95 protein-coding genes, 1 tRNA gene and 3 pseudogenes (1 of these 99 cut by a window edge) are annotated in these 113,808 nt (G+C 70.8%); 48 read left to right on the top strand and 51 right to left on the bottom strand.

All coding sequences use genetic code 11. The features are described 5' to 3' along the window. A protein-coding gene (locus tag ACZ4EG_RS27415; protein ID WP_390709497.1) for a glutamate-cysteine ligase family protein crosses the window boundary here: on the bottom strand, positions 1–903 show its 5' portion. 576 nt of this gene lie to the left of the window's left edge; the window shows 903 of its 1,479 coding nt (coding positions 1–903); its start codon is at positions 901–903; the stop codon falls past the left edge of the window. 201 nt (positions 904–1,104) lie between these two features. Here ACZ4EG_RS27415 and ACZ4EG_RS27410 point away from each other — a divergent pair, with 201 nt between their 5' ends. From ACZ4EG_RS27410 to ACZ4EG_RS27395, 4 genes are all read left to right on the top strand, one after another. Further along, positions 1,105–1,917, top strand: coding sequence for a maleylpyruvate isomerase family mycothiol-dependent enzyme (locus ACZ4EG_RS27410; protein WP_467792471.1), 813 nt, complete (start codon positions 1,105–1,107; stop codon positions 1,915–1,917). Between the two features lie 85 nt (positions 1,918–2,002). Then, positions 2,003–2,836, top strand: coding sequence for a hypothetical protein (locus ACZ4EG_RS27405; protein WP_467792470.1), 834 nt, complete (start codon positions 2,003–2,005; stop codon positions 2,834–2,836). 444 nt (positions 2,837–3,280) lie between these two features. Next, the gene (locus ACZ4EG_RS27400) at positions 3,281–5,155 is read left to right on the top strand and encodes an ABC transporter ATP-binding protein (protein ID WP_453559632.1); all 1,875 of its coding nucleotides are present in this window, start codon (positions 3,281–3,283) and stop codon (positions 5,153–5,155) included. Further along, positions 5,152–5,997: a serine/threonine-protein kinase gene (locus tag ACZ4EG_RS27395; RefSeq protein WP_453559630.1), complete on the top strand. Its 846-nt coding sequence runs from the start codon at positions 5,152–5,154 to the stop codon at positions 5,995–5,997. Before ACZ4EG_RS27400 ends, ACZ4EG_RS27395 begins: the two co-directional genes overlap by 4 nt. A 64-nt stretch (positions 5,998–6,061) precedes the next feature. On the opposite strand, the gene ACZ4EG_RS27390 is transcribed toward ACZ4EG_RS27395, so the two are convergent. Together ACZ4EG_RS27390 and ACZ4EG_RS27385 are read right to left on the bottom strand one after the other, a co-directional pair. Then, positions 6,062–6,814 (bottom strand): hypothetical protein, encoded by a 753-nt coding sequence (locus ACZ4EG_RS27390; RefSeq protein ID WP_467792469.1) that lies wholly within the window; start codon positions 6,812–6,814, stop codon positions 6,062–6,064. Continuing rightward, on the bottom strand, positions 6,804–7,391 hold the full coding sequence (locus tag ACZ4EG_RS27385) for an RNA polymerase sigma factor (RefSeq protein ID WP_263205124.1): 588 nt from the start codon (positions 7,389–7,391) through the stop codon (positions 6,804–6,806). Before ACZ4EG_RS27385 ends, ACZ4EG_RS27390 begins: the two co-directional genes overlap by 11 nt. 213 nt (positions 7,392–7,604) lie before the next feature. On the opposite strand from ACZ4EG_RS27385, the gene ACZ4EG_RS27380 reads away from it, so the two are divergent. From ACZ4EG_RS27380 to ACZ4EG_RS27365, 4 genes are all read left to right on the top strand, one after another. Further along, positions 7,605–7,814, top strand: coding sequence for a ferredoxin (locus tag ACZ4EG_RS27380; RefSeq protein WP_467792468.1), 210 nt, complete (start codon positions 7,605–7,607; stop codon positions 7,812–7,814). Next, a complete protein-coding gene (locus ACZ4EG_RS27375) occupies positions 7,804–9,177 on the top strand; it encodes an NAD(P)/FAD-dependent oxidoreductase (RefSeq protein ID WP_467792467.1) in 1,374 nt (457 codons plus the stop codon). Before ACZ4EG_RS27380 ends, ACZ4EG_RS27375 begins: the two co-directional genes overlap by 11 nt. A 31-nt stretch (positions 9,178–9,208) precedes the next feature. After that, on the top strand, positions 9,209–10,408 hold the full coding sequence (locus ACZ4EG_RS27370) for a cytochrome P450 (RefSeq protein WP_467792466.1): 1,200 nt from the start codon (positions 9,209–9,211) through the stop codon (positions 10,406–10,408). 234 nt (positions 10,409–10,642) lie between these two features. Beyond that, positions 10,643–15,595: an NACHT domain-containing protein gene (locus ACZ4EG_RS27365; RefSeq protein ID WP_467792465.1), complete on the top strand. Its 4,953-nt coding sequence runs from the start codon at positions 10,643–10,645 to the stop codon at positions 15,593–15,595. 14 nt (positions 15,596–15,609) lie between these two features. Here the strand turns inward: ACZ4EG_RS27365 and ACZ4EG_RS27360 are convergent, their stop codons facing one another. Then, complete coding sequence (locus ACZ4EG_RS27360; protein WP_467792464.1) at positions 15,610–18,276, bottom strand: type 1 periplasmic-binding domain-containing protein; 2,667 nt, start codon at positions 18,274–18,276, stop codon at positions 15,610–15,612. 287 nt (positions 18,277–18,563) lie between these two features. Next, positions 18,564–18,803, bottom strand: coding sequence for a chaplin (locus tag ACZ4EG_RS27355; protein ID WP_453559611.1), 240 nt, complete (start codon positions 18,801–18,803; stop codon positions 18,564–18,566). A gap of 225 nt (positions 18,804–19,028) precedes the next feature. Between ACZ4EG_RS27355 and ACZ4EG_RS27350 the strand changes: the two genes are divergently transcribed. Continuing rightward, positions 19,029–19,601, top strand: coding sequence for a TetR/AcrR family transcriptional regulator (locus ACZ4EG_RS27350; RefSeq protein WP_453559608.1), 573 nt, complete (start codon positions 19,029–19,031; stop codon positions 19,599–19,601). Positions 19,602–19,708: 107 nt separating this feature from the next. Next, positions 19,709–20,380 (top strand): enoyl-CoA hydratase-related protein, encoded by a 672-nt coding sequence (locus tag ACZ4EG_RS27345; RefSeq protein ID WP_467792463.1) that lies wholly within the window; start codon positions 19,709–19,711, stop codon positions 20,378–20,380. A gap of 21 nt (positions 20,381–20,401) precedes the next feature. Here ACZ4EG_RS27345 and ACZ4EG_RS27340 read toward each other — a convergent pair whose 3' ends face one another. Then, complete coding sequence (locus tag ACZ4EG_RS27340; RefSeq protein WP_467792462.1) at positions 20,402–21,196, bottom strand: MFS transporter; 795 nt, start codon at positions 21,194–21,196, stop codon at positions 20,402–20,404. 2 nt (positions 21,197–21,198) lie between these two features. Between ACZ4EG_RS27340 and ACZ4EG_RS27335 the strand changes: the two are divergent. Together ACZ4EG_RS27335 and ACZ4EG_RS27330 are read left to right on the top strand one after the other, a co-directional pair. Continuing rightward, positions 21,199–21,405, top strand: a pseudogene (locus tag ACZ4EG_RS27335) (CGNR zinc finger domain-containing protein); the annotation flags it as partial. Positions 21,406–21,640: 235 nt separating this feature from the next. Next, on the top strand, positions 21,641–22,615 hold the full coding sequence (locus ACZ4EG_RS27330; protein WP_467792461.1) for a DMT family transporter: 975 nt from the start codon (positions 21,641–21,643) through the stop codon (positions 22,613–22,615). Here ACZ4EG_RS27330 and ACZ4EG_RS27325 read toward each other — a convergent pair. Together ACZ4EG_RS27325 and ACZ4EG_RS27320 are read right to left on the bottom strand one after the other, a co-directional pair. Then, positions 22,575–22,922 (bottom strand): hypothetical protein, encoded by a 348-nt coding sequence (locus ACZ4EG_RS27325; protein WP_467792460.1) that lies wholly within the window; start codon positions 22,920–22,922, stop codon positions 22,575–22,577. The genes ACZ4EG_RS27330 and ACZ4EG_RS27325 overlap by 41 nt on opposite strands. A 59-nt stretch (positions 22,923–22,981) precedes the next feature. Then, the gene (locus ACZ4EG_RS27320; RefSeq protein WP_467792459.1) at positions 22,982–23,824 is read right to left on the bottom strand and encodes a tetratricopeptide repeat protein; all 843 of its coding nucleotides are present in this window, start codon (positions 23,822–23,824) and stop codon (positions 22,982–22,984) included. A gap of 151 nt (positions 23,825–23,975) precedes the next feature. Between ACZ4EG_RS27320 and ACZ4EG_RS27315 the strand changes: the two genes are divergently transcribed. Beyond that, positions 23,976–24,479: a DinB family protein gene (locus ACZ4EG_RS27315; protein WP_453559591.1), complete on the top strand. Its 504-nt coding sequence runs from the start codon at positions 23,976–23,978 to the stop codon at positions 24,477–24,479. Between the two features lie 19 nt (positions 24,480–24,498). Here ACZ4EG_RS27315 and ACZ4EG_RS27310 read toward each other — a convergent pair whose 3' ends face one another. Beyond that, the gene (locus ACZ4EG_RS27310; RefSeq protein WP_467792458.1) at positions 24,499–25,290 is read right to left on the bottom strand and encodes a maleylpyruvate isomerase N-terminal domain-containing protein; all 792 of its coding nucleotides are present in this window, start codon (positions 25,288–25,290) and stop codon (positions 24,499–24,501) included. Positions 25,291–25,628: 338 nt separating this feature from the next. On the opposite strand from ACZ4EG_RS27310, the gene ACZ4EG_RS27305 reads away from it, so the two are divergent. Further along, positions 25,629–26,186 (top strand): hypothetical protein, encoded by a 558-nt coding sequence (locus ACZ4EG_RS27305; RefSeq protein WP_467792457.1) that lies wholly within the window; start codon positions 25,629–25,631, stop codon positions 26,184–26,186. A gap of 138 nt (positions 26,187–26,324) precedes the next feature. Further along, positions 26,325–27,083: a hypothetical protein gene (locus ACZ4EG_RS27300; RefSeq protein ID WP_467792456.1), complete on the top strand. Its 759-nt coding sequence runs from the start codon at positions 26,325–26,327 to the stop codon at positions 27,081–27,083. 41 nt (positions 27,084–27,124) lie between these two features. On the opposite strand, the gene ACZ4EG_RS27295 is transcribed toward ACZ4EG_RS27300, so the two are convergent. The 4 genes from ACZ4EG_RS27295 to ACZ4EG_RS27280 form a co-directional block, all read right to left on the bottom strand. Continuing rightward, complete coding sequence (locus ACZ4EG_RS27295) at positions 27,125–28,582, bottom strand: FG-GAP-like repeat-containing protein (protein ID WP_467792455.1); 1,458 nt, start codon at positions 28,580–28,582, stop codon at positions 27,125–27,127. 168 nt (positions 28,583–28,750) lie between these two features. Then, complete coding sequence (locus ACZ4EG_RS27290; protein WP_467792454.1) at positions 28,751–29,992, bottom strand: SpoIIE family protein phosphatase; 1,242 nt, start codon at positions 29,990–29,992, stop codon at positions 28,751–28,753. A 156-nt stretch (positions 29,993–30,148) separates the two neighbouring features. Continuing rightward, the gene (locus ACZ4EG_RS27285) at positions 30,149–31,411 is read right to left on the bottom strand and encodes an MFS transporter (RefSeq protein WP_467792453.1); all 1,263 of its coding nucleotides are present in this window, start codon (positions 31,409–31,411) and stop codon (positions 30,149–30,151) included. Between the two features lie 207 nt (positions 31,412–31,618). Beyond that, complete coding sequence (locus tag ACZ4EG_RS27280) at positions 31,619–31,918, bottom strand: putative quinol monooxygenase (protein ID WP_453559571.1); 300 nt, start codon at positions 31,916–31,918, stop codon at positions 31,619–31,621. Between the two features lie 350 nt (positions 31,919–32,268). On the opposite strand from ACZ4EG_RS27280, the gene ACZ4EG_RS27275 reads away from it, so the two are divergent. Continuing rightward, positions 32,269–32,469 (top strand): hypothetical protein, encoded by a 201-nt coding sequence (locus ACZ4EG_RS27275; protein ID WP_467792615.1) that lies wholly within the window; start codon positions 32,269–32,271, stop codon positions 32,467–32,469. After that, positions 32,463–32,678 (top strand): annotated as a pseudogene (locus ACZ4EG_RS27270) (glycoside hydrolase family 11 protein); the annotation flags it as partial. The gene ACZ4EG_RS27275 and the pseudogene ACZ4EG_RS27270, both read left to right, overlap by 7 nt. 98 nt (positions 32,679–32,776) lie before the next feature. Here the strand turns inward: ACZ4EG_RS27270 and ACZ4EG_RS27265 are convergent. From ACZ4EG_RS27265 to ACZ4EG_RS27250, 4 genes are all read right to left on the bottom strand, one after another. Further along, on the bottom strand, positions 32,777–33,196 hold the full coding sequence (locus ACZ4EG_RS27265) for a VOC family protein (protein ID WP_453559569.1): 420 nt from the start codon (positions 33,194–33,196) through the stop codon (positions 32,777–32,779). Positions 33,197–33,320: 124 nt separating this feature from the next. Then, positions 33,321–33,527, bottom strand: coding sequence for a three-helix bundle dimerization domain-containing protein (locus ACZ4EG_RS27260; RefSeq protein WP_467792452.1), 207 nt, complete (start codon positions 33,525–33,527; stop codon positions 33,321–33,323). A 171-nt stretch (positions 33,528–33,698) separates the two neighbouring features. Continuing rightward, positions 33,699–33,983: a hypothetical protein gene (locus tag ACZ4EG_RS27255; RefSeq protein ID WP_390709469.1), complete on the bottom strand. Its 285-nt coding sequence runs from the start codon at positions 33,981–33,983 to the stop codon at positions 33,699–33,701. An 86-nt stretch (positions 33,984–34,069) separates the two neighbouring features. Then, positions 34,070–34,696 carry a TetR/AcrR family transcriptional regulator gene (locus ACZ4EG_RS27250; protein ID WP_467792451.1) on the bottom strand — a complete coding sequence of 209 codons (627 nt, stop codon included), beginning with the start codon at positions 34,694–34,696 and terminating at the stop codon, positions 34,070–34,072. A gap of 128 nt (positions 34,697–34,824) precedes the next feature. On the opposite strand from ACZ4EG_RS27250, the gene ACZ4EG_RS27245 reads away from it, so the two are divergent. The 3 genes from ACZ4EG_RS27245 (at position 34,825) to ACZ4EG_RS27235 (ending at position 37,660) form a co-directional block, all read left to right on the top strand. Beyond that, positions 34,825–35,283: a cupin domain-containing protein gene (locus ACZ4EG_RS27245; RefSeq protein ID WP_390709467.1), complete on the top strand. Its 459-nt coding sequence runs from the start codon at positions 34,825–34,827 to the stop codon at positions 35,281–35,283. A 68-nt stretch (positions 35,284–35,351) separates the two neighbouring features. Then, positions 35,352–36,161 (top strand): alpha/beta fold hydrolase, encoded by an 810-nt coding sequence (locus tag ACZ4EG_RS27240; RefSeq protein WP_467792450.1) that lies wholly within the window; start codon positions 35,352–35,354, stop codon positions 36,159–36,161. Between the two features lie 17 nt (positions 36,162–36,178). Continuing rightward, positions 36,179–37,660, top strand: a complete 1,482-nt coding sequence (locus tag ACZ4EG_RS27235; protein WP_467792449.1) for an MFS transporter — start codon at positions 36,179–36,181, stop codon at positions 37,658–37,660. On the opposite strand, the gene ACZ4EG_RS27230 is transcribed toward ACZ4EG_RS27235, so the two are convergent. After that, positions 37,591–38,157 carry a hypothetical protein gene (locus tag ACZ4EG_RS27230; RefSeq protein ID WP_467792448.1) on the bottom strand — a complete coding sequence of 189 codons (567 nt, stop codon included), beginning with the start codon at positions 38,155–38,157 and terminating at the stop codon, positions 37,591–37,593. The two genes, ACZ4EG_RS27235 and ACZ4EG_RS27230, sit on opposite strands and share 70 nt — an antisense overlap. 130 nt (positions 38,158–38,287) lie before the next feature. Here ACZ4EG_RS27230 and ACZ4EG_RS27225 point away from each other — a divergent pair, with 130 nt between their 5' ends. From ACZ4EG_RS27225 to ACZ4EG_RS27210, 4 genes are all read left to right on the top strand, one after another. Beyond that, on the top strand, positions 38,288–39,760 hold the full coding sequence (locus tag ACZ4EG_RS27225) for a hypothetical protein (protein WP_467792447.1): 1,473 nt from the start codon (positions 38,288–38,290) through the stop codon (positions 39,758–39,760). Next, on the top strand, positions 39,761–42,340 hold the full coding sequence (locus ACZ4EG_RS27220) for a tetratricopeptide repeat protein (protein WP_467792446.1): 2,580 nt from the start codon (positions 39,761–39,763) through the stop codon (positions 42,338–42,340). Further along, positions 42,340–47,346 carry a hypothetical protein gene (locus ACZ4EG_RS27215; RefSeq protein WP_467792445.1) on the top strand — a complete coding sequence of 1,669 codons (5,007 nt, stop codon included), beginning with the start codon at positions 42,340–42,342 and terminating at the stop codon, positions 47,344–47,346. The genes ACZ4EG_RS27220 and ACZ4EG_RS27215 overlap by 1 nt, the downstream gene beginning before the upstream one ends. A gap of 728 nt (positions 47,347–48,074) precedes the next feature. Continuing rightward, a tRNA-Met gene (locus ACZ4EG_RS27210) sits at positions 48,075–48,149 on the top strand. A gap of 50 nt (positions 48,150–48,199) precedes the next feature. Here ACZ4EG_RS27210 and ACZ4EG_RS27205 read toward each other — a convergent pair. The 4 genes from ACZ4EG_RS27205 to ACZ4EG_RS27190 form a co-directional block, all read right to left on the bottom strand. Further along, complete coding sequence (locus ACZ4EG_RS27205; RefSeq protein ID WP_467792444.1) at positions 48,200–48,607, bottom strand: DUF6924 domain-containing protein; 408 nt, start codon at positions 48,605–48,607, stop codon at positions 48,200–48,202. A gap of 44 nt (positions 48,608–48,651) precedes the next feature. Beyond that, on the bottom strand, positions 48,652–49,626 hold the full coding sequence (locus ACZ4EG_RS27200; RefSeq protein ID WP_467792443.1) for an alpha/beta hydrolase: 975 nt from the start codon (positions 49,624–49,626) through the stop codon (positions 48,652–48,654). A 51-nt stretch (positions 49,627–49,677) separates the two neighbouring features. Continuing rightward, complete coding sequence (gene lpdA / locus ACZ4EG_RS27195) at positions 49,678–51,090, bottom strand: dihydrolipoyl dehydrogenase (protein WP_467792442.1); 1,413 nt, start codon at positions 51,088–51,090, stop codon at positions 49,678–49,680. 144 nt (positions 51,091–51,234) lie between these two features. Then, entirely contained in the window at positions 51,235–52,464 is a 1,230-nt protein-coding gene (locus ACZ4EG_RS27190) for a hypothetical protein (protein WP_467792441.1), read from the bottom strand. A 384-nt stretch (positions 52,465–52,848) separates the two neighbouring features. Here ACZ4EG_RS27190 and ACZ4EG_RS27185 point away from each other — a divergent pair, with 384 nt between their 5' ends. After that, positions 52,849–53,187: a hypothetical protein gene (locus ACZ4EG_RS27185; RefSeq protein WP_467792440.1), complete on the top strand. Its 339-nt coding sequence runs from the start codon at positions 52,849–52,851 to the stop codon at positions 53,185–53,187. A 13-nt stretch (positions 53,188–53,200) separates the two neighbouring features. Here the strand turns inward: ACZ4EG_RS27185 and ACZ4EG_RS27180 are convergent, their stop codons facing one another. From ACZ4EG_RS27180 to ACZ4EG_RS27170, 3 genes are all read right to left on the bottom strand, one after another. Continuing rightward, positions 53,201–54,619, bottom strand: coding sequence for an FAD-binding oxidoreductase (locus ACZ4EG_RS27180; protein WP_467792439.1), 1,419 nt, complete (start codon positions 54,617–54,619; stop codon positions 53,201–53,203). Between the two features lie 106 nt (positions 54,620–54,725). Then, complete coding sequence (locus tag ACZ4EG_RS27175; protein WP_467792438.1) at positions 54,726–57,950, bottom strand: tetratricopeptide repeat protein; 3,225 nt, start codon at positions 57,948–57,950, stop codon at positions 54,726–54,728. Positions 57,951–58,080: 130 nt separating this feature from the next. Next, positions 58,081–58,842, bottom strand: coding sequence for an SDR family oxidoreductase (locus ACZ4EG_RS27170; protein ID WP_467792437.1), 762 nt, complete (start codon positions 58,840–58,842; stop codon positions 58,081–58,083). 186 nt (positions 58,843–59,028) lie between these two features. On the opposite strand from ACZ4EG_RS27170, the gene ACZ4EG_RS27165 reads away from it, so the two are divergent. Both ACZ4EG_RS27165 and ACZ4EG_RS27160 read left to right on the top strand, forming a co-directional pair. Next, positions 59,029–59,208 carry a hypothetical protein gene (locus tag ACZ4EG_RS27165; protein ID WP_390709455.1) on the top strand — a complete coding sequence of 60 codons (180 nt, stop codon included), beginning with the start codon at positions 59,029–59,031 and terminating at the stop codon, positions 59,206–59,208. Then, a complete protein-coding gene (locus tag ACZ4EG_RS27160) occupies positions 59,208–60,083 on the top strand; it encodes an NAD(P)/FAD-dependent oxidoreductase (protein ID WP_467792436.1) in 876 nt (291 codons plus the stop codon). Before ACZ4EG_RS27165 ends, ACZ4EG_RS27160 begins: the two co-directional genes overlap by 1 nt. Positions 60,084–60,128: 45 nt before the next feature. On the opposite strand, the gene ACZ4EG_RS27155 is transcribed toward ACZ4EG_RS27160, so the two are convergent. Continuing rightward, positions 60,129–61,085 carry a tetratricopeptide repeat protein gene (locus ACZ4EG_RS27155; RefSeq protein ID WP_453559522.1) on the bottom strand — a complete coding sequence of 319 codons (957 nt, stop codon included), beginning with the start codon at positions 61,083–61,085 and terminating at the stop codon, positions 60,129–60,131. 295 nt (positions 61,086–61,380) lie between these two features. Between ACZ4EG_RS27155 and ACZ4EG_RS27150 the strand changes: the two genes are divergently transcribed. Genes ACZ4EG_RS27150 through ACZ4EG_RS27140 form a run of 3 tightly spaced genes read left to right on the top strand, consistent with a single transcriptional unit; the run spans position 61,381 to position 63,457 of the window. Further along, entirely contained in the window at positions 61,381–61,896 is a 516-nt protein-coding gene (locus ACZ4EG_RS27150) for an SRPBCC family protein (RefSeq protein ID WP_453559519.1), read from the top strand. Then, positions 61,896–62,954 carry an LLM class flavin-dependent oxidoreductase gene (locus tag ACZ4EG_RS27145; protein ID WP_453559516.1) on the top strand — a complete coding sequence of 353 codons (1,059 nt, stop codon included), beginning with the start codon at positions 61,896–61,898 and terminating at the stop codon, positions 62,952–62,954. Before ACZ4EG_RS27150 ends, ACZ4EG_RS27145 begins: the two co-directional genes overlap by 1 nt. After that, complete coding sequence (locus tag ACZ4EG_RS27140) at positions 62,951–63,457, top strand: winged helix-turn-helix transcriptional regulator (RefSeq protein WP_467792435.1); 507 nt, start codon at positions 62,951–62,953, stop codon at positions 63,455–63,457. Before ACZ4EG_RS27145 ends, ACZ4EG_RS27140 begins: the two co-directional genes overlap by 4 nt. A gap of 34 nt (positions 63,458–63,491) precedes the next feature. Here ACZ4EG_RS27140 and ACZ4EG_RS27135 read toward each other — a convergent pair whose 3' ends face one another. From ACZ4EG_RS27135 to ACZ4EG_RS27115, 5 genes are all read right to left on the bottom strand, one after another. Continuing rightward, on the bottom strand, positions 63,492–64,013 hold the full coding sequence (locus ACZ4EG_RS27135; protein WP_467792434.1) for a hypothetical protein: 522 nt from the start codon (positions 64,011–64,013) through the stop codon (positions 63,492–63,494). A 13-nt stretch (positions 64,014–64,026) separates the two neighbouring features. Beyond that, positions 64,027–64,815, bottom strand: a complete 789-nt coding sequence (locus ACZ4EG_RS27130) for an ArsR/SmtB family transcription factor (RefSeq protein WP_453559671.1) — start codon at positions 64,813–64,815, stop codon at positions 64,027–64,029. A gap of 106 nt (positions 64,816–64,921) precedes the next feature. After that, entirely contained in the window at positions 64,922–65,701 is a 780-nt protein-coding gene (locus ACZ4EG_RS27125) for an SDR family NAD(P)-dependent oxidoreductase (protein ID WP_467792433.1), read from the bottom strand. Positions 65,702–65,741: 40 nt separating this feature from the next. Next, a complete protein-coding gene (locus ACZ4EG_RS27120; protein ID WP_467792432.1) occupies positions 65,742–66,635 on the bottom strand; it encodes a HEAT repeat domain-containing protein in 894 nt (297 codons plus the stop codon). A 29-nt stretch (positions 66,636–66,664) separates the two neighbouring features. Continuing rightward, positions 66,665–67,843 (bottom strand): phytanoyl-CoA dioxygenase family protein, encoded by a 1,179-nt coding sequence (locus ACZ4EG_RS27115; RefSeq protein ID WP_467792431.1) that lies wholly within the window; start codon positions 67,841–67,843, stop codon positions 66,665–66,667. A 108-nt stretch (positions 67,844–67,951) separates the two neighbouring features. On the opposite strand from ACZ4EG_RS27115, the gene ACZ4EG_RS27110 reads away from it, so the two are divergent. Beyond that, a complete protein-coding gene (locus tag ACZ4EG_RS27110) occupies positions 67,952–69,043 on the top strand; it encodes a LacI family DNA-binding transcriptional regulator (RefSeq protein WP_467792430.1) in 1,092 nt (363 codons plus the stop codon). Here ACZ4EG_RS27110 and ACZ4EG_RS27105 read toward each other — a convergent pair. Beyond that, a complete protein-coding gene (locus ACZ4EG_RS27105) occupies positions 68,955–69,893 on the bottom strand; it encodes a LysR family transcriptional regulator (RefSeq protein ID WP_467792429.1) in 939 nt (312 codons plus the stop codon). The genes ACZ4EG_RS27110 and ACZ4EG_RS27105 overlap by 89 nt on opposite strands. A gap of 66 nt (positions 69,894–69,959) precedes the next feature. Here ACZ4EG_RS27105 and ACZ4EG_RS27100 point away from each other — a divergent pair, with 66 nt between their 5' ends. From ACZ4EG_RS27100 to ACZ4EG_RS27090, 3 genes are all read left to right on the top strand, one after another. Continuing rightward, the gene (locus tag ACZ4EG_RS27100; protein ID WP_467792428.1) at positions 69,960–70,622 is read left to right on the top strand and encodes a LysE family translocator; all 663 of its coding nucleotides are present in this window, start codon (positions 69,960–69,962) and stop codon (positions 70,620–70,622) included. A gap of 76 nt (positions 70,623–70,698) precedes the next feature. After that, positions 70,699–70,875 (top strand): hypothetical protein, encoded by a 177-nt coding sequence (locus ACZ4EG_RS27095; protein WP_453559489.1) that lies wholly within the window; start codon positions 70,699–70,701, stop codon positions 70,873–70,875. 368 nt (positions 70,876–71,243) lie between these two features. After that, on the top strand, positions 71,244–74,153 hold the full coding sequence (locus ACZ4EG_RS27090; RefSeq protein ID WP_467792427.1) for a SpoIIE family protein phosphatase: 2,910 nt from the start codon (positions 71,244–71,246) through the stop codon (positions 74,151–74,153). Positions 74,154–74,216: 63 nt separating this feature from the next. On the opposite strand, the gene ACZ4EG_RS27085 is transcribed toward ACZ4EG_RS27090, so the two are convergent. Further along, positions 74,217–75,932 (bottom strand): MOSC domain-containing protein, encoded by a 1,716-nt coding sequence (locus ACZ4EG_RS27085; RefSeq protein ID WP_467792426.1) that lies wholly within the window; start codon positions 75,930–75,932, stop codon positions 74,217–74,219. Positions 75,933–76,038: 106 nt separating this feature from the next. Continuing rightward, positions 76,039–76,563 (bottom strand): CGNR zinc finger domain-containing protein, encoded by a 525-nt coding sequence (locus ACZ4EG_RS27080; protein ID WP_467792425.1) that lies wholly within the window; start codon positions 76,561–76,563, stop codon positions 76,039–76,041. A gap of 149 nt (positions 76,564–76,712) precedes the next feature. On the opposite strand from ACZ4EG_RS27080, the gene ACZ4EG_RS27075 reads away from it, so the two are divergent. Next, positions 76,713–77,582, top strand: coding sequence for an alpha/beta fold hydrolase (locus tag ACZ4EG_RS27075; RefSeq protein WP_453561454.1), 870 nt, complete (start codon positions 76,713–76,715; stop codon positions 77,580–77,582). On the opposite strand, the gene ACZ4EG_RS27070 is transcribed toward ACZ4EG_RS27075, so the two are convergent. After that, positions 77,502–79,721, bottom strand: coding sequence for a glycosyl hydrolase family 95 catalytic domain-containing protein (locus ACZ4EG_RS27070; protein ID WP_467792602.1), 2,220 nt, complete (start codon positions 79,719–79,721; stop codon positions 77,502–77,504). The genes ACZ4EG_RS27075 and ACZ4EG_RS27070 overlap by 81 nt on opposite strands. Before the next feature lie 403 nt (positions 79,722–80,124). Between ACZ4EG_RS27070 and ACZ4EG_RS27065 the strand changes: the two genes are divergently transcribed. Then, positions 80,125–80,610, top strand: a complete 486-nt coding sequence (locus ACZ4EG_RS27065) for a cupredoxin domain-containing protein (RefSeq protein WP_467792424.1) — start codon at positions 80,125–80,127, stop codon at positions 80,608–80,610. Positions 80,611–80,777: 167 nt separating this feature from the next. Here ACZ4EG_RS27065 and ACZ4EG_RS27060 read toward each other — a convergent pair whose 3' ends face one another. After that, a complete protein-coding gene (locus ACZ4EG_RS27060) occupies positions 80,778–81,827 on the bottom strand; it encodes a PP2C family protein-serine/threonine phosphatase (RefSeq protein WP_453561457.1) in 1,050 nt (349 codons plus the stop codon). Between the two features lie 474 nt (positions 81,828–82,301). On the opposite strand from ACZ4EG_RS27060, the gene ACZ4EG_RS27055 reads away from it, so the two are divergent. After that, complete coding sequence (locus ACZ4EG_RS27055; protein ID WP_467792423.1) at positions 82,302–84,686, top strand: ATP-binding cassette domain-containing protein; 2,385 nt, start codon at positions 82,302–82,304, stop codon at positions 84,684–84,686. A 78-nt stretch (positions 84,687–84,764) separates the two neighbouring features. On the opposite strand, the gene ACZ4EG_RS27050 is transcribed toward ACZ4EG_RS27055, so the two are convergent. From ACZ4EG_RS27050 to ACZ4EG_RS27030, 5 genes are all read right to left on the bottom strand, one after another. Continuing rightward, the gene (locus ACZ4EG_RS27050) at positions 84,765–85,130 is read right to left on the bottom strand and encodes a YciI family protein (RefSeq protein ID WP_453561460.1); all 366 of its coding nucleotides are present in this window, start codon (positions 85,128–85,130) and stop codon (positions 84,765–84,767) included. Continuing rightward, positions 85,127–85,570 carry a hypothetical protein gene (locus ACZ4EG_RS27045; RefSeq protein ID WP_467792422.1) on the bottom strand — a complete coding sequence of 148 codons (444 nt, stop codon included), beginning with the start codon at positions 85,568–85,570 and terminating at the stop codon, positions 85,127–85,129. The genes ACZ4EG_RS27050 and ACZ4EG_RS27045 overlap by 4 nt, the downstream gene beginning before the upstream one ends. Before the next feature lie 95 nt (positions 85,571–85,665). Next, positions 85,666–86,016 (bottom strand): cupin domain-containing protein, encoded by a 351-nt coding sequence (locus ACZ4EG_RS27040; RefSeq protein WP_467792421.1) that lies wholly within the window; start codon positions 86,014–86,016, stop codon positions 85,666–85,668. A gap of 10 nt (positions 86,017–86,026) precedes the next feature. Continuing rightward, complete coding sequence (locus ACZ4EG_RS27035) at positions 86,027–86,914, bottom strand: class I SAM-dependent methyltransferase (RefSeq protein WP_467792420.1); 888 nt, start codon at positions 86,912–86,914, stop codon at positions 86,027–86,029. Positions 86,915–86,989: 75 nt separating this feature from the next. Next, the gene (locus ACZ4EG_RS27030; RefSeq protein ID WP_453561466.1) at positions 86,990–87,595 is read right to left on the bottom strand and encodes a vitamin K epoxide reductase family protein; all 606 of its coding nucleotides are present in this window, start codon (positions 87,593–87,595) and stop codon (positions 86,990–86,992) included. 714 nt (positions 87,596–88,309) lie between these two features. On the opposite strand from ACZ4EG_RS27030, the gene ACZ4EG_RS27025 reads away from it, so the two are divergent. Continuing rightward, complete coding sequence (locus ACZ4EG_RS27025; protein ID WP_467792419.1) at positions 88,310–89,125, top strand: DUF2249 domain-containing protein; 816 nt, start codon at positions 88,310–88,312, stop codon at positions 89,123–89,125. Positions 89,126–89,178: 53 nt separating this feature from the next. On the opposite strand, the gene ACZ4EG_RS27020 is transcribed toward ACZ4EG_RS27025, so the two are convergent. From ACZ4EG_RS27020 to epsC, 3 genes are all read right to left on the bottom strand, one after another. Continuing rightward, positions 89,179–89,670, bottom strand: a complete 492-nt coding sequence (locus ACZ4EG_RS27020) for a hypothetical protein (RefSeq protein WP_467792418.1) — start codon at positions 89,668–89,670, stop codon at positions 89,179–89,181. 61 nt (positions 89,671–89,731) lie between these two features. Then, complete coding sequence (gene cysK, locus ACZ4EG_RS27015) at positions 89,732–90,658, bottom strand: cysteine synthase A (RefSeq protein ID WP_453561471.1); 927 nt, start codon at positions 90,656–90,658, stop codon at positions 89,732–89,734. After that, entirely contained in the window at positions 90,585–91,265 is a 681-nt protein-coding gene (gene epsC / locus ACZ4EG_RS27010; RefSeq protein ID WP_467792417.1) for a serine O-acetyltransferase EpsC, read from the bottom strand. The genes cysK and epsC overlap by 74 nt, the downstream gene beginning before the upstream one ends. A gap of 766 nt (positions 91,266–92,031) precedes the next feature. Here epsC and ACZ4EG_RS27005 point away from each other — a divergent pair. The 4 genes from ACZ4EG_RS27005 to ACZ4EG_RS26990 all read left to right on the top strand — a co-directional run bounded on the left by ACZ4EG_RS27005 (position 92,032) and on the right by ACZ4EG_RS26990 (position 95,856). Then, the gene (locus tag ACZ4EG_RS27005) at positions 92,032–92,838 is read left to right on the top strand and encodes a DUF2249 domain-containing protein (RefSeq protein ID WP_467792416.1); all 807 of its coding nucleotides are present in this window, start codon (positions 92,032–92,034) and stop codon (positions 92,836–92,838) included. 151 nt (positions 92,839–92,989) lie between these two features. Beyond that, on the top strand, positions 92,990–93,298 hold the full coding sequence (locus tag ACZ4EG_RS27000; RefSeq protein ID WP_467792415.1) for a FeoA family protein: 309 nt from the start codon (positions 92,990–92,992) through the stop codon (positions 93,296–93,298). Beyond that, positions 93,295–95,244, top strand: coding sequence for a ferrous iron transporter B (gene feoB, locus ACZ4EG_RS26995; RefSeq protein ID WP_467792414.1), 1,950 nt, complete (start codon positions 93,295–93,297; stop codon positions 95,242–95,244). The genes ACZ4EG_RS27000 and feoB overlap by 4 nt, the downstream gene beginning before the upstream one ends. 6 nt (positions 95,245–95,250) lie before the next feature. Beyond that, positions 95,251–95,856 (top strand): NifU family protein, encoded by a 606-nt coding sequence (locus ACZ4EG_RS26990; protein ID WP_453561480.1) that lies wholly within the window; start codon positions 95,251–95,253, stop codon positions 95,854–95,856. Positions 95,857–95,973: 117 nt separating this feature from the next. Here ACZ4EG_RS26990 and ACZ4EG_RS26985 read toward each other — a convergent pair whose 3' ends face one another. The 6 genes and pseudogenes from ACZ4EG_RS26985 to ACZ4EG_RS26960 all read right to left on the bottom strand — a co-directional run bounded on the left by ACZ4EG_RS26985 (position 95,974) and on the right by ACZ4EG_RS26960 (position 104,356). Next, complete coding sequence (locus ACZ4EG_RS26985) at positions 95,974–97,248, bottom strand: molybdopterin molybdotransferase MoeA (RefSeq protein WP_467792413.1); 1,275 nt, start codon at positions 97,246–97,248, stop codon at positions 95,974–95,976. Positions 97,249–97,253: 5 nt separating this feature from the next. Beyond that, positions 97,254–97,505: pseudogene (locus ACZ4EG_RS26980) on the bottom strand (DUF6457 domain-containing protein); the annotation flags it as partial. A gap of 57 nt (positions 97,506–97,562) precedes the next feature. Beyond that, positions 97,563–98,321: a respiratory nitrate reductase subunit gamma gene (narI, locus tag ACZ4EG_RS26975; protein ID WP_453561484.1), complete on the bottom strand. Its 759-nt coding sequence runs from the start codon at positions 98,319–98,321 to the stop codon at positions 97,563–97,565. Continuing rightward, positions 98,318–99,094, bottom strand: a complete 777-nt coding sequence (gene narJ / locus ACZ4EG_RS26970) for a nitrate reductase molybdenum cofactor assembly chaperone (protein ID WP_467792412.1) — start codon at positions 99,092–99,094, stop codon at positions 98,318–98,320. Before narJ ends, narI begins: the two co-directional genes overlap by 4 nt. Then, on the bottom strand, positions 99,091–100,659 hold the full coding sequence (narH, locus tag ACZ4EG_RS26965) for a nitrate reductase subunit beta (RefSeq protein WP_467792411.1): 1,569 nt from the start codon (positions 100,657–100,659) through the stop codon (positions 99,091–99,093). Before narH ends, narJ begins: the two co-directional genes overlap by 4 nt. 1 nt (position 100,660) lies before the next feature. Then, entirely contained in the window at positions 100,661–104,356 is a 3,696-nt protein-coding gene (locus tag ACZ4EG_RS26960) for a nitrate reductase subunit alpha (RefSeq protein ID WP_467792410.1), read from the bottom strand. 391 nt (positions 104,357–104,747) lie between these two features. Here ACZ4EG_RS26960 and ACZ4EG_RS26955 point away from each other — a divergent pair, with 391 nt between their 5' ends. The 5 genes from ACZ4EG_RS26955 to ACZ4EG_RS26935 all read left to right on the top strand — a co-directional run bounded on the left by ACZ4EG_RS26955 (position 104,748) and on the right by ACZ4EG_RS26935 (position 111,188). Further along, a complete protein-coding gene (locus tag ACZ4EG_RS26955) occupies positions 104,748–105,956 on the top strand; it encodes a TIGR04053 family radical SAM/SPASM domain-containing protein (protein WP_467792409.1) in 1,209 nt (402 codons plus the stop codon). Beyond that, positions 105,953–108,646 carry a multicopper oxidase domain-containing protein gene (locus ACZ4EG_RS26950; protein ID WP_467792408.1) on the top strand — a complete coding sequence of 898 codons (2,694 nt, stop codon included), beginning with the start codon at positions 105,953–105,955 and terminating at the stop codon, positions 108,644–108,646. The genes ACZ4EG_RS26955 and ACZ4EG_RS26950 overlap by 4 nt, the downstream gene beginning before the upstream one ends. Then, complete coding sequence (locus ACZ4EG_RS26945; protein ID WP_467792407.1) at positions 108,646–109,092, top strand: hypothetical protein; 447 nt, start codon at positions 108,646–108,648, stop codon at positions 109,090–109,092. The genes ACZ4EG_RS26950 and ACZ4EG_RS26945 overlap by 1 nt, the downstream gene beginning before the upstream one ends. Before the next feature lie 310 nt (positions 109,093–109,402). After that, on the top strand, positions 109,403–110,641 hold the full coding sequence (locus tag ACZ4EG_RS26940) for an MFS transporter (protein ID WP_467792406.1): 1,239 nt from the start codon (positions 109,403–109,405) through the stop codon (positions 110,639–110,641). 73 nt (positions 110,642–110,714) lie between these two features. Next, positions 110,715–111,188 (top strand): hemerythrin domain-containing protein, encoded by a 474-nt coding sequence (locus ACZ4EG_RS26935; RefSeq protein ID WP_467792405.1) that lies wholly within the window; start codon positions 110,715–110,717, stop codon positions 111,186–111,188. A gap of 113 nt (positions 111,189–111,301) precedes the next feature. Here the strand turns inward: ACZ4EG_RS26935 and ACZ4EG_RS26930 are convergent, their stop codons facing one another. Next, positions 111,302–111,748, bottom strand: coding sequence for a pyridoxamine 5'-phosphate oxidase family protein (locus ACZ4EG_RS26930; protein ID WP_467792404.1), 447 nt, complete (start codon positions 111,746–111,748; stop codon positions 111,302–111,304). A gap of 363 nt (positions 111,749–112,111) precedes the next feature. On the opposite strand from ACZ4EG_RS26930, the gene ACZ4EG_RS26925 reads away from it, so the two are divergent. Further along, positions 112,112–113,803 carry a sensor histidine kinase gene (locus ACZ4EG_RS26925; RefSeq protein WP_467792601.1) on the top strand — a complete coding sequence of 564 codons (1,692 nt, stop codon included), beginning with the start codon at positions 112,112–112,114 and terminating at the stop codon, positions 113,801–113,803. Positions 113,804–113,808: the final 5 nt, after the last annotated feature.

Raw genomic sequence — 113,808 nt, 5'->3', positions numbered from 1 at the left:
GATGTCACCGCGGTCCAGCGTCTGCGCGGGGTCCTGCTCGTCGCACAGGGGCAGCAGTGCCGGGAAGTAGCGCAGGTTCTCCTCGAAGAGGTCGAAGACGCTGTTGATCCACCGCTCTCCGAACCACACCCGGGGCCGTACCCCCTGCACCTTGATCTCCTGCGGGCGTGTGTCGGTGGCCTGCTCGAACAGCGGGATACGGGTTTCGTGCCACAGCTCCTTGCCGAACAGGAACGGGGCGTTGGCCGCCAGCGCGACCTGGACCCCGGCGATGGCCTGCGCCGCGTTCCAGTAGTCCGCGAACTCGTCCGGGGACACCTGGAGGTGGAACTGGGTGCTGGTGCACGCGGCCTCCGGGCTGATCGTGTCCGCGTAGGTCCGCAGCCGGTCGACACCGTCCACCTCGAGGAGCAGATCCTCGCCCCGGGCCGCGAAGACCTGGTCGTTGATCAGGCGATAGCGCGGGTTCTCCGACAGCGCGGCCTCGCCGATGTCCTCCTCCCGCAGGGTGGGGAGGATGCCGACCATGATCAGATGTGCGTCGACCGACATGGCGCGCTGCTCCGCGTGATTCAGCGCGTCACGGATCTCCGACTCCCAGGCGTCGGGACCGCCCGCCGTCAGACGGCGCGGCGGAACGTTGATCTCCAGATTGAACCGGCCCAGCTCCGTGGACCAGGCGGGGTCCGCGATCGCCTGGAGCACATCGCTGTTGCGCATCGCCGGCTCCGCCCGGTCGTCGACCAGGTTGAGCTCGATCTCCAGCCCCACCTGGGGCCGCTCGGACTCGAACCGCTCCTCGCGCAGCATCTGCGCGAACGCGTCGAGGCAGTCGTGCATCTTGATCCGGTACCGGCGCCGGTCCTCGCGGGTGAAGACCATCGCCGGGACGTCGCGTCCCATCGGCCCTCCCGGGTTCCCCTCCTCGGACACCTCTCATCCCCCAGCGTCGCACCACCGGGCGCCCCTGACCACGTGGGACCGGTGCGGGACGGGAACCGAGTGCGGGCACTGCGGCATGCCCCCGGATTTGCCTTCGAGTGCACTCCAGCACCCACACTGATCGCGACGGTATCCGCGCTGGGGAAGAAAAGGCGGCAGCAGATGGAGACGACGAACGGCGCGGGGCACCCTCTGCCGTACGACACCTACCGCGAGGCGATCGAGCGCGAGACGTTGCACTTCGCCGACATCGCCAGAGGCATGGACCCCGAGACCGCCGTGCCCTCCTGCCCCGACTGGACGCTGGCCGACCTCACCCGGCACGTGGGCGCGCTCCAGCGCTGGTTCGGCACGCTGCTGACCCGGCTGGTGCAGGAGCCGCCACGCAGCCGTGAGGTGGAGCTGGGGCTGCCGGAAGTCGCGCGGGAGTATCCCGACTGGGTGGCAGCGGGCGTCCCTGCCGTGGCCGCGGTGCTGCGCGACACGGACCCCCGGGCGCCGATGTGGGCCTGGGGCGAGGACCAGCACGCGCGGTTCTGGGCCCGGCGGATGCTCTTCGAAACGCTGGTGCACCGGGTGGACGCGGAGGGTGCAGTTGGCCGGGACTCCGACATCGACCCCGCACTCGCGGCGGACGGAGTCGACGAGTTCCTGGTCAACCTCCCCTACGCCGGTCTCTTCGCCCCGGCCGTGACGAAGCTGCACGGCAGCGGCGAGACGATCGCCTTCCAGTGCTCGGACCACACACATGGAACCGGTGAGGAGTGGCGCGTACGCCTGGACCCCGACGGCTTCCACCTGCTGCCGCGGCCGGCCACCGACGCCGCACCTTCCGAGGCACGGTCGGTGGTGCGCGGCCAGGCAGCGGACCTGCTGTTGCTGCTGTACGGGCGGCGTACGTACCAGGACGATGCCTTCGAGGTGTCGGGAGATACCGCGCTGCTCGACAACTGGTTTGCCCACACGGCCTTCTGACCCACGTCCCCTTCGGCTGCCTGCCGCGGCCTGGATGTCGTTGTCGCAGTCACATGATCGGGTGTGTCAGGGATAGCCTGACGCAATGACCGACGTTGCAGGCACACCCTCCGCTCCGGATGCGGACGAGCTCCGCCGGCTCTCACCCCGTGACGAATCCCGAGTAGCGCTCGCACTGACACTCCGTCAACTCGCCGACACCGTCCTGGATGCCGTGCCGGTCGTGCCGGATCCCGCGCCGGGGGACCTGCTGCGTACGGCACTTCGGCTGCAGCGCAGGGTGGAGGACGTGATACGCGAGGCCGTGGTCGCCGAGCGGGAGCGGGGCACCACGTGGTACCAGATAGGCGAAGCCGCGGGCATGACACGGCAGTCCGCGCATGAGAAGTGGTACGGCGACGTCCACGCGTGGGCGGCGACCGGACGCAGCGCGCTGCCGCCGGAGTTGAGGACGCTCGAAGTGGCGGCGGAGGCGGACGCCCGCTATGCCAGGCTGCGGCCGGACCGGCCGCACGCGGTCACATCGGGCCTGGACGCGGTCCGCTTCCCCGGTTCCCATGCGTACGAGGCCAGTCTGCGCACCCGCGGCTCCGCCCTGCACAGCCGTCGTACCGAACTGGACGCGCGGGCAACGCGGTTGAACGACGAGTACGGGAACCTGCACGCGCAGGGCCCCGCGGCCGCGCCCGTCGGCGGGGACCCGCTGGTGATCGCCGCCTACCGGGGACACGCCGACGCGGTGCGCGCCAACCGGCTCGCCATCGCGGCGGTGCACCAGGAGATCGCCGATGTGTACGACCAACTCGTCACGGCCGAGCCCTCCTTGGCGGAGGAACACCGCATGCAGGCCGACTGGCACCGCAATGCCTCCCAGCAGGCCCGCACCTATGCCGATCTGCTGCAGGGCACGGACGGCTGATCTGCGGAAGGGGTTCACGCTCCGTGTCCCCGATCGCCGTGCGGCTATTACGAACCCAGTTCGAAGCGCTGGTGACACCAGTACCCAGTGTGTCCAAGGGGTCTACCGAGGGAGAAACTTGCGGCTTTTGTCCCGCTATTGCCATCCAATTCCCGCCCTACACCGTATGTGATACGAGGGATTTTTCGACAGGAGGAACAGCATGGCGATCTTCAGCAAGCTCTTCCCGGCCAGTCACCGCGACCACGGTGACAGCAGCGGCCATGGTGACCACGGAAGGGACTCGGAATCGGGGCACGGGCACGGCGAGAGGAACCGTGACCACGAGGGTCGTGGAGACCACGAGGGTGGCCACTCCGATCACCACAGGTGAAAGCAGGCTGAGCGGGCCGGTGACCGGGGGAGCCGGTCCGTTCCGCCGTCGGTCTGCGACGGAGCCGTGCCATGGTGGCTGTCCCCCGGCGTTTCCTGCAGCGCCTGCTGGCGGTGGGCGGTGATGCCGATGCCGCGAGCGCCGTTGTCGCGGCCGCGCCGCCGTTGCCGCCGCGCGAAGTGTTCCGGCGCTTCTGGCCCTACACTCGCGGCCGTCGGCGCTGGCTGGTGCCCCTGGTTCTCTTCAGCCTGATAGGGCCCCTCGCCGACGCCGCCGAACTCTGGCTGTTCAAGATCGTGGTGGACGAGGTGCTCGTACCACGCGATCTGCGGCCCTTCATCTGGATCGCGCCCACCTATCTGGGGCTCGTCGTCGCCTCCGGCGCTCTCAGGTTCGCCGACGACGTGACCTCCACCTGGGTGGGCGAGCGGTTCCTGCTGGCCGTGCGCGCCGACGTCTTCCGGCACGTCCAGGGGCTGTCGCTCGGATTCTTCGAACGACGGCGGCTCGGGGACCTGCTCTCGCGCGTCACCGGTGACGTGGACGCCGTCGAGACATTCCTGCTCTCTGGCGTGGCGGACGGCCTGTACTACCTGGTGCGGCTGGGTGTCTTCGTCGGCCTGCTCTTCTACCTGCGCTGGGACCTGACGCTCCTCGCGCTCTTCATCGTGCCGCTGTTCTGGCGCGCCGCCCGGCACTTCTCCCGGCTGATCAAGGAGGCGTCCCGGGAGCGCAGACGCCGCAGCGGTTCGCTGAGCGCGGTCGCCGAGGAGTCGCTGGGCAATGTGACCCTGGTGCAGGCCTACAACCGGCAGGACTGGGAGGAGCGCCGCTTCGAGCGGGAGAGCCTCGGCAGGTTCCACGCCACGATGGCCTCAGCGCGGATCCACGCCGTCTACGGTTCGCTCGTCGAGGTCATCGAGGTGGTCGGCGGACTCGCCGTCATGGGCCTCGGCACCTGGAAGCTGGCCCAGGGCCAGCTCACCCTCGGCGGGCTGCTGGTCTTCCTCGCCCTGATCGGGAAGCTGTACAGCCCGATCCGCGGCCTGTCCCGGCTGGGCAACACCTTCTACGCCGCGTCGGCGTCCGCGGAACGGATCATCGAGCTGCTGGACCAGCGGCCTCAGGTCGTCGAGGCCGCCGACGCGCGGCGGATCGGCCGGGCGCGGGGCGACATCGAGCTCGACGGCGTGTCCTTCCGCTACCCCGGGACCGCACGCCCGGCCCTGTCGGAGGTGTCACTGCACGTCGCTCCGGGAGAGGTGCTGGCGCTGGTCGGGGCGAGCGGGGCCGGCAAGTCCACGGTCGCCAAACTGCTGCTGCGGTTCTACGACCCCGACCGGGGCGCGGTGCGTCTCGACGGGAAGGATCTGCGCACCCTGCTCCTGTCCGACGTGCGGGAGAGCGTCGCCGTGGTCCTCCAGGAGACATTCGTCTTCCACGGCACGGTGCGGGACAACATCGCCTACGGCCGTCCCGGGGCGAGCGAGGCCGAGATCGTCGCGGCGGCGCGTGCCGCGGACGCCCATGAGTTCATCGAGCTGCTCCCGGACGGCTACGACACCGTGGTCGGCCAGCGCGGCCGGACCCTGTCGGGCGGGCAGCGCCAGCGCCTGGCGATCGCGCGCGCGATGATCAGGGACGCGCCCGTCCTGCTCCTGGACGAACCGACCACCGCCCTCGACGCACGGTCCGGCCTGAGGATCATGGGCCCGCTGCGCCGCCTCATGGCCGGGCGCACGACCGTGGTCATCTCCCACGATCTGCTCACCGTCCGTGACGCCACCCGGATCGTGGTGCTCGACGGCGGTCGGGTCGTCGAGTCGGGGACCCACGACGAGCTGCTCGCCCGGGACGGCACCTACGCCCGGCTGCACCGGATGAGCCCCGCGGCCGGACGCCTCGCCCGGCCGGAGTCCGCCCCGTCCGGGACGGTGCTGTCATGAACGGCGCGGAGGCGGCACCCGCCCCGCCGATGGCGCCCGGCACCCGTCCGGTTCCCGGTTACCAGGTCCTGGGCCATGTGACGCGTACGAGCTGGCTGGACGTGTACGACTCCTGGAGCGAGGAGCGGGCCTGCCGCTGCGTGCTCAAGACACTGCGGCCGGACCGGCGCGGCGATACGGGCTTGCACGACCGCCTGCTGCGGGAGGGCCGGTGGCTGCGGGATTTCAGCCATCCGCACCTGGTCCGGGCCTATGAGACCTTCACCCTGCCGGAGCCGCTCGTCGTCCTGGAGACGCTGACCGGGGAGACGCTGGCACACATCGTCCACCGGTTGCGGCGCCGGCCGTCCGCCGCGGATGTGGCGCTCCTCGGCGTGCAGCTGTGTTCCGCGATTCACTATCTGCACGCCCAGGGCCTGCTGCATCTGGACCTCAAGCCGTCCAACGTCGTGGTGGAACGCGGGCACGTCAAGGTGTTCGACCTCAGCGTGGCCAGGCCGCCCGGCCGCGCTCCCGCCGGACTGGGCACGCGCTGCTACCGCGCACCGGAACAGGAACACGTCGGGGAGCTGTCGGCACCGGCCGACGTATGGGGCATCGGCATCACGCTGTACGAGGTTGCCGCGGGTGATGTCACGTTCGTCCGTGCCGGAGCCGGTGAGTCCGAGGAGTTGTGCGAGGTGCCGCCCATCGCGTCACGGCGGCGTCTGCCCCGCGCTCTTGCCGCGGCGATCGACGGGTGTCTGCGGGCGGACCCGTCGGCCCGGCTCACGATCCCCGAGCTGGCCGGGGCCCTCGGCGCCACACCCCCTGGCGAGGGTCCCCGCGCCGCCCGAGCCTGAAGGCATGCCAGGGCGCTCCGAGAGGGGGCCGTCCCCCGCGCAACCCCGCCGGGCCACCGAGCCCCTACTCGTTCCGATTGGCCTGGCCCAGGGGCGCCCTCGCGAGCATGGTGCCGTCGAGCGTGGTCACCCGGGCGCCGGAGAGCGCCGAGGGATCGACGGGGGCGGGGGCACCCCAGGAGCCGCTGCCGTCGCGAATGGAGAAGGTGCCGACGGGAACCGTGCTGCCGTCCTTGCGCTCCAGGAAGCAGACGACCTTGCCGTTGTAGCTGGTGCCGGCGTGGGGGAGGTTCAGCGTCATATAGACCCAGCCCTCGGGATCGGCATGGGCATAGACCTCGCCGACCGGCTTGCCTTTGGCGCCGACAGAGGTCAGATCGCCGGACAGCATGTCCGCGACCGGCACGGTGGAGGTGGAGGGGCCGGCCACGACGTTCTCGATGGCCGAGCCGACCGCCCAGCCGCTGAACCCGACCGCGACGACGGCCGCGGCCGTTGCGGAGGCGATGCGCAGCCGGGCCCGTCCACGGCGGCCCTTGCGCGGGACGGTGGCCTCCCGTGTGTGCCCCTCATGCACCGGCGTCACCTGCGTCAAGGACTGCGCCACTCGCGTCTCGAACCCGACCGGCGGTTCGCTTCCCGGCAGCAGCCCGATGAGTCCGTCGCCCACGAGGGTCAGCTGCTCGATGTACTCCCGACAGTCCGCGCACGCGTCCAGATGGGCGACGGCCCCGGCCCGCTCACGGCCGGGCAGCACGCCCAGTGCCAGCTCGGGACCGATTTCCCGAAGCTTCTCGCAGGTCACATCACTTGACATGGTCGCCTCGTTTCGGAGACGCGAGCGTGGACCGCAGTTTGCCCATCGCCGTCCTGATGCGTGTCTTGGCGGTGCCCAGCGGGATCTTCTCCGAGTCGGCGATCTGCTGGGCGGTCATGCCGTAGATGCCCGCCATCACCAGGGCACGGCCCTGTTCGGGCGGCAGCTCCGCCACGGCTTCCCGCAGCCGTGAGGACGCCTCGTCGGCCAGCGCGTGCTGCTCCGGCGTGTCGCTGACAACGCCGAGGATCGACTCGAGATCCTCGGGCGCCACCGGCTCCGGCTGCCGCGAGCGGACGGCGTCGATGGCGAGGTTGTGGGCGATGGCCGTCAGCCAGGTCCGTACCGAGCCGCGCCGTGCGTCGTATATCTGTGCGTGGCGCCAGGCGCGCTCGAACGTCTGCTGGGCGATGTCCTCGGCGAGCTGCGGATCCCCGGTGACGGCGATGGCCACACCGAAGACCGTGTGCTGGAACCTCCGGACGAAGGTGACGGCGAGCTCCGGATCTCCGGTGGCCAGCCCGGACAGCAGAGCCTCATCCGGGAGGCGGCCCACCGGGAACCGAAATCTCGACATACCCGTATATACGGTTCGTCCCCGCCAGGAGATTGCTCCGCCGTTGCGGAAACGGAAGGTCATGTTCCGATTCTCTCTCCGTTTTCCCTCCGCCAGGGCGGTAGCCCGAAGTGACAGAGGGGGCGTCTGGTGCAACTGGGGCCTGACGGGCGCATGGTGCGACACCGGCGTAGAGAGGGAAGGGGGCCGGCACGACTCAGGGAGTGGCCAGCCATGCAGATCGTTGTGGACCTCACGCGCTGCCAGGGCTATGCGCAGTGTGTCTTCCTCGCACCGGACGTGTTCGCGCTGCACGGCGAAGAGGGACTGCTGTACGCCCCGGCCGTCCCGGACGACCAGACCGAGCGCGTGCGCCAGGCGGCGGCCGCCTGCCCGGTCCAGGCCATCCTCGTCGGCGAGGCGGTGACCGCCGGTGCCCGGTGATCTGCGGGACGGCCGCATCGTCGTCGTCGGCGCGTCGCTGGCCGGGCTGAGGGCCGCGGAAACGCTGCGCGAGGAACGCTTCACCGGCTCACTGACCGTGGTGGGGGATGAGCCCCATCCCCCCTACGACCGGCCACCGCTGTCCAAGCAGGTGCTGCTCGGCAAGGCGCCCGCCGACACCACGGCGCTGCCGATGCGCCGGGACCCGGACGCCGAGTGGCGGCTGGGAGTGGCCGCCACCGGCCTGGACCCGCTCGACAGACGCGTCCTGCTGGCCGACGGCCAGTCGCTGCCGTACGACCGCCTGCTGATCGCCACCGGTACCCGGGCGCGCCCCTGGCCCAACCCGGAAGAGGCCTCCCTGGACGGGGTGTTCACCCTGCGTACCAGTGACGACGCCGCGGGGCTGGCCGAGCGGCTGGACGCCGGCCCGACCCGGGTACTGGTGATCGGCGGCGGCTTCACCGGCTCGGAGATCGCCTCGGCCTGCCGGGAACGAGGAGTGGACGTGACGGTCGCCGAACGCGGCCCCGCACCCCTCGTCGGCGCGCTCGGCGGGACGCTGTCGAAGCTCGCGGCCGCCATGCAGCGCAACCACGGCGTGGACCTGCGCTGCGGGGTGACGGTCACCGCTCTGCGCGGCGACGGGAACGGCCGGTTCACCGGTGCGGACCTGTCCGACGGCAGCCGCGTCGACGCGGACGTGTGCGTCGTGGCGCTGGGGGCGGTCCGCAACGTCGAGTGGCTGGCGGAGTCCGGCCTGGCCGCGGGCCCACGCGGGATCGCCTGTGACGCCGGGTGCCGGGCCTTCAACATGTACGGCATCGTCACCGACGACGTCTTCGTGGCCGGTGACGTCTCCCGGTTCCCGCACCCGCTGTTCGGGTACCAGATGCTCTCCCTGGAGCACTGGGGCAACGCGGTCGCGCAGGCCGAGGTCGCGGCCCACAACATGGTCAGTCTCGGGCCGCTGCGGCGCCCGCACCTCGCCGTCCCGACGTTCTGGTCGACCCAGTTCGGGTTCAACATCAAGTCGGTGGGCGTGCCCACCTACTCCGACCATGTGGTCATCGCGGAGGGCTCGCTGGAGGCGCGCCGGCTGGCGATGGTCTACGGCTACCGGGGCCGGGTCACCGCCGCGGTCACCGTCGACATGGCCAAGTCGCTCGAGTACTACCAGCACCTGATCGAGACCGCGGCTGCGTTCCCGCCCCCGCCCGGCGCGGTGGACCGCGCGATCGCGGCCGACATCCCGGTCCCGTCCGACGTGCCGGATCCGAAGGGGCTGTCCCACGGCCCGACCGTGGCACTCACCGGTCATCTGCCCGACCGCCGGCTGACGGTCGTGCAACCCGCCGCCTGACCCACGTCCCGCCCCACCACGAGGAGCCGCCATGGCCTCCGACACCCTGCTGGCACGGATCACCGACTACGCGAACCGCCCCAACCCCTACCCGCTGTACGCGGAACTCCGCGAGGCCGGTCCCGTGGTGTGGCAGGCGGACGGCAGCTGCCTGGTCGGCACCTATCACCGGATCGCCGCCCTGCTGCACGACCCGCGGATGAGTGCCGATCCGCGCTCTCGCGCCGCCGCGCCGCCGTCCGAGACAACGGCGAATCCGCCGTTCCTACGGCTCGACGACCCCGAACACCACAGGCTGCGCACCCTGGCCATGCGGCCGTTCGGCCCGCCGCACAGCCCGGGCCGGATCGATGCCATGCGCGGCGAGATCGACCAGATCACCAAGGAACTGATGGAGTCCGTCCAGGCGGGCCGGCAGCTCGACATCGTCGACGATTTCGCCTACCCGCTGCCCGTCACGGTCATCTGCCGGCTGCTCGGCGTACCGCGCGAGGACGAGCCACTGTTCCGGACGTGGTCCGATGCCCTGGTCACAGCGGCCGATGTACGGCCGGGTGAGGACCCCACCGAGCGCCACCAGGTGGGCAACCGGGCACAGCTCGAAATGGGCGGGTACCTGGTGGACCTCGCCGAGCGGCGCCGGGGCCACCCGACCGACGACATGCTCTCCGCCTTCGTCAACGAACCGGATCCGGCCCTGCGGCTCACCCGCGACGAACTCGCGCAGACCGCGATACTGCTGCTCATCGCGGGACACGAGACGACGGTCAACCTCATCACCAACGGGGTGCTCACCCTGATGCGCCACCCCGAGCAGCTGGACCTGCTCCGTCACGACCCCGGCCTGCTGCCGCAAGCGGTGGAGGAACTGCTGCGCTACGAACCCCCGGTCCATATGCGCGAGAGGATCCCCCTCGCCGACATCGACGTCGCCGGCACCACGATCCCCGCGGGCACGTCCGTCGTACTGGTCCTGGCCTCGGGCAACCGCGACCCCAAGCGGTTCCACGAGCCCGACCGCTACGACCCCACCCGCCCCGACATCGAACACTTCGGCTTCGGCAGCGGCATCCACCTGTGCTACGGCGCACCCCTCGCCCGCATCGAGGCCGAGGCCGCGCTCGGCGCGCTGATCCCCCACCTGAGCACGGCACGCCTGATCCAGGACCCGCCGCCCTATCGGCAGAACGCCATGCTTCGGGGCCCCCGCCACCTGCCGGTCCAATTCTGATTCCGACCACGGAGGGCCCCGGCAGAGGCCGGCCGCGACTTCTTGGCCATCGCGTCGGACAGCTGACAGCGAATGCGGTCTGCCCGCAACGGGCTTGAGCATCCGCTCACGATGCCTCGGCGGCGCAGGTCTGACAGACTGATGTGCCGTCAGCACCGGCTCGCGTCGGCGCGCGGCCCGCCCCCTTCCGGTCAGGGCTGAGCGCGGAAGCGGGCGTGGACGGGGGAAGGCGCGGTGGAGAGCGAGAGTCTCGGGGATCTGTTCGACGACGAGTCGGCCTCACGCGCGCTGGAGGCGTGGGCTCTATACGGAGGGCACGGCGGCAAAGTCCGGCCCCTCACACCCCGTTGGCGGCCGTCCGGGAAGAGCGCCAGCGGAGCCCTGCTGGCCGCGGTACTGGTCACCCCCGGTCCGGGCGCCGTGGTGGTCAAGGTGTCTGCGCCCGGCCGACGGGACGAGGGACAGACCCACACCCTGGCAGAGCGGACCGCGGGCGGACGCCTGGCCCGGCAGGTGTTCGCGCCATGGCCGGTGGGAGACGACCGGCTGCTGACGTTCCAGTCCCCGGCGGGCAAGAGCCTGCGCGACGTGGACACGATGGCCCGCCTCGACGCGGACGAACTGCCGGACGCCTGCGCCCATGTCGCAAGGTGGCTGCTGACGGAATGGAACGACGGCCTGGGCGGCAACGAGGCCGTCACGCTCGCCGCCGCCGACGTGTTGCGCGACGAACTCGGCGAACTCGTCGCCCGCGGCGGCTCGGCCCTCGACTACGGCTCGCGGATCGGCGGCCTGGAGGCGAACACCCCCTGGATCCGCGTCGACGACCTGGACCTGCCCAATCCCCTCGCGATGGTCACGGGTGCCGCCGGGCTCCCCAACCCGGCATTCGACGTCGTACGTGGCCGGGCACACGGCGATCTGCACCTGCAGAACATCATGCTGCCGTACCGGGAAGGGCGAGCCCAGTACGAGAAGTTCGAGCTCATCGACCCGGCGACGTTCTCGCAGAACGCCCTCCTGTCCCGGGACGTGGCGACGCTGCTCCTGTCCGCCCTGGTCCCACAGGTCCGCGAGCCGCAGTCGCCCGAGCACGGCCACGCCCTGCTGCGCCACCTGGTGTGCCCAAGCACGAGCCACCTGCACCGGATCGCGCCCGGGACGAGCCGCCTGGTGCACGCCGTGCGGCAGGCCTGCGCCGACGCCGTCACCGACGGCTGGTACGACGTCTGGGCCGACCAGTTCCTGCTCTCCCTGCTGGTCACGGCCCTGCGCTTCAGCACCTACAACGACGTGGGAGACACCGGCCGGTGGTGGTTCTTCCGGCTCGCCGCGCACGCCGGCGGGGAACTGCTGAAGCGGCACGAGGACCGGCCGCGCCCCACCGGACAGCCGGTCATCGCGCCGACGAGCACAGGAGCCGACCCGCAGGACGCTCGGCGCGCGCCTGCAACCCGGGCCGGCGGCCGCTCCGGCTCCGACCGCTTCGTCACCCAACGGCCCGAGGAACTCCGCCGCCTTGAGGCCTACAGCCGTACGGCATTCGTCGCCGCGGGGCACCAGGGCGGTTCGGGCGCCGATGCCCAGCCGTTGAACCTGGCCGCGCTCGCCGTCCCCAGAGACCTCGAATGGTCGCTCCTCGGGGTGCTGGACAAGGGAGGCTCGGCGTGTGTAACCGGCGCGCCCGGCACGGGCAAGACAACGCTGCTGTGGCGGCTCCACCGCGAGCTCGCCTCGGTCCCCGAAGGCCCGCGGCCCTACTTCCTGAGGGCCGGCGACCTCTGGAACACGGTGCCCGGCGCCGGACTCAACCTGGAGACGGTGCGTGCCGCGTGCCGTGTCCTGCCCGGCCCGGCGGTCTTCCTCTTCGACACCGCCGACTTGCTGGTCTCCGACACGTCGGGCCGGATCCTGGTGCAGGAACTGCTCACGATCGCCGCGGAGCACTCCGTACGGGTCCTGATGACCTGCCGGGAAAGAGAGGCGCGCACCCTTCGGCCGTACGTGAGCGACTTCGCTCTGGAGTGGAAGCAGCTCGGCCCGTACAGCCCGCGCGAGCAGGACGCGGCCATCCGTTCGCACGCCCGGTACTTCTACGCGGGACAGCCCGAGGTCTCCGTGGCCGAGGTCTGCCGCACCGTCGCGAATGCCGCGGTGCGGGGCCTGCCGATGCGTGAGGTGTGCCGCGCTCCCCTCACCCTGCGCATGCTGTTCGAGACCTTCGAGTCACAGCAGCCGACGCTCAAGGAGATCGACGCCACGACGCTGTACGACCTGTACTGGACCCACCGCGTGGGCCGGGACCAGAGGGCGGGCGACGCGCCGCCGCCCGGTACGGCGCGCCCGTCCGACCTCTCCGAGTCCGGAGAGGCGCTGGCCCAGCTGATGCTCCAGGAGGGCCGGCTGGACCTGACGGCCACGGAGGTCGGCGCCGGTCTGCGTACGACGTCCCGGACCGCGGACGCCGTCGCCGAACTGGTCGACGACGTCCAAGGGCTCGTATCGCGCGGTGTTGTCGAACGGCAGGGTGCCGGGGCCGCGGAGCGCTACTCGTACTTCCACCAGACCCTGTTCGAGTACGCGGCCGGACGTCGGCTCGCCCACACCGCGACGCCGGACCGCCCGTCCCATCTGAGTCTGCTGCTCGACTGGCTGAAGGAACACCCCGACGACCAGTTCCGGCTCGCCGTCGCCGAGCAGGCACTCGTCCAGGCCGGACGGGCGCTCGGCCGATCCGCCGAAGCGTGCACGGCACTGCTGACAGGGCTGCTCGCAGACACCCGGGACGGCCGGCCCGAGCTGCACGGGCTGAGGGCCATGCAGGTGCGCGTCTACGCCCGGCTGCCCGCCCCCGACGCCGAACTGCGGCGGCACTTCACACCGGCGGTCGCCGCCCTGCCTCCCGTACTGGGCAGGATCTACCTGGAAGCACTGCCCACCACCTGCCACCAGGACGGTGCGCGGATCGTCGACGAGCTGCTGGGCATCTGGCGCGGCGGGCACGACGAGCTGAAGATGCCGCTGCTCACCGCCCTGAGCTGGCTCGCCGAGAGCCTGCCCGACAGCGTGATCCAGGTCATCGACCGGACCTGTCCGTACGCCTCTCAGGGCCGCGACACCTGCCGTGGCACGCGCTGCGCTCCCCGTGAATGTCTGTGGGCCTGGCTGCTGACCCTCGAACAGTCGGAGGTCTACAAGTTCCTGGCCGTTCTCGAGGGACTCGCGCCGAAGCGCCCCGACTGGGTGTGGCCCCGGCTGCGCGCGCTGATGACGGATCCGCGCCGGGACCTGCTGCCGATCGCACGCTGTCTGCGGCTGGCGGCCCGACGGCAGGACTGGCCGGAGCGGCCCTATTCCGTCGTACGGCCCATCGTTCGCCATCGCTGGGGCCGTGCCCGCCCGGGCAACAAGAACGGCCGCGAACTCCAGGCGGCCCTGGGACGGTTGATGGCGAGCGGCTGGCCGACCAGCGGCCGGCCACCCTCGCTGGACGCCGTCCTGACCGCCGCGGCCCGGCGCCCGGAGGAAACCATGTCGTACCCGCAAGTGCGGGCCGTGGGCGAACTGGCGCTCCAGGCGCCGCCCGAGGAGGTCCGGCATCTGCTCGACGTGGTGGAGGAGGTCGCACATCCGGCATCGATGCCGCTGCTCACCGACGCTCTGCTGCTGCCCCTGCTCACCGCCGAGCAGGGTGCCGTGGACACGATCGGCGGCGACACACAGCCGAGCCGTACGGCAGGGGCGGAGCCCGTCGCCACGGCGGTGGTCCGGAGCTGGCTGGCCCGGAATCTGCGTGCCCTCGACCGCCCCGGTCCGGTCGACTCCGCCCACCGCCTTGCGGTGCACACCTGGGGCCGTGACCTGGACGTGGTCACCACGGCACGACTGGTCGCCGAAGCCTGGCCCACGAGCGGCGCGGAGGGGCCGGACGGCGGCCGTGACGAGCCGGGCACGCAGGACGGACTGCGCCGGAACTGGCTGTCCGACCAGGGCGCGGCCAAGCTGCTGATCGCCGCCGCGGCAGCCGGGCACCCCCACGCACTTCAGGCCCTGCGGCTGTGGCGGGCCGACCGGGCCGAGAAGGGGGACGTCAAAGGACTCTCCCGCGGTACGGGCGTGGCCGACGCGGACGCCGACATCTCCGGCACCTTGCAACGACTGCTCCCCGAACACCCGGAACTGCTGGACCAGTTGTTCGCCGGGGGAACCATCGACCCCCGGCTGGATCCGGGCTGGCTGAACGAGGCGCTGCGGCGGCCCGGAGCCGACGTCGACCGTCGGCTGACCGCCGCGCTGCACCGGCACGCGGACACGCTGGAGCGGCTGTGCGACGTAACCTGGACCCGTGACTACGGTTCCGCGGTCGCCCAGCAGTCCTTCCATCTGCGCGGCAAGCTCATCGCCCGGGGTGTCCTCGGCCCCCCGACCGCCGGCCGGATCGGTGAAATCCTTGCCCTGCTCGGCCATCCGAACGACCTCAGGGCCGCGCTGCTGATGGTCGAGACCGTCATCAACCACAGCCCGAACGGCTCCCTGGACACGCAGGAGTGGCACCAACTGGAAGCCACCCTGCGCGACTTCACCCAGACCGAGGACACGGCGGGGCGCACCGGGCCCGGCAGGCGACGGCACGAAGGCGTCGCGGTGGTGGCCGGCCGATGCCTGATGGGCCTGGTGTGCCGGCACCACGCGCTGGACACGCCGCAACGTGTCGCCCGGGCACGTGCGAGCGCGCTGCGCCATCTGGCGAAGGCCACGCAGGTGGACGAGGTGACCGTGCTGGGGCGGTTCGTCGAGCGCCTCACCGAAACCGCGCCACAGGACGCCGTCGAGCTGGTCAACGCGGCTGCCGGGACCCTGCGCGCCCTGCCCAGGGGCAAGGTGATGTCACTGACCCAGCGCTGGTACCGCCCGGTCTCCCGCCTCGTCGAACGGGCAACCGCCGAGCAGTGGAAGCAGCTCGTCGAGGGGTCCTGGGAGGGTCCCGAGGAGCTCCTGCGGCTGCTGATCAGGGCCGGCATCCGCAAGCGCACCGATGAACCGGCCGCGTATCTGCTGGCGATCGCCGACAGCAGCCGCTGGCCCGACATGGTCCGGGAGACGGTACGCGTCGGCACCCTCCTGCACACCGAGGGCAGCCGCAGGCGCTGGCTCCCGCCCCTCGACGCCGGCCCGGGAGCGCCCTGAGGAGCGAGGCGGGGTCAGTCGTGGTCCCGGAGGCAGGGGAAGGTCCGGCCTTCGGAGCCCCACCGGGCGGGATTCTGCCGGTTGGGCAGGAGTCCGCAGCTGAGCAGCGTGTCGGTGGTGCCGTCGGGCTGCCGGATCTCGCGGATGAACACCGCCTTGTCGGGGGGATATTTGTTCCGGCCGTCCAGCTGGAGAACTCCGGACGCGCCCGGGTACTGGGACACACCGTGGGCGGTCAGCCAGAGGTAGATGTCGTTGGGTTTGATGTCGGAGTCGGGGGACGTGGGCAGCACGTTCTCGATGACCTGGGTGACGATTCCCACGGTGTCGTAGCCGCCCGCGGCATCCGCGTCGGCTCCGCGGTCACCGAAGACCTCGGCGAAGTTCCGGGCGAACTGCGCGTAGGGGTCCCGGGAATCCCGCGTGGGCGCGTTCGCCGTCTCGTAGAAGATCGTCATGTACGGGTACGCCTGCGCCGTCTTCCGCGGATCGATCTGGAAGTCGATGGGGGCGCTCTCCGCGATCAGCGGGATCGTGGTGCCCTGCGGGGGCTGGCACTCGCCGCCCGCACTCTGCATGGCGTTGAGGAGGCTCGGCAGTACTCCGGAACGGCCGAGGTAGACGACGATGCCCTGGCTCGCCGTGACCTTGTTGCACACATCGGTCGCGATGGTGGCCGGTGTGGTGGCGCCGGGCTTTTCGCTGTAGGTGACCTCGTCGACCGTGCCGTATGCGCGGTAGGCATCGACGAACAGGTTCTTCAGGTCAGTGCTGAAGTACGCGTCGGTCGGGTCGTACACGACTACGGCGTGCGGTGTGCCGGCGGTGAAGGACCGGACCGCGGGGGAGTGACGGACGAAGTCGGCCAGGACCGGCGCGACCCGTGTGTTGGGCGCGGAGATCTGGAAGTAGCGCTGCGGAGAGTCGGGGCCGACCATGGCGCTGCCGGTCACTCCGTTGGCGATGACCGGGATGCCCGCCTGGTCGAGCTCGCGCGCCGCGTCGAGGGACTCGGGCCGGCTCTGGGTGAGCCCGACGACGGCGGCGATGTGGTCCCGCTTCTGACGCTCGATGATCATCTTGCTGACGTCCGGGCCGTTCGGCGCCGACGCGTTGTGCGAGCCATAGCGGAAGTACTGGCCGGTGTTGGCGATCAGTAGGCGGATCGGCATCTTGTTCTGCCGGTCCTCGCTGTTCAGCTTGTGCTGCTGGGCGATCGCCCCGCGCAGGATCTGCAGCCCGATGGGCGGGTCGTCGTAGACCCCGTCCTGGAGGCTCAGCGGCGCCAGGAAGACCAGGGTGCGATAGCGCCCGTCCGTGATCTGTGCGTTCTGTTCGGCGACCTGCCGCTCCAGCTCCCTGAGCTCCTTCCCGCGCTCTCCCGGAACCGCCAGGTCGCACTCGCTCCCGTCGGTGATGCCGACGCGTTCACCGGTCGCGACCGTCACGCACGAGGGCGGCGTGGACGGTGACGGGGATGGTGGTGGCCAGATGTAGGGCGGGGCGATGACGAAGAGGGCGATCAGCCCGGCCAGGAACGGCACCGCGCTCGGGCGGAGCCAGTCGAGGCCGCTGTCCTTGCGGGCGTTGACACTGGGATGGGTCTTCAGCCCGTTCTCCGCCGAGCGTTCCGCGTCGTCGTCCTCGGCGGGCAGCGTGACGAGACGTACCGGCTCGGCGCTGCCCTCGTTGAGGCAGGTGAAGATCTTGTCCGCGATACCGTTCGGCCGGGTCGGGTCGGCGCCGAGGGGGACGGCGTAGTCCGGTGGCGCCCCTGCGCTCGCGGCCAGAATGAACAGCGGCGAGGAGGCCTCGTCGGGAGCGAGTTCCTTGAACGTGCCCAGAAACGCGCGCCCTGGTCCGTTCACGTCGTCGATCTCGGGAATCAGGACCACGAAGGCCCACCGGCGGCGGGCCCAGCGATGACTCAGCGGAGTCCGGCGCCGGGTGGCCCTGCGCAGATCGCCGAGCAGGGCGCGCAGCAGGATCCGGCGCACGCGCGGGTCCTCCCGGTCCAGCTCGCTCTCCCGGCAGAATGCGAGGGCGGCGTCCAGAAAGCACGAGGCGTGGAGTTCGTCGGCGACCCAGCGCAGGCCCCAGTGCCGTAGCCGGAACCGGTAGAAGGCCTTGGGAATGCCGACGATCAGAGCCGCCACCAGTCCTTGGATCCAGCCGGTCAGGAAATGCTGTCCGAAGAATCCCGCGATCTTCGCGCCGAAACCCAGCACCCGGCGCCGGTCGAGCAGTGCGGCATGCAGCCCGTCGAGAATGGGTTTCTGCCGGGCCCTCAGATCTCCCGCGCCACGCTCCAGGTCGAGTACGGCCCGGCAGGTATGGAAGGCCGACAGGTTCAGGCTCCCCGAGGGCATGGTCAGTTCCAACCGCAGTGCCACCTGATCCATCGCCTCGATGAACCCGCCGCTGGACTCGGCGTCGTCCACCACGGCGTGCGGTACCTGGAAAAGGGAGTTGCCCCGGCCTCGCGTCAGCCGGTGCTCATACTCCCGGACCAGATGAGCCGGTGCCCGGACGTCGCCGCCGTCCTGTCTGACCAGCACCAGAGCCGGTACTTTCGCCGCCCTGGACCTTCGGGCCACGAAGGTGTCGATCTGCCGTATCAGGCGGTCCGACCATTTGGGATGGACGGGCGTCGTCCCGGAGTCGGGCACAACATTGCGCACGCGTGGCCTCCATGGGGAGAAGAAAGGAAGGCCAACATGCCATGGAGGGCGGGCGCAAAATCACGCTATTTCCTTCAATGAATTCCAATGAACGCTTCGGATCGCTCCAGGATCGGACGACGGCGACGCCGTGACTCAGGAAGCCGCTTGCCCGTGGCCGAAAATGCCAGCGACCCGGCGGCGACTTCGGCGGACGAACGAGGCCCCGAGCCCGTCGCGGGCCCGGGGCCTCGTTGCCGACCTGCGGCCTCCCGGGCCGGGTCCGGCGGGAGGTCTGTTCGGCCGCGCTAGCTGTTGGTGCAGGTGTTGCCGGAAGTCGGGTTCATGAACGCGAGGATGTCGAGGGTGTTGCCGCACAGGTTGACCGGGATGTCGATGGGAATCTGGATCACGTTCCCGGAAAGTACGCCCGGGCTGTCGCTGGCGACGCCGACGGGATCGGGGTCGGCGGCGAAGGCGGCCGTGGTCCCCGTGAGAGCGAGGGCGCCGGTGAGGACGGCGGTCACGGCAGCGGTGCGGATGCGCATGTGGTCTCCCTTGTCGAAGGTGGGGTGCATCCATCACATGCGGTGGGCCGCCAGGCGCGCACGTGCTGTTAGGCCGGACGGAGGGTACGGCTTTACCTGTCGGGTCTTGCATGTTCTATGCCATACACCATAAGTTACTGACAGGTAATCACTCGAAGGGCTGAAGGACTTCAGAAGGGCGGCGTCTGCGAGGTGAGTCGGCGAAAGAGCGACAGCCGGGAGCGGATGGTTCTCAGTGCCGCTGCCCTGTTGCGCGAATACGGCGTCGGCGCGACCACCATCGACCGGGTCCTCGCGCACAGCGGTGCCCCCCGTGGCTCGGTGTATCACCACTTCCCGGGCGGGCGTGCGCAGTTGATCGACGAGGCCGTGGCGCTCGCCGGTGACTTCATCACGGGTGCCATCGACGCCGCCACGCGGGCCGAGGACCCGCTGAAGGCGATCGACGCCTTCTTCGCGCTGTGGCGCCACCGGCTCGTGGAGAGCGACTTCAGGGTCGGCTGCCCGATCGTGGCGGTGGCGGTGGCGACCAACGACGAGGCCCCGCAACTCGCCCGCGCCGCCGCCGAGGTGTTCGCCCGCTGGCAGGAAGCGCTGGCCGCCCTGTTCGTCCGCCACGGCCTGCGCGAGGAGCGCGGCAGGCGGTTGGCGGCGTTCGTCATCGCCGCGGTCGAAGGCGCGGTGATCATGTGCCGGGCCGAGCGGAGCACCGCTCCGCTGGACGCGGCCGCCGCCGAGATCGACGACCTGCTGGTCCACGCCCTGCGGGACCGGCCTGACGCGGACCCCGGTCCGTGACCGTGACCCGCCGTCCCGACCGCGCTGCCCCGCCATTCCAACCCGCTGACCCGCCGTCCCGACCCGCTGACCCGCCGTCCCGACCCCGCCCGACCCGAGGAGCCACCATGCCCGCACTCGACCGCCAGGACAGCGTCTACATCCTCGATCTCGGAGACGGCGAGAACCGTTTCCACCCCGACTGGATCGCCTCCGTCAGCGACGCCCTGGACGAGGTGGAGAAGGCGGAGGGGCCGCGCGCCCTGGTGACCGCGGCCACGGGCAAGTTCTTCTCCAACGGCCTGGACCTGGAGTGGCTGTTCGCCCACAGCGACGAGTACCAGGACTACGTCGTGTCCGTGCACGAGCTCTTCGCCCGGTTCCTGTCGCTGCCGGTGATCACCGTGGCCGCGCTGCAGGGACACACCTTCGCCGCGGGGGCGATGCTCTCCCTGGCCAACGACTTCCGTGTGATGCGTGCCGACCGCGGATTCTGGTGTCTGCCCGAGGTCGACATCAGCATCCCCTTCACCCTGGGCATGTCCGCGCTCATCCAGGCCCGTCTGGCCCCGCAGACCGCTCACGAGGCCATGGTCACGGGCCGCCGCTACGGCGGCCAGGACGCGGCGGCCGCCGGCATCGTCGACCGCGCCGTCGCCGAGGACACCGTCCGGAGTGCCGCCGTCGAGATGGCTCAGGCCCAGTCGGGCAAGGCGGGCGACACCCTCGGCACCATCAAGGCCCGCATGTACGCCCCCGTACTCGCCGTCCTGCGCGATACGAGCAACCCTCTCGGCTGACGCCCGCGCCGGCCGCCTGCGTCAGGCGGCCGACGGGAATGCGAAGAAGGCCAGTGCCGCAAGGACCGCCACGCAGGCTGCCACCGCCAGTGCGCCCGTAAGGGACCAGGTTGCGATGGGTCCGGCAATTGCCGCTCCCACCGCGAACCCAGTGATCTTCAAGCTCGCGCCCATGGTGAAGATCTGTCCGCGCAGCTGCTCGGGAGCCTCCCGGTGGCGCACCGCGAACAAGGCGGTGAGCTGCGGCCCTTCACCGATCCCGGCGATGAGCAGGGCCACGACGAGCACGGCCGGCCGGTCCGATGCGGCCAACGCGAATGCGGCTGCCTGGACCAGGGCGCCGGCCCAGATGATCGTGTCGGGGGTCAACGAACGCGGAAACCGCACCAGTACGGCATTGGCCATCAGCGCGGAGACCGCCGCGCAGGTGAGCAGCACGGCACCCCGGCCGGACCCGCCGAGGACGCGCTCGCCCAGGAGCGGAACGCAGGCCGTCAGCATGCCCTGAGCGGCACAGGAGACGACCGAGGAGACCGTCGCTCGCGCCAAGCAGGGTCTCCTGACGATGACGCGTATTCCGGCGGCGAGGACGCCGATCACCGAGGTCGGCTGCGCGACCCGGTCCCGGCGGGGTTGCGCGGGCAGCAGCCACGCCGCCGGGATCGCCGAGCCGATGAGCAGTGCGGAGACCAGCACGGCCGTCGGCGCCCCGAGGACCTCTGCCACGCCACCGGCGAGAACCGGACCGGCCAGGCTTGCCGCGCTGAAGGTCATCGCATCGAGCGTGTTCGCCCGCGGCAGACGGTCGCCCGGCACTGTGCATGGCGCTGACCGTCCTCGTCTGGGACCGCCAACGCCCGCCCGGGCGGGTCTGCGCGTCACCCAGCTGCGACAACGTCTTGATCAGCCAGGGCAGCGGCCCGGAACGCCGCTACTGCTCCCGCCGCTGCGCAACCCGCGAACGGGTCGCCGCCCACCGGCGTTCCCACTCCCTCGACCTCGACCGGCCGAGCAGGACCGGCTAGCGCCTCGACGTCCCCGGGGTGCGTCACCGACAGGTACGATCGCCGGGTGAACACCTACTGGCACGTCGTTCTGCCGCCGCTCTGCGCCTGACCGGGCGCGGACGCTGACAGTTTGATCTCCGCCCCGACCGACCCCGCAGGGCGGTCAGGGGCTCGTGTCGTGCGCCCGTTTCGGATCGAGTCCAAACGCATTCGACTACGGAAGATCACGACTGTGCCGAACCGCACTTCCCCCTTGACTCCCGCGCGCCCGGCCACCGCCGCCCCGCGCCCCTCTCGCACCGGTTTCCTCGGCGGCCCCGCGCCCATCCTCGCCTCGGCCGTACTCTGGGGCACGACCGGGACCGCCAGTTCCCTGGCACCGTCCGGCGCGGCTCCGGCGGCCATCGGCTGCGCCGGTCTCAGCTTCGGCGGCATCCTGCTGTTCCTCACCTCGCGCGGCGCCCGCTCCCTGCCCGCCGCCTGCACACGTGCCGAGCGATGGCTGATCGTCCTGGGCGCGCCGGCGGTGGCCGGCTATCCGGTGACCTTCTACCCGGCCGTGGCACGCACCGGCGTGGCCGTGGCCACCGTGATCGCATTGGGCAGCGCGCCGGTCTTCGCCGGGCTGCTGTCCTGGATCACCGGGCAGGCCCGGCCGACCGCACGCTGGACCGGCGCCACCACGGCCGCGGTGGTGGGCTGCACGCTCCTCGTCCTCGGCCCCGAACTGGCCGGGGTAGGTACGCCCGTTGACCTGACGGGAGTCCTGCTCGCGATGTGCGCGGGGCTGTCGTACGCCGTCTACTCGCTGATCGGCGGCAGGCTCATCGCGCGCCGGCACGCGTCCGATGCGGTGATGGGCGTCCTGTTCGGCGCGGCCGGCCTGCTCGTCCTCCCGGTCGTCGTGTTCGCCGACGTGCGCCGGCTCGCCACCCCGCGCGGCGCGGCGGTGGCCGTCTACCTCGCCCTGTTCACCGTCTGCCTCGCCTACCGGCTCTTCGGACACGGACTGCGTCACACCCCCGCATCGGTGGCCACGTCGCTGACGCTGGCCGAGCCCGCGGTCGCAGCGGTCCTGGGCGTCACCGTCCTGGGCGAGCGTCTTCCGGCCGTCTCCTGGTCCGGGCTGGCCGTCCTCGCGCTGGGCCTGGTCCTCCTGGCCGCCGAGCCTGCCGGCCCTGCCGGTTCTAGGCGTCCTGGGCGTCCTGGGCGTCCTGGGCGTGCTTGAGTGCGTCGCGGGCGGCCGGGCGTTCGGAGGGCTCCAGCGTGCCCCAGTAGGTGTGGGTGACGATCGTGACGGCGAGTTCCTGCTCCCGCTCTCGTAGCGCGGCGACCTGCGACTGCTCCTCGGGGGTCCAGCCGGGGGAGTCGGGGTAGGCGGGGGAGCCGTCGCGCCAGTAGCCCTCCGGGCGCTCCCAGGCCTCGATGGGCTCCACGGAATACGGCAGCCGCGCGATCAGGCAGGCGAGATCCCCACGCACCTGTTCGAGATCGCTCTGTGCTTTGCGTAGATCGTCAGGAAAGTTGTATTTCACACACCAACACTAGTTCGGCTTTCCGGCTGTAGCGCCCTGCGGCGCGTGCCGCAAAGCGCTCAGTGGCCCGGTCGGACGCCGTCGATGCGGTCGAGCAGCGCCAGGGCTTCGGCGGTGCGGCGATGGTCCGGGCCGAAGGTGGCCAGGCAGGCGTCGTGGGCGGCCGCGGCCCGGGTGCGGGCCTCGGTGCCACGGCCCAGCCCCAGCAGGGCCGTGGCCAGGGCCAGCTCGACGGCGCCGGTCTCCGCACGGTGCTGTTCCTGGGGCCGGCTGCGGCGCAGCTCGTCGGCGCGCTCCGCCTCGGCGAGAGCCTCCTCGTGGCGGCCCTGACCGTTGAGGCTTCGCACCAGGCCGAGCCGCAGGACCAGGCTGAACCGATCCGGGGTGCCGTGGGCGGCGAGGGCCTCACGAGCGAGCGCCTCGGCCTCCTCGTGGCGGTCCTGCGCGTTGAGGGCGTAGATCTGTCCGTTGCGGGCGGCTGCCGCTATGAACGGCATCTCAGGACCCGTGCCGCGGGCCGCGACACGGGCGACGGCCGCGCACTCCGCCTCGCATTCGGCGTGCCGGGCGAGCGCGGTCAGCGTCTGGGCGCGGTCCGAGCGCAGTTTCAGGGTCTGCGGGTGTTCGGCGCCGAAGATCCTGCCGAAGACGGGCAGCAGGGCGTCGTGTGCGGCGCAGGCCTCGGCGTGGCGGCCCTGCGCGTTCGTCGCGATCGCGGCGAGGTTCAGCGCCAGCGGTGCGTACATGTCGTCGCGCAGCCTGGATCGGGCCGCGGCCACGGCGCGGGCCGCGGCCTCCGCCTCGGCATAGCGCCCGGCCTGGTACAGGGCCATGGCCTGGGTCAAAGGGGAGCTCGTCGTCTGCCCGGCGTTGTTGCGACCGCGCGACCGGAAGAATTTCATGCGCGGAGCATACGGGTGCTGCGCACACCTGTTCGGGGAGGGGGGAGCTGGCCGTAACCGGCGCTACGGCTGCTCAGCAATCCACCGGCAAGATCGACGAGTTGGGAAATCTTCTCGACACCGCGGTGCGCGGCGGGAGATGCTGCGGGCGATGACACGCACCGATACGCCTCCCGCCTGGGACGAGCGCACTCAGCTGACCACCTTCCTCGACTACGTCCGCGCCACCGCGCGTGCCAAGTGCGAGGAACTCTCCGACGAGGACGCCCGCAAGGCACTCCTCCCCGGCTCGCCGCTGATGACCCTGAGCGGCCTGATCAACCATCTGCGCTGGGTCGAGTACCACTGGTTCCAGGTCGTCTTTCTCGGCGAAGAGGACAACGGCCCGTGGACCGACGAGGACCCCGACCGTGAGATGCGCATCGCCGTCGACTTCCCGCTGTCGCAGCTGCTCGACGAGTACGCCGAACAGTCAGCGCGCTACAACGAGTTGGTCGCCGCGCACGATCTGGACACCAAGGCCCGGACGAAGCGGCGCGACGGCAGCGCCGTGGACCTGCGCTGGATCCTGCTGCATCTGGTGGAGGAGACGGCCCGCCACAACGGCCACCTCGACATCCTGCGCGAGATGACCGACGGGCGGACGGGCGACTAGTTCCGGTTCACCGCGTGGATCAGTAGCCGGGGAAGACCCGGCGCAGCAGATCCAGATCCGCGGCGCCCGTCGTGGCGACGCCGTCGGGTGTGTACCGGGCGGAGAGCCGGCCGGCGACCAGCCGCAGCCATGCTTCGGCGGACAGAACCAGTGTGCCGTCGGGTCGCTCGGGCAGGTCGAAGTCCACGCTGATCGGCGTTTGCAGCCGCAGTACGAAGTCGGAGGCGGGCTCTGTCGTCGTGACGCGGAGGGCCGCATGACGGCCTTCGAGCACTTCGGCCTTGCCGGTCCAGGCGAGCAGGTCCGGTTCTCCGTGCAGGAGCGCCGCGGCGGCGTCGGCGGGCAGTGCGGCCTGCTCGTCGAAGACGACGCGGATGTCCCAGGAGTGCAGCGTGAACTCGCTGAGGCGAAGCCGCGCCGCCGTCGCCACGTCGACGGGGGCGGGCAGGAAGCCCAAGTCGATCCGGAGTTTCTCGCGGGTGCCGGCGTCCAGGGATTCGTACAGCTCGATCAGTGAGTGATTCGCCTGGAGGAAGCCGTCGGCCCGCTCCCGCCGCGTCATGGCGTTCCACTTGTCCCAGACGGAGTGGTTGAAGTCGGGGCCCGGGTTCGCCGCGCCATCGAGGGCGGCTTCGACTCCGGCCCGCGCGATCTCGGCACCGCTGCCGAGGTGGCTGAGCACCTGCGAGAGGTCCCACTCGGCCGCGCCCGACGGCCGGGCCAGGTCGTCGTCGCTGAATCCGGACACCGAGCCGGCGAGAGCGTCGTGTCCCTTGCGCAGTACGGCGATGACCGTGTCGGCGTTGCCCATTCCTGCTCCACGAATGATCGGTTCGGATGGGGATTGGATAGCGTCATCACGCTACGGCCACCGGGGCCTGCCGCGCCGAGGTATGCGTACTTCGTGTGGCGGGCCGCGCGGGCGCCCGCAAGCGTTCGGCGCGTCGGCCAGGCCTATCCCGGCGCCGTCATGGGCAGGGATGTTCACGCCCGGCCGGTTGGACGGCCGGGGGGTGGGGGCAGGGAATGGGCATCTTCGGGCGCAGACGGAGACCGCACCCGCCGCGGGACTCGTGGCCGCCGGCGACGCTGCCGGAAGGACTGCGGAACCTGCCGCTGCCGAGCCACAGCGACAACGGGGATCGCTGGATGTACGAGATCGACGCAGAGTACGCCTCGGAAACCTGGGCACCGCCGGAGTCCGTACGACGCTGGTGGCTGGTGGACAGGGAAGGCAATGTGGTGGGGGAATCCGTGGAGAACCCCGAGTACGGCCCTCCGCGGGACGATCTGAGCCACGCCACCGACCCCGACGGCCCGCTGAACTGGCTCCCCGATCCGGAGGCGTCGGTGCGCGGGTGGCTGGCGGCCGCGCTCGACCGCGTCGCGCAGGGCATCGAGGTGGACTGGCTCAAGGTCAAGGACACCCCGCTGGTCCTCGCCGGGCACGGCGCCTCCGACTTCACGCCGCCCGACGTGGACAGCCCACCCCCACCACGCATCGGCGCCGCCGTACCCGTCGGGCTGGGCGCTCGACTGGCCGGTCACTCACCCACCGTGCTTTGGGGTCTGCTGCTGTGGGTGATGGTCGCGGACGACCCGGCCGCCGCCCCCAGGCAGAACGTCTGGTTCTGCCCCGAGCTCGACACCGACCATGCCGACGACAGACTGCGCGTGGTCCTGCGGGACCCGGACATTCGGTTCTGACATCACCGAGCCGGCGGAGGGCGGAGCAGGAACGCCCTTCTGAGGGTGTGCCCCTGACACGGCGTCAGGGTCGTTTCAGGGTAGGGGCGGGGATGTCACCAATGGTGACGCGGGGGAGTGAGCGGCAGGCTGTTGCTCATGTCGCACACCACCGCCGATCGACGTCGCCCCGCTCTCGCCCGCCGCGCCGCCGTTGCCCTCGCCGGCGCCGCTGCCCTGGCAGCCGTCACAGGGGCCTACTCGCCCAGTCCTGCGTACGCCGAGCCGACCTCCGCAGAGCAGCCCCTGACCGACTTCAGCGACTGCCCGGCCCTCCCGGCAGGAGTGGACCCGGCGCGCTGGCGGTGCGAAGTGCACACCGCCGCACCGCAGTTGACGATGGGCAAGGTGACCGTGACGCTCGCTACGATCACCATGACCCATGCCGAGGGGCCACTGCCCGATGGCGCCAACGGGCAGGTGTGGGGGGCCATGCACAGCACACCGACCGCCGTACCGGGCGGCTTCCCCGCTGCCGCCGTGGGCGAGCATGCGCGGCTTCGGGGACTGGCGATACAGCCGGAGTACGGCGGCCGATCCGACTTCTTCACCGGACAGTTCAGTCTGCGCTTTCGCCTGCTGAGCCCACTGCTGGCGCCGAACTGCACCATCGGGGCCAACGCGCCGGTCGACTTCCAGCTGAAGCGGTCGGGCCCCTCGCAGTGGGTCTCGCAGGACCCGCCGCTGATCGAGTTCTCGGCGTACGACGACACTTTCGCCGCACCTGCCGCCGAGCACTGCGGGCCGCTGACGAAACTGCTCAACCAGCGGCTCGGCCTCCCGGCCGCGAGCGGAAACCTGATGACGTACGACGCGGCCTACACCTTCAAGACCTATGACCGGCTGCCCACGCGCTGATGGGCCGCACGTGCACCGCTGGAGCTGAACTGACCGGTGAACTAGCCCGCCAAGTCGGACCCGAAACCGGTGTACTCGTGGGCCGGCAGGCCCACCTTGGTCGGACCGAAGGTTGTCGACGCCGTCGTCGAATAGAGCGTGGACGATGCGCCCGGCAGGTACCAGGCCGCGCCCTCGGGGTCGTTCTCCTGAGCGGCGACGGCCGTGAGGTCGGCGTGGCCGTCGTGGTTCACGTCGGAGGCGAGGAGCGTCTGGCCGAAGTTGTCGATGCCCTCCACCGAGCCCGGCACGCCGGGGCTGTCCTGGGTCAGGAACACCGGGCGGGTCGTGGTCACGCCGGAGGCCGAGCCCCTCAGCAGGGTGATCGCCCCGGCGGAGGGGAAGTAGTGGGAGTCGTCCCCGAAGGACTCACCCGGCGCGCCGACCGCGAGGTCCCCGTAGCCGTCCTTGTCGAAGTCGCCGATCGCCAGCGCCTGGCCGAAGCCGTCGCCGTTCTCCGAGGTGTCCGGGACGCCCGCGCTGTTCTGCGTGTACGTGACGCGGCGCGTGCCGCTCGGGCCGGACGAGGTGCCGTAGATGACGTGGATCTTGCCACCGGCGGAGGCCGAGGGCTCGTCGGCCGGATCCTCGGGGTTGCCGAGGACGATGTCGCCGTAGCCGTCCTTGTTCAGGTCGCCGATCGCGGCCGTCTCGGCGGCGCGCAGGGCCGTCGTCCTGCTGATGCCGTCGGAGGTGCCCTTGTAGTAGACAGCGGTGGCGAGCTGGTCGCGGTCGGGTTTCTGGCCCGTGACCACGAGGTCGGCCTTGGTGTCGCCGCTGACCCGGCCGGCGGTGAGAACCGGCTTGTCGATGCCCGGGGAGTACGAGGACACCCTGCCGGTCGTGCCCGACTTGCTGAACGGGCCCCGGATCAGCCGGATTCGCCAGGTGGGGCTGCCCGAGTCGCTCTGCGCGGAGATCGCGAGGTCGGGCTTGCCGTCCCCGGTGAAGTCCGCCGCCGCGATGCTCAGGCCGAAGTAACTGCCGTACAGGGTCTGCGGGTTCTTCACCGTCGTACCGCCGGACAGGCCGCTGCGGGAACCCCAGACGATGACGACCGTGCCGGCGTCCTCGGCGCTGCCGGTCTTCTCGTGCGGGGCGCCGACGACGAGGTCGCTGTAGCCGTCGCGGTTGAGGTCGGCGACAGCGAGCTGGTCGCCGAACTCGTCGTCCTTCTCGGCGCTGCCGGGTATGCCCGCGGTGTTCTGGCTGATCAGCTGGTGTTTGGCGGGATTCAGCCCGCTCGCCGTGCCGTAGGCCACGGCCACCTGCCCGGCCCACGACTTCCCGCTCACCGTGGCGGCGGGGGCCGCAATGGCCACGTCCCGGTAGCCGTCGCCGTTGAAGTCGCCCGCGAGCCCGGAGGGGGCGGCGGAGGCGGGAGTGGACAGGACCAAGGGGGTGAGGCCCGCGACGAGCAGGGCGGCGAGGGCCGTGGTTCCGGGCAGGGGGTGCTTCACGTAAGTGTCTCCAGATGGGGCGGGCTCCCGATGTCCGGGTGCTGCGATCAGAAGACGTTCGGCAAACGGCAAGGGTTGTACGTGAGTTCGGTGAATTCTTGAGGCTGCTGTGACGACTCCGACCAGCCACCAGCCGACAGTCCGCGGGACGAGCCACTGTCGGCCCGGCTACAGGCGGGTGACGATCAGGGCGATGTCGTCGGTACCGCCGCTGCTCACACCGAGACGGGCGAGCAGGGTGTCCGCGAGACGGTCGGGGGTGAGGCGGGCGTTGTCGCAGAGGATGTCGGTCATGCGCCGCAGGCCGGTGTCGATGTCCTCGTCGCGGCGTTCGATGAGGCCGTCGGTGTAGAGCACGAGCGTGTCACCGGGCTTGTAGGGGACGGCGGCCTGCGGGCCGGGGACATGGAGGGGGCGGGCTGCCAGCGGAGGGTCGGTGGCCTGGTCGAGGAGGACGAACGTGCCGTCGGCGTGCACGAGGACGGGTGGGAGATGCCCCGCGCTGCTGTAGGTGATGTGCTGACGACGGGTGTTGATGACGGCTTTGACGGCGGTCGTGGCCAGTGCTCCCTCCACCGAGCGGGCATACAGGCCCAGCACCTCCATCGCCCGGGCGGGCTCGCTCAGTGCGCGGACGGCGGCGGACAGCGCGCTGCGCAGCATGCCCATCGTGGCTGCCGCCTCCAGGCCGTGGCCGACCACGTCCCCGACCGCCACGGCAAACGCGTCGTCGGACATGTCCACCACGTCGTACCAGTCGCCGCACACGTTCAGCCCCTCGGCGGCGGGCAGGTAACGCACGACGACGTCGGGGTGCCGGGCCAGATCGGGGGAGTGCAGCATCGCTTCCTGGAGCGTGACGGCGACCTGGCGTTCCCGGGCGTGGGCCTGGCGCAGTTCTTCGTTCACCCGCTGGAGCTCCTGCGCCCGCGCGTACAGTTCGGCCTCCATGGCTTCCCGCTCGCTGAGCGTCTGGCCCGACCGCGGGGGGAGCGGGTGGGCCAGCACGAACTCGGTGACGTCCTCGACCCGGTGGATGATCCATGCCACCTGTCTGTCCGGCCCGAGCACAGGAGCGTTGATCGGCGACCACCAGCGCTCTTCGAACACTCCTGGCTGGTCGGCCACGGGGATGTCGTACTTCTGTACGGCCATCGTGTCCACCTCGTGTGAGTGCAGTACACGGTGGAGCGAGGCGTTGAGGTTGCGCATCCCGTCGGCATCGCGGTCTTCGGGATTGTCCGGGAAGGCGTCGAAGAGGTATTGCCCGACAAGGTCTTCCGGGGTGCGCCCGGTCACGCGGCAGTAGGCCTCGTTGACGTCGACGATCACCAGGCCGGGGTCCAGCACGAGGTGCGGGCTGGGTGTGGCCGCGAACAGCGCTCGGTAGTCGATCGGCGGCGTCGTCACCCGCACACTCCGTTTCGGTTCTGGTGGATCCTCTCCCTCAGGTGCCAACTATGCGCGCTGCCATTCGCTACGTCCTGCCTGGCCAGGCGTCGGAGTGTCGGAGGAGTTGCGGGTCGTCGTCGGGAGGTGCCTTCCTGCTCCGGTCGGAGTGCCACGTCAGGGCACGCGGCCGCGCAGCGTCGGGTCGTTGCGCAGGCGGGTGAACGTGACGAGCAGGGCCAGGGCCTGCAGTACGCCGCTCGCCGCGATGACGTCGGTCAGGTGGTTCGGCGGGGTGAGGGCGATGACGACGCCTGCCGCGGGGAAGGGCAGCAGCAGGAGCAGGATCGTCAGGGAAAGGGTCGTGGCGAAGGCCGCGGGCGGAATGACCAGCGAGCGCACGGTGCGCAGGACGACGGTGAGTCCTCCGTCTCCGGCCATGAAGAGGGCCAGGAGGACCGTGTAGCTGCCGTAGGAGGGTGCGTAGGGGAGGGCGAGGCAGGCCGCGGCGGCAACGGTCGAGCTGATGACACCGACTCCCCACAGTCCCAGCCGGTTGAGGGCGAACCGGCAGCAGGCGAGGGCGAGAAGGGTGGCCGCGGCGGCGACCGACCAGAGGGTGCCCACGGCTGCCGGAGACCGGCCGAGGTCGTCCACCACGATGACGGGGCTGGCCGACTGCAGCAGCCCGAGCACCAGGTTGGAGCAGGCCAGTCCGGCGACGAGCCGGCTCAGGGAGGGCAGCGAACGCAGCGTCCGCCACCCCTCCGCAGGCCTGCCGGCCGGGCCCTGCGCGCCCCGCTGGGCGGCGCGCAGGGGTGTGGGCGGAGTCTGCAGGGCAAGACCGGCCGACACGAAGGACAGCAGGCTCAGGCAAACAAGCATGCGAGTCGGCCCGCTCAGCAGAAGGACACCGCCGAGTGCCGGGCCGACGAGGGTGGCCGTCTGGTCGATGCCGATGAGCGTGGCCTGCACTTTGTGGGAGTGCTCTTCCGCCCGGCGACTGACGACGGCACCGACGGCTTCGTTGGCGACGAAACTGAACTGCGTGAGCGTGCCGGTCACCGCGGCCAGCGTCATGACGGTGGCCGTCTCGGCCGTTCCCGTCGGCAGCGCAATCAGTACGACAGCGGCAGCCGACACCAGCACGGCCCGGGCGAGGGAGGCGAGGAAGCACACGATCGCCGCGCCCGAGCGGTCCACGAGGGCACCGGCCAGGCTGAACGCCGCCACCCGGGGAGTCCACTCCAGGGCGAAGGCCAAGCCGGTCAGGGACGCCGAGCCGGTGACCGCGAGGACGAGGAGCGGCATGGCATACGTGGACATGGAGAAGGTGAGGGCATCGCAGGCGCGGGGGGCGTAGACGCGCCGGAACAGGCTGCCGGAGGGCACGGCCGCGTGCCTGCCGGCCGGCTGGCCTTCGTAGAGGGAGACGGTCACGGAGTGGGGGGCTTTCGGTGAGCGGTACCGCGGCGGACGGAGGGCCATGGCCTCCGGCGTGGGGGCGTGGGGGGCATGCTGGCGTGCGCATGACAGCAAGGGGGATGAGCAACTGGCGTGCAGGCAGACGTTGTTCAGGTCCGAACTACGTTGCGGCAACAAGATAGCGGAAAAGGCCTTTCCCCTGCCGCGCCGGTGCGGGGCCGCTCACGGGAGCTTGTCGGCCAGAATGTCGACGGGCTTGATGTCGGGCGGCTCGGCGAGCATCTCCGGGGCGACCTCCATCAGCGCGGCGGCGATCCTGCCCTGCAGATGACTCTGGCGCCCCTGCTCGTCGTCGAAGGCGTCGAAGATGCCGAAGGTGGTGGGGCCCTGGCGGAACGCGAACCACGTGACGGTGTCCGACTCCTGCTGTGCGAGCCGCTCCGCCTCGCGCAGCAGGCTTTCGACCTGGTCCGCGTAGTCCGGCTTGGCCTCGATGTGTGCCAGCAGACCGAGTTGCGTCATGATGCACTCCCGTTGGTGGCTTTCGGCATGCTTCACACAGCCTCTCGGGGTGGTGGGCCGTCGGCAACCGGAGGCTGCCGACAGCAACTGCCGGCGTTGGCGCAGAGGCGCTGACGAGCGGTTCGAAAGTTTCGACGATGCCGATTCAAGTGCTACCCCGGGTGGCGTCACCGTCGATCGGATCTGTCTCGATTGCAGTGATGCGGTGGATGACCTGCTTGTAGGTGCTCAAGATGCGCCCCTGAAGGCTTCGAATGTTTCGAACTCACAACCGAAACTATTGACGGCCGACGTGCTCAAACCAACACTGTTCGCCACCCGCATGGGCCTTCACGAGAGGAAACACGTACATGAACGCACCCGCACGTCCGAGGAGCCGCGGACGCGGCCACTTACTCATGCTGCTGGTCGCCGTAGTCGCGCTGATCCTGCCTGGGACCGCCGCTGCCGACACGGTGATCACGACGAACCAAACCGGCACGAACAACGGCTACTACTACTCCTTCTGGACCGACGGCGGTGGGTCGGCCTCCATGAATCTGGGCACTTGAATGTCTCGGTGAGTGGTTCCAGCAGTTGGACGGTGACGATGAATGTTCCGTCGCCCGAGAAGGTCATCGCGACCTGGAACGTCAGCGCGAGTCATCCGAGCGAGCAGGTGCTGACTGCCAAACCGAACGGCAATGGCAACAACTGGGGTGTCACCCTCCAGACCAACGGCACCTGGACCTGGCCCACGGTCACCTGCAGCCCAAGCTGACTCCCGACCACGAGAACCATCACACCACCGGCGCGGCGACCACGCCCGCCGCGCCGCACCTTCGGGTGTGAGCGTCGAGACCTGTGGACCGGTTGATCTCAGTTTCGTTCGGGTGGGCTGATCGCGACGAGTTCGACCTCGAAGCCGTCGCCGTTCTCCAGGTAGGCGGCGTAGTGCTGCCCACCGCCGGCGTATGGATGCCGTTCGGGGAACATCAGCTGCCAGCCGTGCTGAGCGGCGTCGGCAGCCAGCTTCTCGACCGTGGTGGCGTCCTCGACATGGAACGCCAGATGGTTCAGTCCCGGACGGCAGCGATCGTGCCGTTCGGCAGCGAGGGCCGGGGACTGCTCGATGACCAGATAGGTCGGCCCGAGCCGCCAACTGCGGCCGCCGTCCCAGCTCTGGTGGACGGCGTAACCCAGCGCCTGAAGCAGCCAGCCGAACGAGGCGAGTGCGCGCTGGAGGTCCGGCACCCACAACTCGACGTGATGCAGCGTGCCGTGTGTGGGCCGACTCATGCGGTCGCCCGGGCGGACTGGGCGTTCGCAGAAGTGGCCGTCATCCGTCTCACTCGTATCGATCAGCACCAGCCGAGGAACTGGGGTGACTCCGTCGGTGATCAGATGCACGGCAGGATCGCCTTCAGCCGGAGGACTCGTGGAGCCTGGCCCTCGCCTTGCGTTCAACCAGCACAGGGACGAACTCGCGAACGGGTCGTCCGGTGAATGACGCGTGTGCCTCGGCTACCGCCGCCTCGATCTCGTTCTGGCTGTGCGTCGCGCTGAAGGCACCCTGCAGACGTTCCACGACGCCGCGGATGGCGTCTTCTTCGCGCGTTGTGTCAGCCACAGTGCCACCTGCCTGGAAGGGGGCCTCTCGACCCCCACTGGGACTCTCGCGCGGGAGTGCCGCGCTTTGGTGATCATTGCATTCCGCTTCGGGGGTGACGATGGGAACCGGCCATGGACGCCGGCGCCGAGGGCGCCGGCATCTTCAAGGCATCCGGCTCGGCCCCTCGTGCTACGCGAAGGCCACGACGTGGCCCGACATGACCTGGGGAGGGTTGGGGAGCAGCGGCGCGAGGTGGTCCCGTACGAAGACCGCGGCCTTCCTGATGGATTCATGCGCCCCGTCCTCGTCTTCGAAGACGCTGGTCGAGATCATCACTCCGTTCCCGGCGTCGACCCAGTAGTAGGCCAGGAGGCCGGGGATCTGACGGATGAGCGGCACGAACCCCTCGCTCACCCGACGCCCCGCTTCGGCCGGATCGGTCACTCCCTCGTACCGTCTGACGGCTGCGTACATGGCTGATCTCCTCACGATTCCGGGGCTCTCACGGCGGAGACGCTGTACCTCCGCGACGCGCGATCCATGCGCGCGTCGTCCGTCAGTCACTGGAAGGGGCCAGCCGACGCCCCGCGCGAGCGGACCGCGGCCTCCGTGAGCGTCGTCGCCGTCCGTACGGCGCTTTTGATCGCCTCGTCGGGGTCGAGCCCGCACAGGTCGGTGAGGGTGAAGAGTGCCTCGGCGCTCACGGTCACCGCGAGGTCCCTTTTGAGCTGTGCGAAGGCTTCCAAGTCCGTTGCACCGAGGGTGCCTTCGAGCGGGAGGAGCGCGTGGTCGATCAGCCCGAAGCGGATTCCGGGGCGGGCGGTCGCGGCATCGGGGCGGGCGATGGTGGCCGAGATCATCGCCCGTACCGCTCCCTCGCGGGCGATGATGCCGCGGAGCAGGAACTCGCAGGCGAAGGCGACCCGCTCGACGGGGTCGGTGGAGTCGCCGACCGGTGCGAGCGCCTCGGCGGGGGGCGGCCAGGCGCCGGCCAGGGCCTCGCTGATCAGTGAGGAGAGGTCGGGGAAGTACCGGTAGGCGGTGGCCTCGGAGACCAGCGCCGCGCGGGCGATCAGGGGCATGGTCACCTCGGCGCCCGTACTGATGAGTTCGCGGGCGGCCGCCACGATCGCCGTGCGGGTGCGCTGCTTCTGGTTGGTGCGGCCGGTGCCCGCCTGCGCCGTCATCGTGGGACCTCTCCTTCTGTGTGTTCACCCTCATCCTAGCATTCGGCTGTCGTCGTGAGCGTCGACTTGCATAACGAGACTGGACTTCTCTACTCTCATGAGAGTCAGCTCTCACGAAGGAGGCAGCGATGAGTACGGTTTCCGTGGTCGGCCCGGACGACGGCGAGACGATCCAGCTGGGCCCGACACAGATGCGCATCCTGGAGGACGGCAGTACCACCGGGCATCGCCTCGGGATCGGCGAGATCACCCTCGCCCCGCACACCCAGGGGCCGCCGCAGCACCGCCACGCCCAGCACGACGAGGGCTTCTACGTCGTCTCCGGAACCGTGCACTTCACCGTCGGGGAGACGACCCACGTGGCCCCGGCCGGCACGCTCGCGATGATCCCGCCCGGCGCTCCGCACACCTTCGCCAACCTCGGCGACGAGCCTGCCGTGATGCTCAACACCTTCACGCCCGACCTGTATGTGCAGTACTTCCGGGACCTGCGGGACATGATCGCCGGCGGTCAGGAGCTGACCCCGGAGTCGACCGTCGCGGTGATGAGCCGGTACGCCACCGTTCCCGCAACCGACTACGCCTGACGGCCGCTGTCCCGCCGGCCCTTCCCCTCGCCGCGGCCCGTCGCGGCCGCCCACTTCAGGAGCCTCACATGACCAGCAGCACCCACACCCTCACCGTCGACCAGGGCACCCTCGACGTCACCGTCGACCTCCAGGGCCGGCAGGGGCACCCCTTCCTGCTCCTGCACGGAGGCGGCGGTCCGCAGACCGTCACCCCGTTCGCCGGACTCCTCGCCGAGCAGCGTCCGGCCAGGGTGTTCACCCCCGTCCACCCCGGCTTCGACGGCACCGACCGTCCCGACTGGCTGACCGACGTCACGACCCTGGCCCAGATCTACGCACGGCTGCTCGACGCGCTCGACCTGCGGGACGTCACCGTCGTCGGCAACTCCGTCGGCGGCTGGATCGCCGCCGAACTGGCAGCGCTGGGCAGCGACCGGATCAGCAGCGTCACCCTCGTCAACGCCGTCGGCATCGACGTCCCCGGCCACCCGATCGCGGACGCCTTCTCCCTGACTCCCGTCGAACTGTCCCGCCTTTCCTTCCACGACCCCTCGAAGTTCCGCTTCGACCCCAGCACACTGTCCGAGGCGCAGCGCGCGGTCATGGCCGCCAACCGTGCCACGCTGCACGTCTATTCGGGCACGAACGCCATGGCCGACCCCACCCTGCCCGACCGACTGGCCAAGATCGCCCACCCGACACTCGTCGCGTGGGGCGCAAGCGACCAGGTCGTGGACGCCGACTACGGGCGCGCGTACGCGCAGGCCATCCCCGACGCGGAGTTTCGTCTGCTGCAGGGCACCGGCCACATGCCCCAGACCGAGACGCCCGAGCAATTCCTCCCCGTGGTCTGGGACTTCGCCGACGCGCACGCCATCGACCGGCCGCGGCCCTGACTCCGGAAGGGCCGCCCGTGCCCGAACCCGACCGCGGCAGACCGTCGTTGGTCCTGGCCGTCTGCTGTCTGAGCGTCCTGCTGGTCAGCCTCGACACCACCATCCTCAACGTCGCCCTGCCCTCGATACGGCAAGACCTGCACTGCTCCGTGGCGGGCCTGCAGTGGACCCTCGACGCGTACACCATCGTGCTGGCCTCGCTGCTGATATTCGCCGGCTCCACGGCCGACCGGGTCGGCCGACGGCGCGTCTTCCGACTCGGGCTCGTGCTGTTCACCGGCGGATCGGCACTGTGCAGCCTGGCACCGTCGTTGAACTGGCTGATCGTCTTCCGTATGGCGCAAGCCCTGGGCGGCTGCATGCTCACCCCGGTCGCCATGGCCGTCATCGCCAACGCGTTCCCGCGGCCGTCGGAACGGGCCAGGGCCATCGGCGTGTGGGGCGGCGTGGTGGGCATCAGCATGGCGGCCGGACCGACCCTCGGCGGTGTGCTGGTGCAGATCGCCGGATGGCGGTCGGTGTTCTGGCTGAACGTGCCGATCGGGCTGGCCGCGCTGGTCCTCGCCGCCCTATACGTGCCGGAGTCCCGTGCGCCACGGCCCCGCCGGGTGGACCCCGTGGGTCAACTCCTGGTGATCGCGGCGCTCGGCACGCTGACGTACGCCGTCATCGAGGCGCCGGGCCGGGGCTGGACCTCACCCGTCATCGTGGGCTGCCTGATCGCCGCGGCGGGTGCGCTGGCCGGGTTCGTGCCGTACGAGAAGAGACGTGACGAACCGCTGATCGATCCGCGTCTGTTCCGCAGCGCATCCTTCAGCGGGGCCACGGTGATGGCGGTCTGCGCCTTCATCGCACTCGGCGGCTTCCTGTTCGCCAACGCCCTCTATCTGCAAGGTGACTTGGGGCTCAGTCCGCTGGATGCCGGGGTGCGCCTGCTGCCGATGGCGGTGCTGTGCCTGCTGTGCCCGCCCCTGTCCGGGCGGATGGTCGGCAGCCGCGGGCCGCGCATCCCGCTGCTGATCGCCGGCGCCGGTATCACCGCCGGCGGCGCGCTGGCGGTGCCCGCCACTCGCTCCGGGGACGGCACGGGCATCCTGCTCTACGCGGCGTACGCGCTGTTCGGACTGGGCTTCGGATTCGTCAACGCACCCATCACCGACACGGCGGTCTCGGGTCTGCCGCGGGCCCAGGCAGGGGTGGCCGCCGCGATCGCCGCGACCAGCCGTCAGGTCGGCGCCGCGCTCGGCATCGCGGTGAGCGGCGCCGTGATCGCCGCCGGGACGCGCCCCGCCGTCTGGTGGATCATCGTCGGCTGCGGTCTGGCCGTCCTCGTCCTGGGCATCCTGACCTCCGGCCCTTGGGCTGCTCACATTGCTGGAGACGGCGGCAACGCAGCCGACGGGCAACCGCCCGGCCAGGCCGAGTCCCTTCACGAGATGCGGAACGAGAGGCCCGGGTCGAACGGCTCGAAGGTGCCCTCGGTGAAGGACAGCAGATAGTGACCCGGTTCCCGGATCAGCGCGGTCCGGCGGTCCACCACCAGCAGCTGGCGGACGATCGTCACCTCCGCCTCCAGCACTACCTCCACCTGTTCGACCTCCGGAGGGCGCCGGACCAGGCAGTGGACCACCCGACCGTGCGGCGCCAACTCGACGTTGCCTTCGCACGGACTGAAGTCCCACGTCATGCGGGGCTGCCCCAGCCCGAACGTGACAACGGCCTCGGAGATCGGAACATCGGTGTTGTCGTGCGAAGGCGCCAGGTATTCGGCCAGGACACGGGGATGACGGTACGTCACCGTGAGGCGCAGACCCTCGTAGCGGCGGCCGTCGCCCAGCCGGTCGAGGTCGTAGGGGAACGTGACGTACGAATAGGCCCAGCGGTCCCAGCCGACTTGGTGGACGAGCCGGTCGAGGGTCTCGGCGTCGGCGTCCATCACCGTGGCGTGGCCGAAGCGGATGGCCGACTCCAGCCGCCAACGGCGGTCGGCACCCATGACGGCGTCCTCTGAGTACAACTCGTGGCGACCGGCCGGTCCTCGCGTGCTCTGCGGACCGTCGCTCATCCGGCCAACTCCCTTCCCCGCGGCCCGCCGTGGCCGGTGACCGGCAGCCTAGCGCGAACGTATGCACACCGTCGCGACCGCGATGTCCCGCCGCGCCCGATCTGACACACTGATCTGCCTGGACACCGGCGCATGCGGAGGTGGCGTGGAGACGCGGGCGCCCGACGGCGAAGCGGACCGGCAACTCGCCGACCTACTGGGGGAGGACGCCGCCGAGGGCCTGGCCCGGTGGCGCCGCACCTCCGGCTGGACGGTGTCCCTGCCCGCCACCCCGTGGACCTCGCGGGGCTACACCGACGCCTTCGTCGCCTCCCTCGTACTGCGTCCCCCGGGCGGCGACGACCTGAACCTCGTGGCCAAGGTCGTACCACAAGACAACCGGCGTGAACCGGACGCCCACCGGCGGGCGTTCGACGACGCGGCCGCCCAAGCCGCTCCCGGTGCAGTTGAGTTCGCCCGAAGACATCTGGTCGGTCTGGTGGCGCAGGCCGGACCGGTGGTCACCCCGGCGGGTCGGATCATCTACTTCCAGCACCTGGCCGGGGGCACGGCGCTGTGCCGGCCTCTGGCCGACCTGGAGCGTCCGGGGCAGGCCGAGCAACTGGTCGACACATGTCTGGCGGTGGCCCGGTCCGTCGCGGCCGAATGGAACGGTTCCGTACGGCGGACCGAGCAGACCCTGGCCGCGTTCCTCGACCAGGAGTTACGGGGTCCGCTGAGCGGCACGGGATCGGTGGACCGGTGGGCGGCGGTCGCGGGACTCAGCGGCCCGGGTGTCCGCTGGATCGTCACGGCGGAGGATCCCGAGCCGCTCCCCAATCCGCTGCCGGCGGCCTTCGGGCACACCTGCCAGGGCGACCGGAAACTCGACGTCCTGACCGCACGCGTCCACGGCGATCTGCACCTCGGGAACATCCTGGTGGTGCAGGACGAACAGGGCGTCCGGCCAGGGACCTTCCGCCTCATCGACCTGTCGACATACCGCTCTGTCGGTCCACGCGCTCGGGACCAGGTCCAGCTGCTGCTGTCCGCGGTGGCCTGGCTGTGGCCGGACCTCTCGACACTGCAGAGGCAGACGCTGCTGACGGACCTGACGCATCCGCACACCCCCGCGCACCCGCGGCAGGACCCCCTCGTCGCCCGGCTGATCTCGGGTGTCCACGACGCCACGTGGAGCCTGGTGGAGCCCAAGGGCTTCGGCGACGCCTGGCTGCGGCAGTACCCGCCGGCGCTCCAGGCCGCCGCGCTCCGCTTCACCACCTTCACCAGCTTCTCTCCGGAGCTGCGGTGGTGGTTCATGCGCCTGGCCTGCCGGGCCGCCGGGCGATGGGCCGCGCTGAACGGGGCGCGCATCGGCAGCGAGCGCCCCCGGCCGCTCAAGAACCCGTTCAGGAGCCCGTCCACGGAGCAGCCGTCCACCGTCACTTCGGCACCTCCGGCGGCCCGCGCCGCGACGCGGCCCGTCGCGCTGGGCGGCAGACTGCTCGGCGAAGTGCCGCGGCTGCGCGGGGCGGACGCGGAAGGGACCGGCTGAGTGGCCAACTCCGACTCTTACATCGGTGACATCACCCGGCACCGCATGGCCCCGCTGATCTTCGAGGCATGGAACTCGGATTCCCCGCAGGTTCGTCGGCGGCTCGCCGAACACCCGCCCCCGGGGGCGATCGCGCTGCGCTGTCGCTATCGCCACCTGCTGGACACGGCGGTCACCGGAGCGGCCGTGGAGCCCATGGACTTGGCGGAATGGCACCGGGCCCTGACGGCCGAGACCGCGGGGGACACGGCCATCCGCGAGGGCAGGTACGACCGCGCGCACACCGTGTTCGCGGACCTGGCCGCGGCCACCACCTCCGGTGTCACCCGGGTCAACGCCTGGCTAGGCGTGGGAGACGCCCACCGTCACCTCGACGCTCCGGAGCAGGCCGTCGAGGCCTACCAGCGCGCTCTGGGCGACGCCGCGGCGCTCGGCTACCGCTTCGGTGAGCTGCGTGCCCTCGTCGCGCTGGGCCATCTGACGAGGATGCACCACAGCGCGGGCCGCGCCACCGAGCGGTTCACTCGCGCTCTCACCCTGGCCGAAGAACTCGCCGACCCGGTGTACGAGGGCAACGCGCTGCTCGGCCTCGGCGAGTGCGAGGAACGGCTGGGCTCACCCGAGAGGGCCGCGGAGACGTACGAGAGGGCCCACCGGGTGTTCGAGGCCGTCCATGGTGTGACCGGTCAGGCGCACTCGGCGCAGCGGCTCGGCGCCGTGCTGCTGCGCCTCGGCCGACCCGACGAGGCGACCACCTGGCTGGTGCGGGCGGCGCAGTTGTTCGACGCGGACGACGACCCGGTCGGAGTCACCAACGTCCTCGGTGACCTGGGCGACTTCCTGCTGCGCGTGAACGAACCCGACAGCGCCGAGATCCAGTACCGTGCCGCGCTGACCATCGCCACCGAACGCGGGCTGCCACGGGCCCGCGCCCATGCCCTCCACGACCTGGCCCGCGTGGCCCGCTCCCGGACGGACTGGCACGGTGCGGTGACCGGGTTCGAACAGTCCCTCGCGGCCTATCGCGAACTGGACGACCTGCTGGGGGTGTGCACGGCGCTGGGCAAGCTGGCCGAGGCGCGGGAGGCGTTGGCCGAGTCCGGCCGTGCGCTGCGTGACCGGGTGGCCGCGGTGTTCGCCATCGAGGAGTTCCGGGCCACGCACCGCGAGTCGGCCGCCCAGCAGGAGTACCGGGGCCGGTTCGCCGGGGTGTACTCGGCCGCGCTGCGGGCGGCGGTCGCGGTGGGCGACGCGGCGTCGTTCGCCGTCGTCGCCGAGGCCCTGGCCGGCCGGCGCCTGGCGGGACTTGCTCAAGCGCCCCCGGATGCCGCTTCGGTGACCGACGCGGAGTTCGCGCAGCAGATGATCGTGCACGCCGACCAGCGCTGGGCCGCCGGCCGGCGCGGCCCGGGGCACGGCCCCGTCCTGCCGCCGGGCACGGACCGGCGCCGACGGATTCTGCGCATGATGGGGGCTCTGGCGGTACCGCAGGGTCTGCGCGAGCCGGCCGAGGAGGCGCTCGAGGACGTCCTGGCGAGCGTGTATCTCCCACCTGCCGAGGACGGTGCCGAGCTGATCCGCGATCTGCCGCCGGGCTGTCACGCTCTCCAACTTGTCGTGGATCCCGACGCACCGGACCGGGTCCACTGGCTGTGGCACACCGCCGACGGGCGCCCGGTCCTCGGCAGCACTCCACTCTCCGAGCCCTGCGGGCGGCTGCTGGCCGTGTTGCAGGAGGACAGCGCCGAACGCAGCGCCCTGGTCCCGGGGCAGTTGGCGCCATTGGCCGAGCTCGTCCCCGAACCGCTGCGGGACCAGCTGGCGGAGCCCGGGGAGCACAGGCTTCTCCTCCTGCCGGTGGGCGAGTTGTGGCTCGTACCGTGGGGTGCCGTACCGCTGCGCGACGGGCTGGTCCTCGGACAGGCCGCCCGCTTTGCCGTGTGCCCTTCCCTCTTCCTGCAGCACGTGCTGCGCCGGCGCGGCCCGGCCGGCCCGTCCGAGGCGCCGGCCGTCTTCTGGCGCAGCCCGTACATCACCCATCACGAGCCCCTTCCGGTCCCCGGGCGCGAGCTGGAGCGGCCCCTCGACGCGGGTTCGGTCAAGGAGCGCCTGGGCGCCGGCTGTCACACGGTGATCGTCGTCTGCCACGGACGCCTGGTCCCGGGCACGGGCCACTACCTGGAACTGGACGGCGAGAACTGGCTGCTCCCCGCCGACGTCCTGCGCGGTCTACCGCCGCGGCGGCTGTACCTGGTCACCTGCTGGGGAGCGGGAATCCCCGGGCGCGCGATGACCGACCCGGTCAGCATCGCCACCCTCGCCCTCGCCAGAGGGACGGTCGAACTGCTCGCCACGGTGGGGGAGTTCAACGACACACCGGTGGCCGAGGCGTTCGTACGGCAGGTGCTCGACGCACTGCACGGCGCGCACGGCACCGTGGCCGACGCGGTCCACCACGCGATCTCGGCGGCCTTCGCCTTCCCGGCGATGTGGGACTGCCCCGTCCGGGAATGGGGCGCGCTGCTCCCCATCGGCACCTTCCTCGACCCGACCGCCCCCGACGTCCTGGAGGCGACCTGATGACCTCCACGCCCACCCGTTCCGCCGACGGCGCACCGGGCCCCGAGCCGTCGGCACCACCGGCCGAGGGACCGGACGACGTCGACACGGCCGCGCAGCTCGCGGACCTGTTCGACGACGACGCGGCGGGACGCGCCCTGGTCGACTGGGCCCGGCACGGCGGACACGGCGGTACGGTCCTCCCGGTCGAGCCCCGCTGGCGCCCCTCCGGCGAGAGCGCCACCGGCGCCCTGCTCACCGCCGTGACGGTCACCCCCGGCGTGGGGGACGTGGTGGTCAAGGTGTGCGCCGCCGACCAGCGGTCCGAACCGGACGCGCACACCCGCGCGGAGCGAGCCGGCGGCGACCGGGTGGCGGGGCAGGCGTTCCGGCCGTGGCCGGTGGGCGACGGACGCCTGCTGACCTTCCAGGCCCCCGCGGCCGGCAGTCTGCGCGACGTGGACACACTGGCGGGGCTCGCGGGACAGCACCTCGACGAGGCGTGCGCGTACCTCACACGGTGGCTGCTGACCGGCTGGAACCAGGGGATCCAGGGTGGCACCGCCGTGCCGACCACCGCCGCCGACGTACTCACGGGCGAACTCGGCGCGCTGCTCTCCGAAGCGGGATCGGCACGGGCCTACGGCGCCCGCATCGCGGCCCTGGCCCCCACCATGCCCTGGATCGAGGTCGACGGGCGTGTCCTTCCCAACCCGCTGGCCATGGCCGCCGGGTCGCAGGGAATCCCCGTCGTGAAGGTCAGCGTCGTACGAGGCCGGGCGCACGGCGACCTGCATCTGCAGAACGTCATGGTGCCGTACCGGCACGGACGCGTCCGGTACGACGGCTTCCGGCTCATCGACCTGGCGACCTTCGCCGAGGACGCCCCGCTGTCCCGGGACATAGCCACCCTGCTGCTGTCGGCGCTGGCACCGAAGGTGCGCGAGAAACTCCCCGACGAGCAGGAACTCGCCCTGCTGCGCCACCTGGTGGACCCGTCGGACCAAGACCTGGGACGGATCGTGCCGGAGTCGGCACAACTGGTCGAAGCGGTGCGTCGAGCGTGTACGGAATCGGTCCCGGACACCTGGCGCGACCACTGGACGGACCACTTCCTCCTCAGCCTCCAGGCCACCGCCCTGCGATTCACCACCTACGACAACCTCCTGCCTGCCGGGCGCTGGTGGTTCTTCCGGCTCGCGGCGCACGCCGGTGGAGCGCTGCTGGAGCAGCACCGGCTGCGCGCGCCCGACACGGGGACGCCCCTCGCTCCGCCCGGACCCGTCACCCCGGCCCGGGCCGCCGAGCGGCCGGAGGAGGCGGAGGCCGCGCTGCTGGCGGTCGACCGGCGAACCGTCCGCACCCTGGAGGCGGTGCTCCCGAGTACCGAGTCCCCGGACGTCGCGGCGGTACGGCTGTCGGACCTGTACGTCACCCGCGACGAACAAGCGGGACTGCTGGACCAGTTGCGGGCCCAGTGGGCCGGCCGGGACCGGCGGGCCGTCGCCGTGCTGGGGGACCCCGGAAGCGGCAAGAGCTGTGTGCTGTGGGGACTGCGCCGCGCCCTGCTGGACGAGGGACGAGCCGTGGTCACCATCTCCGCGGCCGCCCTGCTCGGCGGCCCGGACCAGCCCGCCGACCTCAGCGTGCCCGCGCTGCTCGGGGGGTTGGAGGCGTACCGGGAGCGGCTGGAGCGGGAGCAGCCGGGGCGGCCGCCGGCCCTGCTGCTGGACACCGCCGACCTGCTGTTGCACAACTCCGTGGACGCCGACCGGCTGGTGACGGTGGCCAAGGACGTCCGGGCGAGCGGTGTGGCCGTCGTCCTGGCCTGCCGGTCGGCGGAGGCGCGGATGCTGGAGGAGCTGTACGCCGACGGGACCGAGCACCGCATCGCCGAGCTGCTGTGCAAACGGCATCTGGGCAGCTACGCGGACGGCCGGACAGAGGCGGATGCGGGCATCCGCGACGGCTGGGCCCCCGACTCGGAGCTGGGTCGGGCGGTCGACACACACCTGCGCGTCTTCTGCCGGGCGCCCGGCGACCCGGCGCCGCGCCAGGGCGGCGGCACGGCAGCGGCCCGCCCGCTCGATCCGGCCCGCGCCGGACAGATGCGCCGCATCCTCGCCGGGGCCGTCGCCCGCGGCCTGCCCCTGGGACAACTGGTCCGGCATCCGCTGTCCCTGCGCATGATCTTCGACCTGTACGCTCCGACGGGCCCCGGCGACGAGAACCTGGACGCGACCGGCCTGTTCGACCACTACTGGGAGAACCGGGTCGTCGCCGACCCCCGGCACACGGTCGGCGATACCGCTCCGACGGGACCCGAGGCGGGCCGTGACCTGTCCGCGGCCACCCGCGTCCTGGGGCTGGCCATGCTCCGCGCGGGCAAACCCGAGCTGCCGCGCACCGGCGCACGCGACGTCCTGGCCAAGCGGCTGCGCATCCCACCGCGTGACGGCGACAAGATCCTGTCCATTCTGCTGCGCCGCGGTGTGCTGCGTGCACTCGAGCGCGATCACCTCGCATTCCACCACCAGGCGTTCGCCGAATACGCGGCCGGACGGGCCCTCAGCCACTCAGGACCCGGCGCGCTGGCACTGGCCGCCGCACGCGTGGCCGAGCGCCCGGAGGACCTGCTCCTGGCCGAGGCCGTCCGGCACGCCTTCCACACCGCGGACCGGGACGGCTCCTACGACTGGTATCCGCCGCTGGGCGCACTGCTCGACGCCGACGAGGCGGTGTCCCGGCTGACCGCCCTGCGCATCCACGCCGGTCTGCGCCGGCCGCCCGAGGAGGCCGTCGAGCAGGGCGCCCGCGTCCTGACCACGGCAGATCCCGTGGAGACGGTGACCTATCTGACGGTCCTCAACGGCACCAGCGAGCCCGCCTGGTACGCCTGGCCCGTGCTCCTGCGCACCCTGTGGGACCGGGGCGAGGAGGAGACCCGCCGCCGTGTGCTGACCGCCCTCATCCACCTCGCCCGGCAACAGCCCCGCGTCGCGGCCGGATTCGTCGCGGACATCCGGCTGCTGCGGTTTCCCGATGCGCAGTCCCTGAAATGCCTGCCGCCCGGAGGGGCCCTGGTCCAGCTGCTGCTGGCACTGGACGCGGTCGATCCGGAGGCGACCGCGCGGGGCTGCGACCGGCTGATCGAGGCGGCCGCCCGCTTCCGCGACCGTACGGTCTACCAACGCGCCCTGTACGCCCTGGCCCGGCTCACCGAGGAGCAGCCCGGCACCTATGCGGACAGCGCCGCGAGACGGCCCGCGGAGCTGGCCCTGCTGCCGCAGGAGAAACCGTGGGCGGGCGCCTTCGACGACCTGATCGTCGCCGCGGCCGTCGCCTGGGCGGCCGCCCGCCGCGGAGAGGTCGTGCCGCTGGACATCGCGGTCGCCTGTGCCGAGGCACTGGCGGGCGGCACCACCACGGTGACCGACCGCGCCCTGCTGCGCGGAGTCGCCGAACTGCTGGACACCGAAGGCGAACAGACGGTCCACCAGGTCCTCGACACCGTCGCCGCGGCCGTCGACTCCCCGGTGGCCGCGGCCGACGGCGCCAAGTACCTGATCGCGCCGCTGCTGGCCGTACCCGGCGACCTCCCGGGCCCGCGCGCGGCGCGCGCCTGGTGCCGCGCACGCCTGCGTGCCGCGCCCGGAACCGACCGGGAAACGGGCGTCACCGGCCTGATCGCCAAGGCGCTCGACACGGACAAGGTGCCGCTCCCCGGCACCACCGTCGCCGACTGCATCCACCCGGGGACCGAGGAGCCCGTCGAGCCCCGGCCGGGCGAACTCGCGCACTGGCTGGCCCCCTCCTGGTCCCCGGCGTTGACCGCGGCCGCGGCCGGAGGCGGTCACCCGCACGCCCGACTCGCCCTGGAACTCACCCTCGTCGCCACCGACGGCGCCCGGCATCCGGCCACGGCCCGGCTGCGGGAGGCGGTCGCCCGCAGGGCCGCCGACGGCTCCGGTCATCTCCTCGCCTGGCTGCGCGCCGAGGCCGCCGTCTCCGGGCGCCGCGAGGGTCTGAGGCGGCTGGCCGAACTGGACCGGGACCTGCTCAGAAACGGGCTGGACGACCCGGCCCACCTGGGCGAACTGCATGCCATCGCGCGACACCTGCAGAGCGTCCCGGGCCCCGACTGGCTGGCCGGCATGCGACTGCGCCTCCTGCTGGTCTCCTGGGGCCTGCTGGCGCCGGCGACCGCCGAGGACACGGCGGACCAACTGCGTACCACCCGGCAAGCCGCCTACCGCCGCCAGATCATGGACCTCACCATGGCGCACCTGCCCAGGGCCAACGGCCTGTGGCGCGCCGAGGACCCGCTGCGCGTCCTCACACCCGTCCTCGAAGAGATCGTCGCCCTCGGCAACGAGCAACTGCGCCACTACGACCCTGCCGACCACCACGCCCGCCAGATCGTCCTCGCCGGCCACGAGGCACATCTCTTCCTGGTGGCCCTGCACGCCCATTTCGCCGACCTGTCCACGCCCGCCCTGCACACCTCCCTCGCACGCGTCGACGAACTCGCCTTCGCCCCACTCGGCCTCCATCTGCCGCCCGACGACAAGGAGGCCCGCCCCCACTGCTGGCGCCGTCGGCTGCGCCACCTGCCCGCCCTGGCCGTGCGGCTGTCCGGCGCCGGACACCCGAGCCAGGCTCAGGACCTGCTGGACACGGCGATCCGCACCATGAACGAGGCCGACCCCCGGCCCCAGCAGAAGTGGCGCAACCCCGCCGCCAATACCTGGCGCCCCTATCTGCGCATCCTCAGCCGGGTGGAACGGGCCGTGCTCAAGGAAGTGATCCTCGACTACGCCGAGCGAGACGTGTGGATGGCCCGCCATCTCGTCGAGGTCGCCGCTCAGACGCTCGGCGACATCTCCCCGGAGCTGTACGCCCTCATGCGCCACCCGAACACCCCGCCCACCCTCCTGGAACCCCTCCGCCGCACCGCGTCCTGGGCCGGCCGCGGCGACTTCGGAACACCCTGGCCGGACATCTTCACCCGCCTGAACGGGGTTTGAGGCCCGGACTCCCGAAGGCCGCCCAAGCGGGTTTCCGGACCCGTTCGTGATCTCATGCACCTGGCACCCCATCAACTCAGTGGCGGCGAAGATACGTTGACGGATGCGTGCCATGTCCTCCGGTGGAAAGCCGATGCGGATCCGGTGCGGGTGTGGGACATGTCGTAGGTGAGCCAGTCGGTTTCGGTGGTGGCGAAGTGGTCCTGTCCCATCTCGCCGCGCTCCGACCGCCATGTGCCGCGGTCCGCGGTGGGAGCCAGTGCCTCGCGTAGCCGCCGCTAGCGCTCGGACGGGGCGAACGGGCCTTCGGAAAGACGCAGACACCGATGAGTGCGGGGACGGAAGGCGTTGAACCGCGGCGCCAGATCCGGCTCCATGTCTCCCAGCAAGTGGGAGCTGACCTGCCCGCGGGCCCAGCCCGCGACAAACTCGGCGGCCGCCATGTGATGGGTCTCGCATGCGGGGTGCCGTGCGATGCCGTTGTGCCGGTTCGTTCCGAACGGCGTCTGTAGGTGGAGACAGTCGCAGAACTCTCCCAGCCATAGGTGCTGACCAGCCACTTGTAGTCGTCGGGGAGTCGGACGCCGAGTTCGCGCTCGACGGTGGTCCGGTCGCCACGGGCGTCGACGGGTGCGGTCGGTGGTGCGGAGCAGGGGGCAGCCCAGGAGGCACTGCATCGGGAAAATCGCTGCGGGCCTTGTGGGTGTGGCGTACAGTGGAGTCACCGACGCGGGGTGGAGCAGCTCGGTAGCTCGCTGGGCTCATAACCCAGAGGTCGCGTGGTTCAAATCCCGCCCCCGCTACGACACGAAGGGTCCGGCATCAGCCGGACCCTTCCTCGTGCGGCGGCTCATCAGTCCCGCAGTACACCGTCCTTGTCGACGATCGCAGCGAACTCCTCGAAGTACATGTTCGAGATCGAGAGGTTGTTCTCGATGCCCCACAGCGCCGTCGCGATGACGCGGATGGCGCGCCCCCGCACCTCGCGCAGGTCAACGACGAGGAGCGGCAGCTCTGGTGAGCTCAGGGTTGTCGTGTCCGCCAGGACGAGTAGTGGGTGCTGGTAGTCGGACGGCAGGAGCGTCAACGCCTGCTCACACGTCAACCCGGTGAACCGGGCGTCGTCGACGAAATCGACGTAGGCCAGGAATCCGTCCTCGGTCGGAGTGGCCAGGACTGCCTGCAACCGTTCCCATGAGGGCGGGCTGGAGAAGTCGGTACGCACCACCAACGCGTCTGTGCTGTTGGGCAGTTGAATCACTCGATGACCGTACTACCGGTGACAGGCGTCAGCGCTCGCGTGCTTCACTTGCCGTGCAGAGCGTTTCTTAGCTCGCCCACGGCGACTCGGCGGGCCACATTCGTGGCGTAGCAGTCGCGGAGGCTGTCGAGCATCAGGAAGTCGTGGACCATTCCGAGGACGCGGACGGCGGTGACCGGGACGCCGGCCTCCCGCAGACGTGCCGCGTAGGCCTCGCCCTCGTCGCGCAGTACATCGGCCTCGTCGGTGATGACCACGGCGGGTGGAAGGTCCTTCAGGTCGTCGAGCGAGGCACGCAGTGGTGCCGCATAGCGTTCTCTGCGCTGGGAGTCGTCGGTCGTGTACTGGTCCCAGAACCACATCATCCCGTCCCGGGTGAGGTAGTAGCCGTCGGCGAACTGCAGGTACGACGGCGTGTCGAAGTTCGTGTCGGTCACCGGGTAGAGCAGCACCTGCGCGGAGAGGCGGACGTCGCCGCGGTCCTTGGCCATCTGGGCGAGGACCGCGGACATGTTGCCGCCGACGGAGTCGCCGCACACGGCCAGGCGCGAGGCGTCGAGGCCATGGTCGGCTCCGTGGGCCACGACCCATTGGGCGACGGCGTAGTTCTGTTCGTTCTGGGTCGGGTACTTGGCCTCGGGGGCGCGGTCGTAGACAGGGAAGACCGCCGCGGCGTCGGCGCCCACGGCGAGTTCCCGTACGAGCCGGTCGTGGGTGTTCTCGTCGCCGAAGACCCATCCGGCGCCGTGGATGTAGAGGATCACGGGCAGGGGGCCGTCGGCGCCCTTGGGCTTGACGATGCGGGCCCGGACGGTGCCCCATGGCCCGGCATCGACGCTGACCCAGTCCTCGTCGATGTGGGGCTTCTCCACGCCCTCCCCGGTCTGCAGGCCTGCGAGGAGGTCTCGCCCCTGGTCGGGCGGGATCTCGTAAATGCGGGGGTGGGGTGCGGTGGCGTCGGCGAGTTCCTTCGCCGCGGGCTCCAGCTGAGGAGTGGGCGGCGGGGGCAGGTGCTGCATGACGAACCTCCCAGAACGACAGTGTGATGTCCTTGCCTCACTGCGGGTTGGTCAAAGATTGATCATGTGTCCGGCGAGGCCGTGCAGAGCGTCCTGTACGGCCTCGCTCAGCGTCGGATGCGCATGGACGTTCCTGATCAGCTCGGTCACCGTCAGATCCCACTGCCGAGCCAGAGTCAGTTCCGGCAGGAGCTCGGTCACGTCCGGGCCGATCAGATGGGCGCCGAGCAGTTCGCCGTAGCGGGCGTCAGCAACCAGCTTCACGAATCCGACCGTGTCGCCGAATCCGTGTGCCTTGGCGTTGGCGGTGAACGGGAACTTCGCCACGCGCACGTCGAAGCCTTCGGCGCGGGCCTCGCTCTCGGTCCAGCCGAAGCTGGCGATCTGGGGTTGACAGAACGTGGCGCGCGGGATCATGCGGTAGTCGAGCTCCATGGTCTCGGCGCCGGCGATGCTCTCGGCGGCGACGATGCCCATCGCCTCGGCGGTGTGCGCCAGCATCAGCTTTGCCGTGACATCGCCGATCGCGTAGATGTGCGGCCGGCTGGTACGGCAGTGTCCGTCGACGTCGATGGCGCCCCGCTCGGTGAGCCGTACCCCCGTGCTGGACAGGCCGTAGCCGGCGGTGCGCGGTTGGAAGCCGGTGGCCTGCAGTACCTTCTCCGCCTCCAGGACCTGGGGGCTGCCGCCCCGCTCGACCACCACGCGGACGCGGTCCTCGGCCTCCTCGATGGACTGGACGCGCGCAGAGGTCAGCACGTTGATCCCGAGTCGCTTGAAGCGCTTGGTGAGCTCCGCCGAGACCTCCTCGTCCTCCAAGGGCGCGATGCGGTCCAGGAACTCGACCAAAATCACCTCGACGCCGTAGCACCGCAGCAGATAGGCGAACTCGACTCCGATGGCACCCGCGCCCGCGATGATCAGGCTTGTGGGGAGGTGGTCGGCGAGGATCTGTTCCTCGAAGGTGACGACCCGCTTGCCGAGCCTCGTGCCGGGAAGCAGCTTCACGGTCGCGCCGGTGGCGATGATGCAGGAGCGGAAGGACAGTGTTTCCTCGCGGTCGGTTTCCTCGCGGTCGCTCATCCGCACCTGCATGGTGTGGGGGTCGAGGAAGGTGCCCTGGCCCTCGAACTGCGTGATCTTGTTCTTGCGCATCAGATAGGAGACGCCCTTCGCGCGCCCCTCGGCAACCACACGGCTTCGCTCATACGCGGTCCGGTAGTCCAGGGTGACGTCCCCGCTCATCTTCACCCCGAACTTCTCGGCGTCATGCAGGAACAACTGCGCGACCTCGGCATTGCGCAACAGGGCCTTGGCCGGGATGCATCCGATGTTGAGACAGACACCGCCCCAGAACCGGCCCTCCACGACGGCCGTACGAAGTCCCAACTGGGCGCAGCGGATGGCCGCCACATATCCGCCCGGGCCGGCGCCCAGGACCACGACATCGAAGTCCGTGCTCATCGCTCCACCTCACCGAGGCTGGTGCTGTTCGCGGCCACGTGACAGCCCGGACACCCAGGTAGTTTACCTCCGGCTCGTGCCGCGCGGCTTGTTGTCGATCTCGCCGTGCAGCGGCTGCTTCCGGAGCGGGAGTTCGAAGAGGCCTCACCGTGCGTGCCGAGGGAGGCAGTCATGGGTGACCGCCGCCGGTGTCGTCGGCGCATCCTGTGACCGTCTGCCGCTCCGCTTGCCCCGGGGTGTGCGCTGGGGCCACCACAGGACGTACGCGGCGGAGCCCACCGCGAAGGCGAGGCGGATGAGACCTCGGGTGGAGGCGGAGGGGATCAGCAGGGCGCTGCCGTACAGGGAGATGAGGGCGATCCAGCTGACCCAGGGGACCAGCCGGCGTTGGCCGATCGAGTCCCAGATCAGGGTGCCCAGGAGGACCGAGGCGTTGTAGTACGTGTACACGCTGGGGTCCAGGACGATGCGGGCGTCGGCGGCGAGCAGGACGACGGCCGGCCAGCGGTTCCGGCGTACGGCCAGCGTCCCCAGGGCGATACCGAGGGCCATCTGGGCAGGACGGTCCCACCAGGGGGTGGCGGTGTCGTACACACCGAACCAGCGCAGGGACGACGCGGGCTGGTTGGGGATGGTGAAGCGGGCCGCGGCCAGGGTTTCCATGTGGCTGAGGTAGAAGGGGAGCCAGGCCACGGCGACCAGGCCGAAGACCCATGCGGCGGCGCGCAGGCGCGCGGGGCGCGGCAGTGCCAGGAGCAGGGGCAGGAAGCCGACCGCCCATGGCTTGGAGTCGACGGCCAGCGCCAGGAACACGCCCACGGCGGTGGCCTTGCCGCGGACCAGCGCGCGCACGGCGAGCGCGGTGAAGAACAGCGCCAGGACGTCGTCGAGGTGCGCGAATCGCACCGAGACCTCCACCCACATGGGGATGAAGGCCGCACCGGCGATCAGCACGCGCTGCTGGAGGCGCTTGTGGTTGAGCCCGGTGCCGCGGTAGTGGTCGGCGGCGGCTCGCCCGACCATGACCAGCAAGTACAGGCCCAGGCCCGACATGAACGCGTCGGCGAGCTTCTCGCCCACGTCGGCGGGGAACGGCGCGAACAGCCCGGCGACCAGGAAGCTGACCGGCCCTATCTGCAGTTCGGGGTGGTTGGCGTAGAGCGCGAGACCGCCGCCGGGCACCTGGTTGAACAGCAGTTGCTGGCCGGTTCTCAGATAGTGCCAGGACACGCCTCCATGGCGTTCGGCCACGATGAACCACACGGCCGTCCACAAGGTCAGCAGCACGTTGTGCCACCGCACCGGATAGCGGCCGATCCGGCCGATCCGCGCCCCGTCCCTGGGCACGGCCGCCGCCGTCTCCCGGTTCCGCACGATCCGTCCTTCCCGTCCGCCCGCCTTCGGCGTCGGGACGGCCGAGGACGCGGGCGCTGTGCAGCGTCATCTCTGCAGAGGGACTCCGCACGCCGCGGGTTCCTGAAGACACCGTTTCTTTAGGCGCTTGTGGGCAGTTGAGGGCCCGGCCCCTGCTGATCCGCGAGATGCTGCGCGACATCCTGGACGATACGATGGGAGCCGTATCAGACCCTCACAAATGCCTCGTGAAGCGAACGGTATGCATCGTCCATGTGGGGTGATACGCGCACGGCGTGATGGAGCGAGGATTCCGGCCTCGGTGTTCTGTGCGACCGCTGCCGCGGGTGACGGAGCCGTCACGTCCCACCGGTCGCATCGACAGCACCCAAAGCAGGTTGAATCATGAACCGGACTCGTCTCGCAGCACTTGCCTTCCTCGTCACCCCCGCACTCGCGGTGGGCCCCGCCGCTGCCGTCCACGCCTCCACCGGCGTCGCGCCCGGCGCCATGTCCCGCATGGCATGTCATGTGGAAAAGGAGTCGAACGGCAAGTATCACGTCTGGGGCGTGGGCTTCCCCGGCGGCACCAAGGTGACCTACTCGGGATCCTCCTCGGGCACCGTCTCCACGAGCAGGATGGGGCGGTTCGACCTCGGCGGTCTCAGTGGGAGCAAGTGGGTCGTCAAGACTCCCAATGGGAAGACCACGGTCACCTGCACCATGATGATGATGAACCACTGACGGGGCGTGACATTCACCCCCGACCGCCCCCCGAGGGGCGGATGTTCTGGTTCAGCCGGAACAGGTTCGTGGGATCGTAGGTGTCCTTGACCCGCACGAGCCGTTCGTGGACCGCGTCCGGATACGAGGCGCGCACCTTGTCCTCGGCGCCGTCGCCGGTGAAGTTGACGTACATCGCCCCGCGTCCGTGGCGTGCGATCTCCTCGCGGGCGTTGCGGGCCCACGTGACATGCGAGTCGAAGTCCGTCGCGTCGGCGGAACGCGCGATCACGTTGCACAGCACGCTCGGGTCCCGCTGGCTGAACGCCGTGGAACCGGCGGGCACCCGGGCGAAGGCACCGCCCAGTTGGTGCAGATGCACTTCGCTTGCGGGCGTGGGCGACGTCAGATGGTGCCGCAGTACGGCGTCGAGCGCGGTGTCGGACGGCTCGATGAACGCCGACGTGAAGTAGTTGTGGGCACCGGCCGTCCACAGCGGATCGAGCAGCGTCTGCATGGCCGTGTACGGCATGGGTCCCATGACGTCGGCGATGGGTGTCCCCAGCGTCCGCAGCGGAGCGACGGCCGCCTCACCGGCCGCGGGGTCGCCCGCGTACATGCCGGCCAGCACCACGATGCGGCTGCCGTGGACCTCCGGGGGCAGGAAGGGCAGCGGAGGGGCGGTGGTCAGGTTGATCAGCGTCGTCAGGTCGTCGGGCATGCTTCCGGTCAGCTCGCGCCAGCCCGTGACGACCTGCCGGGCCTGATCGACGGGATAGAAGATCAAGCCTGCCAGGACCTGGGGCCCGACCGGGTGCAGTCGGTACTCGAGCGAGGTCACGACGCCGAAGTTGCCGCCGCCGCCCCGCAGGGCCCAGAAGAGCTCGGGGTGCTCCCGCTCGTCCGCGCGCACCACGCGGCCGTCCGCGGTGACGACCTCGGCCGCCGTCAGATTGTCGGAGGTCAGACCGTGGCGGCGCAGGAGCCAGCCCACACCGCCGCCGAGCGTGAAGCCGGAGATACCGGTCGTGGAGATCAGACCGCCGGTGACGGCCAGGCCGAAGGCCTGCGTTTCATGGTCGAGGTCACCCCAGGTCAGGCCGGCCTGGGCGAGCACCCGGCGGCGTACGGGATCGACGATGGCGCCCTTCATGGGTGACACGTCGATGACGATGCCGTCCTCGCAGGTCGAGAAGCCGGCGATGCTGTGGGAGCCGCCGCGCACGGCGACGAGCAGGTCCTGGCTGCGGGCGAATTCGACGGCGCGCATCACGTCCGCGGTCCCCGCGCAGCGCACGATCAGTGCCGGGTGCTTGTCATGGGCCGCGTTCCAGACGGCGCGGGCCTCGTCGTAGTCGTCGTCGCCGGGGCGGACGACGCTGCCGCGCAGGCATGCTTCCAGTTCGGCGACGGTGGCGTCCCCCAGGATGCCCTTTGCCGTGTCGATCGACATGGTCGGCTCCTTGGTACGAGTGTGAGTGTGGGTGGGTGTGAGTGGGTGTGAGCTTGAGTGCTTGAACCGGTACTCAGGACCGTAGGCAGCGGCTCTTAGCATCCACTCAGCAGCCGCTTTGCCCGGTGGGCGCCGGTGGCATCGTGCGTCGCAGGACGGCCGGGCCACGGGTGTCGCCGAGGCGGTTGAACAGGCCGGCGGCCCGGGCCGCGGCCGTCTCGGCGGCGTCGCGGTCGCCCGTCTGCCGCAGGAGTTGCGCCAGCATGAGGTGGACCCAGGCGGTGGCGGAGGTCGAACCGGCGACGTGTTCCAGGTACTGGGCGCGGGTCAGCAGGGTGCGGGCCAGTGCCGCGTCACCGGCGCTCCGGGCCACGTGCGCGAGGTGGAGCAGGGTGTTGGTGGTGCCGGGGATGTCGTCGGTCTCCTCGAAGCCCGCGAGGACACGGGCGAAGGTCGCCTGCGCGCCTTCGGTGTCCCCGTCGGCGAGCTGGAGCAGGCCGAGGCAGCCGAGGGTGATGCCTTCCTCCCGGCGGTCGCCGAGCCGGCGCCTGATCGCCAGTGCCGCGTCGAGGTGCTTCCTCGCCGCGTCGTGGTCGCCCCGGCTTCGCTGGATGTTGCCGAGAGCGTTGAGGGCCAGGGACTCGCCGTGCGGGTCGGCGAGCGTACGGAAGCAGTCGACACTGCGCTCGGCCGCAGAGATGGACGCGCCGGTGTCGCCCTCCAGCCGGGTCGCCCAGGCGAGATTCGCCAGGAGGTAGCCGCGTGCCCGGGACGGGCCGACCGTGCGGCCGGCCAGGACCGTTTCCTCGAAGAGCACCGTGACCTGTCCCGCCTCGTCGTCCGTGACCGCGTATCCGGGGGTCATGACCGGGAAGAACCGACCGGTCCGTGCTTCGACGTCGTCCAGCAGCCGCAGGCCTTCCCCGCAGGCCTCGCGGGCCACCGTGCCCTCACCACGGCAGACGGCCCAGACGCTTTCGAGGTGCGCGGCGACGGCGAGGACGGAGGGGGCGTCCGCCTCGCGGGCGAGCGTGCCGGCCCGGTCGAGGGCGGTGCGGGCGCGGTCCCACGTGCCGCACATCCAGAGCAGGATCGCCTGCTGGCAGTGGGCACGGGCGAGCCCCGCCGGGTCCGGCCACCGCTGGTGGATCGCGACGATCTGCTCGGCGTTGTCCTCCAGGGAGGAGGCGTCCCCGAGGCGGATCGCCAGCACGGCCCGCCCCATCAAGGCCCGGGCCCGCTGCGGGGTGGGCTCCGGTGCGGCGGCCAGGGTGTCCTCCAGCCAGCGGCGCCCCTCGGCGAGGCGCCCGCGTTCGGGCCAGAACAGTCGCAGGGCGACCGCCAGACGCAGCGCACTGTCGGGTTCGTGGCGCAGGAAGGAGCGCAGGGCGGCGCGGAGATTGCCGTAGTCGGCCTCCAGCTCCAGCGATGTGGCCCCCGTGACTCCGGTGGGCGGCTCCCGGTCCTGCGCCTCGGCCAGTGCCAGATAGAAACGCCGGTGCCGGGCCTCGGTCGCCATCAGTTCCCCGGCGGCCCGCAGGCGCTCCGTGGCGTACTGCCGGATCGTCTCCAGCAGCCGGTAGCGGACCTCGTCCTGCCGGGGCTCCACCCACACCAGGGATTTCTCGGCCAGCCTGCCGAGGAGGTCCAGCACCGGCATGTCGCCGGCACCGTCCGCGCACACCTCCTCCGCCGCGGCCAGGGAGAACCCGCCCGCGAAGACCGCCAGCCGGCGGAACAGGCGCCGTTCCTCGTCGTCGAGCAGCCGGTGGCTCCAGTCCAGGGTGGCCAGCAGTGTCTCCTGCCGGGTCGCGCCGCGCCGGCTGCCCCGTCCGAGCAGGGCCAGGGCGTCGTCGAGCCGTTCCGCGATCTGGCGTGGGGCCAGCACATGCACCCGAGCCGCAGCGAGCTCCAGGGCCAGGGGCATCCCGTCGAGCCGGAAACAGATCTGCGCGACAGCCTCCGCGTTGTGCGGGGTCAGCCGGAATCCGGGGACCGCGTCGGCAGCCCGCTCCACGAACAGCCGTACCGAGGCGAAACGGCCCAGTTCCGCCACCGGCGGCACCTGGTGCGGATCCGGCAGACCCAGCGAGGGCACCCTGAAGGTGCGCTCGCCGTAGCTGCGCAGCGGCTCGCGACTGGTCGCGAGTACGAGGACGCCCGGGCAGTGGGCCAAGATCTCCGAGGCCAGGGCCGCACACGCGTCGATCAGGTGCTCGCAGTTGTCCAGCACCAGCAGCATCTCCCGGCCGCCCAGCTGGGCGATCAGCGCGTCGCGGCCCACGCCGGACGGCGGGAGCTGCACGCCCAGGGCCGCGGCGACCGCCTCGGGGACGAGGTGCGTCTCCGTCAGCCCGGCGAGGTCGACGAACCAGGCCCCGTCCCGGAAGGCGGCGCCCCTGCGGGCCGCCACGGCGAGCGCCAGCCGGGTCTTGCCGCAGCCCCCGGCCCCGGTGAGGGTCAGCAGCCGGCTTCGTCCGAGCAACTGCTCCACCTCGGCCATCTCGCGCTCCCGGCCGATGAGGGCCGTCGCCGGGGTCGGCAGGTGGAGCTGTGGAGGTGCCGGCCGTTGCTCCCGGGCCTCGACGGAGTCGGCCAGCAGCCCACGGAAGAGGCCGCGCGTCTGCGGGTCGGGATCGGCGCCGGTGTCACGCCGGAGCGCGTCCCGCAGACACTCGTAGTCGGCCAGCGCCTCCCGGCGGCGCCCGGCTTCGGCCAGGACCCGCATCAGTGCCCGGTGGCCGGGTTCGTGCAGGGGTTCCTCGGCGACCAGGGCCCGCAGCACGTCGATCGCCTCGGCCGTGCGGTGATCGCGCTCAAGCGCCTCGCCCAGTCCCAGCCTGAGGGCCGTACGCCGCGCCTCCAGCGCCTCGGCCGCTTCGCCCGCCCAGGGCTCGTAACGGTCCTCGGGCAGCAGACCCGGTTCGGCCAGGGTGAGCGCGGCACGGTAGTCCGCGGCGGCGCCGCCGGACGAGGCCTGCCGGGCCGCCTCGCCGAATTCGTCGAGGTCGATCCGCACACCGCCGTCGGCGCCCAGCACCACCATGTCGTCGTGCAGCACGACGATGTCTCCGGACGCCCCGGCGGAGGCCAGCGCGCGCCGCACGGCGTACAGCACCTGGTGCAGATTGTTCGACGCGGCCGTCCCGTCGAGATCCGGCCACAGAAGGTCGTAGAGCCGCTCCCGGTGCATCCGGTGGCCCGGTGACAGACACAGCAGCTTCAGCAGGCTCCGGGCCTTGCGCAGCCGCCACGCCCCGGCGGCGACCGGGCGGCCCTCGACCGCCACAGCGAAGCCGCCGAGGAGCCGGATACGTACCTCTTCGGCCATGGCTGCCCTCCCGAGCAGGCTACCGCCGGACCGGATCCGGGACTCGTGAAAAGCTGGGGGAACGGGCTCTCCGGTGTTGTTGCCGGAGCATCGACACTGGCGTCCGTCGCCATGCGCACCGCGGGGAACCTCACTGAGGGAGCAACTGCTGTCCGCCGTCGATGTCGTACGTAGCGCCGGTGAGCGCGCCGTTGCACATGATGTGTACGCCCAGAGCGGCGACGTCCGCCGGTCCGACGACCCGTCGGATGGGCAGCGTGGCACGCAACTCCGCGCGTCGGGCCTCGAGTTCTTCGCCGAGGAGTGAGGCCGACAGGGGCGTGTCGACGAAGCCGGCGGCGATGAGGTTGACCCGGGTCGGTGCCAGCTCCAGCGCCAGGTTGGCGATGAGGGCGGGCAGAGCGGCGGTGGCGGCGGACACGACGGCCTTGCCGACACCGGGGCGTCGGCCCCCGGTGCCGCCGATGAACAGCAGCGTGCCACCGGCCCGGACCTTGCCACGGCTGTGGAGGGCGGTCCCCAGCGTGATGGTCAGACGCTCGTCGAAGGCGCGTCGGGCGGCTGCGAGGTCCATCTCCGCCAAGGGCATGTAGAAGGGGCCGCCGGCGGTGACCATCACATGGTCGACAGGGCCGGACAGCTCCTGGAAGAAGCTCCGCAGGTGGTCGGCGTCGGTGGCGTCGAACACCGCGGTGCCGAGCGGGTGCAACTCGTCCGCGGCCCGTTGCAGTCGTTCGGGATTGCGTCCGACCAGGATCACCCGGCCACCGCCCGCGCGGACCTGGCGTGCGGTTTCGAGTCCGATCCCCGCGCCGCCACCGATCACCACCACCGTCTGGTCGGCGAGATCAGGTCGGCCCTGGGCATGGGGAACGGCCGGTTCGGCAGGCATGGCGCATCACCTCCGCGACAGCCTTCACTGCCATTGTCGCCCGCCGGACCGCTGATCGCTCTTTGCCGACCCGGCTGTCCGCTCCGCTCACGGCGACCGGCGACGGCCGCGCCGGGAGCGGGTTCGACGCTCGCCCGAGCGGGCTGAGAGGATTCCGGGGACCGAAGCGCAGTGAGGGGGAACGACATGATTCTGCTCGTCCTGGTGGGCGTTCTTGTGCTGGCCGTTGGAGGGTGTGTCTGTGTGGTGTGGGCGGCACGAGGCGGGCCCCGCTGGTCGCGGGCCGTGGCCACCGCGACTTTGACGGCGGGCGAGCTGGTGCGCCGCGCAGGGCGGAAGGACCGTGACGCGAACCCGAGCGAGTAGTGTCCATCCGGCAAGTACGACTGCACGCGTTCCTGTCACCGGCCGAGGCCCGTCATCACCTGGCCATCCAGCGGGAGATGGCGGACGGCCACTGTCCGATGCCCGACGACATCACCACGGGCGCCGAGGCACATCTGCTGGACGAGGCCCTCTCGCCACGGATCCGGGCGGCCTACCTCGTCGAGGGCGAGGGCGTGGTCGATCCGGGGGCGTTCGCGCACGCGCTCGGCGAGGCACTCGCGGCCGCGGGGGTGAAGGTCCACGAGAACGCCGAAGTGACGGGCTGGCGCACCGCGGGGGGACGGGTCACCGCGTTGCGCACCACCCAGGACGAGCTTCCCAGCTCGGCGGTCGTCATCGCGGCGGGCATGCGCTCGCCCCGCCTGCTGGCGGCCCTGGGGCACCGGCTGCCCCTGCAGGCGGGCAAGGGCTACAGCTTCTCGGTGGAACTGGACCCCGCGCCCCGGCACACGCTGTACTTCGGCGAGCGCCGGGCCGTCGCCTCACCGATCGGCGGCACCACGCGGATCGCCGGCACGATGGAACTGAGCGGCAACAACAACCGTCTCGACTGGCGCCGAGTGGTCGCCGTGGCGATGGCGAGCTGGCACTATCTGGGCCGCTGGTTCGACGACCCCGACGACTTGGTGAGCCTGATTCGCGATCCCTGGGTCGGCGGCCGGCCGTTCCTCCCCGACGGCCTCCCGCTCATCGACCGCCTCCCGGGCCACGAAAACGCCTTCGCGGCCACCGGCCACGGCATGCTCGGCGTCACCCTGGGACCCGCCACCGGGCATCGCCTCGCCGAATACATCAGCACGGGCCGACGCCCCGAAATCCTCACACCGTTCCGCTTCGACCGGCTGAGGCGCTGATGGCGATGCCGGCCTTCTCGACCGCTGGAGCCGGCGTGCAGAGGCTCACATGCCGGCCATGGACCTGTTCCGCGCCTTCTCGAACTCGGAGACGGGATCGCCGCCGACGCGCCAGGGCCAGGCGGCGACCGCGCCGTTGATCGCCTCGAAGACCGGACGGGCCAGGATGCGCCGCTCCGCGGCAAGCAGCGCGTACGCGAGCAGGTTCAGGTCGGCAACGGCGGCGGCGTGCTGGAAGAACCCCGGCTGGGCCCACGTCCGGGCCGCACGGTCGAGAGCCTCGGCGGCCGGTGCGTGGTCCCAGTGCTTGCGCGCCATCAGCGCCTCCACCCCGCCCAGGGTGAGGACGGACTGGTACTGCATGACCTGGGCCGTGAGTTCCGTCGCCGCGCAGGGCGCGTTCTCGGGGGTGCGGGCGCGGACGGCGTCGACGAAGTCCAGTACCTGGATGCGCGACCCCATTTCCTCCGGACCCAGATAGGCCAGCATGTTCAGATACGCCTCGCGATTCCAGCGGTCACGCGTCAGCACCTCGTTCCACAGGCCGAACATCTCCGACTGATTGAGGCGCTGCAGCCGTGCCAGACCCAGGAGGACCACCCAGGGGGTGGGATCCGCCGGGGCGAGTTCCGCGGCCCGCAAACAGCAGTCGGCAACGGCGGCGGCGTCCTCCAGATGCCCCTGTGAGCGTCCGCGTATGAGCTGCGCCCAGGCGTACAGCACCAGCGCGCTCGCATTGCGCGGCTCACGCGTCGCCCAGGCCCGGGGCACATGTGATTCCGACAGGCGGTACGCCAGGACGGACATCTGGTGCGTGCGGCGGTCCCAGTCCTCCGTGTCTGCGTCCAGGAGGCGGGAGATCTGGGCTGTGCAGAGATCCGTCGTCGCGATCGTGCCCGTGCTCATCGTCGCCTGGAGGGACTTGAGCAGCTTGCTGAGGGCAGCGTCATCGAGCTCGGGGGCGAGGCGTGCCCTTCTGCGACGACTTGAGAGGAATGCCATGCACGGAGGCTAGATGGGAGGAGCGGTTCCGCAAGGTGCGCACCGAGATCGTTATCCGTTTCACGTGTCAGCGCCTATTACTTGCTCGTACGGCGAGACGGGCGTCCGTGCCATGCATCAACTTGTGGCTGATCTGTCCGCTCCGGCCTGCGATCTGCGGTGGGCGAGTTGTCCCGGTCTGTGTGCTTATGGGGTGTGAGGTGTGGGCGCACAGTCGAGTACAGCTATTGACCAGGAAAGTCTCATTACGAAACTCTATCTCTCGGAACCCTTGAAGGTGAGGAGGCGGCTCACGATGGAGTGGACTGGCGCGCGGTACGCGGACAAGCCGAACGTCGAGGTGAGGACCTGGATCGACACCGCCCCGGCGCGGGTGTGGGAGCTGGTGTCGGACGTGACCTTGATGCCGGGCATGAGCAAGGAACTGCAGTCGGTGGAGTGGCTCGACGGACTCGACGGAGCCGGCCGGCCGGCGGTCGGCACCCGGTTCGTGGGCCGCAGTAGGCATGAGTCGTTCGGTGAGTGGGAGACCACCTCCACCGTCATCGAGTGCGAACCCCCGAAGGTGTTCGCCTGGGCGGTGCAGGATCCGGACGAGCCCAGCGCGGTCTGGCGATTCCGCCTCGAACCGGAGAACGGCGGGACGTCACTGACGCAGTGGATGCAGATGGGCCCGGGGCGTTCAGGCCTGTCGTTCGCGATCGACGCGATGCCGGACAAGGAGCAGAAGATCGTGTTCGTCCGTATGCGCGAGTTCGAGCGGAGCATCGGCATGACCCTGGAGCACATCAAGAAGCTGGCGGAGGCGTGATGAGGACCGCGACGACGGTCGAGGCGTCGGGGTTCGACTCCTGGAGCCGGCAGGCGGACTTCGTGGTCGAGGCCGAGAAGCTGGGCATGGACGTGTGCTGGGTGGCCGAGGCGTGGGGCTCGGACGCACCATCGGCCCTCGGCTTCTACGCGGCCCGCACCGAACGGATGCTGCTCGGCTCCGCCGTGATGCAGGTCGGCACACGCACCCCCGTGGCGCTCGCGCAGGCGGCGATCACCCTCTCCAATCTCTCCGGCGGACGCTTCCTGCTGGGCCTCGGCCCCTCCGGTCCCCAGGTGATGGAGGGCCTGCACGGCGTGCCCTTCGCCCGCCCCCTGGTGCGGGTCCGTGAGACCGTGGAGATCGTCCGCCAGGTGGTGGCAGGCGGCAGGATCTCCTATTCGGGCGAGGAGTTCCGGATTCCGTTGCCGGGCGGGGAAACCAAGCCGATGCGGCTGTCCATGCGGGCCGAACACCCGGTCCCCGTCTACCTGGCTGCCCTGTCACCCGCCATGCTCCGGCTCACCGGCACGGTCGCGGACGGCTGGCTCGGCACCAGCTTCGTACCGGAAGGAGCCGGCGACGCCTACTTCGCCCCGCTGGACGAGGGCTTGGCCCGCAGCAACCGCACCCGTGCCGACTTCGACGTGTGCCAGGGCGCCGAGGTCGCCTTCGCGCCGGACGAGGAGGCGCTCAACGCCATGGTCGCCGGCCGCAAGAAGGAACTGGCCTTCAGCCTCGGCGGAATGGGATCGGCGTCGACGAACTACTACAACCGGGCCTACAGCCGCCAGGGCTGGTCAGAGGTGGCCGCGGAGGTACGCGAACGCTGGCAGGCGGGCGACCGGGAGGGCGCGGCCGGCCTGGTCACCGATGACATGGTGCTGGCCACCACGCTCATCGGCACCGAGGGTATGGTGCGGCAGCGGTTGCGTGTGTGGCGCGACGCGGGTGTGGACACCGTACGCCTCTATCCGGCCGGGGAGACCATGGAAGCCAAACTCGACACTCTGGGACGGGCGATCGAGCTGGTCCGCGAAGTGAGCGAGGAGTCATGAGCCCGGCGCGCCCCTCGTTCGCGAACTGGCCGTGCTCCATCGCCCGCACGGTCGATGTGATCGGTGACGCCTGGACCGCCCTCGTCCTGCGGGAGGCGTTCTACGGCATCCGTCGCTTCGAAGAGTTCCAGCAGGAGCTGGGCATCGCCCGCAACACCCTGGCGGACCGGCTTCGGCGCCTGGTCGGCGAGGGCCTGCTGGAGAAGCGGCTCTACGAGAGCGAGCCGCCCCGTCATGAGTATGTGCTGACGGAGAAGGGGCGGGACTTCTTCCCTGTTCTGGCCGCGATGACACGGTGGGGCGACAGGTGGCTCGCAGGGGAGGAGGGCGTGCCCGTCACCCTCCACCATGAGGTGTGCGGCCACGACGCCCACGCCGAGACGGTCTGTTCGGCGTGCGGTGAGCCGATGCGCTCCGAGGACACCTCCCCGCGGATGGGGCCCGGTTACCCGGAGCGGCTGCGGACGCGGCCGGATATCCAGCGCCGTTTCGCCCGGTCGTAGCGACATGTGTGTGTCCCGGTAGCCGACCGGGATGTCACGCTGTGGCTGCGGCCCCGGCGGCCCCGGCGCCGTCCGGCAGAAGGGACAGGAGCTGCTTGGTGTGGCCGGGCAGCTCCACTTCCGCGAGGCCCGCGATGAGGTCCCTCAGCGGCATGGGCTGATCGACCATGAGGGTGTCGTGGGACAGCAGCAGGGTCGGAACGAGTGTGTCGAGTTCCGCCTCGCTCAGCATCGGTCCGCCGAGTATGCAGAGGGCGTCTCCTTGGGCGCGGATGCGGTCCCGGAGCCCCGCGTTGCCGCCGGCGCGCGCGATGACGCGTTCGATGGTCCAGGTGTCGAGCGCGATGCGGTTGTCGTACGTCGTGTTCGCTCCCGAGGTCACCGCGGAGACGGTGGCGATGGTGGCGGCATTGATGAGGGCGACGTGCGCCAGAATCTGGTCGGCGTTCCACTCGCCGGTCGGCGGGACGGAGCTCGGATCGCCGGAGTCGGCCACGGTGGCGGCGGCGTCCAGCAGCCCGCGGTAGGCGTCTCCAAGGAGGGTGGTGTCCATCATGACTCCTTCTGTCTCACGTGTGCGCGCGATGCATTTCCCAAGGCGCCTGCGGGAGGACGTCGCCGGTCTCGAGCAGCGACTTGAGGTTCGCCAACACGGCCGGCCATCCCTGCGAAATGCCCTTGTACATGTCCGAGTTGGCGAGGTTCTCGTGGGTCACGGTGAGGCGGACGATGTCCTGGTGCGGTTCGACGAGGAAGGTGACAACCGACGGTTCCCTCGGCTGTTCGGCGTCGGGAGAGTCCTCGAAGGTGATGACCAGGCGCGTCGGAGGCTCAACCTCCAGTACCCGGCCGACGACGTCGACGGCGCCCGATCCGTCCACGCGTCGGTGCTCCCAGGGCGAGCCCGGCTGCCAGTCCGACACATTGGCGTGTCCCCAGTAGCGCGCGGTCAGGTCCGCGTCGGTCAGGGCCTGCCACACCTGCTCCGCGGCGGCGCGGATGTAGGTGACGTAGACATACGTCGGCACGGACGTGGATTCGTTGGTCATGGCGTACTCCTCCGCCTGGTGCTTGATGGCACTGAGCGCTTGTAGGCGGGGTCTGTCGAACCCCGATATCCAGCGCTCCTCGATCTCGTGGATGGGCGTCGGGTTCAGGTAGTGCAGCCGCTCCCGCCCGCGCCGTACGACAGTCACGAGGTTTGCCCGCTCAAGAATGTCGAGATGCTGTGTCGCCGACTGGCGCGCCATGTCCAGGCGCTCGCACAGCTCGCGCAGCGTCTGGCCGTTGTGCTCACGCAGACGGTCGAGCAGCAGTCGTCGGGTGGGATCGGCCAGCGCCTTGAAGACCGAGTCCATCGCCGTCGCTTCGTGGCTCACATTCTCATTATGCAGGTATCTGCCTGCATAATGTCAACGGCGAGATCCAAGGGTGCTCATCTGAGCGCCCGATCGCTGAATGGGCTCAGTGAACGGACAATCCGCCGTCGACGAAGATCGCCTGCCCGGTGACATAGGACGAGGCACGGCTCGCCAGGAACACCGCTGCGCCGGCGAAGTCCTCGGCCAGGCCGTTGCGCCCGATCATCGTGCGTGCGGCGAGCGCCGCCACCTTCTCGGGGTCGGACGACAGCCGTGCGTTGAGCGGCGTCATGACGAAGCCCGGTACGAGCGTGTTGCAGGTGACGCCGTACGGCGACCACGCCTCGGCCTGCGAGCGGGCCAGCGACTCCAGCGCGCCTTTGGAGACGCCGTAGGCACCGCTCTGGAGGAACGCCCGATGGCCCTGCTGGGAGGTGATGTGAATGATGCGTCCGAAGCCGCGCTCGGCCATGCCGGGCCCGAACCGCTGTCCCAGCAGGTACGGCGCCTCCAGGTTCACCGCCATGGTGGTGTCCCACACCTCTTCGCCCAGTTCTCCCATGGGAGGGCGCAGGTTGACCCCGGCGGAATTGACGAGGATGTCGGGCTCCCCGAATGCCTCGGCTGCCTCCTCGGCCGCCGCGCGCACACCGTCCCGAGTGCTCAGGTCGGCGCTCACCCAGGCCGCTCGGCAGCCGTGGGCCGTCAACTCGCCCACTGTTGCCGCCAGTTCCTCCTCCTTGCGCGCCACGACCACGACGCTCGCACCCGCGCGTGCGAGGGCCCCCGCGATGGCTCGGCCGATGCCGGAGCTGCCGCCGGTCACCACGGCGATCCGGTCGTCCAGCGAGAACAGTTCGGAGAGGTACGCCTGCGAGGTCATGCCCGCACCCTACGATCCTCCGGGCCCGGCGGTGTTCCAGTCACCCCTTGGCCACACCGGCGAGGTCCAGCAGACGGTGCATCACAGTAGGAGGCAGGGTGGGGTTTGCCGCGGCAGCCGACGCGCTGTCGGGGGCGGCGAGCCGTCGCATGAGTTCGTCGGCGGGCAGTCGTGGGTCGCGTACCGCCCAGGCGCCGACCACCGGGTCGTCGGCCAGCCGCAGGACCAGATCCGGTCCGCCCTCCGGGTCGTCGAGTGCGGCGCGCCGCAGCCGGGGGTCGGGATGGTCGGCGAAGCGGGCGAGGCCCGGCTTGGCGAAGTTCGGGTGTGAGCGAAGGAAGCTCCATTTGAGGCCGTGCCAGTAGGTGTACATCTCGACCACGAGCTCATGAGGGGCATCGGCGCAGGATTGGCAGAGCGTGAGCTTGACGAAGAAGTCCTCGTCGTCGGCCAGCTGGTCCACCACATCGGACGGGAGATGCTTGTGCATGGCGATGCTGCGCCGCAGCAGGACATGACCGGACGCGGCCGCCCGGCGGGCGACCTCCGGTTCGTGCCCGCGCTCCACCACCCAGCGTGGGGGCGTGTGGTAGCCGTCCGGTACGACGTAGGGGATCGCGGAGCGCTGCTCCTCGGTGAGGTCCTCACGCATGGACAGGGCGAGCCGGACGTCGTCGTCGGGATCGTCCGCGAGCCGCAGTGCCACCTCGGTCGGCACGAGAGGGTCTTCGGCCGCAGCGCGGCGTACCCAGGGATCGGGATCCTGGACGCGGAGATGGGGATCGGTTTCGAGGTCGGGTTCGGGCCCGGTCTCGGGGGCGACCAGCTTGGCCACGGCCTGCCGGACTTCCGGCTCCGGGTCGGCCAGTAGGGCTTCGCGCACGTCGGCCGGGAGCACGGGCCACAGCTCCCGGCTGAGGGCGACCGCCCTCACGGAGGCGTCGTCGTCCTCGGCCAGCCGTTTCAGCTCCGACGGCGCCTGGCACCCTCCTGAAGTTGCTTGCGCAACCGCTCGGGGCTCCAGTCCCCGACGACGGCCTGCCAGACCGTGTCCGCCTGGGAGGGAGGTGCGAGGCCGTCGACCGGTGGGTCGAGGTCCAGGTTGGTGGGAAAGGGGTAGCCCTCGGCGGTCGCGGCGACCACGCGGCGCAGCCAGTCCTCCGAGGCCCCCTCTGCCTTGCGGTGCAGCAACACCGGGAAGAGCGCGTTCGTCATCGCCTCCCGGTCCACCGTCTCCATGGCCCGCCCGAAGGCGGACGAGATCTGCAGCAGGTTCGCCATGCGACGGATGCCGGTGGAGCGGTTGTGCCCGGCGGCGTGGAAGAGCGCGGGGTTGAAGAAGGCGGCATCGCCCTTGTCCAGGGGGAGTTGGACGTGGTGGGACTCGAAGTACTCGACGAGCTGCGGGAGTCGCCATGCGAGGTAGCCGGGGCCGTACTTCTGCGAGTGCGGGAGGTACAGCGTCGGGCCCGACTCGACGGGCATGTCGCAGTGGGCCACCGCGCCCTGCAGGGTCAGTACGGGCGACAGGCGGTGGACGTGCGCCGGATGCGCGGCGGCGCGCTCCTGGGTGAGGAAACCGAGGTGGCAGTCGCGGTGCACACGCTGTGCGGCCCCGCCCGGATTGACGACGTTGACCTGTGAGGTGACCTGGTAGGCGGGGCCCAGCCAGGCTTCGGCGATCAGGCTCAGCATGTCGTTGGCGTAGTAGTCGGCGAACACCTCCGGCGCGCGCACGGCGAGCTTTTCCAGGGCGTTCCAGACCCGGTCGTTGGCGCCCGGCGCGGCGAAGTGGTCACCACGGGCGGCACCACTCGCGCGCTCCTCCTCGATGAGCGCGTTGAAGGCTTCGGATGTCCGGTCCACGACCGCCGTGCCGGCGAACGCGCCTTTGAGGACCACGATGCCGGGACCGTCGAGCAGCGCCCGGACCAGTTCGCTCTGTACGTTCCTACGGCCTTCGGCGGTGTCCGTGAGGCCGCGGAGCCGGTCGCTGTCGTAGAGCAGCACTCCCTGTTCCGCCCGCTCGGCCGAGGGGTAGCCAAGGGCGTCGGTCTCCTGCTCGACGAGCGAGCGGAACGCGTCGAGATCGCAGTCGGCCTCGGTGAACCAGGTCGGCTCTCCCGCAGTCGTGGAGGACATTCGGGTCCTTTCGCAGTGCCTGCCTTTCTGTCAGTCTTGGGAACCCGAACCCATCATTCAACCCTCAGCAATACATCAAAAGTCCATCACTGTCTCCGGGGATCACTCATGCGCCACCCCTATCCGATCAGGGAAATCGCCCGCCAGGCCGGACTGAGCACGGCCACGGTCGACCGCGTTCTCCACAACAGGGGCAACGTGCGGGAGGGCACGGTCAGGGAGGTGTACGAAGCCATCAAGGACCTGGACCGGCAGCAGAGCCAGGTCCGTATCGGGGGCCGTACCTTCATGATCGACATCGTGATGCAGGCACCGGAGCGGTTCTCCACCGCCGTCCGTGAGGCGCTGGAGGCCGAACTGCCTTCCCTGCAGCCCGCGGTGGTGCGCTCGCGCTTCCACTTCCGTGAGACCTGTCCTCCCGACGAACTGACCGGAATCCTGGACAAGATCGCCAAGCGCGGGACACAGGGCGTGATCCTCAAGGCCCCGGACCTGCCGGAGATCGGAACCGCCGTGGGGCGGCTGGTCGCGGCCGGCATCCCCGTCGTCACTCTGGTCACCGACCTGCCCCACAGCGCACGCCTGGCGTACGTCGGCATCGACAACCGCGCGGCGGGCGCCACCGCCGCCTACCTCCTCCAGCAGTGGCTCGGCGAGCGGCCCGGCAACGTGCTCACCACCATCAGCCGGGGCTCCTTCCGCGGCGAGGAGGAGCGCGAGATGGGCTTCCGCAGCGCGATGCGCCTCGCGGACCCCAAGCGCTCCCTGGTGGAGGTGACGGACAGCGACGGCCTCGACGCCACCCAGCGCGAGTTGGTCCTGGCGGCGCTCAAGCGCGACGAGGAGATCGTCGCGGTCTACTCGATGGGCGGAGGCAACCTCGCCACCCTGGACGCGTTCGACGCCCTGGGGAGGTCATGTGCCGTGTTCGTCGCACACGACCTCGACCACGACAACACGACGCTGCTGCGGGAGCGCCGCCTTTCCGCAGTGCTTCACCACGACCTGCGCCAGGATGTGCGCCGCGCCTGCCAGACCATCATGCGGGCCAAGAAGGCACTGCCGGACGACGGACCGACCCTCCCTTCGGCGATCCAGGTGGTCACGCCGTTCAATCTGCCCCCGGACGTGTCCATGTTGCGGTCAGGTCCTCGGCAACGTCCCGAAGGAGAGTCAGAAAGACGTCCACCAAGGGGGTGAGGGTGGTCTCGGTCGCGGTGACCGCGTGGAGCCGGCGGTGAAGCCGCGGTCGGGCAAGCTCACGGTGGGTGGTCCCGGGGACCCCGGTCAGCGCCAGACGGGAGACCAGTGCGACGCCGATGCCCGTGCCGACCAGGGCCTGGGCGACGTCGTACGAGGCGGTCTGGAACCTGATCCTGGGCGTGAAGCCGGCGTCGGCGGCGGCCTGGTCGAACTGCTCCCGTGCGGCGTGGCCGGCCAGGATGGTCACCCATGACTCGTCGCGGAGATCTTCGAGGCGCAGCGGGGCGTCGCGGGGTGTCCGTGCGGCGAGGGGGTGGTCGTCGGGGAGGACGACGACCATGGGGTCCAGCAACAGCGGGTGCAGGGTGACGTGTGCGGGCGCCTCGGGGAACGCGCCCCAGGAGGCGATGACCGCCAGGTCGAGCCTGCCCGCGGCGATCTCCTCGATCCCGTGCTCGGACAGTACGTCCTGGACCGACACGTCGGCGTCGGGATGGCGGTGGCGCAGAGCGGTCAGGGCCGGCGGGAGCACGTGGAGCGCGGCGGCCTGGAAGGCTCCGACTTTCAGGCGCAGCGCGAGATGACCGAGCAGGGCGGACAACTGTGCGGCGGCGTCGTCCATGTGCTGCTCGATGACGCGTCCATGCTGGGCGAGCAGGGCACCGGCGGCGGTGAGGGCCGCTCCGCGCGGCCCGCGCAGGACGAGGGGGGCTTCCCAGTCCCGTTCCGCGCGGGCGACTTGCTGGGTCACCGCCGCGGGGCTGAGGCCGAGGACGTGGGCGGCCGCGGTGAGGGAGCCGTGGCGTTCGATCAACGCGAGCAGCCGGAGCTGTCCAGGGTCTTGCATTCAATTATCTTAATGCTGATGGGCTGATCTCCGACTTCTCTGAATTCCTCGTACACGCCAGCCTGGGTGGGGCAAGGCAACCAACTCCAGAAAGGTCTGATCGACGTGCTCACCCACCTGCCGGTATTCGTGATCACCACATGGCTGCTGGCCATGCTTCCGGGCGCGGGACAGGCGCTCATGGTCCGGCAGACCCTGGAGGGCGGCTCCCGCCTGGCCCGGGCGACCATCGCCGGCAATGCGACGGGACTGGTGATCTGGTCCACCGCCGCCGCGGCCGGACTGTCGGCCGTCCTGCTGGCCAATCCCGGTGCCTACGCGCTCGTACGCATCGCGGGCGGGATCGTCCTGATCGCCCTCGGCATCAGCACGCTGCGGGCGGCGCGACGGACGTCCACCGCGCCCGCGGAGATCGCGCCGGCACGGCAACTGAGCTGGTGGAGCGCCTACTCCGCGGGACTCGGTACGAACCTCGGCAACCCCAAGGCGGGCGTGTTCGCGGTCTCGGTGCTCCCCCAATTCGTCACGGCCGACGGACCGGTCATGCTGTCGAGCATCGCCCTGGGGGTGATGTGGGCCCTGGTCAACGTCTGCTGGTACGTCCTGTTCACCTGGGCCGTCGGCAGGGGCCGCGCGCTGGTGTCCAGGCCGGGAGTTCGTCGATGGCTGAGCATCGTCACCGGCGTCGTACTGCTGATTCTCGGCACGGCAGTGGCCGGCGGCGTCTGACGGGCACCCGGGCCGACCTGGCGCTGCCGCGATCCGCGGAGGACCATGGAACATGAGCGACCGAGGGAGGCCCGCCATGAAAACCGGAGCCTCGGATTACGACGCCTGGCTGTACTCTCACACCCCCTCCCAGGCCGAAGGGGAGCGCGAGGAGCCGACAGAGCGGGCGGCCACGGAGCAACACCCGGACGTCCCCAGGACCGAGCCGTCCCAGGCAGAGGGCGAGCGGATCGACGACATGCCTACGGCGTGACCGCCGCTGGACCGTGTCACTTCAGTCCTCACCACGACTACGTCGACGACGCCGCCCGGCGACGAAGGGTGAGCTGACGCTACATACGGTTGATCGGGTGCGAACGGTTCCGTATGCAAATGAAATCACCTAGGTTGTTCCGATTAGGATTGATTGAACGGATGTAGATCGCTGCTGGTCCACATCCGATCGCATGCGTCCCAGCGGGACACCCAAGCGGTGAGCGGAGGCGAGGGTCGGCAGTGGTGAATACCAAAGGCGGTGACGCGGACCACGGCGGCCCGTCCATATCCCACGTCCCCCATGTGCTGCACCAGCCGCAGGGCGTGGGGACCATACAGACGGATCGGCCCTCGGAGCGACACCGCATGCGGATGCTGCTGCTGGACGCCGTGGACGAGGACCGGCGCGACGTCGAAGTGCTGCTGACCGCGCTCCAGCAGGCGGTGGCCGAGGTGCACGGCCTGGGCGGCATGGTGCATCTGCCTGGCGGCGGCATGAGCGGCATCCTCTACCTGGTCGCCGACAGTGGCCTGCCGGAGACGATGACCCGGCCCTGGGTGATCATCCCGGTACGGGGCACGGCGCCGCCCAGCAGAGCCGCCCGCAACGACACCACCAGCTGGCAGCCCGACCTGGCCCCGCCCGATCCGGTGCCGGGCCGGGACCCCGCCGCCCTGTGGCCTTCCGGACTCCCCGCCGGCATCGGACACCTGGCCGTCCCCATTCCGAGCGGTGGCTGGCGGCGCGGCGCGCTCTCTGTCCTCTTCGCCCCGGGCGCCGAGCCCGGCGCGGCGGAGTGTGAGTTTCTGACCGAGGTGGCGGCGTGGATGTCCGGGAGGCTCAGGGCGTCCGGAATCCTCAATCCGTCGCCCACCCTGCTGCGCGCGCTGGAGAGCGGGCCAGGACCACGGGAGGCCGCCGCCCCGTGGGACGCGGAACGGATGCCCTCCATCACGTACACCTGGGACCTGCGTACCGGCGCGCTGACCGCAGACCTGCCCGTCGAGGAGGTGCTGGCCGGCATCGATCCGGAGGTGATGAACGGCGGCATCGAGGCGTGGGCGGAGCTGATCCACCCGGACGACCTGCCAGGGGCGGTGGCCGGCTTCGACACGGGCATCCAGATGCGCGGCGGCTTCCAGAACGAGTACCGGATCCGCCGCCAGGACGGCACCTACCTCTGGATCGAGGCCTGTGCCCGGACGATCACGGATGAGGAGGGGACGCCGGTCAAGGTGATCGGCACCCTCCGGGACAGCAGCGAAACGCATGCCGCCGCCGAGTCGGTGGGGCGGGCGCTGCGACACATGAGCGACGGCTTCGTCTCCCTGGACACGGACTGGCGCATCGGATTTCTCAACCAGGCCGCCGAGCAACTCCTCGGCGCCGCGGGAGACGTGGCCGGATCCCTGCTCTGGGACATTCCCGTCGTACGTGCCGTGCCAGGGCTGGAACAACGGTGCCGGGCCACGGTGGCCGAGGGCCAGCCGGCCGGATTCGACGTACCGGGGTCGGACGGTAGGTCCTGGTACCACCTGCGGCTGGTGCCGGTGCCGGAAGGCCTCACCCTCTACATCACCGACACCACCGAGCGGCATCTGCGGGAGGCCGAGCGGGCCGCCGCGGAGCGGGCTGCCGCGGAGCGCGCGGCCCTGGTGCAGCGGATCACGCGGGAGCTGGCCGAGGCTGTCACGGCCCAGGATGTGATGGCGGCGGTGGCCGACGGCGTGATGACACCCCTCGGGGCGACCGGACTCATCATGGTCGGCGTGGTCGGCGACCGGCTGACGGTGGTCGGCTCCCGGGGACATTCGGAGCGCTTCACCCGACTGCTGGACGGGCAGTGGGCAGTGCGGGACACCACGAACCCGGTGGGGGACGCCCTGCGTACCCGCACCCCCCTCTACATCTCGTCCCCCGAGGAGTTCCTGAGGCGTTACCCGGAGACCGACATCCTGATCAGGGAGGGCGGCACGCAGGCATGGGCCTTTCTGCCGCTGGCGGTATCGGGGCGCGGGATCGGCGCGGCGGTGATCTGCTTCGGCCGACCGCGGGTGCTGGACGATGACGAACGCACGCTGCTGACCGCGCTCAGCGGACTGATCGCGCAGGCCCTGGAGCGGGCCGGGCTCTACGACGAGGCGACGACCCGGGCCCGTACCCTCCAGCGCAGCCTGCTGCCGCAGGAACTGCCCGAGCTGCCCGAGGTGACGGCGGCGGCACGCTACCAGCCGGCCAAGCACGGAGCCGACGTCGGTGGCGACTGGTACGACGTGATCCCGCTCTCCGCGGCCCGGGTCGCGTTCGTGATCGGCGACGTCATGGGCCACGGCATGGCCGAGGCCGCCACCATGGGCGGACTCCGCACGGCTGTCCGCACCCTCTCCGAGCTGGAGCTGCCACCCGACGAAATCCTCGGCCACCTCAACGACATCGTCGGCGAGCAGGGCACCGATGCCTTCGTGACCTGCCTGTACGGCATCTACGACCCGGTGACCCGGCTGCTGTCGTACGCCAGCGCCGGTCAGCCGCCCCCGGCGGTGGCCCACCCCGACGGCACCGTCACCTTCCTGCCCATGACCCCGGACCCGCCACTGGGGGTGGCCGCCCCGCCCTTCGAAACCCACGAGACCCTGCTGCCCGCCGACAGCCTGCTCGCCCTCTACAGCGACGGCCTGGTCGAGAGCAAGGACAGGGATGTCACCACCGGCATGAACCGCCTGGCCGAGCTGCTCTTCGAGTCCGTGAACGCCATGGCGGCCCTGCCGGCGGACGCGTCCGACCTGGACACCCTCTGCGCCACCCTCACCTCCGCTCTCCTGCCTGCCCACGGCGAGCTGATGGACGACGCCGCCCTGCTGCTGGTCCGCACCCACCCGCTGGACGCGGAGAACGTCGCCGAATGGCCGTTGCCGGAGGACCCGGTGGCGGCGGGCCAGGCCCGCGACCTGGCCCGCGCACAGCTCAACGACTGGGACCTGACCGACGAGGACCTGGTCATGACCACCGAACTCCTGGTCAGCGAGCTGGTCGCGAACGTCGTCCGGCACGCCTGCGGCCCCATCCGGCTGCGCATGCTCCGCAGCCGCGCACTCATCTGCGAGGTCTCCGACGCCAGCCTGACCACACCGCACATCCGCCACACCTCCGCCACCGACGAGGGCGGCCGCGGGCTGCAGCTCATCTCCGCACTCTGCCAGCGCTGGGGCACCCGCCACACCCGCACCGGCAAATCCATCTGGACCGAACAGCCCCTCCCCGCCACGTCGGTCTGATCCGACGGGTCGGTGGCCGATGTCGCGATCGTACGGGGCATCCGGCCCTCCGCCGACGGCCCGCTAGAGGTCGAGGACGACTTCGGTGGTCGGCTCGCTGCAGCAGACGAGGACCGTACCGGCCTCGGGGAGTTCGAGGGGTGGGGTGGTGTAGGTGACGTCGCCCGACAGGAGGTGGGTGACACAGGTGTGGCAGACACCGGTGCGGCAGGACCAGCGGGTGGGGATGTCACAGGCTTCGGCCAGGTCGAGGAGTGAGGCGTGAGCCGGTGACCACGGGGTCGTGATGCCGCTGCGGGCGAAGGTGATGACGGGTCCGGTGCCCGGTGGACCGGGGGGTTGGTGCGGCCGTACCGCGGTGGTGGACGTTACGCCGGGATTGATGGCGGACAGGGCGCTGAACTGTTCCGTATGGATGCGTTCGGGGCTCAGGCCGTGATCGCGCAGAAAGCCTCCCAGGTCGTCCATGAAGGCGGGCGGTCCGCACAGGTAGGCGTCGGCGTCGGTGGGAATGTCCATGGCCGTGAGTGACCGGGCGGTCGGACGCCCCTGGGTGATGTGGGGCTCGTCGCGACCGGGGGTGGCTCCGGTGCTGTAGTAGATGTGCTCGTGGGCGTGGGGGAGTTGGGCCAGCAGCGCGTGGGTCTCGTCAGCGAAGGCGTGGTGGGCGCGGTCGTGCGCGGTGTGGATCCACCAGACGGGGCGTGGGTCTTGGGTGTCTGCGAGTCGGTGGAGCATGGCCAGTACGGGAGTTGCACCGATCCCCGCGGAGATGAGGACGACCGGACGGTTGCCGTCTTCCAGCACGAACGTTCCCCGGGGGCCGGCGATGTCCACGAGGTCCCCGAGGCGGAGCGCGGCATGGATGTAGGCGCTGACTTGCCCGTGCGGCTCATACTTGACGCTGATGCGATAGCTGTCAGCCATGGGCGCCGACGACAGGGAGTAGCTGCGGACGGTGGGAGCGGCATCGCCGACGGCGAGGCGGACGGAGAGGTACTGGCCCGGGCGGGCCTCGGGCAGCGGTGTGCCGTCGGTGGCGTCGAGGTAGATCGACGAGACGGTCGGGGTCTCGGGGACGATGCGGGCGACACGCATGGGCTTGAAGCCCGGCCATCCCGTTTCCTGCGTCGGCGGCCGCGCGGCGGCGAGTTCACGGAAGGACTGCTGCCAACCGGGGCTGAGGGCCGGGATGTTCAGTGCTTTGCGCAGCTTGGCGGGGTCGCGGTCGGGGAGGTAGAGCAGCGCGTCGGTGTCGGCGACGCTGAGTTGTTCCGGTCCCTTTCGGGTCAGGGTGATCTCGTCGCCGGCCTGGACGCGTCCCTCGGTCAGGACACGCAGATAGAAGCCGGGGCGGTGGTGGGCGACCAGCAGGGCGGCCATGGTGGGTTCGCCCAGTCGCAGGCCGACGCGGTAGCAGGTCACGCGCGGCTGGGTGACCTCGAACTCGGCTTCGCCGATGCGGTACCGGTCGCCGATGCACACCTCGTCGTCGGGCAGGCCGTCGACGGTGAAGTTCTCCCCGAACATTCCGAAGGTCAGGTCGTCGCGGCCCAGTTGCTTCTGCCAGTACTGGTAGGACTGCAACTGGTAGACGAGCACGGCACGGATCTCGCCGCCGTGTCCGGCCAGGTCTCCCTGACCGTCTCCGTCGATGTTCAGCCGCCGTGCCGTCCGGGGGCCGTCCACGGGGGACTTCCAGGCTCCGGTGCGGACGGTCCTTCCCTGCCAGAAGACGTCCTTGGGCGTTCCTACGTTCACGGACAGCAGCGTCGCCATTGCGGACCTCCTGTGCGGTGTCCGGCCGGGGCAGCCCCCATGGCGCAGTGAACCGTGCGCTCGGGCCGATCCTAGTTCGTGTGCCGGTGGTGCCGCGATTCCGTGATCATGAGTGGTGGGCGGCTGCGGCGTCGCGGGTGCGCCGGTAGTGGCGTCGGGCCTTCATCCTGTTGCCGCAGACGGCCATGGAGCACCAGCGGGCCTTGTTGGTCTTGCTGCGGTCGAGGAGGAACCGTCGGCACTCTGCGTTGGCGCACGGCCGCAACCGGCCGGGCATCGTCTCCTGCAGCGCGCTCCAGGCCATGACGGCCTCCACCGCCAAACGGCGCTCCCCGGGGGCGTCCAGCTCCCAGGCCACCCCATCGGGGCCGACGCGAGGGCGGGAGACGACGTCGCCGAGCAGCGGAGCCAGCGACGCGGCCGGCCGACTGCCGCGCACCACACCCTGCAGGGCATCGCGCGCATCCAGGAGGTGCCGACGTTCCTCCGCGCTGCCGTTGCCGCCGTGGGCCCGCTGCCAGCTCCTGGTCGCCTCCGGGTCTGCGAGCCGGTCCAGGACCACCCCGTCGACGACCGGCGTGCTGTTGAGGAGCTCCAGCAGCGCGTCCTGCGGCTCTCGACCGGCCGACATGGCCGCCTCCTCACCGGATCCGGATTGCCTTGCTCGATCGGTTGAACGAGCCTGACTGAAGTCTAACCGATGAAAGTAGCTTGACAGGTTAGATGGAGCGTGCTCGACTGGAGATATAACCAGTAAAGCTCGGAAGAGGGGTTAGAGAGATGGTCTCCGCAGTCCACCACCGCACCGCCACCGTCAACGGTCTCGAGGTCTTCTACCGGGAGGCCGGTGATCCGAACGCCCCCGCCGTGGTCCTGCTCCACGGCTTCCCGACCAGCTCGCACATGTTCCGCCACCTGATCCCGGCGCTCGCCGACCGCTACCACGTGATCGCTCCCGATCACATCGGGTTCGGCCAGTCCGCCATGCCCGCCCTGCGGGACTTCCCGTACACCTTCGACGCCCTCACCGAGGTCACCTCCGGCCTGCTCAAGCACCTGGGCATCGACCGGTTCGCGATGTACGTGCAGGACTACGGCGCCCCCATCGGCTGGCGGCTCGCGCTCCAGGCCCCGGACCGTGTCACCGCGATCATCACGCAGAACGGCAACGCCTACGAAGAGGGCTTCGTCAAGCCCTTCTGGGACGAGGTCTTCGCCTACACCGCGTCCCCGGGACCGGACACCGAAGCGCCCATGCGCGGCGCCCTGACCCTTGAGGTCACCCGCTGGCAGTACCTGAACGGAGTCGCCGATCCGAGCCTGGTCAGCCCCGACAACTGGGTCCACGACCAGGCGCTGCTGGACCGGCCCGGCAACGACGAGATCCAGCTCAAGCTCTTCCGCGACTACCCCACCAACGTGGACCTCTACCCCCAGGTCCACCAGTACTTCCGTGACTCCCGGGTTCCGTTGCTGGCGGTCTGGGGAGCCAACGACGCGATCTTCGGCCCCGATGGTGCCAGGGCGTTCGGCCGCGACCTGCCCGATGCCGAGATCCACCTGATCGACTCAGGACACTTCGCCCTGGAGAGCCACCTCGCCGTCATCACCGAGCACATCCGCAACTTCCTCGCCCGCGTCCTCGCCTGACAGAGGCAGCCCCCAGCGGGGCGCGTCCCCGTTCGGACCTACGGGCATGACGGACAGGTCGGGCCGGTCGCCCTTGGCCGTGATCAGCGCCGACTCGCCCTTGTGCAGGGTGACTCGAAGGGTGGCGGCGTCGATGTCGGTGTACCGCAGGAGGCGGCCGCGCCCGTCCCGTACGTCGACGGGTCCCGCGATCCCGTGCCGTACGACGCAGGGCGCGCCGGCCTCGCTGAGCAGCCGTACCCAGCGGGTGGTGCCGTCCTGTCGGGCCGCGCTCAGCAGGAAGGCGCCCTGTGTGCGGAAGCCGTGCACGGTCAGATCCGCCCAAGCCACGGGAAGCGCGGGGAACACTCTGATGACTCCGCCCCAGGACTGGCAGACCATGTCGTGCAGTGACTGGGCCGCCGACAGGGGGGTCTCGATGACCGGTCCCGACTCCTTGTACATGGTGTTGGGCTGGATGAAACGGGTCATCAGCTCACCGAGGTACTTCAGTGCGTCCTCGCCCTTGCCGAGCAGTGCCGACATCGAGGCCGCGCCCGTGAAGGTGTAGCCCTGCAGGGCACCTTCGAAGCCCACCCAGTGCGCCAGTGACTTCTCGATCAGGGCGAGTTCGTCGGGGGTGCGGCCGGTCACCTCGTACAGCGGGTAGACCGCCAGCAGGTGCGAGTAGTGGCGATGTGACTTCGCGAAGGGGATGTCCGCGCCGATCATGAAGCCGTTCGTGTCCGTCGGATACGGCGCCCGTTTCGCCAGCACTTCGCGCCAGCGGGGTGCCGACGCGTCGTCGATGCCGAGGAGTTCCGCGGATTCGAGGAGGGTGCGACATCCCCAGGTCAGCAGCATCAGGTCGTAGTTGCAGTCGCGTGAGTTGCCGCCGTACTCCGGGGAGAAGGTGGCGGGCAGGTGCAGTTTGCCGTCCGGGCCGGGCTCCAGGAAATGGAGGTAGTAGTTGATCGCCTTGCGCAGCAGGGGGAAGAGGACGTCCCGCAGGATCGACTCGTTCATGGTGTGGCGGTAGCTGAGCCAGACGTTGTGCAGGGCCCAGGTCAGATCACCGACCTCGGGGGTCGGCGGGTCCTGGCCGGGGACGCCGACTCCATAGCCGGTGAGGGTGCCGGCCGCGCCGTTGATCAGGTGGGGGTCCGTGGTGCGGGGGATGCCGAGTGAGTCGGTGCGGTACGGCGGTGCCACCTCCTTGGCGAGGTTGTCCCGGAACTCGCTCAACGCCCTTGTGATCGCGTCGAGTTCAAGGTGGTTGGAGCCATGGATGAGCCAGTACTCCAGCTGTGCGTTGAGGTTCCACCAGGTGTTGGGCCACGGCGTGGGCTCCAGCCAGGGGCCGCTCGTCGCCATCACGGGGGCGTCGCGGCGGGCGGCGGAAGCGGCCTTGTACAGCTGGATCCAGTAGAAGCGCTGGATGCGGGCGTCGGGCAGGGACAGGAAGCTCTTGCGGTAGTAGGTGTGCCACCAGGCGCGGTGGTCCACGGCCAGGGCGGAGTAGGGGAGGCGGTCTGCGGCGCGGACCGACCTCAGGGCCCGGTCCAGGGCCGTGGTCTGCGGGTAGGAGTGCGCGACGTGCACGTACAGGGTTCGCGTCCGGCCTCTGGTCCGCTCCCGCCACGCGGTGACGTGCTGTCCGCCCGCCAGCAGCGGCTGCACGGCGGCGGTCACGCCGTCGTGGTCGGTGACCTCGGCGGGCGAGTTGCCCCGGTAGCCGTCCGGGAGCGGCTTGAAGGCGGCTCGCGGACTGATCGCGTCGGCGGGGTGGAACACCCAGCGGAAGCCCCGCTCGCCCGCGCTCGGCGTCACCTCGACGGCAAGGACCGAGCGGGCGTTGTGGACCATGGCGCGCAGGGCCAGGCTGCCTTGGTCGGTGGTGAGGGTGCCGGTGAGTTCGGCGTCGTGCAGCGCCAGCCGCCAGTCCAGGCCGGTGATCGCGCCCACCGGCTCCAGGGTGAAGTAGCCGATCGGCAGCCGGGCCAGACCGAAGAGGGAGCCGAACTCGGGGCGGTGGTCCTGCACCTCGGAATGCTGAATGTTGAACCGCACCGCCTTCGCTGCGGCGCCCGGCTCGGCGTAGATCCCGGAGCCGAGGAAGCCGTTGCCGAGGAACGGGCCCTCGTACCAGGTCGTCGGCATCCGCTGCCAGAGCAGGTCGGCGTCGTCGAGAACGGTGCGCCAGGGGTCGGAGGGGTTTGCCGCGGGCTCGGCGCGGTCCGCTGCCGTCGCCTGCGTGGGCAGGCCCGTGGCCAGCAGGGTGCCGCCCAGGGCGGATCCGGTGGCGAGGACGGTTCGTCTGGACGGGCGGGGCGCGGCGGAGCTGGGCACGTTGCCTCCAGGCGGCTCGGTGATTCATCGGAGCTATCCCGTGTCGCACCGTAGAGAAGGGTCTCATCCCCGTCAACATGACGAGATAGATCCGATGTGTCGGCCCTGGGGTGACCACGTGCTGCAACGGAATCCCTGTGCCTTCCCCGCAATCCATCACGGGCCCTGTCCCGTATCTGTCCATGAGGGATGGAACACGGGAGGAGGGCCGACCGTGGCTGGAAGGTTGAAGTCGAACTGGAGCGGAGCGGCGGCAGGGGCGTGCGCGGTGGCGCTGGCCGCCGCGCTTTCCGCGTGTGGGAACTCGGGCTCGGACGGGGGAACGGGGGCCACGTCCAGCCCGGCGCAGAACGCCAAGGCGGGGTCCACGACAGTGACGGTGCAGTTGACCGAGTACCAACTTGCCCTGTCGTCGAAGACGTTCAAGGCCGGTGACTACACGTTTGTCGCCAAGAACGCCGGGCACATCGTGCACTCCCTGGAGATCGAGGGGCCGGGCACCGAAATGCGACTGCCGCACGGCCTTCAGCCGGGGCAGTCGGCCCAGCTCAAGGTCATGCTGAAGGAGGGCTCGTATGAGCTGTACTGCCCGGTGGACGGGCACAAGGACATGGGCATGAAGGCGGAGATCACCGTCGGCGGAGGCAGTGGCGGCAGTAGCGGTGGCGGTGGGAGTTCCACCCCGGGCAACGGCTACTAGGTCCAGTCGTCACATTCCCGTCGTCGCCCGGAGGGCGGGCCTCTCGGCGTCATGGGGGTCCCCCTGCTCGAGCGAAGCCGAGAGCTTGGGGGAGCGTGCATGGCGTCGCGGGGCAGACGGGAATGTGACGACAGGGCCCAGCGCCACCACGGCTTGATCCGCTTCCGCTACACCTGCGGCGGGTGGTGGTGAGCGCGGGGGCAGCCGGAGCGTACGGCGAGGGCCGCGATGTCGTCCTCCAGCCTTCCGCCGCTGTAGTGGACCAGGTCCTCGTGCAGCCGGCGCAGCAGCTCACGGGGCGGCGCCGGGCCGAGCCGACGCATCCAGTCCGCCAGCGGGAAGAACCGCCCGGCGCGGTCGCGGGCCTCCGACACGCCGTCGGTGTAGAGCAGCAACTGGTCGCCCGAGGCGAAGGTGACGGTGTCGACGCTGTAGTGGTCGCCGAGCAGATTGGCCAGGTTGAGCGGCGGTGAGGGGATGGTGGGCTCGATGACGCGGACCTCCCCGCGCTGCACCAGCAGTGGCGGTGGGTGCCCGCAGTTGAGGATTCTGACCTGCCCGCCGTCGTAAGGGATCTCGGCGAGCAGAGCGGTGGCGAAGTGCTCCGACTGATCCGCGGAGCGGCTCGCCACGCTGTAGCGGGTGATGCTGGTTTCCAGGCGATGGATGATGGCCTTCAGATCGGGCTGGTCGTACGCGTTCTCCCTGAAACAGTTGATCACCGCCGAGGCCGCCCCCACCGCCTGGAGTCCCTTGCCGCGCACGTCACCGATGAGCAGCCGGACCCCGTACATGGTGTCGGCCGCCTCGTAGAAGTCGCCGCCGATCCGGGCGTGCTCCGCGGCCGCCAGGTACAGCGACTCGATTTCGACGTCCTGGATGCGGGACGGCAGGGGGCGCAGCAGCACTTTCTGGGCGGCGTCGGCGACGAGGCGCACCTGGAAGAGCATCTCCTCCCGCTGGAGACGGAGATGGCTCGCGTACGCGGCCGCCAGGGTCACGGCAATGATCGCGGCAGCCGTGTACGGCGTTCCGAGGTCGGAGTAGACCATGCTGAGCCCGATCATGACCAGCAGGCAGAACACTCCCAGGAGGACCGTGGGCAGGACGGTCCACAACGCGGCGGCGAGGGCGGGTGCCGCCGGCAGCAGACGGCTGAACGCGATCTCCCTCGGGGTGGCGAAGGCCAGGCCGGTGATGAGGGCGGTGAGCAGCAACGGTGACAGCAGTACCGTTTCGCGTCGGCCACCGTAGGGAGGGCGGCGGTGCCGCGGCCGTCCTGACCTGATCACAAAACGTATCTTATCGGGGTGAACTGGACATCGCGCCGCGATGGGGTGCGGCGCCGCCGGTTGCGACGCTCCTACGGTGAGTCGCCGTACGACTACTTGATTCTCCGCGTGGCCGAACGGGTGACCGGAGCGATCAGGAATGAAGAAGCGCGAGCCCTGGAGCCGCGGCTAGCGTGACCGGCATGAACGTCACGATTCACGATCACGGGGCCGGTGGCGCCGAGGGGCTACCCCGGTCGGCACCACCGACACCGTCGTTCGGGGGGACGGCGTAGCGTTGCCGCGACCACGCCGACACAGGGGAACAGGACCCACCGCTCGTGGCTGGTCGGATCGAGCCGGGCGACGCCGACGGGGACAGTGAACGCGGCCCGTGCAACAGATGGAGAGACGATAAGCATGGACAAGACGACGGAGACGCGGTCGCCTGCGCCGCACGTTGCCGACAGCCACGATCTGATCCGCGTGCACGGCGCGCGCGAGAACAACCTCAAGGACGTCAGCATCGAGATCCCGAAGCGCAGGCTGACCGTGTTCACCGGCGTCTCCGGCTCGGGCAAGAGCTCGCTGGTGTTCGACACGATCGCCGCGGAGTCGCAGCGGCTGATCAACGAGACGTACAGCGCCTTCGTCCAGGGCTTCATGCCCACACTGGCCCGGCCCGAGGTGGACGTCCTCGACGGGCTGACGACCGCGATCATCGTCGACCAGCAGCGGATGGGCACCGACCCCCGGTCCACCGTCGGCACCGCCACCGACGCCAACGCCATGCTGCGCATCCTCTTCAGCCGGCTCGGCAAGCCGCACATCGGCTCGCCCAAGGCGTACTCCTTCAATGTCGCCTCGATCAGCGGCGCGGGGGCGGTCACGGTCGAACGCGGCGGGAAGACCGTGAAGGAGCGGCGCAGCTTCAGCATCACCGGCGGCATGTGTCCGCGCTGCGAGGGCCGGGGCACGGTCACCGACATCGACCTGACCCAGCTGTACGACGACAGCAAGTCGCTCAGCGAGGGCGCGCTCACCGTCCCCGGCTACAGCATGGACGGCTGGTACGGCCGCATCTTCAAGGGCTGCGGCTTCTTCGACCCGGACAAGCCGATCCGCAAGTACACCAAGAGGGAGCTGCACGACCTCCTCCACAAGGAACCGACCAAGATCAAGGTCGAGGGCATCAACCTGACGTACGAGGGTCTGATCCCGAAGATCCAGAAGTCGATGCTGTCGAAGGACGTCGACGCGCTGCAGCCGCACATCCGCGCGTTCGTCGAGCGGGCGATGACGTTCACCGTCTGCCCGGACTGCGACGGCACCCGGCTCAGTGAGGCGGCCCGGTCCTCGAAGGTCAACGGCATAAGCATCGCCGACGCGTGCGCGATGCAGATCAGCGACCTTGCCGAATGGGTCCGCGGGCTCGACGAACCGTCGGTCGGGCCGTTGCTGTCGGCGCTGGGGGAGACCCTCGACTCGTTCGTGGAGATCGGTCTCGGCTACCTCTCGCTGGACCGGCCCTCGGGCACGCTGTCCGGCGGCGAGGCACAGCGCACCAAGATGATCCGCCACCTCGGCTCCTCGCTCACCGACACCACCTATGTCTTCGACGAGCCCACGATCGGCCTGCACCCGCATGACATCCAGCGGATGAACAACCTGCTGCTGCGGCTGCGCGACAAGGGCAACACGGTGCTCGTGGTGGAGCACAAGCCGGAGATGATCGCGATCGCCGACCATGTCGTCGACCTCGGCCCCGGCGCCGGTACGGCGGGCGGCACTGTCTGCTTCGAGGGCACGATCCAGGGGCTGCGGGCCGCCGGCACCATCACCGGCCGCCATCTCGACGACCGGGCCGCCGTCAAGGAGACGGTGCGCAAGCCCACCGGCACGCTGGAGATCCGCGGCGCGGCGACGAACAACCTGCGTGACGTCGACGTGGACGTGCCGCTCGGCGTGCTGACCGTCATCACCGGCGTCGCCGGCTCCGGCAAGAGCTCGCTGGTGCACGGCTCGATCCCCGCCGACGAGGGTGTGGTGTCGGTCGACCAGGGCGCCATCCGCGGCTCAAGGCGCAGCAATCCCGCGACCTACACCGGGCTGCTCGACCCGATCCGCAAGGCGTTCGCCAAGGCCAACGGGGTGAAGCCGGCGCTGTTCAGCGCCAACTCCGAGGGCGCCTGCCCCACCTGCAACGGCGCCGGCGTCATCTACACCGACCTGGCGATGATGGCCGGCGTCGCCACCACCTGCGAGGAGTGCGAGGGGAAGCGGTTCGAGGCGTCGGTACTGGAGTACCACCTCGGCGGCCGCGACATCAGCGAGGTGCTTGCGATGCCGGTGAGCGAGGCCGAGGCGTTCTTCGGCGCCGGTGAGGCACGTACGCCGGCCGCGCACAAGATCCTCGAACGGCTCGCCGACGTCGGCCTGGGGTATCTCACCCTCGGCCAGCCGCTCACCACGCTGTCCGGCGGCGAGCGGCAGCGGCTCAAGCTGGCCACCCACATGGCCGACAAGGGGGGCGTCTACATCCTCGACGAGCCGACCACCGGCCTCCATCTCGCCGACGTCGAGCAGTTGCTCGGTCTGCTCGACCGGCTCGTCGACGCCGGGAAGTCGGTCATCGTCATCGAGCACCACCAGGCGGTCATGGCGCACGCCGACTGGATCATCGACCTCGGCCCGGGCGCCGGCCACGACGGCGGCAGGATCGTCTTCGAGGGCACCCCCGCCGACCTGATCGCCGCCCGCTCCACCCTCACGGGTGAGCACCTCGCGGCCTACGTCGGCAGCTGAGCGAGGCCCTCGCGGACACCGTGGGACGAGACGCCTGAAGCGGGATCGACCCCTTGCCGATGACCGGCAGACCCGCCTTCAGGCGTCGCCCATGCCGAACGCGTCGTGGATCGGCCGGACTTCGACCGCTACGACGTGAAAATCAAGGACGCGTTCGGCAATCGCACGTGCCCGTTCCGGACCGGCACAGTCGATCACGTAGTAGGCGGTCAGCTGCTCGGTCGCCTCGCGGAACGGGCCATCCGCCGCGTCCGATCCGTCCTTGTGCCGGCGGAGGGTCGTCGTGTCCTTCGGGTAGGCCAGCCCGGCCCCGTTCAGCATCTCGCCGGTGCCCTCCAAGTCCCGGTGGAGTGCTTCGTGTCTGCGGAACACATCGGCCCGCTCTTCCTCGGACATCGCCTCGGTCGCCGCGGGATCGGCGTACATCAGCACCATGTACTTCATGGCGCCATGGTTCCACCGGACCTCTCCCGGCCGACCATCACGAACCACCCGGCGGCCATGAGGGTGCCTGTCGTGCCCGCCACCACCAACAGGCCTTCGGCGGGAATCAAGTTGTCGCCGCCCGGATACTTCTGGCCGCACAGCCGCACCGTTTCCGGGCGCTCGGCCGAGGCTTCGAGGCACACCGATGCGCCCACCTCGGGATCTGCCGGCTCGGCCCCCTGTCCCACCGGCAGATCTCCGGTGGCGAACCGCCGACCGCCGACCCGGTACGACACCCGGTACTCGGTCCCGCCCTTGACCGGCACCGCCCGGTCGACGACACCCTGGACCCGCACCGGTGACGCATCGATCCGCCGCGCGTCAGAGATCTCCCCTGCCAGCGACCAGCCGCCCGCCAGCGCCGCCCCCAGGGTCACCGCCGCCACCGCAAGCGGCACCCATCTCCCCTGCCGGAATCTGTCCCACCCCACCGCGTCAGTGTCACATGCCCCCAGGGTGGTCCGGACCGTGGAGTTCTGCCGTCGGCGACGGGTCAGGCTGCGGTGGAATCGTCGGGCTTCGTGGGCTCCGGGGCGGGGAGCATGGTCAGCAGCATGACGGAGGGTTCGGTGGCTCGGACCGTGTGCGGCAGCCGGGCGGGCAGGTGGATCCAACTGCCGGGCGTGGCCACCGTCTTCTCGTCACCGAGGATCAGATCGAGCCGCCCTCGGACGACCTGGATGACGACGGGCAGGGCCGAGGTGTGCTCCGTGAGTTCCTGGCCGGCGGCGAACGCGAAGCCGACCACTCGCAGCCGGTCGTCGCGGTACAGGACGCGGCTGAGGGTGCCGTCCTCGGGCACGGCCAACTCGTCGACGAGGTCGGTGATCACCGTGGCAGGCATGGGGGCCTCCCTATTCAGTGGGCGTGGTGGGCTGGGCGATCAGGCTGATGGCGCCCAGATGGGCCTGGTGGCGGCGCAACACACGGCGCATCTCGTGGACTCGGCGACGGGCCGCGGGGTCCCGCAGAGCGCGGCGGGCGATGGCCAGGGCGGGGACCAGTCCTTCGTCGGCGACCATACGGCGGGGTTCGAGCAGCGCCATCGGCGTTGTCCTCCGGGCGGTGACCGTGAAGCCTTCGTCGGTGAGGAGTTCCTGCCAGGCGGCCGCGGTCAGCGGGCGGGTGCCGACGTGGATGGTGTCGGCGAGGTCCTTGGCGATCCGGTCGGCGAGGGCCGGGTCGATACCGTCCGGCAGCAGGCACATTTCGTGGATGGCACAGCGGCCGCCCACGTCGGTGAGCAGCCGGCGTGCCTCCCGTACGATGCGCCGCTTGGCGGGCTGGGGCTGCATCGTCAGCATCGCCTCGGCGTACACGACGGTCGCCGAGCCGTCCGGCAGACCCGTGTCGGAGGCGTCCGCCCGCACGGCGCGGATGTGGGTCCTGCCGGGGACGGTGAGGGCGCTCAGCGCGGCCACCGCGGCGGGATCGCGGTCGACGGCCGTGTAGCCGGCCGGCGAGCGCCGCAGCGTCAGTGCCGCTGTGGCGCCCAGACCGCCCGCGAGTTCCACCACCCGGTCGTCGGGTCCGATGTCCAGGGTGTCGAGCATCCATCGGGTGAGCTCCACGCCGCCCGGGCGCAGGACCCGCTTGCCGAGCCGGGCCAGCACCCAGTGGCCCGGCATGCGGGAGGCGTCCAGTCCCGCACCGGGTACGGGGAGATCCTTGTGGAGCGGCTGGTCATGGTCCGTGGTCGCCATCCGTGCCTCGCTCTCTACCTGCACCTTCTCGAGAGTCAATAAGGCGACGCTAACTCCGGGCGGCGGGATGCGTGTGGGCCGAATGTCCCGAATCGGGCGGACCGAACGGCCCGGTCACAGCAGGCTGCTCCAGTACGACCAGAAGCGGGTGAGAACGAGCATGACGATCACGCCGTACCAGGCCGCCAAAAGCAGCCAGTGGCTCTCCAGCACCAGATTCAGCAGGCCGCGGCCGCGGGCCGGCACCGGGATGATGCCGTGCTTGACGTTGTGCAGCGTGACGTACCAGAACAGCGCGATGGTGATGACCCAGACGACGCCGCAGTAGGGGCACAGCCGGTTCAGCTCGTACAGCGACTGGAAGATCAGCCAGTGAGCGAACCCGATGCCGACGAGCGTTCCCGCGTTGAGGGCGAGCCACAGCACCCTGTGCAGGCGCGCTCCGGCGAGCACCGCGATGCCGAGCGCGGCGACGGCGGCGAAGGCGCCCAGGCCGAGCAGCATGTTGGGGAAGCCGAAGAGGTTGCCCTGCCAGCTCGCCATGGTGTTGCTGCAGCCGACGACCGGGCTGATGTTGCAGGTCGGCTGGTAGCTGGGGTCCTTGAGAACGAGCCAGTCGTCGATGGCCAGGCGCAGGGAGGCGAGCCAGCCGATGACCCCGGTCAGCGCCATCAGCCAGCCGATGCGCCGGTCTGCCCCGGCGGTGTACGGCGGCGTCATGCGGCGCCGGTGCGCGGCAGGGGCGCAGGGGTCGCGGGTCGACACACCGGGCGGCCCCCGTCGCGGGTCCGTTCCTGGGCGCGGGCCTTCGAGCGGGTGAGCAGTGTGAGGGCGGCCGGCGCCGGTCGGCCCTCGGTCACGCGCGACTGTCCCCGTCGAGCGTTGTGATCGTTCTCCATGGTCGGGAACGTTAGGCGCTGCCCGCGACCCGGGACTGGGGCCGAACGTCCCGGGTCGGGCGGCCCTTCCGGCCCGATTCTCACGGGCGCCCGGGGGGACTGCGCGTCGTGCGGCGAGGTCGCCTTCACCGCTTGGGCCGGACGGCTCTTTGCATGGGGCCGTTCGGCCCTGTCCGGCGTCGGGATTGTGGACCGGTGGGCGGTGTGGACGGGGTCGCACGGCCCATGCCGTGAAGCCTGCGGCGCGAAAGGCTGGTCGGCGACCGGTCGGGAGGCGACACGGACCGTCGCGTTCCGGCTGCTCGGCTCCGTCTTCTCGTGTGCAGGGCTGCAGCAGGCGCGTGGTGCCCCCGGACCGGTCACCGTCCGGCCACCGTTCTGCAGCCGTCGGACGGTGTTCCGCCACGGCTCCGGTGACGGCGCTCACCATGCCCAGGCCGCCCGGTGCGCCGACCGCCCCGGGGACGTGGCGGAACGTGCAGTCCGGACCAGAAGCGGCCGTATCTTCCGGCCTTGAACCGCTGGAGACACCTGAATGAGTGCCCTCACCTTCGCATCGGCCCCGGAGGATGCCGAGGCTCTCTACAGCGCCGAGGCGGACTATGCCCGTATGGCAGGGGAACTGGCCGGACGTGTGACGCTGTTGCTCACCGCCGCCGGCCGTGACGAGCGTGCCGCTGAACGCTTCCGCGCGGGCCTCGTGGCCTTCTGCGACCGTGAACTCCTGCCGCATACGGCTGCCGAGGAGGCCACGTTGTATCCCGTGGCCCGCCGGCTGCCCGACACGCGCTTGCTCGTCGAGGGTCTCATCGGTGAACACCGCTGCCTGGCCTCGCTGGTGGACGCCCTGCGCGCCGCGCCCACCACGGCCGGTGCCGCGGCGGACGCCCGCGCTCTTCAGGTGGTCTTCGAGGAACACGTGGCGAAGCAGAACGGCCTTGTGCTGCCCCTGCTCGCCGCGGCACCCGGGGTCCGCCTGGCCCGGCTGCTGGAGAGACTGCACCACCGGATCGCCCATACCCCGTTGAACGGTGGCGCCTCTGCTGCGGACGGCACAGAGAAGGCAGGGGGGATGAAGGCCGAGGAGAGCGGTGGCTGCGGGTGTGCCTGTGGCGGCGAGGAGGCCACCGAACCCGTACTCGACGTCCGCGAGATCCCGCACGCACTGCGCCACGCCACCGTGTTCGGCGCTCTTGAGGCCGTCCCGGCAGGCCAGGCCATGGTCCTGGTCGCGCCGCACGACCCGATTCCCCTGCTGGCACAGATCGAGCAGCGCAACCCCGGGCTCTTCGCGGTGGAGTATCTCCAGCGCGGCCCCGAGGCCTGGCGGTTGCGGCTCAGCCACCGCTGACGAGGGGTGACTGCCTTGCCGGGTGCGGCTGGCCGCACCCGGCTGTTCGTTTTTCAGCGGGCCGTACGGGAGCCTGCCCGAGGCGACACGACGAGGGCCGCGCCCACCCCGGTCAGCAGTGCGCCGAGACCGGTGACCAGCGACGTCAGTTGCCAGGCCTGGTAGGCGGACATCAGCGAGGCGCGCAACGTCTCGCCCATGAACGCGGTCTGCCGGAGCTTGGCCAGCTTCTCGTCGTCCCCGGTGGCGTGCAGCTCCGCGGTGATCTCGGAGTAGGTGCGGCCGTTCGTCGCCTGGGCCAGGTTGCCCTTGATCATGTCAGCGAAGGCCCGCGCCTCGGGTCCGGTCTCGACGGGCCGGCCGGCGAACGCCGCCAGGTGCGCGGGCAGTCCGCGCTCCGGGAACGTGATCCTCTGGGCCGTGAGTTCGGTGCGTATCTCGTTCCTGCCGCTGCGGCTGCGCCACAGCATCACGGGCCCCGCGGCCAGCATGGCCGCGCCCATCGTCTTGAGCAGAGCGTCGGCTCCGCGGTTCGTGTACGTCATCGGTGTTCTTCCTTGCATGTGAGGGGGGTCCGGCGGGGCGCCGGCTGTGTCGTGGAGTCCGCTACTGGTCCGCGAAGAGCGGAGTGCTCAGATAGCGTTCGCCCGTGTCGGGCAGGACGACGACGATCAGGGCGTCCTTGTGCTGCGGGAGGCGCGCCAGGGTCGAGGCGGCGTGCAGCGCGGCACCCCCGGAGACGCCCGCGAGGATGCCCTCGGTGCGGGCGAGCCTGCGTGCCTGTGCACGGGCCTCGGACACGGAGACCCTGCACACCGTGTCGTAGACGGAGGTGTCGAGTACCTCGGGAACGAAGCCCGCGCCGAGACCCTGGATGCCGTGGGGGCCGGGTGAGCCGCCGGAGAGTACGGGCGACTCCGCCGGTTCCACGGCCACGACGGTGACGGCCGGGTTCTTCGCCTTCAGCACCTGACCGACTCCGGTGACGGTGCCGCCGGTGCCGACTCCGGCGACCAGCAGATCGATCCGTCCGTCGGTGTCCTGCCAGATCTCCTCGGCTGTGGTGCGCCGGTGGACATCCGGATTGGCCGGATTGGTGAACTGCTGGGGCATGAACCAGCCGTTGGCCTCGGCGAGTTCGGCGGCGCGGGCGACGGCTCCGGTCATGCCCTCGGAAGCGGGGGTGAGGACGAGGTCGGCACCGTATGCGAGCAGCAGGGCCCGGCGTTCGACGCTCATGCTCTCGGGCATGGTGAAGGTGACGGGGTGGCCCTTGGCGGCGGCCACCATGGCCAGACCGATGCCGGTGTTGCCGCTCGTGGGTTCCACGATGCCCTGTCCGGGCCGCAGGGCGCCGGTGGTTTCGGCGTCCTCGATCATCGCCAGGGCGATGCGGTCCTTGACGCTGCCGCCCGGGTTGGCGGACTCCAGTTTGGCGACCAGGCGTGCCGGGAGGCCCTCACCGTACCGGGACAGCTCCACCAGGGGTGTCCGGCCGATGAGCGCCGTGATCGAAGGGTGTATCGCTGCCATGGCTGTCCTCTTGGGGTCTTTCGGTCGATGCAGGGGGAGGGAGAGGGGAAGCGGCCGGGGTCTGGCCGAACGGATCGGTGACGGGGACGGTGCGGGTGGTGACGTCCGCGTGAGCGGCGCGCACGCTGGAGTGGGCGGGGACGTCGTGCAGGACGAGGGCATGGGCGCCCACTACCGTGTCGTCGCCGACGTGGACGGGGCCGAGCACGGTCGCGCCCACGCCGAGGACCACCCGGTCACCGACGGTGGGGTGTCGCTTGGTGGCCTTCCGGTCGCGCCACCAGCCGGTGCCGCCGAGGGTCACGCGGTGGTAGAGCATCACGTCGTCTCCCACCACCGCCGTCTCGCCGATCACCACGCCCATGCCGTGGTCGATGAAGCAGCGCCGGCCGATCACGGCCCCCGGGTGGATCTCTATCCCGGTCATGGCGCGGGAGAACTGGGACAGTGCCCGGGGCAGCAGCGGCAGCCCCATGCGGTGCAGCCGGTGTGCCAGCCGGTGGAACCAGATGGCCCAGAGCCCCGGATACAGCAGGACCTCGACCACGTTGATGCCGTGCAGCGCAGGGTCCTTGCGGCAGGCCGTGCGGAGATCTTCGACGATCATGCGATGTCTCTCTGTGGGCTCCGAAGACGCCGGTTCCGCCGGCACCGCTGTCCGGGGACGGCTGGTGTCGGCGGCCGAGGAGGCGGCCCGGAGCGAGCGATGGGGATGCTTCTCGCCCACCGGCTCAGGCGGACGGTGATCTGCGGCGTCGGCAGACGCACAGGCGGCAAAGGCAGCATGCCGACGGCCGGTTCGGGACGGGGTGGTACGGGCGGGAGGACACCTTCCTCGGGCGGGTCGGCCGACATCGTGCGGCGTCTCGTCCCGTGGCGAGCCGAAGGGGCCGCCGGCAGCGGGCGTTCGAGGGCTGCGCGTTGTTGCCGTTCTCCATGGGATCGAACGGTAGAGCAGCCCGGGCTGGCGCAACCCGGCCGAATTGCCCATGTCGTGCGGCCGACCGGCCCATGTCGGACAGGGTCTTCGGGGACCACTGGTCCAGGGTGCTGGACCCGCCCGGCCCAGGCACCGTGGGCGGTCGGCCAGGAATGCTCATCAGGGACCGGAGGGGAAGGCGCCACGGAATACCGCGCCGGACGGCGGCCAGGCTTTCGCGCGCAGGCCCCGGTCGGGGCGGTGTCCTTCCCGTTCGGTCGACGTCCGGCCGCCTGCCAGGCCACCCAGGCGGCCGGACGCATGTGCCGTGCCCGTCCGGAAGCCCCCGTGCTCACCCGGACCCCGACGACGGCGTCCAGGGCGCGTGCCCGCACAGCGCTGTCACCGGCCCCGGTCGCATCCGACCGGTCAAGTCCCGCTGGAGATACCGAAGATGAACACCGTCACCCTCGCGTCCACCCCCGAGGAAGCCGCCGCCGCGACCGCGGCCGAGGCGTACCACACCCGATTGGCCGGTGAACTCGCCGGACGCGTCGCGATGCTTCTCGGGGCCGCCGAACGTGATCCCGGTGCCGCCGAGCACATCCGCACCGGTCTTGTCGACTACTGCGAACGCGTGCTCCTGCCGTACTTCGCCGCCGAGGAGACGGTTCTCTACCCCGCCGCCCACCAGGTTGCCGAGGCCCGGCTGCTCATCGAGAGCCTGATCTCCGAACGCCGGGGCGTCATGGCGCTCGTCGACGCCTTGCGCACGGCACCCACGGCGGAAGTCGCCGCTGCCGAGGCACGCGCGCTGGAGGTGCTCTGCGGCGAACACTTCGCCAAGGACAACGACCTCGTGCTGCCCCTGCTCGCCGACCGGCCGGGCACCTCCCTGGCCGTCCTGGTCAAGGCCCTGCACGAGCTGTACGGGCCCGAACCGGACGCCGACGACGAGTTCGCGCCGCAGGAGGCCGAGAAGCGGACCGGTGGCTGCGGCGGGGCCTGCGGCTGCGGTGGCGGCGGGGAGGAGCCGGACGTTCCTGAACTGGACGTACGGGCCGTACCGCACGCGCTGCGGCACGCCACGGTCTTCGGTGCGCTCGACGCCGTCCGGGCCGGCGGAGGGATCGTCCTGGTCGCACACCATGACCCGCTGCCGCTGCTGGCGCAGATCGAACAGCGCTCGCCCGGCAGGTTCGCCGTGGAGTACACGGAACGGGGTCCGGAGATCTGGCGGCTGGTCTTCACACGCCGCTGAGGGTGCCGACCCGGCCCGCCCAATGGGGCCGAACGGCCCAGCCGGTACGGGAGGAAGGGCCCCGTGGAACCAGCCATCAGCGAGGTTAGCCTCACCTTACTGAATATGGCACTTGGCGGGCGCGTCCCGGCATGGCGTGGTGGAGGCATGAATGCGCAGCGCTGGCATGGACTTCGAAGGGGAGGCCGGCCTTTCGCCGGCGGTGCTTCCCGACGGCCGGATACTCCCCCTGGCCGATCTGCCGCCCGGTGCCAGGGCAACCGTGGTCGACGTGCTCGTGGTCCGGTCGACCGCCGTGGCCCGGCGGCTGGGCGACCTCGGATTCACCCCCGGAGCGGTGGTGGAGGTCGTGCGCCGGGCCCCGCTGGGTGATCCGGTCGTCTACCGGGTCAAGGACTACGAGGTGTGCCTGCGCCGCACCGAGGCCGCGTGCGTGCGGATGGTCGGAGCGGACCTGTGACCGCGGGATGTCACGGCGTCGGTGAGACGGACGGAACCCTGACCACGGAGCCGCGGATCGCCCTGGTCGGCAGCCCCAACTCGGGCAAGACCAGCATCTTCAACGGTCTGACCGGCCTGAACGCCAAGACCGGCAACTACCCCGGAGTGACCGTCTCCCGATTCGTCGGCACCTGCCGCACCGGGGCACGCAGTTGTGTGGTCGAGGACCTGCCCGGCACCTACAGCCTGGACCCGGTCAGCCCGGACGAGCAGATCACGGTCGACGTCCTCGACGGACGCCAGGACCGGGCGGTCCGCCCGGACGCACTGCTCGTCATGGCGGACGCCACCACCCTGCGCCGGTCCCTGGGACTGGTCGCACAGGTTCTGGCGCGCGGCCTGCCCGCCTGTGTGGTGGTCACGTTCATGGACGAGCTGACCAGCCGTCAGGGGCACCTGGACATCGACGCGTTCGCCCAGGCCCTCGGTGTCCCGGTGGTGGCGGTGATCGGCCACCGCGGGCACGGCATGGGGCAGCTGCGCGAGCAGCTCGCCTCCTGGCAGACCTGGACGTCTCCGCCGCTCGCCCCGCCCACCGAGCCGGCGGAGCGGGACGCCTGGGCGGAGTCGGTGCTCGCCTTCGCCGGCTACCGGGCCCCCGAAGTGCATCGGATCACCCGGCGCATCGACGCGGTGCTGCTGCATCCGCTCTGGGGCACCGCCGTGTTCTTCGCGGTGATGATGCTGTTCTTCCAGACCGTCTTCACCTTTGCCGCCCCCCTCCAGGGCTACGTCGAGTCCCTGTTCGGGTGGCTCTCCGGCCTGGTCGCCGAGCACGTCGGCAACCGCTGGCTGTCCGGGCTGCTCGGTGACGCCCTCATCGGCGGCGTCGGCGGCGTGCTGGTCTTCGTCCCCCAGATCCTGCTGCTGTTCCTCCTCCTCGCCCTGCTGGAGGGCGTCGGCTACATGTCGCGGGCCGCCTTCCTCATGGACCGGGTGATGGCCCGCGTCGGGCTGGAAGGCCGCGCCTTCGTGGCGCTGCTGTCGTCGTTCGCCTGCGCGATCCCCGGCATCATGGCCACCCGCACCCTGCCCTCGGCCAAGGACCGCCTGGCGACCATGATGGCCGCTCCGCTGATCACCTGCTCGGCACGGCTGCCCGTCTACATCCTGCTCATCAGCCTGCTCGTCGACCCGTCGGACCACATCGGCCCGTTCGGCGCGCAGGGCCTGACCATGTTCGGCCTGTATCTGCTCGGTGCCGTCTCGGCGATGCTGGCCGCCTGGGCGTTCAAGAAGATCGGGGACCTCCGCGGCACGCTCGTGCCGTTCTACATGGAGATGCCGCCCTACCGGCTGCCCGCGCCGCGCTCGGTGCTCATCGCGATGGGCACCTCCGCACAGGCCTTCCTGCGCAAGTGCTCGACCATCATCGTGGCCACCAGCATCGGGCTGTGGCTGCTGCTGAACCTGCCGCTGCACTCGGTGGCGCAGATGCGCGCCGACGGCGTCGACACCGCCAGCCCGACAGCCGTCGCCGCGTACACCGTCGACCACAGCTACGCCGCCGATCTCGGCCGTCTGGTCGCCCCCGTCTACGACCCACTCGGCTTCGACTGGCGCATCAACGTCGGTGTGATGTCGGCACAGGCGGCCCGCGAGACCTTTGTCGCCACCCTCGGACAGGTCGCCGCCGCCGAGGACCCCGAACACCCGAAGGTGGCGCTGCGGGACATGACCTACCCCGACGGGCCGCGCGCCGGGCAACGTGTTTTCACCGCGCCGACGATCGCCGCGCTGCTGGTCTACTTCGTCTACGCGTTGCAGTGCATGGCCACCGTCGCGGTCATACGACGGGAGACCGGCACCTGGAAATGGCCGGCCATCGCCTTCACCTACCTGACAGGGCTGGCCTGGCTGATGGCGTACCTGGCGGCCACGGTCACCGGCGCGCTGGGCGGGTGAGGCACGATGATCCCGCTTCACCCCCAGCATGTCCCGGACCGTCCCGACCAGTTGCGCTGGATGGTGCCCGCAGGGACGCTGCCCTGCACCGGCCCGCTGGCCGCGCTCCCCGCCCCGTTGGCCACGCTCGTCGAGGACGGCACCCTCGCTTCCGTCACGGCGGAGCCCGCGGCCCTCGTCACCGCCCTCGGCCCCGGCCGCTCCTGGTCCCGCGAGGGCGCCCGGGTCCGCACCGCGATCCACTCCGCCCTCGACGACCGCGCCGCATGGATCGCGGCAGGCACAGCCGATGGCACAGGCGCAGGCGAGGCGGCGGCCGACGACGCGCTGCTGTACCGCGCGGCACGCGACCTCCTCGGCGGTACGGTGGGGCAGTTCGCCCGCTCCCACGGCGGTGCCATCGAACTGGTCGGCGTCCAGGACGGCGTCGTCACCGTGCGCCTCGCCGGCGCCTGCCACGGCTGCCCGGCCTCCTGGATCACCCTGCACCAGCGCCTGGAACAGCAACTGCGCAACCGCTGCCCGAGCCTCGTGGCCGTCAGGAACGCGAGCTCCTCGAAGTCCGTGGCCGGCCTGACGAAACGACTCCCGGCCGTACGACGTGCGGGATGAACTACGCGCGGGATGAATTCCCGCGCATGTGAAAAGGACCGCTCGGCATGTGGGCCGAGCGGTCCTTCGTCTGTTCCCACGTCTTGTTCCGACGTCTTGTTCCGGCAGTCCGTGTTCCTACGCTCCGGGCGCTCCCCAGTCCAGGGGCAGCACGGTGATCTGTGTACCGGCGTGGCCCCCTCCCGGCGGGACGACCGCCATGGCGGAGGCGCCGGCCAGCCCGCGCAGCATGGCCGGGCCGTGGAAGCGCAGCGGTACGGCCCGTGCCCTGCCGTCCAGGGCCACGGGCACCAGACGGGTGTCGGCGGGGTGGCCGGGCACATCGGAGGCCAGCGCGGCCGTCACCGACGCCTGAGCCACTCGGCCGCCCAGCGTGCGCAGCAGGGGTTCCACGAGAGTCAGCACGCCTGAGACGGCCGCCAGGGGATTGCCCGGCAACCCCACCAGATGCCCGCCGGACGGCAGTTCGGCCAGCAGCATGGGATGACCGGGCCGCACGGCGACGCCGTCGACCAGCAACTCGGCGCCGATCCTGCGGAGAACGGGATGGACGAAGTCGGCGGGACCGGCGGCCGTCCCTCCCGTCGTGACGACGAGGTCCGCGCTGGTCCCGGTGACCGCCTCCAGCAGGGCGTCCGCGTCGTCCACGATGCGCCGTACGACGCTCACCTCCGCCCCCATCATGCTCAGCCACGGCGGCAGCAGCGGACCCAGCGCGTCCCGGACCCGGCCGTCCGAGGGCAGACCGGTCTCCAGCAACTCGTCGCCGAGCACGAGGAGTTCCACACGGGGACGCCGGGTGACGGACAACTCGTCGTAACCGGCGGCGGCCGCCAGCCCGAGCACCGCCGGGGTGACCGGCACCCAGGCACCGAGCAGGGCCTCGCCCGCCCGGCACTCCTGGGCCCGCGGCCGGATGTCCCGGCCGGGTTCGGGCGCTGCGTGCAGGGCGTGCAGGAGGGAGCCGTCGATGCGTCCGTGCTCACGGCGCAGGACGGCGGTTGCCCCGGGCGGCAGGGCGGCGCCGGTCGCGATCTGTACGGCCCGGCCGTCCGCGAGCCGGCCGCCGGGCGGCTGTCCGGCGAGCAGGAGACCGGACAGCCGCCAGGGCCCGGGACCGGCCACGGCCCAGCCGTCCATGGCCGAGGTGTCGAAGGACGGCAGGTCGGTCAGCGCGGACACCGGCTCGGCCAGCACATGTCCCAGTGCCTCGGAGAGGGAGAGGCGCGCGGCGGGCAGCGCGACTGTTGCGCTGCCCGCCGTGTCATGTGCTTCGAACCAGTCCGTACGCCCGTGACCATGTGTGGACGCGACGCCGGAAGAGTGGGCAACGCGAGGGTGTTCCTCCTGCCGCAACCCGCCGTCGAGAGTGAGGGATACGAGACCGTTCATGGTGTTCAGCCGCCGGCGCCCGTTCCGGGGTGGGTCTCGGCGGTCCATCGTGCGGCGAGTTCCGCCGCGCGACGGGCGGCCTCGGCCACGGCCTGGGGGCCGCCGCCCTCCAGGCCTGCCGCGTAACCCACCAGGAAGGTGGTCAGCGGCGCGGCGGGCCGGGCGACGCCGTGCGCGGTGTCCCGTGCGAGATCGAGGAGGACGGTTCTGTCGACCTCCAGGTCGATGCCCAGCTCGTCCTTCACCGCGTCGATCCATCGGTCCATCGAGTGTGCTCCGTTCTCAGTACTGCCCGTGCGCCCCTTGGGCCGGGCTCAGGCCGCTCGCCGGGTGCTCTGCCGTGTCCTGGGCGTCGCCACGGGGGTGCTCGTCCGGCGGCGGTAGACCAGGTACGGGCGGGCCAGATAGCCGATCGGCACGCTCCACACATGGACGAGGCGGGTGAACGGCCAGGCCGCGAAGAGCAGGCAGGCGGTCAGGGCGTGCAACTGGAACAGCAGCGGTGCGCCGGTGATCGCCTCGGGATGGGGCTGCAGGGTGAAGATGCCGCGGAACCAGACGGAGATGGTCTCCCGGTAGTCGTAGCCCGGGCCGAAGACGTTGTGCGCGGCGGTGGCCGTGATGCCGAGCAGCACCGTGGCGGACAGCAGCGGGAAGAGGAACTTGTCGCTGCGGTCGGTGCCGAGGCGGATCCGGCGGGTCAGCAGCCGTCGGGCGCACAGCATGCCGAGTCCGGTGACCATGGCGACGCCCGCCACCGAGCCACCCCATACGGCCGTGGTGTGGTACTGGTGCTCGCTGATGCCCGCGGCCTCGGTCCAGGAGGCGGGGATCACCAGGCCCATCACATGGCCGCCGATGACCATGAACGCGCCCAGGTGGAACAGCGGGCTGCCCCAGCGCAGCCAGCGGTGTTCGAGGAGCTGGCTGGTGCGGGAGGTCCAGCCGAACTGGTCCTGCCGGTAGCGCCAGACGTGCCCGACGACGAACACGGCCAGGCAGATGTAGGGGAACGCGACCCACAGCAGCAGGTCGGCGCCGCTGGTGGTGGCGAGGGAGGCGGCGGTGCTCATCGGTGGCCTTCCGGGGAGGACAGGGGCGGCATGAGGGTCGGCGGGGCCTGCTCGGGCGGGACGAAGGTGCCGGGCGGGGCGAACTCCCCGCTGCCGTACGGGTTGAGGCCCACGTCCTCGTTGGGCGGTCCCTGGGCGGCCAGCTCGGCCACGGCCTTCAGGTCGGCTTCGGTCGCCGGCGGCAGGAGGCTGAGCAGGGCGGCCAGGACATGCCGGTAGGGGGAGTCCATGTCGGTCAGCGCCCGGTGGATCAGCTCCAGGCCGCGCCGGTGCTGGCGCAGCGGGGCCTCGCCGGGGCCCGGCCCGCAGAGCGCGGCGAACTCCAGGGCGACCGGGAGGTGGTCGGGCAGTTCCCCGCCGTCGGTGTCCCAGCCGGCGGCGCGATAGCGCTGGGCCATGGCGAGCAGGGCCATGCCACGCCGACGGGTGTCGCCGTGCAGGTAGTAGGTGAGGTAGAGGCCGCTCTTGCGGCGCAGGTCGAACGTCTCGACGTAGTGGCGTTCCAGCGCGTCGGGTTCCTGCGCGGTGAACCAGGCCGTGAAGGCGGCCAGTTCGGTGGCGGCCGGTGAGGGCTCCAGGGCGTCCACGGTGGCGGCGACGACCTGCCGGGCGGCGACGAGTTCGGCGTCCGGGTACTGCAGCAGCAGGGACATCAGCCGCAGCAGCAGGGCCCGGTCCTCCGCCTCACGCGGGGTGAGCGGGGCCCGGCGGCGGGTGGCCGCGCGGATACGGGTGCGCACGATCGCGGGGACGGAGGTGGGCAGCGGGCTCACGGGTGGCCTCCGGCGGGGGCGTCGGGGTTGCGGCGGCGCAGGGTGGGGATGCCGAGCATGACGCGGCGGCCGTCCGTGGGCCGGGGATCGCCGGAGGACTCCACCGGGCAGCGGTTCTCCATCGCGGACAGTGCCGCGGCGTCCTCCTTGTGTGCGGCGGGGATGACGTACCGGTCCTTGTACTTGGCGACCGCGAGCAGCCGGTGCATGTCCTCCGTCTCGCGGACCGTGAGGCCCACGGCCTTCAGCGCGCTCTCGTCGCCGGCCTCGCCGAGGATGCGTTCGCGCATGTACGAGCGCAGCGCGGTGAGCTTCATCAGCACACCCGCGACGACGTCGGTGTCCCCGGCGGAGAACAGCTCCGCCAGATACTCCAGCGGGATGCGCAGCCGGGTGACGGCGGCGAAGACATGGTCGGGGTCGTCCTGGTTGCCGCCCGCCGCGTCCACGGCGTCCAGCACCGGGGACAGCGGAGGCACGTACCAGACCATCGGCAGCGTGCGGTACTCCGGGTGCAGCGGCAGCGCCACCTTGTACGTCGAGATCAGCGCGTACACCGGGGAGCGGCGGGCCGCGTCCAGCCAGTCCTCGGGTATGCCGGACTCGCGTGCCGCGGCGATCACTTCGGGGTCGGACGGGTCGAGGAAGACGTTGCGCTGGGCGTCCAGCAGGTCCTTCTCGTCCGGGGTGGCCGCGGCCTCACCGACGCGGTCGGCGTCGTACAGCACCAGTCCGAGGTAGCGCAGTCGTCCCACGCAGGTCTCGGAGCAGACGGTGGGCTGCCCGGCCTCGATGCGCGGGAAGCAGAAGGTGCACTTCTCGGCCTTGCCGGTGGCGTGGTTGACGTACACCTTCTTGTACGGGCACGCCGTCACGCACATGCGCCAGCCGCGGCAGCGGTCCTGGTCGACGAGGACGATGCCGTCCTCCACCCGCTTGTACATCGCACCCGAGGGGCAGGCGGAGACACAGGCCGGGTTGAGGCAGTGCTCGCACAGCCGGGGCAGGTGGAAGAGGAAGGTCTGCTCGAACTCGAACTTGACCTTCTCCGCCCATTCCCCGGTGAGGTTGGGGTCGGCGCCGGCGTGCTCGGGCGCGCCGCCCAGGCTGTCCTCCCAGTTGGCGCCCCAGGTGATGGCGGTGGGCTTGCCGGTGAGGACGGAGCGGGGGCGGGCGACGGGCATGTCCTCGCCCGCGGGGGCGCTGACGAGGTTGTCGTAGTCGTAGGTGACCGGCTCGTAGTAGTCCTCGATGGACGGCAGGTCGGGGTTGGAGAACAGCGACAGCAGACGCTTGACCCGGCCGCCGGAGCGCAGCACCAGCCGGCCGCGCTTGTCGAGCATCCAGCCGCCCTTCCACTGCTCCTGGTCCTCGTAGCGGCGGGGGTAGCCGACGCCGGGCTTGGTCTCGACGTTGTTGAACCAGGCGTACTCGACGCCGGTCCGGTTGGTCCAGGTCTGCTTGCAGGTGACCGAGCAGGTGTGGCAGCCGATGCACTTGTCGAGGTTCATCACCATCGCCACTTGGGCCATCACCCGTCCGATAGTGACTCCGTCACGGGGCATGTCAGTACTCCACATCCTGCGAGCGACGGCGGATGACCGTGACCTCGTCGCGCTGGTTTCCGGTCGGGCCGTAGTAGTTGAAGGCGTAGGTGAACTGCGCGTAGCCGCCCGCGAGATGGGTGGGCTTGAGCAGCAGCCTGGTCAGGGAGTTGTGGATACCGCCGCGCTTCTTGCTGACCTCGGTCTTCGGCACGTTCACGTTGCGGTCCTGGGCGTGGTACATGTACACCGTGCCCTCGGGCATGCGGTGGGTGACCACGGCCCTGGCGGCGACCACACCGTTGCGGTTGTACGCCTCGATCCATTCGTTGTCCTTGACGCCGATCTTCTCGGCGTCCCCGGTGGACATCCAGATCACCGGGCCACCGCGGGACAGGGCCAGCATGTGGGCGTTGTCCTGGTAGTTCGAGTGGATGGACCACTTGGAGTGCGGGGTCAGATAGCGGACCGTGACCTCGGCCCGGCCGTCGCGCAGATGCTCGTCGCCGTAGTGCCGGGGCGTGTTCAACGGCGGACGGTAGACCGGCAGTTGCTCGCCGAGCTCGGCCATCCAGTCGTGCTGGACGAAGAAGTGCTGGCGTCCGGTGAGGGTGTGCCAGGGCTTCTTGTGCTCGACGTTGATGACGAACGGGGAGTAGCGGCGCCCGCCGGTCTCCGAGCCCGACCACTCGTAGGACGTGATCACGGAGCGTGGCTGGGTGCGGGTGTCGGCGAAGGTGATCCGCTCCGCCTCGCGCTCGGCGGCGAGCTCCACCAGGCCCTCGCTGCCGGTCTGCCGCTCCAGCACCCGGAAGCCCTCCGTGGCGAGCCGTCCGTTGGTCGTGCCGGACAGGGCGAGGATCGCCTCGCACATGTCGGAGGCGGTGGCCAGGGAGGGGCGTCCGGCGGCGACACCGTCGCGGACGGTGCCGTTGCGGTGGCGCAGGTCCTCGATCTCCTGGTCCGGGTGGACAGTGACGCCCTTGGTGGTGGTACCCAGGGTGTCCAGGAGCGGGCCGACGGCACGCATCTTCTGGGCGATCGCCGTGTAGTCCCGCTCGATGACGGCCAGCTTCGGCATGGTGCGTCCCGGAACCGGATCGCACTCGCCCGTCTTCCAGTCCCGTACGACGCCGCCGGGCTGGGCGAGTTCGTCGGGTGTGTCGTGCTGCAGAGGCACGGCCAGGACGTCGGTGCGGGTGCCGAGGTGGTCGGCGGCGAGCTCGCTGAACCTGTCGGCGATCGTGAGGAACGTGTCGTAGTCGGTGCGGGCCTGCCAGGGCGGGGCGATGGCCGGCGTGAAGGCGTGCACGAAGGGGTGCATGTCCGTGCTGGACAGGTCGTCCTTCTCGTACCAGGTGGCGGCCGGGAGCACGACGTCGGAGAGCAGGCTGGTCGAGGTCATCCGGAAGTCCATGGTGACCAGCAGGTCGAGCTTGCCCTCGGGGGCCTCCTCGTGCCATACCACCTCCTTCGGGCGGGCCTCGGGCGGAGTCTCCTCGGAGCGGACCGCCGCGTCCGCGCCCAGCAGGTGGCGCAGGAAGTACTCGTTGCCCTTGCCGGACGAGCCGAGCAGGTTCGCCCGCCACACGGTCAGGACGCGGGGGAAGTTGGCCGGGTCGTCCGGGTCCTCGGCGGCGAACCGCAGCCGCCCGGACTTCAGTTCCTCGACGATGTGCTCGCCGACCTCGCGCCCCTGCGCCGCCGCCTCGTCCGTCAGGTCCAGCGGGTTGCGGTTGAAGCCGGGGTGACCGGGCGTCCAGCCCATACGCATCGCCTGCGCGAGACAGTCGGCGAAGCCCTTGTCCTTGAACCGGCCCTCACCGAGCGGCGAGGCCAGCTCGTCCGGCCCGAAGGCCTCGTAGCGCCACTGGTCGGTGTTCAGGTAGAAGTACGAGGTGCCCGCCATGTGCCGGGTGGGCCGCTGCCAGTCGAAGGCGAACGACAGGTGCTGCTGTCCGGTGACCGGGCGGACCTTCTCCTGGCCGACGTAGTGCGCCCAGCCGCCGCCGTTGACACCCTGGCAGCCGGTCATCGTCGTCAGGGCCAGGAAGGCCCGGTAGATCGTGTCGGAGTGGAACCAGTGGTTGGTTCCCGCACCCAGAGCGATCATGGAACGGCCGTTGGTGCGTTCGGCGTTGCGGGCGAACTCCCGGGCGATCCGGGCCGCCTGCTCGGCCGGCACCGAGGTGATGGTCTCCTGCCAGGCCGGGGTGTAGGGCTGGCTCACGTCGTCGTACGAGGACGGCCAGGTGCCCGGCAGGCCGGGCCGCTCGACCCCGTACTGGGCGAGCATCAGGTCGAACACCGTGGTGACGAGGCGGCCGCCGATCCGGCGGGCCGGCACGCCGCGCACCATGAACGTGCCGCCCTCGGTGGCGCCCTCGTCGAAGCGGGGCAGGGCCACCGGGACCGATTCGTCGGCCCGCTCCAGCAGGCTCAGCTCGGGCACGGTGTCGCCCAGGTCGAGGTTCCAGCGGCCCTTGCCCTCTTCGCCCCAGCGGAAGCCGAGCGAGCCGTTCGGGACGACCGGCTCGCCGGTCGCGCTGTCCACCAGGACGGTCTTGGACTCCGCGTGCTCGCTGGTCTCGCCGAGGTCGGCGGCCGTGAGGAACCCGTCCGGGACGAAGCCGCCGTCGCGCTCGCGCAGCGTGACCAGGAAGGGGGCGTCGGTGAACTTCCGCAAGTAGTCCTGGAAGTAGGGCACCTGACGGTCGACGAGGAACTCACGCAGGATGACGTGGCCCATGGCCATCGCCAGCGCCCCGTCCGTGCCCGGGTGCGGGGCCAGCCACTCGTCGGCGAACTTCACGTTGTCCGCGTAGTCGGGGCTGACCGCCACCACCTTCGTGCCGTTGTAGCGGGTCTCGGTCAGGAAGTGCGCGTCGGGCGTGCGGGTCACCGGGATGTTGGAGCCCCACATGATCAGATAGCCCGCGTTCCACCAGTCCGCGGACTCCGGCACGTCGGTCTGGTCGCCGAAGACCTGCGGGGAGGCGACCGGCAGGTCCGCGTACCAGTCGTAGAACGACAGCAGGGTGCCGCCGATCAGCGACATGAAGCGGGCGCCGGACGCGAAGGACGCCATCGACATCGCCGGGATCGGCGAGAAGCCGGCGACGCGGTCGGGGCCGTACTTCTTGACGGTGTGCACATGGGCGGCGGCGACCAGCTCGGCCACCTCGTCCCAGTCGGCGCGCACCAGACCGCCCTTGCCGCGGGCCCGCTTGTAAGCGCGCGCCTTCGCCGGGTCGCCGGTGATCTCCGCCCAGGCGGCCACCGGGTCCCCGAGCCGGCGCCGGGCCTCCCGCCACATCTTCAGCAGCGTGCCGCGCACATACGGGTAGCGGACCCTGCTGGGGGAGTACGTGTACCAGGAGAACGACGCCCCGCGCGGGCAGCCGCGCGGCTCGTACTCAGGGCAGTCGGTGCCGATCGACGGGTAGTCGGTGGCCTGGTGCTCCCACGTGATGATGCCGTCCTTGACGTACACCATCCACGAACACGAACCGGTGCAGTTCACGCCGTGCGTGGAGCGCACCACCTTGTCGTGCGCCCAGCGGTTCCGGTAGAAGCTCTCCCACTGCGGGTCGCCCTCTCCGAACACCGCGCGACCGTCCGCCGACACCTCACGGCGCGTAAGCAGCCGCCGCGCCGCCAGCGGCCATTTTTCTCCGGCACGCTGCTTGGCGGGGCGGTTGATCTCGTCGTTCTCCATGATTGCGAACGCTAGGCGGTGGGGGGTGGCCGACACGTGGGCCGAACGGCCCTGCCCCAGGGACTGACAGACCCGAGAAACCCGCTCTGGCCAGGGACCGAAGGCCCGCGCGGCGGGGACCGCCGGCCCAGGCGCCGGCAGGGGGCGTACGGACATGCTTGCGTCGACCGAACCGGAGGTTTGACGTGTACGACCGCATCGGGCGCCTGCCCGGACAGTCCCCCCAGGCAGTTCCACGGCAGGCGGGGCGTACCCAACGGTCCGGTCACCGGCCGGCCGCCCACCGCGACTGCCACCGCGGACGGGCGGCCGGAACCGGTCCTCGTACGAGCGGACGCCCAGGGCCGGGTCGCCCCGGCAGCCGGGCGAACGCACACCCGGGGGCGGCACGATGAGCGCCCCACGCGTGCTGCGCCATCAGCACCAGGACGCGGCGGCCCGGCCGTTCATCGTGATCTGGGAGACCACCCGGGCCTGTCCGCTGGCCTGCCTGCACTGCCGTGCAGAGGCCGTACCCAACCGGGACCCGCTGGAGCTGGACACCGAGGCCGCCGAGGACCTGATGCGGCAGGTGGCCGCCTTCGGGCATCCCGCGCCGCTGTTCGTGATCACCGGCGGAGACCCCTTCCAGCGGCCCGACCTGCTGGAGCTGATCCGCTACGGACGGCAGATCGGTCTGCCGGTCGCCGTCTCGCCCTCCGGCACCCCGACCCTCACCGCGGACCGGCTGCGGGCCGTCCACGAGGCGGGCGCGAAGGGGCTCTCCTTGAGCCTGGACGGCTCCACGGCCGAACTGCACGACGGCTTCCGCGGCGTGGACGGCGTCTACGGCTGGACACTGAGCGCCTGGGACACCGCCCGCGCCCTCGGTATGAAGGTGCAGATCAACACCACGGTCACCCGGCACAACCTGCACGACCTGCCCGACATCGTCCGGCTGGTCCACCAGCACGGAGCGATGCTGTGGAGCGCCTTCTTCCTGGTGCCCACCGGCCGGGGCAAGTCGCTGGGCGCGCTCACCGCCGCCGAGACCGAGGACGTCCTCAATTTCGTGTACGACGTCGGGCTGACCGTGCCCGCCAAGACCACCGAGGCCCACCACTTCCGCCGGGTCGCCCTGCAGCGCCGGATCATCGAGGACGCCGGGGACGACCATGTGGCCGTCCTCGGGCTCGGGGAGCTCTACGGCCGGCTGCGCGAGCGGGTCGCCGAACTCGGGCTCGACGCGGGCGAGCGGCGCACCCGAAGGCCGCCGCTGGACGTCAACGCCGGCCGCGGGTTCGTCTTCGTGTCGCACCACGGCACCGTTCATCCCAGCGGCTTCCTGCCCAAGAGCGCGGGCAGCGTGCGGGAGACCCCGCTGACCGAGATCTACCGCAACTCCGAGCTCTTCACCGGTCTGCGGGACCCCGACCGGCTCGGCGGCCGGTGCGGCAACTGCGAGTTCCGCCGGGTGTGCGGCGGATCCCGTTCCCGTGCCTTCGCGGTCACCGGCGACCCCTACGCCGAGGAGCCCTGGTGCGACTACCGCCCCGGTTCCTTCCCCTACCAGCGGGAGCTGGCCGAACTCCTGCCCGCCACCCCCGACGGAACAGAATGATCACCATCGGGCACGGCCCCACGCAGACCGGCGGCCCGAGCGGGCCCGCCAGGTACCCGAGCAGATTCCGGGAGTCCGGCCTGCGCGTCCGCCATCTGCGCGCCCACGTGCTCGTCGTCGCCTGGTTCGCGCTGGCCCTGCTGGCGGCCGCCGTCCAGCAGTCGCTTCCGGTGGCCCGCTGGCTGGCGGTGCACCTGTTCCTGCTGGGCGGCGCGACCACCGCCATCCTGATCTGGAGCGAGCACTTCGCCGTCGCGCTGCTGCATGCCCGGATCCCCGACGAGCGGTGGAGCGACGCCCGCCTGGCCGGAGCCAACGTGGCCGTCACCGGGATCCTCGTGGGCGTATGGGCGGACCTGCCCGTACTGACCGGCATCGGCGGTCTGTTGCTCGTCGCCGTCGCCACCGCACACCTGGTGGTGCTGATACGGATGGGCCGGGGCGCCCTCGGCGGCCGGCTCAAGCCGGTCGTCGGCTACTACCGCATCGCGACCGCGGCCCTGATCGCCGGCGCCGTGCTGGGCGGACTGCTGGCCACCGGTCACGCGGGCGCCGCCCATTACGCCGGGCTCCGCCTGGCCCACATCCATGTCACGCTGCTCGGCTGGATCGGACTCCCCATCCTGGGAACCCTGTTCATGCTGTGGCCCACCGTGCTGGGCGTACGGATGAAGGAGCTCACCACCCGGGTGTCGAGGTGGGTGCTGTGGCTCACCGCCAGCGGGTTGTCGGTGGCCGCCGTCGGGCTGGCCCTGCAGTGGCGCTGGCCTGCCGCGGCCGGACTGGCCGCATACGCGTCCGGGGCCGCCGTGGCCGCGGGGCTGCTCGCCCGCACCGTACGAGGCAGTCGGCCCGTCTCCGCGGCGGCGGCCTGGATGCTGGCGGCCGCCACCTGCTGGCTGCTGATCTCCGTGACGGTCGATCTCGTGATGCTGGCCGCCCGGTCGGTCACGGCGGTCCAGACGGTGCTGGAGGACCTGGTGCCGGTGCTGCTCGCCGGCTTCGTCGCACAGGTCCTGATCGGCGCCCTGACCTATCTGCTGCCCGTGGTGCTCAGCCGCGGCCACGAGGACCGCGCGGCCGTGCGGGCGGTGCTGGAACGGGGCTGGCTGCCGCGGCTCGTGGCGCTGAACGCCGGCGTGGCGCTGGTGGCGCTTCCGCTGCCCGGACCCTGCGACGTCGTGGGCATGGGCCTGGCCGGTGCGTCGGCCGCCGCGTTCCTGGTCCTGGTCGTGCTCGTGCTGGCCCACAGCCCTCGCACCGCGCAGGACCCGGCGCCGGCCGGTGCCGGACCGGAGCGGACGACACCGACCGCCACCCGGCGGCCCGCGCTGCTGGGCACCGCCGCCGGGGTCGTGATCACCGTACTGGCGGTGCTGGTCGCCAACGGCGGCCGGGACACCGGCAGTTCGACCGACACGGCCGGCGCCGCAGCCGGCTCGGGCGGCGGGTCCCGCACCGTCAACGTCTCGATCAGGGGCATGACTCTGAGCCCGAACCGGATCGAGGTCGCCAAGGGGACCTCCCTGCGACTGAAGGTCACCAACAACGACGCCCAGCGCCACGACCTCAAGGCCGAGAACGGCCGCGCGATCCCGCTGCTGTCCCACGGCCAGAGCCGTACCCTCGACCTGGGGAAGGTCACCGACGACCTGCAGCTGTGGTGCACCGTGCCCGGCCACCGCGCCGCCGGAATGCAGATGGACATCGTCGTGAAGTCCGGCACGGGCGCGGCCACCGACCAGAGCACCACGTCGTCCGGTTCCTCCATGGACATGGACCACAGCGGGCACTCCATGGACTCCTCCGGCAGTGGCGGGCTCGACCTGGCCAAGGACTTCTCGACGGGCTGGAAATCCCGCTCGGCCGACCTGCCGGCCGCCGGCAGCGCGACCGTCCACAAGGTCGAACTGCACGCCGCCCCCCGCACCGTCGAGGTCGCGCCCGGCGTCAAGCAGCAGATGTGGACCTTCGGCGGCACCGCTCCCGGCCCCACCCTGCACGGCAGGATCGGCGACATCTTCGAGATCACGCTCGTCAACGACGACACGGCCATGGGCCACGGCATCGACTTCCACGCCGGAGCCCTCGCCCCCGACAAGCCCATGCGGACCATCGACCCGGGGGAGCGGCTGGTCTACCGGTTCCGCGCCGAACGGGCCGGCGCCTGGCTGTACCACTGCAGCACCATGCCCATGCTCCAGCACATGGGCAACGGCATGTACGGCGCCGTGATCATCGACCCGCCCGGACTGCCCAAGGTCGACCACGAGTACGCCCTGGTCTCCTCCGAGATCTACCTCGGCACGCCCGGCAGCACGGCCCAGGTCGACAAGATGCGCAACGACACTCCGGACGCCTGGGTGTTCAACGGCATCGCCGCCCAGTACGACAAGTCGACTCTGAAGATGAAGGCCGGGGAGCGGGCCCGCTTCTGGGTGGTGGCCGCCGGACCCAGCGACGGGATCGCCTTCCACATCGTCGGCGCCGTCTTCGACACCGTCTACAAGGAGGGCGCGTACCTGCTGACGCCGAAACAACCCGGCGGATCCCAGGTGCTCGATCTGTCCGCGGCCCAGGGCGGCTTCGTGGAGACCACGTTCGCCGAAGCCGGTCACTACTCCTTCGTCGACCACGACATGCGCCACGCCGAAGCCGGTGCGCACGGCACGATCGAGGTGACCCGGTGATGGGATCCGTCAACCTGTGGAGCCTGGTGCGTTTCACCCACGTCATCGGCGCGGTGGTGTGGGTGGGCGGACAGCTGGCCCTGTCCCTGGTGGTGCTGCCGCTGGGCCGCCGACTGCTCGACCCGGAGGCATTCGCCCGGTTCAGCGCTGCGGCCGGCCGCCGCTTCGGAATGCTCACCGGAGCGCTGTTCCTGCCGCTGCAACTGGGCACGGGCTGGGCCATCGCCTGGCACAAGGGCGTCACCTGGGCCTCTCTCGGCGAGCCCGGCTACGGGCGCACCCTCGCGGCCAAACTGGGCCTGTTCATCGTGGTCATGATCGCGGCGGCCGCCCACGGCTGGGCCCATGCCAAGGGCCGCGCCGAACTGGCCAAGGCCCTCGCCGTCGTCTCCCTCGTCGGCTCGCTCGGGGTCGTACTGCTGGCCACCGCACTGCCCGCCACCTGACCGGACGCGAGAAGCCGGGGTACGCCCACCGTGGCGTACCCCGGCTTCTCGCGTCCCCCGGCCTCTTGCATCACCACGGTGAGAGGGCGCCGCGGCGGCCCTGTCCCGAGGTGCCGGCCGGAGGTCCCAACGGGTCCCAGAACGGCCCTGATGCCGTGGTCCGCTCGGCGGGCCGGTAGGGACTGATGGCCCACCCCGCAACGGGTCTCCGTCACCGAATCTGATGGCGGGCGGTACGCGCGGAACGCGGCCACCCGATACGAACCGGATCAACCGGGCCGGACCCGGTGAGCAAGAGGAGCAGGCAGAAATGCTGCAGGCATCGCAGAACAAGGACAGCGGGACGGCATCCGTTCCGCGCCAGGCGTGGCTGATGCTGGCGTTGGCCACGGTCGGTTTCGCCGTGAACTTCTGGGCGTGGGCACTGCTGAGCCCGCTGGGCCCGCGGTTCAAGGACTCCCTCGGCCTCTCCTCGTTCCAGCAGTCGCTGTTGGTCGCGGTGCCGGTCGTGGTCGGATCGCTGGGCCGGATCCCGGTGGGCGCGCTCACCGACCGGTTCGGCGGCCGGGTGATGTTCCCGCTCGTGTCGGCCGCCACCATCGTGCCGGTGCTGTACCTCGGTCTCGTCGGCCATGACTCGCTGACGACGCTGCTGATCGGCGGCTTCTTCCTCGGCATAGGCGGCACCGCCTTCGCCGTGGGTGTGCCCCTGGTCAGCGCCTGGTTCCCACCCGAGCGGCGGGGCGCGGCGATCGGCATCTTCGGCGCGGGCATGGGCGGTACCGCGATCAGCGCCCTGACGACCGTGAAGCTGGTGGACGCGCACGGCATGGCCAACCCGTTCCTGATCACCGCGGGCGTGCTGGCGGTCTACGCGGTGCTCGCCGCGCTCCTGCTGCGGGACGCACCCGGCCGCACGGTGCCGACCGAGCCGCTGGCCGACCGTCTGGCAGCGACCTTCAAGCTGAGCATCACCTGGCAGGCCTCGGCCCTGTACGCGGTGGCCTTCGGCGGCTACGTCGCCTTCTCCGTCTACCTGCCGACCTACCTGAAGACCGGCTATGGACTGGCCCAGGCCGACGCCGCCAACCGGATGGCCGGGTTCGTGCTGCTGGCGGTCGCGATGCGGCCGGTGGGCGGCTGGCTGTCGGACCGTATCGGCGCGGTGCGGGTGCTGACGGGGGCGCTGGGCCTGGTGCTCGTCGGTGCCTTCGTGCAGGCGTTGACGCCGTCGCTGGCCCCGGTGGGTACGGTCGCCTTCCTGACGCTGGCCGCCGCGCTCGGTGCCGGCAGCGGCGCGGTGTTCGCGCTGGTGGGGCTCCTGGCTCCGTCGAACATGGTCGGCTCGGTCACCGGCGTCGTGGGCGCCGCGGGCGGACTGGGCGGCTTCCTGCCGCCGCTGGTGATGGGCTCGCTCTACGGCGCCTACGGCTCGTACGGCATCGGCCTGAGCCTCCTCGGAATCGTCGCCACCGCCGCCCTGGCCTTCACCGCGACGGGAGTGCGCCAGGCCGTCTCGCGCCGCCTGGCCACCGCGCAGTCGCACTGACCCCGGCCCCGTAGAACCCCGTAGAACCCCGTAGAACCCCGTAGAACAAGGTCGAACACGAAGGAACCACACGATGTGCGAGTACTGCGGATGCCAGTCACTGGCAGCCATCGATGAACTGACCCGTGAGCACGAGACCGTCGTGAACCTGATCGGCGAAGTGCACGACGCCCGGCGTGACGGTGACCTGACGCGCATGGTGGAGCGGGCCCGGGACATCGCCGCAGTGCTCGCCCCGCACACGGCGGTCGAGGAAGGCGCGCTCTTCCCCGCGATGGCCGAGGAGTTTCCCGGCCAGATCGCCGTTCTGGAAGCCGAGCACCGCCGTATCGAGGCGGTGCTGGACGAGGCGGAGGAAGAGGTGCCGGCCGATCCCGGCTGGCCGGACCGGCTGACGGAGGTGCTCGCCCTGCTGCGCGAGCACATCCTCAAGGAGCAGGACGGCGTCTTCCCCGCCGCACTGTCCGTCCTGGACACCGAGCAGTGGGAGATGGTGGACGCGGTACGGCTCCGCGTCGGCGGTCTCACGCAGGCACCGAAACGCTGACACACATGAATGACGCCCGGGCCGCGGCGGATGCCGCGGCCCGGGCGTCATTCACGTGGGCTCAGGAACCGGTCGAGGAAGTCACTCGGTCGAGAGGGTCACGAGAGGGTCACTCATGCCTCGGTGACCCGGATGCCGGACACCAGATCGGGCCGGATGCGCACCGCCTGGTCCAGGGTCTGCCTCACCCACGGGCGAAGCATCTCCCGGTAGCGCGCCAGGTCCTGTTCGTCGGTGACCAGCTCGGCGAAACCGGTGACCACCACGCTCCAGCCCAGGTGGGTGTCCGGGTCGATCACGTCGGCCTCGTAGGCGACGACGACGCCCGGGCTGCCGTCGTGACGGGTGTGCGAGGTCAGGGCCGCGCCCTCGTGGGTGCGGATGACTATCTGACCGTCGTCGATGATGTGATTGACCGGGCGGATGGTCGGCAGCGCGTTCCGGGTGAAGACGATCCTGCCCATGGGCACGCTGCCCAGCAGCCGTAGGGCCTCGGCACTGTCGAGTTCTGCGCTCCGGCGCGGTTCCACAAGGGCCGGCTCGGCGTTCTTGATAGGCATGGCGTGTGTCCGTAAGGAGGGGTTCGGCACGTACTCAAGTGCGTTCGGTGTCCGCCGTTGCGTCCGGTGTCCGCCGGGCGTCGTGTCCGCCGTGCGTCCGGTGTCCGCGTTCAGGGACCTCGATCAGACCAGTGAAATGGCCCACGCGCCGGTCGTGCCAGGGCCGTTCGGCCCTGCGCGGACCGCGTCCGGCCCTGCTTCGCGGGCCCCTCCCCGGGCGCGCGGACGCGTAAGCGGATCCTCCGTGCCGCCACCCGTCCCCGGCCCGATACCGTGGCAGATGTTCAGAAGGATCGGTGCCGGCACCGTGACCAGGGACGGAGGACAACGGTGGGAAGCTCCGACGACGCTCGCGAGGCGCGCATGCGGCTGCCGCAGCTGCGGCTGGACGAGCTCCTGGAGGAGCTGCAGGCCCGCCTGGACGCCGCCCGCGGCACCCGGGACCGGGTGCACAGCCTGCTGGAGGCGGTCCTCTCGGTCGGCCGGGAGCTGGACCTGGAGCAGGCGCTGCGCAGCATCGTGGAGGCCGCGGCGGTCCTGGTCGACGCGGAGTACGCGGCGCTGGGCGTGATCGGACCGGACGGAAAGCTGCTCTCGGACTTCCTCACGGTCGGCGTCAGCGACGAGCAGATCGCCCGCATAGGTCCCTTTCCGCAGGGCCACGGCATTCTGGGCGAGCTGATCCGGCACCCCGAACCGCTGCGGCTGGCCAGTCTTGCCGAGCACCCGGCGTCGTTCGGCTTCCCGCCCCACCACCCGCCGATGAACACCTTCCTCGGCGTCCCCATCCGGGTACGCGGCCAGGTCTTCGGCAACCTGTACCTCACCGAGAAGCGGGGCGGCGCGCAGTTCGACGAGGAGGACGAGTCGGTCCTGTCCACGCTGGCCGTGGCGGCCGGCGTGGCGATCGACAACGCCCGCCTGTACGAGGAGTCACGGCTGCGCGAGCGCTGGCTGCGCGCGAGCACCGAGATCACCCACGGGCTGATGTCCGGCATCGAGAGAGGCGAGGTCCTCAGACTGATCGCCGAGCGGGCCGGGGAGATCACCGCGGCGTCCCTCGCCGTGGTCGCCGTACCGATGGCGGACACCGACGCGCTCACCGTGGAACTGGCGATCGGGGAGGAGGCGGAGGCCCACCGCGGTCTGGTGCTGCCCGTGGACGACAGCTTGATCGGGCGGGCCTTCTCCAGCGGCGCCCCGATCACCAGCGCCGACGTCTGCCGTGACGAGCGCGTCTCGTCGGGCCCCCCGCGGTTCTACGGACTCGGCCCCGCCGTGGCCGTCCCCATCGGCTCCGGCGAGGGTGTACGAGGCGTCGTCCTGCTCGTCCGTGCCGCGGGCAGGCCCCCGTTCTCCGAGGAGGAGACGGAGCCGCTGCAGGGCTTCGCCGCGCAGGCCGCCGTGGCCATGGAGCTGGCCGAGCGGCGCAAGGACTCCGAGCAGATCGCGGTGCTGGAGGAACGTGACCGGATCGCCCGGGACCTGCACGATCTGGCGATCCAGCGGCTGTTCGCCACCGGAATGACGCTGCAGAGCGCGGGGCGGTTCATCGAGCACGCGGAGGCCTCCGGCCGGGTGCTGCGGGCGGTGGACGACCTGGACGAGACGATCAAGATCATCAGGTCGACGATCTTCGGCCTGCGGGCGCAGGACACCGCCACCGGTCCCGGCCTGCGGGCGCGGACGGTACGCGCGGTGGGCGAGGCCGCGCCACTGCTCGGGTTCGCCCCCAGCCTGCGGATGGAGGGCCTGCTGGACACCGATGTGGCCCGGGAGACCGCCGACCAGGTGATGGCGGTGCTCTCCGAGGCGCTGACCAATGTCGCGCGCCACGCGCACGCCTCCAAGACCGAGGTGGCGCTGGAGACCGACGGCAGGCAGATTCGGCTGACGGTCTCCGACAACGGCGTGGGCATCCCGGCCCACGGCCGCCGCAGCGGCCTGCGCAACATGAAGGAACGGGCCCAGCAACTGGGCGGGGACATGGAGCTGACCGGCCGGCCCGGCGGTGGTACGACACTGGTCTGGCACGCGCCGGTGGGGGAGGCCTAGGGGGT

Source organism: Streptomyces sp. NPDC025638, from assembly GCF_055558775.1.
The sequence above is the reverse complement of the archived record's forward strand: the minus strand, read 5'-3'. Positions and strand labels throughout refer to the sequence as shown.

What these genes read in the sequence shown, in the direction of transcription:
- ACZ4EG_RS27410 (WP_467792471.1), top strand. Translation starts at nt 1,105, where the DNA reads ATGGAGACGACGAACGGCGCGGGGCACCCTCTGCCGTACGACACCTAC.
- ACZ4EG_RS27405 (WP_467792470.1), top strand. Translation starts at nt 2,003, where the DNA reads ATGACCGACGTTGCAGGCACACCCTCCGCTCCGGATGCGGACGAGCTC.
- ACZ4EG_RS27400 (WP_453559632.1), top strand. Translation starts at nt 3,281, where the DNA reads ATGGTGGCTGTCCCCCGGCGTTTCCTGCAGCGCCTGCTGGCGGTGGGC.
- ACZ4EG_RS27395 (WP_453559630.1), top strand. Translation starts at nt 5,152, where the DNA reads ATGAACGGCGCGGAGGCGGCACCCGCCCCGCCGATGGCGCCCGGCACC.
- ACZ4EG_RS27390 (WP_467792469.1), bottom strand. Translation starts at nt 6,814, where the DNA reads ATGTCAAGTGATGTGACCTGCGAGAAGCTTCGGGAAATCGGTCCCGAG.
- ACZ4EG_RS27385 (WP_263205124.1), bottom strand. Translation starts at nt 7,391, where the DNA reads ATGTCGAGATTTCGGTTCCCGGTGGGCCGCCTCCCGGATGAGGCTCTG.
- ACZ4EG_RS27380 (WP_467792468.1), top strand. Translation starts at nt 7,605, where the DNA reads ATGCAGATCGTTGTGGACCTCACGCGCTGCCAGGGCTATGCGCAGTGT.
- ACZ4EG_RS27370 (WP_467792466.1), top strand. Translation starts at nt 9,209, where the DNA reads ATGGCCTCCGACACCCTGCTGGCACGGATCACCGACTACGCGAACCGC.
- ACZ4EG_RS27355 (WP_453559611.1), bottom strand. Translation starts at nt 18,803, where the DNA reads ATGCGCATCCGCACCGCTGCCGTGACCGCCGTCCTCACCGGCGCCCTC.
- ACZ4EG_RS27350 (WP_453559608.1), top strand. Translation starts at nt 19,029, where the DNA reads ATGGTTCTCAGTGCCGCTGCCCTGTTGCGCGAATACGGCGTCGGCGCG.
- ACZ4EG_RS27345 (WP_467792463.1), top strand. Translation starts at nt 19,709, where the DNA reads ATGCCCGCACTCGACCGCCAGGACAGCGTCTACATCCTCGATCTCGGA.
- ACZ4EG_RS27320 (WP_467792459.1), bottom strand. Translation starts at nt 23,824, where the DNA reads ATGAAATTCTTCCGGTCGCGCGGTCGCAACAACGCCGGGCAGACGACG.
- ACZ4EG_RS27315 (WP_453559591.1), top strand. Translation starts at nt 23,976, where the DNA reads ATGACACGCACCGATACGCCTCCCGCCTGGGACGAGCGCACTCAGCTG.
- ACZ4EG_RS27310 (WP_467792458.1), bottom strand. Translation starts at nt 25,290, where the DNA reads ATGGGCAACGCCGACACGGTCATCGCCGTACTGCGCAAGGGACACGAC.
- ACZ4EG_RS27305 (WP_467792457.1), top strand. Translation starts at nt 25,629, where the DNA reads ATGTACGAGATCGACGCAGAGTACGCCTCGGAAACCTGGGCACCGCCG.
- ACZ4EG_RS27300 (WP_467792456.1), top strand. Translation starts at nt 26,325, where the DNA reads ATGTCGCACACCACCGCCGATCGACGTCGCCCCGCTCTCGCCCGCCGC.
- ACZ4EG_RS27280 (WP_453559571.1), bottom strand. Translation starts at nt 31,918, where the DNA reads ATGACGCAACTCGGTCTGCTGGCACACATCGAGGCCAAGCCGGACTAC.
- ACZ4EG_RS27275 (WP_467792615.1), top strand. Translation starts at nt 32,269, where the DNA reads ATGAACGCACCCGCACGTCCGAGGAGCCGCGGACGCGGCCACTTACTC.
- ACZ4EG_RS27265 (WP_453559569.1), bottom strand. Translation starts at nt 33,196, where the DNA reads ATGAGTCGGCCCACACACGGCACGCTGCATCACGTCGAGTTGTGGGTG.
- ACZ4EG_RS27255 (WP_390709469.1), bottom strand. Translation starts at nt 33,983, where the DNA reads ATGTACGCAGCCGTCAGACGGTACGAGGGAGTGACCGATCCGGCCGAA.
- ACZ4EG_RS27250 (WP_467792451.1), bottom strand. Translation starts at nt 34,696, where the DNA reads ATGACGGCGCAGGCGGGCACCGGCCGCACCAACCAGAAGCAGCGCACC.
- ACZ4EG_RS27245 (WP_390709467.1), top strand. Translation starts at nt 34,825, where the DNA reads ATGAGTACGGTTTCCGTGGTCGGCCCGGACGACGGCGAGACGATCCAG.
- ACZ4EG_RS27240 (WP_467792450.1), top strand. Translation starts at nt 35,352, where the DNA reads ATGACCAGCAGCACCCACACCCTCACCGTCGACCAGGGCACCCTCGAC.
- ACZ4EG_RS27230 (WP_467792448.1), bottom strand. Translation starts at nt 38,157, where the DNA reads ATGGGTGCCGACCGCCGTTGGCGGCTGGAGTCGGCCATCCGCTTCGGC.
- ACZ4EG_RS27225 (WP_467792447.1), top strand. Translation starts at nt 38,288, where the DNA reads ATGCACACCGTCGCGACCGCGATGTCCCGCCGCGCCCGATCTGACACA.
- ACZ4EG_RS27215 (WP_467792445.1), top strand. Translation starts at nt 42,340, where the DNA reads ATGACCTCCACGCCCACCCGTTCCGCCGACGGCGCACCGGGCCCCGAG.
- ACZ4EG_RS27200 (WP_467792443.1), bottom strand. Translation starts at nt 49,626, where the DNA reads ATGCAGCACCTGCCCCCGCCGCCCACTCCTCAGCTGGAGCCCGCGGCG.
- lpdA (WP_467792442.1), bottom strand. Translation starts at nt 51,090, where the DNA reads ATGAGCACGGACTTCGATGTCGTGGTCCTGGGCGCCGGCCCGGGCGGA.
- ACZ4EG_RS27185 (WP_467792440.1), top strand. Translation starts at nt 52,849, where the DNA reads ATGAACCGGACTCGTCTCGCAGCACTTGCCTTCCTCGTCACCCCCGCA.
- ACZ4EG_RS27180 (WP_467792439.1), bottom strand. Translation starts at nt 54,619, where the DNA reads ATGTCGATCGACACGGCAAAGGGCATCCTGGGGGACGCCACCGTCGCC.
- ACZ4EG_RS27175 (WP_467792438.1), bottom strand. Translation starts at nt 57,950, where the DNA reads ATGGCCGAAGAGGTACGTATCCGGCTCCTCGGCGGCTTCGCTGTGGCG.
- ACZ4EG_RS27170 (WP_467792437.1), bottom strand. Translation starts at nt 58,842, where the DNA reads ATGCCTGCCGAACCGGCCGTTCCCCATGCCCAGGGCCGACCTGATCTC.
- ACZ4EG_RS27165 (WP_390709455.1), top strand. Translation starts at nt 59,029, where the DNA reads ATGATTCTGCTCGTCCTGGTGGGCGTTCTTGTGCTGGCCGTTGGAGGG.
- ACZ4EG_RS27155 (WP_453559522.1), bottom strand. Translation starts at nt 61,085, where the DNA reads ATGGCATTCCTCTCAAGTCGTCGCAGAAGGGCACGCCTCGCCCCCGAG.
- ACZ4EG_RS27150 (WP_453559519.1), top strand. Translation starts at nt 61,381, where the DNA reads ATGGAGTGGACTGGCGCGCGGTACGCGGACAAGCCGAACGTCGAGGTG.
- ACZ4EG_RS27145 (WP_453559516.1), top strand. Translation starts at nt 61,896, where the DNA reads ATGAGGACCGCGACGACGGTCGAGGCGTCGGGGTTCGACTCCTGGAGC.
- ACZ4EG_RS27140 (WP_467792435.1), top strand. Translation starts at nt 62,951, where the DNA reads ATGAGCCCGGCGCGCCCCTCGTTCGCGAACTGGCCGTGCTCCATCGCC.
- ACZ4EG_RS27135 (WP_467792434.1), bottom strand. Translation starts at nt 64,013, where the DNA reads ATGATGGACACCACCCTCCTTGGAGACGCCTACCGCGGGCTGCTGGAC.
- ACZ4EG_RS27130 (WP_453559671.1), bottom strand. Translation starts at nt 64,815, where the DNA reads ATGGACTCGGTCTTCAAGGCGCTGGCCGATCCCACCCGACGACTGCTG.
- ACZ4EG_RS27125 (WP_467792433.1), bottom strand. Translation starts at nt 65,701, where the DNA reads ATGACCTCGCAGGCGTACCTCTCCGAACTGTTCTCGCTGGACGACCGG.
- ACZ4EG_RS27115 (WP_467792431.1), bottom strand. Translation starts at nt 67,843, where the DNA reads ATGTCCTCCACGACTGCGGGAGAGCCGACCTGGTTCACCGAGGCCGAC.
- ACZ4EG_RS27110 (WP_467792430.1), top strand. Translation starts at nt 67,952, where the DNA reads ATGCGCCACCCCTATCCGATCAGGGAAATCGCCCGCCAGGCCGGACTG.
- ACZ4EG_RS27105 (WP_467792429.1), bottom strand. Translation starts at nt 69,893, where the DNA reads ATGCAAGACCCTGGACAGCTCCGGCTGCTCGCGTTGATCGAACGCCAC.
- ACZ4EG_RS27095 (WP_453559489.1), top strand. Translation starts at nt 70,699, where the DNA reads ATGAAAACCGGAGCCTCGGATTACGACGCCTGGCTGTACTCTCACACC.
- ACZ4EG_RS27090 (WP_467792427.1), top strand. Translation starts at nt 71,244, where the DNA reads ATGCGGATGCTGCTGCTGGACGCCGTGGACGAGGACCGGCGCGACGTC.
- ACZ4EG_RS27085 (WP_467792426.1), bottom strand. Translation starts at nt 75,932, where the DNA reads ATGGCGACGCTGCTGTCCGTGAACGTAGGAACGCCCAAGGACGTCTTC.
- ACZ4EG_RS27080 (WP_467792425.1), bottom strand. Translation starts at nt 76,563, where the DNA reads ATGTCGGCCGGTCGAGAGCCGCAGGACGCGCTGCTGGAGCTCCTCAAC.
- ACZ4EG_RS27075 (WP_453561454.1), top strand. Translation starts at nt 76,713, where the DNA reads ATGGTCTCCGCAGTCCACCACCGCACCGCCACCGTCAACGGTCTCGAG.
- ACZ4EG_RS27070 (WP_467792602.1), bottom strand. Translation starts at nt 79,721, where the DNA reads ATGCCGACGACCTGGTACGAGGGCCCGTTCCTCGGCAACGGCTTCCTC.
- ACZ4EG_RS27055 (WP_467792423.1), top strand. Translation starts at nt 82,302, where the DNA reads ATGGACAAGACGACGGAGACGCGGTCGCCTGCGCCGCACGTTGCCGAC.
- ACZ4EG_RS27050 (WP_453561460.1), bottom strand. Translation starts at nt 85,130, where the DNA reads ATGAAGTACATGGTGCTGATGTACGCCGATCCCGCGGCGACCGAGGCG.
- ACZ4EG_RS27040 (WP_467792421.1), bottom strand. Translation starts at nt 86,016, where the DNA reads ATGCCTGCCACGGTGATCACCGACCTCGTCGACGAGTTGGCCGTGCCC.
- ACZ4EG_RS27030 (WP_453561466.1), bottom strand. Translation starts at nt 87,595, where the DNA reads ATGACGCCGCCGTACACCGCCGGGGCAGACCGGCGCATCGGCTGGCTG.
- ACZ4EG_RS27025 (WP_467792419.1), top strand. Translation starts at nt 88,310, where the DNA reads ATGAGTGCCCTCACCTTCGCATCGGCCCCGGAGGATGCCGAGGCTCTC.
- ACZ4EG_RS27020 (WP_467792418.1), bottom strand. Translation starts at nt 89,670, where the DNA reads ATGACGTACACGAACCGCGGAGCCGACGCTCTGCTCAAGACGATGGGC.
- cysK (WP_453561471.1), bottom strand. Translation starts at nt 90,658, where the DNA reads ATGGCAGCGATACACCCTTCGATCACGGCGCTCATCGGCCGGACACCC.
- epsC (WP_467792417.1), bottom strand. Translation starts at nt 91,265, where the DNA reads ATGATCGTCGAAGATCTCCGCACGGCCTGCCGCAAGGACCCTGCGCTG.
- ACZ4EG_RS27005 (WP_467792416.1), top strand. Translation starts at nt 92,032, where the DNA reads ATGAACACCGTCACCCTCGCGTCCACCCCCGAGGAAGCCGCCGCCGCG.
- ACZ4EG_RS27000 (WP_467792415.1), top strand. Translation starts at nt 92,990, where the DNA reads ATGCGCAGCGCTGGCATGGACTTCGAAGGGGAGGCCGGCCTTTCGCCG.
- ACZ4EG_RS26990 (WP_453561480.1), top strand. Translation starts at nt 95,251, where the DNA reads ATGATCCCGCTTCACCCCCAGCATGTCCCGGACCGTCCCGACCAGTTG.
- ACZ4EG_RS26985 (WP_467792413.1), bottom strand. Translation starts at nt 97,248, where the DNA reads ATGAACGGTCTCGTATCCCTCACTCTCGACGGCGGGTTGCGGCAGGAG.
- narI (WP_453561484.1), bottom strand. Translation starts at nt 98,321, where the DNA reads ATGAGCACCGCCGCCTCCCTCGCCACCACCAGCGGCGCCGACCTGCTG.
- narH (WP_467792411.1), bottom strand. Translation starts at nt 100,659, where the DNA reads ATGCCCCGTGACGGAGTCACTATCGGACGGGTGATGGCCCAAGTGGCG.
- ACZ4EG_RS26960 (WP_467792410.1), bottom strand. Translation starts at nt 104,356, where the DNA reads ATGGAGAACGACGAGATCAACCGCCCCGCCAAGCAGCGTGCCGGAGAA.
- ACZ4EG_RS26955 (WP_467792409.1), top strand. Translation starts at nt 104,748, where the DNA reads ATGAGCGCCCCACGCGTGCTGCGCCATCAGCACCAGGACGCGGCGGCC.
- ACZ4EG_RS26950 (WP_467792408.1), top strand. Translation starts at nt 105,953, where the DNA reads ATGATCACCATCGGGCACGGCCCCACGCAGACCGGCGGCCCGAGCGGG.
- ACZ4EG_RS26945 (WP_467792407.1), top strand. Translation starts at nt 108,646, where the DNA reads ATGGGATCCGTCAACCTGTGGAGCCTGGTGCGTTTCACCCACGTCATC.
- ACZ4EG_RS26940 (WP_467792406.1), top strand. Translation starts at nt 109,403, where the DNA reads ATGCTGCAGGCATCGCAGAACAAGGACAGCGGGACGGCATCCGTTCCG.
- ACZ4EG_RS26935 (WP_467792405.1), top strand. Translation starts at nt 110,715, where the DNA reads ATGTGCGAGTACTGCGGATGCCAGTCACTGGCAGCCATCGATGAACTG.
- ACZ4EG_RS26930 (WP_467792404.1), bottom strand. Translation starts at nt 111,748, where the DNA reads ATGCCTATCAAGAACGCCGAGCCGGCCCTTGTGGAACCGCGCCGGAGC.
- ACZ4EG_RS26925 (WP_467792601.1), top strand. Translation starts at nt 112,112, where the DNA reads ATGCGGCTGCCGCAGCTGCGGCTGGACGAGCTCCTGGAGGAGCTGCAG.